Source organism: Herbaspirillum huttiense (assembly GCF_047300815.1).
Lineage (GTDB): Bacteria > Pseudomonadota > Gammaproteobacteria > Burkholderiales > Burkholderiaceae_D > Herbaspirillum > Herbaspirillum huttiense_A.
The window spans coordinates 1-110,443 of sequence record NZ_CP178609.1 but is presented as its reverse complement, the minus strand read 5'-3'; the positions used below and the strand labels follow the sequence as shown (position 1 = coordinate 110,443).

General features: G+C 53.5%; 124 protein-coding genes and 2 pseudogenes. 93 read left to right on the top strand and 33 right to left on the bottom strand.

From position 1 onward, the window contains the following. The first annotated feature begins 188 nt into the window (after window positions 1–188). From ACLRDN_RS25710 to ACLRDN_RS25700, 3 genes are all read left to right on the top strand, one after another. The gene (locus ACLRDN_RS25710) at window positions 189–437 is read left to right on the top strand and encodes a hypothetical protein (protein ID WP_284076976.1); all 249 of its coding nucleotides are present in this window, start codon (window positions 189–191) and stop codon (window positions 435–437) included. Window position 438: 1 nt separating this feature from the next. Beyond that, complete coding sequence (locus ACLRDN_RS25705; protein WP_413460702.1) at window positions 439–1,110, top strand: hypothetical protein; 672 nt, start codon at window positions 439–441, stop codon at window positions 1,108–1,110. A 306-nt stretch (window positions 1,111–1,416) separates the two neighbouring features. After that, on the top strand, window positions 1,417–2,109 hold the full coding sequence (locus ACLRDN_RS25700) for a hypothetical protein (RefSeq protein ID WP_413460701.1): 693 nt from the start codon (window positions 1,417–1,419) through the stop codon (window positions 2,107–2,109). Window positions 2,110–2,783: 674 nt separating this feature from the next. Here ACLRDN_RS25700 and ACLRDN_RS25695 read toward each other — a convergent pair. From ACLRDN_RS25695 to ACLRDN_RS25680, 4 genes are all read right to left on the bottom strand, one after another. Continuing rightward, window positions 2,784–3,041, bottom strand: a complete 258-nt coding sequence (locus tag ACLRDN_RS25695) for a hypothetical protein (protein ID WP_413460700.1) — start codon at window positions 3,039–3,041, stop codon at window positions 2,784–2,786. 33 nt (window positions 3,042–3,074) lie between these two features. Next, window positions 3,075–3,314, bottom strand: coding sequence for a hypothetical protein (locus ACLRDN_RS25690; protein ID WP_413460699.1), 240 nt, complete (start codon window positions 3,312–3,314; stop codon window positions 3,075–3,077). A gap of 10 nt (window positions 3,315–3,324) precedes the next feature. Continuing rightward, the gene (locus ACLRDN_RS25685) at window positions 3,325–3,669 is read right to left on the bottom strand and encodes a hypothetical protein (RefSeq protein WP_413460698.1); all 345 of its coding nucleotides are present in this window, start codon (window positions 3,667–3,669) and stop codon (window positions 3,325–3,327) included. 285 nt (window positions 3,670–3,954) lie between these two features. Continuing rightward, the gene (locus ACLRDN_RS25680) at window positions 3,955–4,164 is read right to left on the bottom strand and encodes a hypothetical protein (protein WP_413460697.1); all 210 of its coding nucleotides are present in this window, start codon (window positions 4,162–4,164) and stop codon (window positions 3,955–3,957) included. A gap of 136 nt (window positions 4,165–4,300) precedes the next feature. On the opposite strand from ACLRDN_RS25680, the gene ACLRDN_RS25675 reads away from it, so the two are divergent. The 19 genes from ACLRDN_RS25675 to ACLRDN_RS25585 all read left to right on the top strand — a co-directional run bounded on the left by ACLRDN_RS25675 (window position 4,301) and on the right by ACLRDN_RS25585 (window position 19,340). Then, window positions 4,301–4,555, top strand: coding sequence for a hypothetical protein (locus ACLRDN_RS25675; protein ID WP_413460696.1), 255 nt, complete (start codon window positions 4,301–4,303; stop codon window positions 4,553–4,555). After that, on the top strand, window positions 4,552–4,875 hold the full coding sequence (locus tag ACLRDN_RS25670) for a hypothetical protein (RefSeq protein ID WP_413460695.1): 324 nt from the start codon (window positions 4,552–4,554) through the stop codon (window positions 4,873–4,875). The genes ACLRDN_RS25675 and ACLRDN_RS25670 overlap by 4 nt, the downstream gene beginning before the upstream one ends. A gap of 25 nt (window positions 4,876–4,900) precedes the next feature. Then, the gene (locus tag ACLRDN_RS25665) at window positions 4,901–5,272 is read left to right on the top strand and encodes a hypothetical protein (RefSeq protein ID WP_413460694.1); all 372 of its coding nucleotides are present in this window, start codon (window positions 4,901–4,903) and stop codon (window positions 5,270–5,272) included. A gap of 744 nt (window positions 5,273–6,016) precedes the next feature. Continuing rightward, window positions 6,017–6,385, top strand: a complete 369-nt coding sequence (locus ACLRDN_RS25660) for a hypothetical protein (protein WP_413460693.1) — start codon at window positions 6,017–6,019, stop codon at window positions 6,383–6,385. A gap of 120 nt (window positions 6,386–6,505) precedes the next feature. Further along, window positions 6,506–8,137: an AAA family ATPase gene (locus ACLRDN_RS25655; RefSeq protein WP_413460692.1), complete on the top strand. Its 1,632-nt coding sequence runs from the start codon at window positions 6,506–6,508 to the stop codon at window positions 8,135–8,137. An 83-nt stretch (window positions 8,138–8,220) separates the two neighbouring features. Next, entirely contained in the window at window positions 8,221–9,213 is a 993-nt protein-coding gene (locus tag ACLRDN_RS25650) for a hypothetical protein (RefSeq protein ID WP_413460691.1), read from the top strand. A 682-nt stretch (window positions 9,214–9,895) separates the two neighbouring features. After that, complete coding sequence (locus tag ACLRDN_RS25645) at window positions 9,896–10,633, top strand: ATPase, T2SS/T4P/T4SS family (RefSeq protein WP_413460690.1); 738 nt, start codon at window positions 9,896–9,898, stop codon at window positions 10,631–10,633. 629 nt (window positions 10,634–11,262) lie between these two features. After that, a complete protein-coding gene (locus ACLRDN_RS25640) occupies window positions 11,263–12,402 on the top strand; it encodes a hypothetical protein (RefSeq protein WP_413460689.1) in 1,140 nt (379 codons plus the stop codon). 15 nt (window positions 12,403–12,417) lie between these two features. Beyond that, on the top strand, window positions 12,418–13,125 hold the full coding sequence (locus ACLRDN_RS25635; protein ID WP_413460688.1) for a hypothetical protein: 708 nt from the start codon (window positions 12,418–12,420) through the stop codon (window positions 13,123–13,125). A 357-nt stretch (window positions 13,126–13,482) separates the two neighbouring features. Then, window positions 13,483–13,818 (top strand): hypothetical protein, encoded by a 336-nt coding sequence (locus tag ACLRDN_RS25630; protein WP_413460687.1) that lies wholly within the window; start codon window positions 13,483–13,485, stop codon window positions 13,816–13,818. Window positions 13,819–13,847: 29 nt separating this feature from the next. Beyond that, window positions 13,848–14,171 (top strand): hypothetical protein, encoded by a 324-nt coding sequence (locus ACLRDN_RS25625; RefSeq protein ID WP_413460686.1) that lies wholly within the window; start codon window positions 13,848–13,850, stop codon window positions 14,169–14,171. A 133-nt stretch (window positions 14,172–14,304) separates the two neighbouring features. Further along, window positions 14,305–14,475 carry a hypothetical protein gene (locus tag ACLRDN_RS25620; protein WP_413460685.1) on the top strand — a complete coding sequence of 57 codons (171 nt, stop codon included), beginning with the start codon at window positions 14,305–14,307 and terminating at the stop codon, window positions 14,473–14,475. Window positions 14,476–14,609: 134 nt separating this feature from the next. Next, on the top strand, window positions 14,610–15,416 hold the full coding sequence (locus ACLRDN_RS25615) for a hypothetical protein (protein ID WP_413460684.1): 807 nt from the start codon (window positions 14,610–14,612) through the stop codon (window positions 15,414–15,416). Window positions 15,417–15,642: 226 nt separating this feature from the next. Next, the gene (locus tag ACLRDN_RS25610) at window positions 15,643–16,032 is read left to right on the top strand and encodes a hypothetical protein (protein ID WP_413460683.1); all 390 of its coding nucleotides are present in this window, start codon (window positions 15,643–15,645) and stop codon (window positions 16,030–16,032) included. Beyond that, window positions 16,029–16,439 (top strand): hypothetical protein, encoded by a 411-nt coding sequence (locus ACLRDN_RS25605; RefSeq protein WP_413460682.1) that lies wholly within the window; start codon window positions 16,029–16,031, stop codon window positions 16,437–16,439. The genes ACLRDN_RS25610 and ACLRDN_RS25605 overlap by 4 nt, the downstream gene beginning before the upstream one ends. Further along, window positions 16,439–17,125 carry a hypothetical protein gene (locus ACLRDN_RS25600; RefSeq protein WP_413460681.1) on the top strand — a complete coding sequence of 229 codons (687 nt, stop codon included), beginning with the start codon at window positions 16,439–16,441 and terminating at the stop codon, window positions 17,123–17,125. The genes ACLRDN_RS25605 and ACLRDN_RS25600 overlap by 1 nt, the downstream gene beginning before the upstream one ends. Before the next feature lie 144 nt (window positions 17,126–17,269). Continuing rightward, on the top strand, window positions 17,270–18,139 hold the full coding sequence (locus ACLRDN_RS25595; protein ID WP_413460680.1) for a hypothetical protein: 870 nt from the start codon (window positions 17,270–17,272) through the stop codon (window positions 18,137–18,139). A 479-nt stretch (window positions 18,140–18,618) separates the two neighbouring features. Next, window positions 18,619–18,990 (top strand): hypothetical protein, encoded by a 372-nt coding sequence (locus ACLRDN_RS25590; RefSeq protein ID WP_413460679.1) that lies wholly within the window; start codon window positions 18,619–18,621, stop codon window positions 18,988–18,990. 86 nt (window positions 18,991–19,076) lie between these two features. After that, window positions 19,077–19,340 (top strand): hypothetical protein, encoded by a 264-nt coding sequence (locus ACLRDN_RS25585; protein WP_413460678.1) that lies wholly within the window; start codon window positions 19,077–19,079, stop codon window positions 19,338–19,340. A 33-nt stretch (window positions 19,341–19,373) separates the two neighbouring features. On the opposite strand, the gene ACLRDN_RS25580 is transcribed toward ACLRDN_RS25585, so the two are convergent. After that, window positions 19,374–19,505: a hypothetical protein gene (locus ACLRDN_RS25580; protein ID WP_413460677.1), complete on the bottom strand. Its 132-nt coding sequence runs from the start codon at window positions 19,503–19,505 to the stop codon at window positions 19,374–19,376. Window positions 19,506–19,599: 94 nt separating this feature from the next. On the opposite strand from ACLRDN_RS25580, the gene ACLRDN_RS25575 reads away from it, so the two are divergent. From ACLRDN_RS25575 to ACLRDN_RS25535, 9 genes are all read left to right on the top strand, one after another. Continuing rightward, window positions 19,600–19,878: a hypothetical protein gene (locus ACLRDN_RS25575; RefSeq protein WP_413460676.1), complete on the top strand. Its 279-nt coding sequence runs from the start codon at window positions 19,600–19,602 to the stop codon at window positions 19,876–19,878. A gap of 370 nt (window positions 19,879–20,248) precedes the next feature. Next, window positions 20,249–20,461: a hypothetical protein gene (locus tag ACLRDN_RS25570; protein ID WP_413460675.1), complete on the top strand. Its 213-nt coding sequence runs from the start codon at window positions 20,249–20,251 to the stop codon at window positions 20,459–20,461. Window positions 20,462–20,465: 4 nt separating this feature from the next. Next, entirely contained in the window at window positions 20,466–20,834 is a 369-nt protein-coding gene (locus tag ACLRDN_RS25565) for a hypothetical protein (protein ID WP_413460674.1), read from the top strand. A gap of 13 nt (window positions 20,835–20,847) precedes the next feature. Further along, window positions 20,848–21,093, top strand: a complete 246-nt coding sequence (locus ACLRDN_RS25560) for a hypothetical protein (protein ID WP_413460673.1) — start codon at window positions 20,848–20,850, stop codon at window positions 21,091–21,093. 214 nt (window positions 21,094–21,307) lie between these two features. Next, entirely contained in the window at window positions 21,308–21,613 is a 306-nt protein-coding gene (locus tag ACLRDN_RS25555) for a hypothetical protein (protein WP_413460672.1), read from the top strand. An 18-nt stretch (window positions 21,614–21,631) separates the two neighbouring features. Further along, a complete protein-coding gene (locus ACLRDN_RS25550) occupies window positions 21,632–21,967 on the top strand; it encodes a hypothetical protein (protein WP_413460671.1) in 336 nt (111 codons plus the stop codon). 75 nt (window positions 21,968–22,042) lie between these two features. Then, window positions 22,043–22,213: a hypothetical protein gene (locus ACLRDN_RS25545; RefSeq protein ID WP_284077009.1), complete on the top strand. Its 171-nt coding sequence runs from the start codon at window positions 22,043–22,045 to the stop codon at window positions 22,211–22,213. Window positions 22,214–22,274: 61 nt separating this feature from the next. Next, the gene (locus ACLRDN_RS25540; RefSeq protein ID WP_413460670.1) at window positions 22,275–23,102 is read left to right on the top strand and encodes a hypothetical protein; all 828 of its coding nucleotides are present in this window, start codon (window positions 22,275–22,277) and stop codon (window positions 23,100–23,102) included. A 364-nt stretch (window positions 23,103–23,466) separates the two neighbouring features. Beyond that, window positions 23,467–26,781 carry an SNF2-related protein gene (locus ACLRDN_RS25535; protein WP_413460669.1) on the top strand — a complete coding sequence of 1,105 codons (3,315 nt, stop codon included), beginning with the start codon at window positions 23,467–23,469 and terminating at the stop codon, window positions 26,779–26,781. Between the two features lie 80 nt (window positions 26,782–26,861). Here ACLRDN_RS25535 and ACLRDN_RS25530 read toward each other — a convergent pair whose 3' ends face one another. Beyond that, window positions 26,862–27,509, bottom strand: a complete 648-nt coding sequence (locus tag ACLRDN_RS25530) for a hypothetical protein (RefSeq protein ID WP_413460668.1) — start codon at window positions 27,507–27,509, stop codon at window positions 26,862–26,864. A 220-nt stretch (window positions 27,510–27,729) separates the two neighbouring features. Between ACLRDN_RS25530 and ACLRDN_RS25525 the strand changes: the two genes are divergently transcribed. From ACLRDN_RS25525 to ACLRDN_RS25470, 12 genes are all read left to right on the top strand, one after another. Further along, a complete protein-coding gene (locus tag ACLRDN_RS25525) occupies window positions 27,730–28,161 on the top strand; it encodes a hypothetical protein (RefSeq protein WP_413460667.1) in 432 nt (143 codons plus the stop codon). A 104-nt stretch (window positions 28,162–28,265) separates the two neighbouring features. Then, the gene (locus ACLRDN_RS25520) at window positions 28,266–28,484 is read left to right on the top strand and encodes a hypothetical protein (RefSeq protein ID WP_413460666.1); all 219 of its coding nucleotides are present in this window, start codon (window positions 28,266–28,268) and stop codon (window positions 28,482–28,484) included. A gap of 317 nt (window positions 28,485–28,801) precedes the next feature. Next, window positions 28,802–29,338 carry a hypothetical protein gene (locus ACLRDN_RS25515; RefSeq protein WP_413460665.1) on the top strand — a complete coding sequence of 179 codons (537 nt, stop codon included), beginning with the start codon at window positions 28,802–28,804 and terminating at the stop codon, window positions 29,336–29,338. A 624-nt stretch (window positions 29,339–29,962) separates the two neighbouring features. Continuing rightward, window positions 29,963–30,211, top strand: a complete 249-nt coding sequence (locus ACLRDN_RS25510) for a hypothetical protein (protein ID WP_413460664.1) — start codon at window positions 29,963–29,965, stop codon at window positions 30,209–30,211. A gap of 1,415 nt (window positions 30,212–31,626) precedes the next feature. Further along, the gene (locus ACLRDN_RS25505) at window positions 31,627–32,094 is read left to right on the top strand and encodes a DUF6884 domain-containing protein (protein WP_413460663.1); all 468 of its coding nucleotides are present in this window, start codon (window positions 31,627–31,629) and stop codon (window positions 32,092–32,094) included. A gap of 59 nt (window positions 32,095–32,153) precedes the next feature. Further along, the gene (locus tag ACLRDN_RS25500) at window positions 32,154–32,480 is read left to right on the top strand and encodes a hypothetical protein (RefSeq protein WP_413460662.1); all 327 of its coding nucleotides are present in this window, start codon (window positions 32,154–32,156) and stop codon (window positions 32,478–32,480) included. Window positions 32,481–32,941: 461 nt separating this feature from the next. Then, window positions 32,942–33,370, top strand: a complete 429-nt coding sequence (locus tag ACLRDN_RS25495; protein WP_413460661.1) for a hypothetical protein — start codon at window positions 32,942–32,944, stop codon at window positions 33,368–33,370. A gap of 101 nt (window positions 33,371–33,471) precedes the next feature. After that, window positions 33,472–33,750 (top strand): hypothetical protein, encoded by a 279-nt coding sequence (locus ACLRDN_RS25490; RefSeq protein ID WP_413460660.1) that lies wholly within the window; start codon window positions 33,472–33,474, stop codon window positions 33,748–33,750. A 141-nt stretch (window positions 33,751–33,891) separates the two neighbouring features. Next, a complete protein-coding gene (locus ACLRDN_RS25485) occupies window positions 33,892–34,218 on the top strand; it encodes a hypothetical protein (protein ID WP_413460659.1) in 327 nt (108 codons plus the stop codon). Between the two features lie 140 nt (window positions 34,219–34,358). Continuing rightward, on the top strand, window positions 34,359–34,925 hold the full coding sequence (locus tag ACLRDN_RS25480; RefSeq protein ID WP_413460658.1) for a DUF6283 family protein: 567 nt from the start codon (window positions 34,359–34,361) through the stop codon (window positions 34,923–34,925). Continuing rightward, window positions 34,918–35,388 carry a hypothetical protein gene (locus ACLRDN_RS25475; protein ID WP_413460657.1) on the top strand — a complete coding sequence of 157 codons (471 nt, stop codon included), beginning with the start codon at window positions 34,918–34,920 and terminating at the stop codon, window positions 35,386–35,388. The genes ACLRDN_RS25480 and ACLRDN_RS25475 overlap by 8 nt, the downstream gene beginning before the upstream one ends. A 168-nt stretch (window positions 35,389–35,556) precedes the next feature. Beyond that, window positions 35,557–35,706: a hypothetical protein gene (locus tag ACLRDN_RS25470; RefSeq protein WP_413460656.1), complete on the top strand. Its 150-nt coding sequence runs from the start codon at window positions 35,557–35,559 to the stop codon at window positions 35,704–35,706. A gap of 41 nt (window positions 35,707–35,747) precedes the next feature. Here ACLRDN_RS25470 and ACLRDN_RS25465 read toward each other — a convergent pair whose 3' ends face one another. After that, the gene (locus tag ACLRDN_RS25465; RefSeq protein WP_413460655.1) at window positions 35,748–36,182 is read right to left on the bottom strand and encodes a hypothetical protein; all 435 of its coding nucleotides are present in this window, start codon (window positions 36,180–36,182) and stop codon (window positions 35,748–35,750) included. Between the two features lie 353 nt (window positions 36,183–36,535). Between ACLRDN_RS25465 and ACLRDN_RS25460 the strand changes: the two genes are divergently transcribed. Beyond that, complete coding sequence (locus ACLRDN_RS25460) at window positions 36,536–36,847, top strand: hypothetical protein (protein WP_413460654.1); 312 nt, start codon at window positions 36,536–36,538, stop codon at window positions 36,845–36,847. Window positions 36,848–36,855: 8 nt separating this feature from the next. Beyond that, window positions 36,856–37,338 carry a hypothetical protein gene (locus ACLRDN_RS25455; protein ID WP_413460653.1) on the top strand — a complete coding sequence of 161 codons (483 nt, stop codon included), beginning with the start codon at window positions 36,856–36,858 and terminating at the stop codon, window positions 37,336–37,338. Window positions 37,339–37,589: 251 nt separating this feature from the next. On the opposite strand, the gene ACLRDN_RS25450 is transcribed toward ACLRDN_RS25455, so the two are convergent. Further along, window positions 37,590–38,276 carry a hypothetical protein gene (locus tag ACLRDN_RS25450; protein WP_413460652.1) on the bottom strand — a complete coding sequence of 229 codons (687 nt, stop codon included), beginning with the start codon at window positions 38,274–38,276 and terminating at the stop codon, window positions 37,590–37,592. 92 nt (window positions 38,277–38,368) lie between these two features. Here ACLRDN_RS25450 and ACLRDN_RS25445 point away from each other — a divergent pair, with 92 nt between their 5' ends. The 3 genes from ACLRDN_RS25445 to ACLRDN_RS25435 all read left to right on the top strand — a co-directional run bounded on the left by ACLRDN_RS25445 (window position 38,369) and on the right by ACLRDN_RS25435 (window position 40,309). After that, window positions 38,369–38,692, top strand: coding sequence for a hypothetical protein (locus ACLRDN_RS25445; protein ID WP_413460651.1), 324 nt, complete (start codon window positions 38,369–38,371; stop codon window positions 38,690–38,692). Window positions 38,693–38,939: 247 nt separating this feature from the next. After that, window positions 38,940–39,527: a hypothetical protein gene (locus ACLRDN_RS25440; protein WP_413460650.1), complete on the top strand. Its 588-nt coding sequence runs from the start codon at window positions 38,940–38,942 to the stop codon at window positions 39,525–39,527. Then, complete coding sequence (locus ACLRDN_RS25435; RefSeq protein WP_413460649.1) at window positions 39,524–40,309, top strand: hypothetical protein; 786 nt, start codon at window positions 39,524–39,526, stop codon at window positions 40,307–40,309. Before ACLRDN_RS25440 ends, ACLRDN_RS25435 begins: the two co-directional genes overlap by 4 nt. Window positions 40,310–41,010: 701 nt before the next feature. Here ACLRDN_RS25435 and ACLRDN_RS25430 read toward each other — a convergent pair. Further along, window positions 41,011–41,316 (bottom strand): hypothetical protein, encoded by a 306-nt coding sequence (locus tag ACLRDN_RS25430; RefSeq protein WP_413460648.1) that lies wholly within the window; start codon window positions 41,314–41,316, stop codon window positions 41,011–41,013. Between the two features lie 222 nt (window positions 41,317–41,538). On the opposite strand from ACLRDN_RS25430, the gene ACLRDN_RS25425 reads away from it, so the two are divergent. The 13 genes from ACLRDN_RS25425 to ACLRDN_RS25365 all read left to right on the top strand — a co-directional run bounded on the left by ACLRDN_RS25425 (window position 41,539) and on the right by ACLRDN_RS25365 (window position 51,579). Next, window positions 41,539–41,868: a hypothetical protein gene (locus ACLRDN_RS25425; protein WP_413460647.1), complete on the top strand. Its 330-nt coding sequence runs from the start codon at window positions 41,539–41,541 to the stop codon at window positions 41,866–41,868. Between the two features lie 1,136 nt (window positions 41,869–43,004). Further along, window positions 43,005–43,778, top strand: a complete 774-nt coding sequence (locus tag ACLRDN_RS25420; protein WP_413460646.1) for a hypothetical protein — start codon at window positions 43,005–43,007, stop codon at window positions 43,776–43,778. 441 nt (window positions 43,779–44,219) lie between these two features. Then, the gene (locus ACLRDN_RS25415; protein ID WP_413460645.1) at window positions 44,220–44,942 is read left to right on the top strand and encodes a hypothetical protein; all 723 of its coding nucleotides are present in this window, start codon (window positions 44,220–44,222) and stop codon (window positions 44,940–44,942) included. Between the two features lie 17 nt (window positions 44,943–44,959). Beyond that, window positions 44,960–45,256, top strand: coding sequence for a hypothetical protein (locus ACLRDN_RS25410; protein WP_413460644.1), 297 nt, complete (start codon window positions 44,960–44,962; stop codon window positions 45,254–45,256). A 362-nt stretch (window positions 45,257–45,618) separates the two neighbouring features. Then, a complete protein-coding gene (locus tag ACLRDN_RS25405) occupies window positions 45,619–46,050 on the top strand; it encodes a hypothetical protein (RefSeq protein ID WP_413460643.1) in 432 nt (143 codons plus the stop codon). An 11-nt stretch (window positions 46,051–46,061) separates the two neighbouring features. Further along, window positions 46,062–47,654 carry a DUF4942 domain-containing protein gene (locus ACLRDN_RS25400; protein WP_413460642.1) on the top strand — a complete coding sequence of 531 codons (1,593 nt, stop codon included), beginning with the start codon at window positions 46,062–46,064 and terminating at the stop codon, window positions 47,652–47,654. Between the two features lie 17 nt (window positions 47,655–47,671). Next, window positions 47,672–47,869 (top strand): hypothetical protein, encoded by a 198-nt coding sequence (locus ACLRDN_RS25395; protein WP_413460641.1) that lies wholly within the window; start codon window positions 47,672–47,674, stop codon window positions 47,867–47,869. 74 nt (window positions 47,870–47,943) lie between these two features. Further along, window positions 47,944–48,750: a GIY-YIG nuclease family protein gene (locus ACLRDN_RS25390; protein ID WP_413460640.1), complete on the top strand. Its 807-nt coding sequence runs from the start codon at window positions 47,944–47,946 to the stop codon at window positions 48,748–48,750. Beyond that, window positions 48,747–49,142: a hypothetical protein gene (locus ACLRDN_RS25385; RefSeq protein WP_413460639.1), complete on the top strand. Its 396-nt coding sequence runs from the start codon at window positions 48,747–48,749 to the stop codon at window positions 49,140–49,142. Before ACLRDN_RS25390 ends, ACLRDN_RS25385 begins: the two co-directional genes overlap by 4 nt. A 609-nt stretch (window positions 49,143–49,751) precedes the next feature. After that, window positions 49,752–50,093, top strand: a complete 342-nt coding sequence (locus tag ACLRDN_RS25380) for a hypothetical protein (protein WP_413460638.1) — start codon at window positions 49,752–49,754, stop codon at window positions 50,091–50,093. A 43-nt stretch (window positions 50,094–50,136) separates the two neighbouring features. Then, window positions 50,137–50,631: a hypothetical protein gene (locus ACLRDN_RS25375; protein WP_413460637.1), complete on the top strand. Its 495-nt coding sequence runs from the start codon at window positions 50,137–50,139 to the stop codon at window positions 50,629–50,631. Window positions 50,632–50,646: 15 nt separating this feature from the next. Then, entirely contained in the window at window positions 50,647–51,114 is a 468-nt protein-coding gene (locus ACLRDN_RS25370; protein ID WP_413460636.1) for a hypothetical protein, read from the top strand. A gap of 21 nt (window positions 51,115–51,135) precedes the next feature. Next, complete coding sequence (locus ACLRDN_RS25365) at window positions 51,136–51,579, top strand: DUF6283 family protein (protein ID WP_413460635.1); 444 nt, start codon at window positions 51,136–51,138, stop codon at window positions 51,577–51,579. Between the two features lie 1,324 nt (window positions 51,580–52,903). Here the strand turns inward: ACLRDN_RS25365 and ACLRDN_RS25360 are convergent. Then, window positions 52,904–53,449 (bottom strand): hypothetical protein, encoded by a 546-nt coding sequence (locus ACLRDN_RS25360; RefSeq protein WP_413460634.1) that lies wholly within the window; start codon window positions 53,447–53,449, stop codon window positions 52,904–52,906. 158 nt (window positions 53,450–53,607) lie between these two features. Here ACLRDN_RS25360 and ACLRDN_RS25355 point away from each other — a divergent pair, with 158 nt between their 5' ends. The 10 genes from ACLRDN_RS25355 to ACLRDN_RS25310 all read left to right on the top strand — a co-directional run bounded on the left by ACLRDN_RS25355 (window position 53,608) and on the right by ACLRDN_RS25310 (window position 63,861). Next, entirely contained in the window at window positions 53,608–53,871 is a 264-nt protein-coding gene (locus ACLRDN_RS25355) for a hypothetical protein (RefSeq protein ID WP_413460633.1), read from the top strand. Between the two features lie 300 nt (window positions 53,872–54,171). Continuing rightward, a complete protein-coding gene (locus ACLRDN_RS25350) occupies window positions 54,172–55,050 on the top strand; it encodes a DNA/RNA non-specific endonuclease (protein WP_413460632.1) in 879 nt (292 codons plus the stop codon). Window positions 55,051–55,179: 129 nt separating this feature from the next. Then, window positions 55,180–55,917, top strand: a complete 738-nt coding sequence (locus tag ACLRDN_RS25345; RefSeq protein ID WP_413460631.1) for a hypothetical protein — start codon at window positions 55,180–55,182, stop codon at window positions 55,915–55,917. A 111-nt stretch (window positions 55,918–56,028) separates the two neighbouring features. Next, the gene (locus tag ACLRDN_RS25340; protein WP_413460630.1) at window positions 56,029–59,472 is read left to right on the top strand and encodes a hypothetical protein; all 3,444 of its coding nucleotides are present in this window, start codon (window positions 56,029–56,031) and stop codon (window positions 59,470–59,472) included. 11 nt (window positions 59,473–59,483) lie between these two features. After that, window positions 59,484–59,672 carry an XRE family transcriptional regulator gene (locus ACLRDN_RS25335; protein ID WP_413460629.1) on the top strand — a complete coding sequence of 63 codons (189 nt, stop codon included), beginning with the start codon at window positions 59,484–59,486 and terminating at the stop codon, window positions 59,670–59,672. A gap of 262 nt (window positions 59,673–59,934) precedes the next feature. Further along, entirely contained in the window at window positions 59,935–60,273 is a 339-nt protein-coding gene (locus ACLRDN_RS25330; protein ID WP_413460628.1) for a hypothetical protein, read from the top strand. A 9-nt stretch (window positions 60,274–60,282) separates the two neighbouring features. After that, window positions 60,283–60,582 carry a hypothetical protein gene (locus tag ACLRDN_RS25325; RefSeq protein ID WP_413460627.1) on the top strand — a complete coding sequence of 100 codons (300 nt, stop codon included), beginning with the start codon at window positions 60,283–60,285 and terminating at the stop codon, window positions 60,580–60,582. Window positions 60,583–60,960: 378 nt separating this feature from the next. Continuing rightward, entirely contained in the window at window positions 60,961–62,952 is a 1,992-nt protein-coding gene (locus tag ACLRDN_RS25320) for a hypothetical protein (RefSeq protein WP_413460626.1), read from the top strand. After that, entirely contained in the window at window positions 62,949–63,548 is a 600-nt protein-coding gene (locus tag ACLRDN_RS25315; RefSeq protein WP_413460625.1) for a hypothetical protein, read from the top strand. The genes ACLRDN_RS25320 and ACLRDN_RS25315 overlap by 4 nt, the downstream gene beginning before the upstream one ends. 7 nt (window positions 63,549–63,555) lie before the next feature. Then, on the top strand, window positions 63,556–63,861 hold the full coding sequence (locus tag ACLRDN_RS25310) for a hypothetical protein (RefSeq protein ID WP_413460624.1): 306 nt from the start codon (window positions 63,556–63,558) through the stop codon (window positions 63,859–63,861). Between the two features lie 430 nt (window positions 63,862–64,291). Here ACLRDN_RS25310 and ACLRDN_RS25305 read toward each other — a convergent pair whose 3' ends face one another. After that, window positions 64,292–64,834 (bottom strand): hypothetical protein, encoded by a 543-nt coding sequence (locus ACLRDN_RS25305; protein WP_413460623.1) that lies wholly within the window; start codon window positions 64,832–64,834, stop codon window positions 64,292–64,294. 12 nt (window positions 64,835–64,846) lie between these two features. Continuing rightward, entirely contained in the window at window positions 64,847–65,299 is a 453-nt protein-coding gene (locus tag ACLRDN_RS25300) for a protein-disulfide reductase DsbD N-terminal domain-containing protein (protein WP_413460622.1), read from the bottom strand. Between the two features lie 93 nt (window positions 65,300–65,392). Here ACLRDN_RS25300 and ACLRDN_RS25295 point away from each other — a divergent pair, with 93 nt between their 5' ends. The 8 genes from ACLRDN_RS25295 (at window position 65,393) to ACLRDN_RS25260 (ending at window position 73,697) form a co-directional block, all read left to right on the top strand. Continuing rightward, window positions 65,393–65,905: a DUF2726 domain-containing protein gene (locus ACLRDN_RS25295; protein WP_413460621.1), complete on the top strand. Its 513-nt coding sequence runs from the start codon at window positions 65,393–65,395 to the stop codon at window positions 65,903–65,905. A gap of 103 nt (window positions 65,906–66,008) precedes the next feature. Continuing rightward, window positions 66,009–66,767, top strand: a complete 759-nt coding sequence (locus ACLRDN_RS25290) for a transcriptional regulator (RefSeq protein WP_413460620.1) — start codon at window positions 66,009–66,011, stop codon at window positions 66,765–66,767. A gap of 91 nt (window positions 66,768–66,858) precedes the next feature. After that, complete coding sequence (locus ACLRDN_RS25285) at window positions 66,859–67,215, top strand: hypothetical protein (RefSeq protein WP_413460619.1); 357 nt, start codon at window positions 66,859–66,861, stop codon at window positions 67,213–67,215. Between the two features lie 131 nt (window positions 67,216–67,346). Further along, window positions 67,347–67,739, top strand: coding sequence for a hypothetical protein (locus ACLRDN_RS25280; RefSeq protein ID WP_413460618.1), 393 nt, complete (start codon window positions 67,347–67,349; stop codon window positions 67,737–67,739). 261 nt (window positions 67,740–68,000) lie between these two features. Then, complete coding sequence (locus ACLRDN_RS25275; protein WP_413460617.1) at window positions 68,001–68,999, top strand: hypothetical protein; 999 nt, start codon at window positions 68,001–68,003, stop codon at window positions 68,997–68,999. A gap of 23 nt (window positions 69,000–69,022) precedes the next feature. Then, a complete protein-coding gene (locus tag ACLRDN_RS25270; RefSeq protein WP_413460616.1) occupies window positions 69,023–70,642 on the top strand; it encodes a conjugal transfer protein TraN in 1,620 nt (539 codons plus the stop codon). Window positions 70,643–70,932: 290 nt separating this feature from the next. Beyond that, complete coding sequence (locus ACLRDN_RS25265; RefSeq protein ID WP_413460615.1) at window positions 70,933–72,060, top strand: hypothetical protein; 1,128 nt, start codon at window positions 70,933–70,935, stop codon at window positions 72,058–72,060. Continuing rightward, complete coding sequence (locus ACLRDN_RS25260) at window positions 72,057–73,697, top strand: conjugal transfer protein TraN (RefSeq protein WP_413460614.1); 1,641 nt, start codon at window positions 72,057–72,059, stop codon at window positions 73,695–73,697. The genes ACLRDN_RS25265 and ACLRDN_RS25260 overlap by 4 nt, the downstream gene beginning before the upstream one ends. Window positions 73,698–73,740: 43 nt before the next feature. Here the strand turns inward: ACLRDN_RS25260 and ACLRDN_RS25255 are convergent, their stop codons facing one another. Further along, a complete protein-coding gene (locus tag ACLRDN_RS25255; RefSeq protein WP_413460613.1) occupies window positions 73,741–74,382 on the bottom strand; it encodes a hypothetical protein in 642 nt (213 codons plus the stop codon). Between the two features lie 141 nt (window positions 74,383–74,523). Between ACLRDN_RS25255 and ACLRDN_RS25250 the strand changes: the two genes are divergently transcribed. Then, window positions 74,524–74,940: a hypothetical protein gene (locus ACLRDN_RS25250; RefSeq protein ID WP_413460612.1), complete on the top strand. Its 417-nt coding sequence runs from the start codon at window positions 74,524–74,526 to the stop codon at window positions 74,938–74,940. Between the two features lie 113 nt (window positions 74,941–75,053). Here the strand turns inward: ACLRDN_RS25250 and ACLRDN_RS25245 are convergent, their stop codons facing one another. Next, window positions 75,054–75,434, bottom strand: a complete 381-nt coding sequence (locus ACLRDN_RS25245) for a helix-turn-helix domain-containing protein (protein WP_134221041.1) — start codon at window positions 75,432–75,434, stop codon at window positions 75,054–75,056. A 621-nt stretch (window positions 75,435–76,055) separates the two neighbouring features. Here ACLRDN_RS25245 and ACLRDN_RS25240 point away from each other — a divergent pair. Both ACLRDN_RS25240 and ACLRDN_RS25235 read left to right on the top strand, forming a co-directional pair. After that, window positions 76,056–76,292 (top strand): hypothetical protein, encoded by a 237-nt coding sequence (locus ACLRDN_RS25240; RefSeq protein WP_413460611.1) that lies wholly within the window; start codon window positions 76,056–76,058, stop codon window positions 76,290–76,292. A 256-nt stretch (window positions 76,293–76,548) separates the two neighbouring features. Continuing rightward, window positions 76,549–77,237, top strand: a pseudogene (locus ACLRDN_RS25235) (transposase); the annotation flags it as partial. On the opposite strand, the gene ACLRDN_RS25230 reads toward ACLRDN_RS25235, so the two are convergent. The 10 genes and pseudogenes from ACLRDN_RS25230 to ACLRDN_RS25185 form a co-directional block, all read right to left on the bottom strand. Next, a complete protein-coding gene (locus tag ACLRDN_RS25230) occupies window positions 77,222–79,792 on the bottom strand; it encodes a heavy metal translocating P-type ATPase (RefSeq protein WP_241813803.1) in 2,571 nt (856 codons plus the stop codon). The pseudogene ACLRDN_RS25235 and the gene ACLRDN_RS25230 overlap by 16 nt on opposite strands. Window positions 79,793–79,853: 61 nt before the next feature. Further along, entirely contained in the window at window positions 79,854–80,144 is a 291-nt protein-coding gene (locus ACLRDN_RS25225; protein WP_413460838.1) for a zinc ribbon domain-containing protein, read from the bottom strand. 126 nt (window positions 80,145–80,270) lie between these two features. Next, complete coding sequence (locus ACLRDN_RS25220) at window positions 80,271–80,780, bottom strand: DUF6328 family protein (RefSeq protein ID WP_241813804.1); 510 nt, start codon at window positions 80,778–80,780, stop codon at window positions 80,271–80,273. A gap of 110 nt (window positions 80,781–80,890) precedes the next feature. Continuing rightward, complete coding sequence (locus ACLRDN_RS25215; protein ID WP_413460610.1) at window positions 80,891–81,499, bottom strand: phosphoheptose isomerase; 609 nt, start codon at window positions 81,497–81,499, stop codon at window positions 80,891–80,893. Window positions 81,500–81,658: 159 nt separating this feature from the next. Beyond that, window positions 81,659–81,979: a GNAT family N-acetyltransferase gene (locus ACLRDN_RS25210; RefSeq protein ID WP_413460609.1), complete on the bottom strand. Its 321-nt coding sequence runs from the start codon at window positions 81,977–81,979 to the stop codon at window positions 81,659–81,661. Window positions 81,980–82,087: 108 nt separating this feature from the next. Next, window positions 82,088–82,570 carry a GNAT family N-acetyltransferase gene (locus ACLRDN_RS25205; RefSeq protein ID WP_241813806.1) on the bottom strand — a complete coding sequence of 161 codons (483 nt, stop codon included), beginning with the start codon at window positions 82,568–82,570 and terminating at the stop codon, window positions 82,088–82,090. Between the two features lie 270 nt (window positions 82,571–82,840). Beyond that, window positions 82,841–83,818: pseudogene (locus ACLRDN_RS25200) on the bottom strand (EamA family transporter). Between the two features lie 141 nt (window positions 83,819–83,959). Next, window positions 83,960–85,684, bottom strand: coding sequence for a phosphoethanolamine transferase (locus ACLRDN_RS25195; protein ID WP_241813807.1), 1,725 nt, complete (start codon window positions 85,682–85,684; stop codon window positions 83,960–83,962). A gap of 26 nt (window positions 85,685–85,710) precedes the next feature. Continuing rightward, window positions 85,711–87,132 (bottom strand): heavy metal sensor histidine kinase, encoded by a 1,422-nt coding sequence (locus ACLRDN_RS25190; RefSeq protein ID WP_240733825.1) that lies wholly within the window; start codon window positions 87,130–87,132, stop codon window positions 85,711–85,713. After that, window positions 87,129–87,800: a heavy metal response regulator transcription factor gene (locus tag ACLRDN_RS25185; protein ID WP_134221039.1), complete on the bottom strand. Its 672-nt coding sequence runs from the start codon at window positions 87,798–87,800 to the stop codon at window positions 87,129–87,131. The genes ACLRDN_RS25190 and ACLRDN_RS25185 overlap by 4 nt, the downstream gene beginning before the upstream one ends. A 199-nt stretch (window positions 87,801–87,999) precedes the next feature. Here ACLRDN_RS25185 and ACLRDN_RS25180 point away from each other — a divergent pair, with 199 nt between their 5' ends. The 8 genes from ACLRDN_RS25180 (at window position 88,000) to ACLRDN_RS25145 (ending at window position 96,825) form a co-directional block, all read left to right on the top strand. Beyond that, on the top strand, window positions 88,000–88,290 hold the full coding sequence (locus ACLRDN_RS25180; RefSeq protein WP_134221038.1) for a DUF4148 domain-containing protein: 291 nt from the start codon (window positions 88,000–88,002) through the stop codon (window positions 88,288–88,290). Window positions 88,291–88,371: 81 nt separating this feature from the next. Continuing rightward, window positions 88,372–88,725 carry a cobalt transporter gene (locus ACLRDN_RS25175; protein ID WP_134221037.1) on the top strand — a complete coding sequence of 118 codons (354 nt, stop codon included), beginning with the start codon at window positions 88,372–88,374 and terminating at the stop codon, window positions 88,723–88,725. Between the two features lie 68 nt (window positions 88,726–88,793). Further along, a complete protein-coding gene (locus ACLRDN_RS25170) occupies window positions 88,794–90,080 on the top strand; it encodes a TolC family protein (RefSeq protein WP_134221036.1) in 1,287 nt (428 codons plus the stop codon). Between the two features lie 8 nt (window positions 90,081–90,088). After that, on the top strand, window positions 90,089–91,648 hold the full coding sequence (locus ACLRDN_RS25165) for an efflux RND transporter periplasmic adaptor subunit (RefSeq protein WP_166675022.1): 1,560 nt from the start codon (window positions 90,089–90,091) through the stop codon (window positions 91,646–91,648). 29 nt (window positions 91,649–91,677) lie between these two features. Continuing rightward, the gene (locus ACLRDN_RS25160; RefSeq protein WP_134221035.1) at window positions 91,678–94,881 is read left to right on the top strand and encodes a CusA/CzcA family heavy metal efflux RND transporter; all 3,204 of its coding nucleotides are present in this window, start codon (window positions 91,678–91,680) and stop codon (window positions 94,879–94,881) included. A gap of 9 nt (window positions 94,882–94,890) precedes the next feature. Then, entirely contained in the window at window positions 94,891–95,829 is a 939-nt protein-coding gene (locus ACLRDN_RS25155) for a cation diffusion facilitator family transporter (RefSeq protein ID WP_134221034.1), read from the top strand. Continuing rightward, complete coding sequence (locus ACLRDN_RS25150) at window positions 95,813–96,334, top strand: DUF2846 domain-containing protein (protein WP_134221033.1); 522 nt, start codon at window positions 95,813–95,815, stop codon at window positions 96,332–96,334. Before ACLRDN_RS25155 ends, ACLRDN_RS25150 begins: the two co-directional genes overlap by 17 nt. A gap of 158 nt (window positions 96,335–96,492) precedes the next feature. Continuing rightward, window positions 96,493–96,825 (top strand): CzcE family metal-binding protein, encoded by a 333-nt coding sequence (locus ACLRDN_RS25145; RefSeq protein WP_166675021.1) that lies wholly within the window; start codon window positions 96,493–96,495, stop codon window positions 96,823–96,825. A 29-nt stretch (window positions 96,826–96,854) separates the two neighbouring features. On the opposite strand, the gene ACLRDN_RS25140 is transcribed toward ACLRDN_RS25145, so the two are convergent. From ACLRDN_RS25140 to ACLRDN_RS25125, 4 genes are all read right to left on the bottom strand, one after another. Continuing rightward, entirely contained in the window at window positions 96,855–98,219 is a 1,365-nt protein-coding gene (locus tag ACLRDN_RS25140) for an ATP-binding protein (RefSeq protein ID WP_134221031.1), read from the bottom strand. After that, window positions 98,212–98,898: a response regulator transcription factor gene (locus ACLRDN_RS25135; RefSeq protein WP_134221030.1), complete on the bottom strand. Its 687-nt coding sequence runs from the start codon at window positions 98,896–98,898 to the stop codon at window positions 98,212–98,214. Before ACLRDN_RS25135 ends, ACLRDN_RS25140 begins: the two co-directional genes overlap by 8 nt. Window positions 98,899–99,215: 317 nt before the next feature. Next, on the bottom strand, window positions 99,216–100,379 hold the full coding sequence (locus tag ACLRDN_RS25130) for a porin (protein ID WP_134221029.1): 1,164 nt from the start codon (window positions 100,377–100,379) through the stop codon (window positions 99,216–99,218). Between the two features lie 287 nt (window positions 100,380–100,666). Further along, complete coding sequence (locus ACLRDN_RS25125) at window positions 100,667–102,226, bottom strand: tetratricopeptide repeat protein (protein WP_134221028.1); 1,560 nt, start codon at window positions 102,224–102,226, stop codon at window positions 100,667–100,669. Between the two features lie 579 nt (window positions 102,227–102,805). Between ACLRDN_RS25125 and ACLRDN_RS25120 the strand changes: the two genes are divergently transcribed. The 3 genes from ACLRDN_RS25120 to ACLRDN_RS25110 all read left to right on the top strand — a co-directional run bounded on the left by ACLRDN_RS25120 (window position 102,806) and on the right by ACLRDN_RS25110 (window position 104,549). After that, window positions 102,806–103,393, top strand: coding sequence for a mechanosensitive ion channel family protein (locus ACLRDN_RS25120; protein ID WP_134221027.1), 588 nt, complete (start codon window positions 102,806–102,808; stop codon window positions 103,391–103,393). Between the two features lie 468 nt (window positions 103,394–103,861). Further along, a complete protein-coding gene (flgB, locus tag ACLRDN_RS25115; RefSeq protein ID WP_241813808.1) occupies window positions 103,862–104,287 on the top strand; it encodes a flagellar basal body rod protein FlgB in 426 nt (141 codons plus the stop codon). A 28-nt stretch (window positions 104,288–104,315) separates the two neighbouring features. Then, entirely contained in the window at window positions 104,316–104,549 is a 234-nt protein-coding gene (locus ACLRDN_RS25110; protein WP_241813809.1) for a hypothetical protein, read from the top strand. A 304-nt stretch (window positions 104,550–104,853) separates the two neighbouring features. Here the strand turns inward: ACLRDN_RS25110 and ACLRDN_RS25105 are convergent, their stop codons facing one another. The 5 genes from ACLRDN_RS25105 to ACLRDN_RS25085 all read right to left on the bottom strand — a co-directional run bounded on the left by ACLRDN_RS25105 (window position 104,854) and on the right by ACLRDN_RS25085 (window position 110,063). Beyond that, window positions 104,854–106,104, bottom strand: a complete 1,251-nt coding sequence (locus ACLRDN_RS25105; protein ID WP_413460608.1) for a hypothetical protein — start codon at window positions 106,102–106,104, stop codon at window positions 104,854–104,856. 12 nt (window positions 106,105–106,116) lie between these two features. Beyond that, entirely contained in the window at window positions 106,117–106,767 is a 651-nt protein-coding gene (locus ACLRDN_RS25100; RefSeq protein ID WP_413460607.1) for a hypothetical protein, read from the bottom strand. Continuing rightward, the gene (locus ACLRDN_RS25095; protein ID WP_413460606.1) at window positions 106,764–108,158 is read right to left on the bottom strand and encodes a hypothetical protein; all 1,395 of its coding nucleotides are present in this window, start codon (window positions 108,156–108,158) and stop codon (window positions 106,764–106,766) included. The genes ACLRDN_RS25100 and ACLRDN_RS25095 overlap by 4 nt, the downstream gene beginning before the upstream one ends. A gap of 473 nt (window positions 108,159–108,631) precedes the next feature. After that, window positions 108,632–109,390 carry an IS21-like element helper ATPase IstB gene (istB, locus tag ACLRDN_RS25090; RefSeq protein WP_413460605.1) on the bottom strand — a complete coding sequence of 253 codons (759 nt, stop codon included), beginning with the start codon at window positions 109,388–109,390 and terminating at the stop codon, window positions 108,632–108,634. A 91-nt stretch (window positions 109,391–109,481) separates the two neighbouring features. Continuing rightward, complete coding sequence (locus ACLRDN_RS25085) at window positions 109,482–110,063, bottom strand: Mu transposase domain-containing protein (protein ID WP_413460844.1); 582 nt, start codon at window positions 110,061–110,063, stop codon at window positions 109,482–109,484. Window positions 110,064–110,443: the final 380 nt, after the last annotated feature.

Sequence of the window (110,443 nt, the reverse complement as noted above, 5' to 3'; positions counted from 1 at the left end):
TTATGTTCGCGCAGACGGTTTGCGCTACCTCAGTCCGATGACGGGCGGGACCTATGGACATCGAGAATGCCTGGTTGGAAAATTTGGAGAAGCTGCCGATAAGTCGACGCTACCGCGTCATGGCAATCTCACGCAGGCACCTGGATAAATGCGGAAAGAGCACATTCATTTTCAGAAGCGGATAAGGCATGAATCGTGACTACCAGCTGAGCGATCAGCAGATCGCTGATGCTTTCAAAGGGACAAACTACGGCAATGCAGACCTACGTAAAGAGCTGGCGCATGGAGTGTTGAGTCGAATGTGTGGTTTGGCGATTGGAGGGACGACAGAGCGCGTGCTTCAAGACTTGGGGATGCTCACAAAGAAGCGGAATGCCACAAAGCGTGGCCGCATGTTTTGCGCTGATCATTTTCACAGATATTATCGCGGAGCCTAAAATGACTTCCATCAAAAAAGACATGCTGACAGCGGTGAAGGGGGAGCTGGCCGCACTTGAGGCCATTGAGCTTCCGGCTCATTCACCTACGATCGCCCTCAAGGAGATCATTGCTGAGTGTCTTCCTGATGAGCAAGAGGAGGTCTGGGAGGCGATCCAGGCGTACGCGGACATTCATGCCCGTGCTGCTGTGCAGTTGGCGGTTGCCGGTGTCGAGCCTCCTGCGGAGGCGAAGCAGGAGCCTGTCCCATCCGATATGGAGTCCTTTGAGGCATGGAAGGGCTACCCACTGCCTCCGCGTAACTCTGATGGACAATTTGATGCAGAACCTCTGCACCGAGAATGGCGAGCCTTCTGCGCTGGTCGCGCTTCCCAGATCCACGTTACCGCAACACTCGAAGGTCAACAAACCCCTCTTCGCTGGATCACAGAAAGTGACTACAAATGGCTGTTGCAGTTTCCTGATACAGGAAGCGCGACAGTCACCTTACTCAACAAAGGCGGCGGAAAGCGCGTCCCTATGTTTGCTGGCCGACGACCGGTGGCTCAGTCAGAACTCGACGGCGATCAACGCGTTGCTGTCGAGTTCTACGCGGCTAACCCATCAGCGGCTTTGTTCGACATGAACCTCAGGCTTTATCGTAATCAGGCTCCCTCAGGTTCTGCAGGATGAATTCCGCCGAACTCTGCGCAGGCAATGCAATTCGTGGAGCAGTACGGACTCAACTTGGCCGCTGCTGGCTTCAGCCAGGCTGACACGCTGAAGGCGTGTCAAATCATCTTTAGCACAAAGGTTCCGCAGGGCTCGCCGACGGTGGCATAGTCCCGACCACCCGCCGTTCTACCGTTCGGTCTTACACGTAGATGCAAGACATCTCAGTGCGCATTCAAAACGATGACCTGAATGGTCATGTTTCATTTAACCCAGCGGATAATTCTTCCCGTATGGGGAGTTCCGTGCTTCAAAGGAGCATTTGAGATGGCTAACAACTATTACGATATGACAGGGGTTCTGAAGTTGAACAAGGTCACTCCGGTGATCAAAGCTCTCTTCGGTTCACTGGAGCTCGATGCGTCTCAGCCAGGCAACGGAGAAGTCTACATCGCCGAAGTCGCTGAACAGACGGATTGCTCCTGGGACACCATCTACAGTAGCCTCGATGATCTGGCGAAAGAGCTTAAGGCGGTCAGTAGCGGCTCGTTCGAATCCATTGACATTGTTCTGCTTGCGCTGGCCGACTACCTCAAATCACCTTATGTCGAGCGTTTGACGCGGGTGATCGACTCGGCGGACTTCGCAGAGCATGCCAGCATCGACGAGCTGTTCGAAATCGCGCAGTGTCTTGATGACGGGCATGGTCTCCAGGCCATCAGAACAGAAGCTGCTCGGCACTGCGACCAATCCAGGCTGTTTGCGTTCGGCGGGTCAGGCCGATACTTGGGGAAGCACTTTGCCCACCGTATCGCCTCGGACGAGATTCATCAACTCGGACCCGAGATGGATTCGCTTTTGGCCGCCGGCGAACTGGAGAGTGCCGCAAGCCGGATCTGCAAACAGGTCGAGAGTCTCTTGGCCGGCGTGGTCGATCCTGGCCAGCGTGAAGAACTGCGAGCCAAGTTGTTCCTTCGTGCTGATGTCGATAGCGAAGCTGGTGCTGACCGGAGCAAGTAAGTCAGCTCTCATTGACGCTAGGTAACCCACACGCCCCGCGCATTCCTCCATGGATGCCGGGGCTTTTTTTTTGGGGGGTTGGTGTCTTTGGGCTGGTTGCGCCTTGGAAGGAGGCTGGCCGCATTTAGAACAGGGCCAGAACCCATACTTGGCCAGGTTTCACTTGGATGTGCTATCAGGCGAGTCGCCGGCATGGGACTGCGACGCCATTCGGTTGGCGGACCTAACTGCTTCTTTCATGGGAAGGCGGTTATGCGTCGCCGTCAGCCCCACAGCTCAGGCAATACGAACGATCATATTCGTCGCTCGGGCAAGAGAATCTGTGGCCGTGTTCAGTCTCGCATTCAAATTGCTCAAGGCTCAAACCTGCGCCGTCTCGAATGTAGCGGTGGATCGTCACCGCGCGAGTTCGAGGGTACTTTTTCCGGAGGATTAGGTACTGGCCAGCAGTTCGACCAAAATCAACAGCTTGTGATAGTGTACGCATCGAATTTTCCGGTTAAGCGGATCTCTGTGTGGACGTCGGCGCCCCGCTGACAATGGCTGCCGCCCCGGTGGCGCCGCATTCGACAAGGCCAACACGTACGTCGAGCCACAGGTGCGGCACTTGTCTCGTTTGTCGGCCTTGGTTTCTAAGGCCTGTCCTTCGTTCATCGGTGGTGTTTGCCTTGCTTCTATGGAACGAGCAAGCCATCTGCTTTGGATATTTCCCTGAGCCGCCTCGCCATCACCCCCTTCCAGCCGGGCCATCGCATTAAGTCGATCGAGCAGCCACGGCCGCCATCGCTGGCCTGTATTGCGCTCCAATCGCTCAGCTCTTCTTGTTCCTTTTGCGTCAGAAATTCAAGTACAGATTTCGCCTTACCTGAAGGTCCCAGTATCGTCGACTGCGATCCATCAATGGTCGTTAGAGAGTACAGCTTCGAATTCATGATTCCTCGCTCCCGGCTTAGGCCGGTCTTCCGCTATAGCTGTTGATCTTCGGTTAGGTTTTTCCCAGCCTGAGTTGCCTGCCACGCGCCCGAGAGCTTCCTGCCGTCCACGGCTCGCTGTTCGACCAGGCCCAAGCGCTCAAGCGCGTGCAGCGTGTCGACGTTACAGATTCTTGCGCCATTCACGTGGATGCTGGCCCCAGGACCGGGCTCGCTCGTCCAACCGTTTCCAAGCCACTTCATTACGCGCTTCTGAGCATCGGTAAGTTTCATGCCTAGTTTCCTACTCGCCTTTATCGTAGTCATCGAACCAATCCTGGAGGTTTTTGAGCGCCGCTTCTGGATGAGCCCGCTTGATGCAGCTTATTGCAAATTCTCGTGCCGCTTGCTCAGAAGAAAAGAACCGCGGCTGTACATATGGCGAAAGATTCGGCTTTGAAATTCCTTCCATGGAATCGTACCGATCACCATGGTCGACCTCCACGAACCAACGTCCATCTCGGCATCCGACGAGGTTCAGTCCTGCATCAGGAAAATCTCCAGTTGCCCAACATACCAGTGCATCGAGATGTTGATGCTCGATGGTTCCATACATTGCATGTGTATTTGCAGCAGTGCCTATTCCCATGTTTTTTCTCACTTACGACATTTTTACCTGGTTCCAACTCTTCATGCCCGCTTCGGAGTCCACCGGAGTGAATCGTTTCGATGTTGAATTGATCTCTTCCAGAGGGCTACCCACCTGGAGCCGGCCAAGCAGACCTTTCCTTTGTCGAGGCTTTCAGAGCGCCAGCCGTTTCACGGGCGGTGGCCGGTCGGTGCGGGCCTTGTAAGGGTTTGTTTTCTGGTGGGGTCAAGGCGCCTTTGCAGGTGTTTCAATAGTTGCTTGTGGGACGCCGAGTACTTATCCACGTTAGCCGAACAGCTGGCGCGAAGCGGAATCTTCAGGCAGAGAAAAATAGGATTTGGCCAACGCGCTCTCCGGGCAACGGGTCACAATTTTTCGGGCGGTATAGCCAGCTTCCTTGCTCGATCCGCCGTCAAGTTCGCGGATCGTCCTCACAGCCTGCATCCAAGGCAGCTCGCTAACGAGCTCTTCAAAAACTTCGATGTCAGTACTCATCAATATCCTCTCTCCGGTAGGTAGGACGCAATTGCGCACATACCATCCGGTACGCGATCTAGGATAACATCGGGAGTAGACTTTTTGGAGTCAAATATTCTGAAAGGCAGCTATTTTTTGGAGTACAATAAAGGGCATGATAACAGCTACCAAACCGAAGCAGAAGCGCGCACGTGCCACCAAGGCGGCTGCTCCAGAGGAGCGCAGGATCGGTAGGCCACCCAAGGCGCCGGAGGAGAGGCGTAGTGGCCGCTTGCAGAAGCGGGTGTATCCGGATGTGGCAGAGAAGGCCGCCCGATTGGATACGGATCTCATCGAAGAAGCCATCCGAAACATTCCGGATAAATTCATGAGGCCTTTGCCGAAACCTAAACCGAAGGGGTCAAAATGATGGCGGTGAAGCTGAAGCTCGTCGATTCACAAGGCACGCTCTGGGTGATTCCTGGTGAGGTCCTGATGACCAAATTTAGTAAGCGTCATCGGTTCATTCTGCACAAGTCGATCTCTCTCGAAAACGACGAATGGGTCGTCACGCACGAGCGTACGTCCGCGTCGGTGGGCTCCGGCCGGACCAAGCAGTTTGCAATTGACGCAGCTGTCGCGGCCCTCAAACCCTTGAGGGTCGCCGAATTCGAAGCGCTTGTCGAAGCTGCAGTAGGGCGCCGGCCGCCATTGCTTGTGGGTGAGCTAGTTAGAACGTACGCGGCATGATTATCCCGATTGGGGGTAGAGGTCTATGGATATCTTTCTGGGATGGCTTACTGCAGCTGTGATCGCTTGTTTTGGTCTGGGTTATCCGGGTGATGCCTGCATCGCCGGTGCAGCCTGCGGTATCGGTTTGGTGCTGACAATGACGATGGGTAATACCACGCCCCTTTTCGTGGCATCCAGTCCGGGCTTGCTGGTTTTCCTGAAATTTTCCCTGTTGCCTATGGTGTTGTCGACACAGGCTGGTCAGAAGTTGAGTTATCTGTCCAACACCTTCTTTACCTCGAAGTCAACCATCATCGGCCTGAGCACACTTTCGATTGTAGCCCTCGCGGCTCTCTTCTTTTGCTGGCTTGAGGGAATCGAGATTTCCCCAAAAAGTGATGACGACTGGAACTGACCTTGGTGGGCAAGGGCTCGGTCAGCTACCAGGGGCTTATCGTTCTTGGTAGCAAAGCATTGAGGAGTTATTACGATGGCGAGAGGACGTCTCGTTGCGGAGCTGCGCAGCCGCGATGATACTGAGGTTGTGTGGGAGATCTATGGTAGGTCCATCGGCACCTATTTCGCGCGGATCCGGGCACATGACGGAAGTCTATTATTGCAGACTGGCGCAGAGCGGAGAGTTGCGGCACTGAGCGTCACTGCTAGGCTAGAGGCGCGTGTACGCACAGCGATCGCAGCGGTTAGGGATGTGCTGGTCGCTAAGATCAGCAGCCAAGGCTTGTATTTGATCGCGCTGCCGGGTGAGGTTCCAGACGCGGCACACTACCTTGCCGGGCCCTGTCGGGCCGGTGTCAAATACGAGGTAGAGTTTTTACGCTATCCGATCGAGCAGTTCTTAAGTTTGCCAGTTGATCTCGGTGCCAGGCATGAACATCTAGCTGACGAAGAGATGTCGCCGGCGCCGCCATCGCAGTCTTGACTCCCGACGTGCTGTGACTGTTCTAGAAAAAAGTTTCTACAATCTGTATTGATTTGACGCTTTTTGCATCGACGGGTGCGTTCTCCTTGGTATGTGCTGGTTTCGCAAGTGATAGCACGCTGACGTAATGAAGAGCGCTACCGATGATTCCGTCGCCCAATCGGCGTCGAGGCATTACCTGGCGTCTCAGGTACACCCCGTTATACGAGGATAAGTAAGATGAAATTTGTTGTAACAACTGCGCTGGCGGCTCTATTTGGTCTGCCGATCATGGGTTTGGCAGCAGCGCCTGCCCCCGGCTCTCTGGATGCTGCGCGTGCTCTGACGGCAGAGTTTTTGCCGATGGTGGATATCGGTGCAGCGGACCATTTCGAGATCACAGGGGCATTTATCAGTCAGGGTCTGGCCACGGTGAATGCTGGTATCCCGGTCGGTGCGAAGCGGAAGTCGTGTTTCGTCAATTTGACTCCCCACACAACGGCTAACAAGTATGGCTGGGTGGTTAGCAAATACTATTGCGCACTCATGTCTCCCGACGTGGAAAAGCTGGACGGCAAGCCATTCACGCTGTTGCGAAAGGGCGCGTAATGGGTAAGCGCAGGAACTTGATGGAAACTGAGCTCAGGCGTAGCGGTGCCCAACTAGTGCGCACCCAGATCCTGGCTACCATCGAGCATGTTTGTCCAACATCAGCATTTAGGAGCTAGCTTGTCATTCACTACTTCCATCCAGCTAATTGGTGCCACCAAGGCGCTTGGCTTGAAGCATTATCGTGATCTCGCAGAGAGCATTCGAAATGACCGCGAGCTCGATATCGATACCAGCAGTCTCAGCGTAGAAGAGCTGACTGACTTGGTATCTGCTGCCAGGACGGTCAACGATACAAAGACCTGCCGGGCTGTGGAATCGATTTTGCTTGCCCGTAAAGGCACGTTCGATAAACCGGTCCCAAACTTCAAAGCATTTAAGGGGGTGCTTGAGGCTTTCCTTAAGGTTGATTGCATTGATGGCTGGATCTACGTCAACGCTGACGATGGCAAGCTGTATCCGCAGCTTGTGACAGCGATCACCTATGACGATGGAAACCATGGCCGTGGGAAAAATATGCCCACTGTTCGAATCCATACTGCGTGCTACGGATTCAACCGTGATGGTAACCACAAGGTGCAATTCAGCTCTTACCATACGTCACACACGTTCTACCCGCAGTCCGTGGCAAACCGGCGTATCTCTGACATCCTGGCTGCTGCTGGAATCTATAAGGAAACCGACGCCCTACGCGATGAGCATACGGCGTCGCTTGAACGTCATCTCAGAGTGACGGGAGATGCATTTGGGCGGCAATTCAGGTTCAGCGGCACGGTCTATCACTTCGAGGAGAGCAACCACAATCGGAGGGGACAAGAGCTATCGGGGAGGCGTGTGATCCATGATCTTGATCCCAAAGATTACGGTGCGGCGCCACTCCACATGGAATCCTGCATCGTTGGTGATAGCGGCTCGGAAGGCGCCGTTGGTAAGGTCCCAGAGCATCCACTTGTAAAAGTCTTTGATCTGCGCACTCACGAGTTCTTCTGGGTAAATTCCGATTTCCTCTCGCCGTACGCTTACGATAAGAGTCTGCGTAATAAGCTCGTCTTGCCGCCCACGCATCGAGAACTACTGGATGTTCTCACCAGCGATCTGGACGCTTTTGTCAGCGACTTCGTCGAAGGCAAAAGTGCCGGTAATGTGATTCTATGCAAGGGAATCCCAGGAGTAGGCAAGACTCTAACAGCTGAGGTATATGCCGAGCTGATTGAGCGACCGCTCTATTCAATCCATTCCGGTTCCTTGGGAACAACGGCCGATCAGATCGAAGCAAACCTTCGAATGATCTTCCAACGTGGAAAACGATGGGGTTGTGTTCTGCTACTCGACGAAGCGGATGTGTTCGTTGTTACGAGAGGCGAAAATATCGAGCAGAATGCGATCGTCGCGGAATTCTTGCGCACCCTGGAATATTTTGACGGTTTGTTGTTTATGACGACGAATCGGCCCAATGACATTGATGAGGCCATTATCTCAAGATGCGCAGCAATTATCGACTACGCCCCACCGGCTGCAGAGGACGCTGCAGCAATCTGGCGCGTTATGGCCAGCCAGTTTGAAACAAAAATGGGCGAGGGACTAATTGGCGAGCTGGTCCGAGAATTCCCCGGACTCGCGCCGCGAGACGCGAAAATGTTACTGCGCTTAGCTCTTCGCGTCGCTACGGCCCACAACGAACCGCTATCGCTCAAGATATTTACGAAATGTGCCATGTTTAGGGCCGTTAAGATGCGGGCTGACGGACCTTAGTGAGCGTGCCCTCGGCGACTCCTGGCGCACTCCAAAGTATAGTGGCCCCGTAAGCCGATTCCCGTATCCCAAAACTCTTATCCATGAACATCTCGCCGCAGACGGATTCAATGGGATTTCCATTGTGCCTCTTCAAAAATGATTTGGCGCGTGTGCCCGCGCATTACGCGAAGGCGCCGATACGGACCTGCGACGTGCCAGAAATTCTTGGGTCCAGGATTCTAGCGTGGGCAGACGAGGAGCATATCGATCAGGACGCTATTTTGCGGCAGCTACCGTTCTCGTTGCTCCGCCGGCAGCTTTCTTTCGATCAGATCTGCAAGGCCCGCTATAGCGAAGTTTTCATGATGCACTCCAGTGTCGAGCAAGCTTTTGAAACAAACCCGGAGTTCTTGATTGTGCAAAAGATTGCCAACAGTATGTGGCGTTGGGGCGGTGGCGCTGGGGTTTGGAACGAAGTTGTGGATGCTTATGATGGTCTCCGCTGCTTTTCTCTGGGAGTGGCTGGGTTTGAAATTCGGTTGGATTGGACAACGGGCTTTAACGAAAGGGGTTACTCGCGCGAGGCCAGGATTTACCTGGATGGTGTATTCGGTTTCCTGGTCTATTACCGTGGCGAGCATGTTTTAACACTGGGATTCAGTTTTATGGCCGGACATCGATTATTGGTCCAGCAGATTCAATTGGCTAAGCGGAAGGGGAATCGCTTTCTGTTCAAATTACCGCGGAACCGCGTCGAATTTGCGATTCAGTGTTTCGGGAATGCGTTTCCGTTACACAGGCTTTGCCTCGCTGACGGCGGTGATATATGTCTAACAAGCTTGAGGTCATACCAGCGAGCACATAGTAGTGCATCGAGCCGTCTGGCGCGAAAATATGACGTCCGCGATGAGCAGGAGAGATGCGAATTTGAACGCAGGATTGCCCATCTGGAAGCTGACTTGCCGCGTATTGCCGAGCTTTATAAAGAAGCTGGAGCATTTACGCGGGCAGCAGAATTTGTGGTGAACGGGATTCGTCACTACAACATGGAGCCGCGGTGTGCGACGGCTTACGAAAGCCCAAATTTTGCGTGAATATGAGCAGAATGAGGAGAGAGATTTAACCGGAGAGGTGGGAAATGTCGGGAGAAAATCATGATGGGGCTGGCCGCGTCTGCGGAACAGTCGATCCAGCCATGCTACGTGCAGCTTTGGAGGACGCCGAAGAGGAGCTGTGCAACCTGGGGCACCTACTTGTGCATAGGGGCTTGGACACGCTAACTACTGCGCAGACGCTCGATTTGATCCGCATTTGTCTGTACGGCACAGATGGTGCAGGTAAAACGCTAAGCGACTTTGCTCGGGTGCGAGACGACTTGCAACGTCTACGTGCAGAACCGGCTGCATTGAGCGGAAATCCGACTAGCCGCGGCGGAGGCTAAGCTGCGTCAAGTTAGGCCAAAGCGAACCGCGCTTTGACCAACTCTACGGCTGACCTGCGGCGGCGGTCCGCCGCCATTCGCTATGGCAAAAGACGTTGAAGCAACGTAAAATCCTTGGGTTCGCCATCCGCGGCGAGCCATATCAATACGCTTTCATAGCGAGAGCGTATTCATATGAAATTTCGCAAGGCCCTCAATGGCCTGTCGCTCCCGCCGAAAGGTATGGTGAACATTGAGAGTAACTGGAATTCTGCGTAGCTAACCACGCCAGATTCGAGAATGGGAGCCCCGACCACCCTCATGGGATGCTGGCGTTTTTTGGAAAGCTAACGTTGATGAATAAAAGTGAATGGAAGAGCCAGCTCAAGCTTGAGTCTGGCCAGTTGCGGCGTGTGATCGGTAAGGTGCTTAACGTACCTGTTTCGACCGCGCAAGGTTTGGAGATTATTGCGAAGCTGCGAAATTTCCCTACGTGGGATGCTGCTTGCGCATGCCCACCGGCACCGCAGGTTAATGCCGCTGTGGACCATATCGAAGTGGTTCGCCCAGGAGGACAAGTCGTCAAGCTACCGCTACTTCAGAGTGGACTGTTCATCGTAACAGGTGGAGCCGGCAGTGGGAAATCGACGTTGCTCGGAGCGATTTCCAGTGCATTGGCCAGACCTCACGAAGTTGTTGCGGTATCGGCTGGCAATGAGTTTTCTGCGGACGTGTCTGCTATCCCCGTCGTCACTTCTCAAGAAGAGTGGCGGGACCGATTGCGGGCAGCCTTACGCACGACACCTAAGGTCGTCGTTTTCGATGAACTACGCGAGGGCGCCGACCTATCCATTGCGCTAGACCTGGCCGCCAGTGGCTTTGTCGTACTCGCCGGTTTCCATTTTTCGGCCGGCCCACGTTCGTTGCCTGATCGGCTCTCGGAGCTTCAAAGCGAGGAAGCCACATCTGAGCTTCATAGGCAAGCAATTCGCAGGCTGGCCAAAGCGGGGCGGCTCGTCGCGGTTGAATGCTCGCGGCTTTCTGGGCCGCCGAGTGACGCCAGCTTTGAGATTGAAGTCTTAGCATCTGTTTGAGCTGCAGCAAACAAACCCGACCCCGTGTCGGGTTTGTTGCATTTTGGCCCTAGCTACCTACGTCGTCGCCCCGATAGCACATGACAAGTTTCTAATTTTTTATTACAGTTTGTATTGATGGATGTGATTCTGTATTGAATCAACACAATTTGTATCATCTGCTTTCGTGTCAAGCACTAGCAGTCTGTCGATCTCGGGGTGCTGTACTTCCTCGTTGAAAACGAGATCGCTCGGAAACCCGCATGGCAGCTGGATTTTTTGCTTGTGTGGTATTGCCTCATGGCCCTATAATTAGCCCAACCCCGTACATGCCTTCCTAACAACGATAAGAGGCGATTTCTTTCATGACAAAACGCTATTCTCAGTCCGCGACAAATGCGGGGAATGTCCATTTGGGTAAGCCTGATGTGACTTCCTCCTCTATGCCCGATGGCATAGCGGCGGGCTTGAGTGATGCGGAACGCGCTGAGAGATATTGTCTCTATTGTGAGCGGTACGGACACCGTACCGTTGAGTGCACTACTGGCCCAAGTTCGAACACCACTCGGGATCTTGAGTTGGCCTCGCTTGTACGTGCTGCCACCTTCGAGGGCACCAGGTCGGGAAAGACCGGGCCTGAGATGATACTCATGCCGCGTCGGCTGACTGCTTCCAATGGCGCTAAAGCACTCCTGTCTGGGGAGTTTTCAGAGAAGTTAGAAATTCACTGCTCAGACTGTGATACTGACTCACCCGAGTCAGATTGTGCGGTTTGCGGCGGAGAGGGCCGATTTATCCAGGCTGTCACCGTTGAGTGGGACACAATCAAGCGCATTTACGAGAAGGCTGTTGAGGCGCTAGGCGTCAGCGCGGTCGTTGTTCCCGCCGTAAAAGCTGACACGCAAGTACAGCAGCTCGCTGGTGGTATCGCCGGAAAGCTGGAAGGGTTTGTGCGGATGGTGGCGACCAGCGAAGAGCGGCATATCTCATTCTCCAAGCTGCAACGTAGAGCATTGGAACTGACGTCGGAAATCAAGCCGGCCTGTGATGCTGCGCGTCCGTTGTTCCCACCTCTGGGTAAGCCGATATATACACATCCTCAGCTAGGTCCCATGTGGGACCGCTTCGAGGTGCATTTGTATGCAAGTCAATACGGTGATCTCGTGGCGGAGTCGTTTTTGGCTACGATTCCTGTGGGGCCAGAAGGCGATGGGGATCGTATCGAGGCTGCAACGGCCAGGAGCGTTTTTCTGTCCAGCCTAAGGTACCTATACGGCAGGGATGACGGTTCGTACGTGTGGCCCGCTGGGCAGGTCGGACATTTGTTACGCCTGGCTAAGCGTGAGTTCGAGAAAGAGCATCTATCCGGCGGCTTGGTGCCGGACGCAGCCGGAGACAGCTCAGTCAAGTCGGCACAGCTGCGACTTGAGCAGACCGAGACGTGTCTCGTGGAGAGCTTTACCTTGTTGGCCATGCTAAATTCCAAACGTGCTCTCCAGACTGTGATGGGGCTGTTTGTGAGCTACGCACTGCACTTGCTGGCTGAGGGCGGACACGATGAAGGAGCCGAGCTGCAGATTGAATCTGCGGAGGATCAGCGCGATGTCACGATTCATGGCGCCAAGGTGAATGGGCAGCACCGCCGCCCAGTTAGCGCATTCCCGAACGAACAACAGATTCTGAATGCAGCGGAAGAGGCTGGCCTCCTGGTGAATACCGCCCATTTGCGTCTCTCGCAGCTGAAGCGCTATCACGAAGCGCTGGCCAGGATGATTCAGGCAAAACACTGACGATTTGGAATGCTGATGAATTCTACCGTGCACAACCCTTTGCGCATTACCTTTACTGGCGTCGATGAGTCCGCTGATCGAGAGGCAATGTGGGACTTGTGGTCTCAATATCCCATCGAGTGGGCATTTCTCTTCTCTCCTTCGCAGCAAGGGCAAGGCCGCTATCCTTCTATCAGCTTTATCGCCGATACGATTCAGCGCTATCAAATGGACTACGCTGCGCATCTCTGCGGTGGACACAGCGCAGACGTGATTGCTGGCAGGCCATTCGCACATGGCGCGATCCTGGCACCTTGGTTCAAGCGCGTTCAGATCAATACTTCGGAGAAAGACTTCAAAGTCTGGCAAATTGCCAACTGGGCCAACCAGCGAGGGCTGCAGCTGATCCTGCAGTGCAGTGGGGCCTTTCCCGGCGATCTCTCGGCGTCCTGGTTGTTCGACCAATCGGCTGGGCGTGGCAACGGTCAGGGTGCATGGCCTAAGCCGCTACCGGATGTCTTCTGTGGATATGCAGGAGATCTGAGCCCGGAAAATGTTGCTCGCACTGTGTCCGAGATCGGCGCCGGCACGACGAACTACTGGCTTGAATTCGAGGCTGGTGTTCGCAATGCCGAAGACCGCTTCAGCGTTGATCGTTGCCGATCGGTATGCGAGGCGCTGTATGGACGGGAGTTCGTCAAACCCTATGGGCGCAGGGCTGCGCTGCTGCAGGAGGCAGCCTGATGGCCTGTGAATACGTCAAGCAGCACTATTCTGTGCCAGCTGATATCGGCCGTATTGTATTGGTCAATGGGCGGTCCGGTGTCATTGCCGCCGATCACGGTCATTACATCGGGGTTGCTTTCGATGACTCGGATCCTGACGAGATTGTTCCGTGCCACCCCACGTGGGAAGTCGAATATCGAGGGATGGGAGTGCTGCGACAGCCTCGCCCATCTTGAAGGTTGAAAGGCACTGCTAAGAACGCCCAGCCGTGCCGTTAGTCAAGTTTGACCTTGTTTCCAAACTACTGAGATCACAATTATGGTTCAGCCGGAAAAATATCACCCCATCAGCTCCCTGGTAGCAGTGGAGCACAGCATGGAGCACGCCAACGGATATCCGGTGCTCTTGGAGTATCTGGGGCGCTATAAGTCCAACGATGAAGCCGTTGCTGCAATCAAGGCGCTGGTTGCCGAGGTCACAGATCTGAGGGCAGCTGCGGTCAATGCTGCAGCAATGACCGCTCTGGAGTCTCACGCGCAGCAAGTCGGACAACCGATTAATGTGGTCCCTTCCCACGCCAGTCATGGCACTGGCTACGACGTCTTCGTTGGCTCGCAGCGCCTGGCCAGTGCCACGGCGCTGAGCGAAGCGATCCGCGAGGCCGCGACGAGCATCAACGCGGACACCTCGGTGCTTCCGCAAGCCAGCTGATGCCGCTAACGGCAGACAATCGAACGTAAATGCACCAGCGTACGGACGAACAGAAGTGGCTTCCGTTAGATCGGCCAGGGCTTGTACAAGCGGGTGACAAGCTCCGGTTTCGTATTGGCCAGAATGAATATCGCGAGCGGGTGAAGGAGGTCCTCAACGCTGGGACTGATGAAGAAGAGATTTTGTACGACCGTCAGCAGAATTTCTATTTCATCACGTCGATGGTTGTCCTCGGCACGAGCGCCCACAAGGATGTGGAAGTGCTTAAGTCTTCTCCGGGGAAAAATGGTCGTGTTTTCTCGGCTAACTTCTACCGCTTGCGTGACCCACTTCGTGGACGAGGACGTAGTTAGGCCCAGAGGGAACATGTCTTTTGAATTTGACAGTTGGCGCTGCGAGGCGCTGGAGTGTGAAGAGTTGGAACAAGCAAGTATCTGGCTCTTCTTTTTGAACTACGGTGTGAGCCGATTTTGAAAAGGAACTCTGATGGATCTGCAGGACAATGACAGCGTGGCCAGTATCAAGGCCCTCATGAATGATGAGCCGATCTCGCTGGAAGAGCATTCGGAACGATTGCGCCGGCAAGTGCAGAACCGCCGCATGCTGGAGGATGCGCGTGATCGCGCACGTGATCGCGCCGCAGATCTGTACCAATAAGTACGAGCGCTGATAGTCAGCGCAAGTCTTTTTCAGGCGACTTTGTTGCCGCAGCCGAATTGGAATGGGCGTCGTCGCCACGTCTGGAAAAGCCACTCGGCAACGGCATTTTTAATGTACCACTAGGGGAACCTATGAAAATTCGCAATGCAGTCCTGTTCGCCGCGGTTGCGGCTTGCTCGGTGGCCGCGCACGCAGCCAATCCGTTCATCCGTGACGTGAACAACCAGGTCTCCGTGCAAGCCCTTTCGACTGATGTCGACTATACCGAAAAAGACGGATCGGGCACTGTGCTGGACACCGAAAAAGGCGGCGTGCCTGGCTTTGCCATCTCCGTTTCGCTGATGCGCGACGTCATCGTTCGAGACGCATACTTCAACTTCACCTACAGCCGTGCCAACGGTCACACCGATTACGTCGGTTCCTACATCGGCGGCGGTTCCTACGGGTCGGTGAAAGCCTCCAGCTCCGCAACCCTCACCGACTATGCCGTGCGCTTCGGCAAGGGTTTCGATCTGCATCCGAAGGTCATGCTGACCCCCTACGTCGAGTTCGGCCATCATGAGTGGCAGCGGGGCGTCAACGAAGGCGAGAATTACACCCACAATCATTACGGCCTGGGTGCGCTTCTGCAAGGCACGCCGGTTGATCGCCTGGTACTGACTGCGAACGCGCTGATCGGTCGTACCACCAGCTCCAACATCGACGTCGCCGGCCCAGCAGGTTTCTCCGGCGCCCTGGGCAATTCGACCCTGTACAAGGTCGGCCTGTCGGCCGACTACGCGTTCACCAAGAACATTCATGGTGTCGTGGGCGTGGACTATGCGGCCTTCAAGTATGGCCGCAGTGCCAACTACAGTACGCCCTATGGACGATTCTATGAACCGTCCTCCGATACATCGACGACGACGGTCCGCGCCGGCCTGGGCTGGAGTTTCTGACGGTCTAACCAACCGTTCCGCGACGAGAACGCCGCTGCCTAGATGCAGCGGCGTTTTTTTTCAGGCCGTATCGTTGACCGTACAGCGAGATGTACTTTAATATCAACCCATGTTGTATCAAATCAATACAATTTGTATTGCTCGATTATGGACCCGTGTTGCTGCCTCACCCGGGCATGAAAATCGATACAAGGTGAAGGCCTTTGACTGAGGAAGGATGCCTGGCATGAGCTCGAACAAGTTTGTGAGCATGGATCGCCTGACTTACCGTGAGCAGCTGCGAGAGGAACGGAAGTTGCGCCGGTTCTTGATGAGCTATACCAAGGCAGTGCTGCGGAATCCACATTCTGATTCCGCGGCATTTAATCTTTACTACATGTGGTCTCCACGCATCCAGCGTGCCCTGGCGAAGCGCTTTTCCATTCCCGTTGATCCCGCGATTAAGCGGGTGGAAGAGATTCTGCGGAAAGAGAACTTACAGCGTCAGCTGCGATCGCGCCATGGACAAGGCTGGCATCAGCGCGAGCCTTGGAGTAACGGCCCGCTACAGCAAACGGCTCCACACTACGAGAACCAAGCACTGGGACGGGTGGATGAAATGGAAGGATTTGTATGAAGAACTTCATTAGCAACAAGTGGCCCAGGATCTTGGTCTACATACTGACCCCTGCGCTGCTGACGATGGTCGTATGGGGCACGAACAGCGATGCCGCGCTTATGCAATACATGCCACGCTGGGTGATCTATCTCGCGTTATGCGAAGTCGGAATTGGCATTGCAATGGCTCTTCACTATGGCAGTGCCACGGGACTTAAGTGGGGTTGCGCCGTGGCCGGCTGTACCCTGGTGACAGTTAACATTCACTCCATCTTCCCAGTTGCGGATCCAGCATTCCCGCTGCACAAGTTGTTCCAGGACTTGCTGCAGTATCTCCCGGCTATTGGCGCCGTCCTCTCGGGCCTCGCAACAATATCTGTCGCTGCACCCGGCCTTAGTCCCGATTTAGAAGAGGGGACACATTGATGGGACAGGCAAAGAAGCGTGGAAGTAGGGACGAGCGAGTGGCGCAAGCGCTGGCAAACCCGAGCTCTGCCGGCCGGCAAGGTTTGGGTGGCCTGAAGGTTCTGAAGGCATCGGACGTCACCCGGCTCTTCGCGACCATGGATCGCTTGTTAGCAGTCCTCACGACACCCGCGGAAATTGATCAGGACGTATTGGACTTCGCGCGGCGCGTCGATGGACAGCAGCCGCTGAGGCTCCAGTGTGAGCCTCTTCCTTGGAGCCGCCAGGACTGCTGTGAACTGAACGTGGAAGAATATATACGGTCACATGGCGGACAGAAGCTGGTTGGCTACAAGATCTGGCAAACCGCTGCCGAGTACGTTGAAGGGGAAAGGCACGTAGTCTGGACAGATGGTGCTACGGTCAGGGACGTCTCTTTTTGCTCCAGCGGTGAGCAAGAAATCGTCTTTGTCCCGGACGGAAAACCTTATGACGCTGCGCCAGCGAAGGTTCGCCATGCGGTGCGCCCTGGTGATACCTGGGCATTGCAGGCGTACGAAGCTCTCGAATCCAAGATTCCGGTCAGGCCACTCTCGGCTCAAGAGGCCTGGGCGTCTATGCCATCCTACGACGAGTTCATGAGTGGCAAGCGCATACCCTCGGCCTTTGACGCAAGAGACAAGGCAAAGTATGTCCAGGAGCAGTAGTCAGCTCGTGCTGGCCGGCGTAGCGCGGCTGCTCGGGGGGGGGGCGACCTATCGTTACCGCTGCAGTCGCCTTGGCTCCTCTGTAAATATCGCCGCCGCCGTGGTCGGCGATCCCCTCGATATCCCCCCATAAGCATGGATCTGATGGCAAACGTAGCTTCAGTAGCACTCCCAAATGGCATGGCCTTGTACATGCTTGGCTGGGGAGACTACGAGCGGTCCAATGAAGGCCCATTTCTGGGCTCAGCGACCTTGGACTTCAAGGCACTGGCTGAGCTGTACCGCAATGAACGATATGCAGAGAAGGAGGCGGCCGGTGAGGATGAGTGCTGGCTGAACGAAACTGATTTTTGTACATGGCTGACTGAAAAAGAATATCTTTCACCTGTGACGACAAAGTCTGTCGAGCTCTACATCAGCTCCACTGACGGTAAGCAGTATGTCCCAAAGCACTGGCCGGAGTGTCCCGAATGCCGACCAGGCCGCGGAAAAAGAGACTACGGCCGGTGCCGTGAATCGTTGAACAGAATTGAGGTCTTTTACCGATGCTCGAATTGTTCGACAACATGGGGTCACCACGATGAACCCAACGATGAAAAAAAACCGATGCTTGAGGATGATGGGCGCGATACCGAAGGTGGATGTGTCCCATTTTCCATTTCAAAGACATGTGGGATAGCATTTTCAACCGTTCTTGAGGTATGTCGTCGGTATGGCTGGGATAGCCAGGGAATGAATACGGGAGAGGCCGCTAAGGCAATGAAATCTCTGGGCTTCACCTTGGTCAACGTTCCGCTCCCAGGCACCGGCTCAAAGGGAAAGCATACTTTGAGAGCAGTGGCAGCGGCACTCCATCCGGGCCGCACGTACATTCTCGAAGTCAAATCACACTGGTTGAGCTATGTTAGGGGGGAACTCGTCGACAACGACCGCTCTACCGGGTTGTCTACGCACGTGCATTATTTGTACGAGGTGCACCGCGATTTTGAACCGTCACCTTCGGGATCTTTATGATCGACCTCGACCTTAGTCAGGTGCCTACCGAGGCGCTGCGTGCTGAGCTGGCAAGGAGGCGCCTTGCCAGCGGCCGGCGTGACGAGACGGAGATCATTGAGCAGCGCATGTGGGTGTGCAAGTGCGGCAACAAGGCGTATGGTGGTGAGGATTTGAGCAAAGTCTTCGCCCAGTCTGGAAGAGTTTGGTGCAGGGTATGTTACCCATCGACCAGACTGGAGTTTTACGGCCGGCCCGGGAGGCCAAAGTCAGTACCGATGGTCGAGCACCCATCTGATAAAAAAGCACAGTGAGACTGTATTGGTCTCTCAGTTCTATGTTGAACCCACTACGCAGACAACGTTTTTGGTCACCGTCGGGATACTCGACGGTTTAATTCATTTATGTCGGCATTTACGACTTTATCTGTTGTAAATGTCGATTATATCGACTACTATCGGCATACTATGTCGAGATAGTCGACTATGAAAGGAATTACGATGGCCGCGAAAGTTGTAAGAGCTGGTTTGGTTCATGAGTACACCAATTACGATGCAACCTCGCATTGCGAGGCGCACATCGCGTGCCTGGAGAAACTCGATCCGAGCGCTGGCGCTCTGATCCGGGCCGAAGCAAATGAACTGGTGAGGCGGTTCGGGAATATTCGCAGCGGCACGAAGAAGCTCCAGAGCGAGTGCAGTGAGTTTCTGGACAGACTTGCGCCGGCCGGTCTCTACTTCGGTATCCCCAACGTGAATAGCAATATGGCGGGATTTTGGCCTAAAGAGTGGATCCTGGGCGCTACAGTTAGAAATCCCAAAGGTGTGCCCGATTCGACTGCGCGAGCGCTCGGCAAGGCCCTGATTGCGTAGCTCATCGCGCTCAAGCACGGTAGCGCACGATCCATATAGCGCCGAAGGCGCTCCGCACCGGCCGGTAGCCGATTAGTGAGAATGCTGTGGGACTTTTTTGCGACGAGACGGCTGGTGACAAAATCATCGAAGGTACCGTTGAGTGCCTGGCGGTGTTACATAAGGACTCTGATCATATTGAAGTCTGGGACACGGGTGCTGAGTTTCATTTCGGCGATCTTCCTGCGAGTTTCACGGCCGAGCAGATTAACGCCGCCATGCGTTTTTATAAGGCGGGTGCCGCGGCTGGTCGGAAGGAAGGTGCCTCTCGGAAGCAGGCGGAGATCCGCGCCGTCCTCGGGATCAACTGAGCCTTACCAACTGGGGAAGGACACACGGAAATGTCAGTCACCGAACATACAGTCCGATTCGGGATGATCTTGCGCAATCAGGAGTTCAAGCGTGAAGGCTCGCCCCACATCTGGCGCCGCACGAACGGCCGCTTTGCGCAACCAGTTCAATACATTGGTGGTCATGCCTCATACTACGGTGGGTCGGAGTGCTTGATTGACCTCGCCGAACTGGTAATTCCGTTCGCTTCCCACCTCCAGCCGACCAAGGAAATTGATCATGCGCGAAATCCGCTACATCACCGATGACCGAGACAAAGAAGACCGGAGGGAGCTGGTGCTCCAGCACGGCGCCAACGGCGATCTATATGTCTCAGTGGTTGACGAAGGGCGTCCTGCGTTTGAAGGGGTTCGTCTGGCAACATCCGGCGGAGCAGGCTACAAAGTCCCTGATTTGGTATTCGGCCTCATGAGCTCGTTCAATCAGATTTATGAGAAGGCAACCAGTGACCCGACCTGGGCCGTAACCTCTGGCATCTCAGTCAAGAACTGGGGCTGATTTATCGACGCTGGCTGATGCAGAGGTGAAGGGTACCTCTGAAAATTTGAAACGCACCGCTCGGTGATGATTGAATACGAACGAAGGGAAGTGATTTATGAGTAAGGCACTCAGTGCAATCGCCATACGAGCATTGCAGCTTGCGGACAAGCGCCCCGCCGGCGGTGCTAGTTGGCACGATTTGGCGGCGACCGGCGCAAACGCGTCTTCTTTGGCCTCGCTGGTGAAGGCCGGCTTGCTCCGGCGGCACGAGTATCCCGATGGATCTAAGTCCTGGTTCATTACTGACGATGGGGCTCGGGCCATTGGCAGCCAAGCGCTGAGCAAGCGTTCTGATCAGCTGCCGGCATAAGCGGCCGGGAGAACGAGCTTGACGAACTGGATCTCTAAGCCGAAGCACGATATGAAGACAGGCCGCCTGGTAGAACCAGGTTCGTTACGCTGCGACTGCGGCGAAGGCCATGACCTTGCGCTTTCCAATGACAGTGAGTGCCGCGGCTGCGGCGCACAGTTCAACGCGGTCGGGCAGGCACTTTTGCCGCGCGACCAGTGGGTAGAATTCGATTTTGATTACATGGAGTGAAGTCATGACCAATAAGGCGGCGCAATCCAGTGTCACTAATCAGGCGCTGTCAGAGACGGGTGAGGTAGAACATTCGAATTGCCAGAACCCGCAGTGGCGGCACCGCCCAGGATCACCCGGATATTTTGTGACGACCGATGGCAAGTTCCAAACTTTGCTTGATGAAGACGGGCGATTTGTCGTTTGCAAGACGTCGGAGGTAGCAGGAAAAGGGTTTGAGGTAGTCGCCGGGCCTGTTGCGACGCTAGAAGAGCTGGGGATACCGCCAGCACTGGTTGATGAGGGTGAAGACCTGCTACTCGACGATATCGTTGCACGCGCTAAGCGCGGCGAGTCAGTCGGCATCTCGGTCCTGCTGCCGCCAGTCGACTAGAAGGAAATCCAGCTTGAGCAGAACTTCGATCAAGGCTTATCGCGCCGCGATTCTTGAGACTGTTGGCCGTGGTGAAGAATATCTTGGCCAGTTCACAACGCTGAAAGGGAGCCGGTTGCGCTCTGCGGCCGAGTCTTTGCGTAACGAGGGGAAGATCCGAATCGTGGATGGAATTTCCGAGCAGGGGTGGTATGCATGTCTCCCAATTGAAGCGGAGTGGGATTTCATAAACGATCGCCTTCGCGTGACCGATCATTGAAACAGATTTTGGGATTTGGTGATCCTGAAGGAGCCGCTGCGCCCGCAGGCCCTCGCCACCGAGGCAAACCCCTATATCGCCAGGATGATCTGCATCGACTACCCGCACACGTGGAACGAATATCTAACCTGGGCCGAGCGAGGTGCGGTCGAGGCCCAAAGGTAAATGGCGCTCGCGCCCCGAAAGCCCCCCGGTAGGTGGCGAAGGAAAGATGATGCAAGAAGCTACTCAGCAGTACAACAAATTCACCCGCGTGCGCCGATACGGCTCCCATGCCGCAAAGGTGACCGCAAGCCGTCTCGCCTACCTGCCGGCGTCTGACGCGCTGGCGGCGCTCGCCGAAGCGAAGAAGAAACGGGAGTGGACTGGCCGATACATCGCCCACATGGTCCGTAAGGGCTTCCTGGCCTCGTTGTCGCGCGAGCTCGCAAACGCCGACTACGATGCCGCTGGCGAAGACCGCGCCGACTCGACGCCAGAGGAATGGGCGGACGAAAGCATCTACGCCATGGCCACGTGACGGAAGAGAGGTTCCACCATGAATTCCGATGAGCTTCGACGACTGGTGATGCAAGAGCCCGGAGCGATGTCCGATGCGGATCTTGTGGCGCTATTGCGTTATCAATACACCGGGGACAAGGTACCACCATGTCGAGTGTGTGGCGCGGCCTTGAGCATTGCGTCAATGGGAGGCGGCCAGGCGACGGTATACGCCTGCGCGGGTGTTGAAAATGGAACAGGGGAGACGGGCGCGCTCCGTCAAAAGTTGGGTCGGAGTGTGGCAGATGAACATTACAGTAAATCGCAGTGGACTCGCTACAAAGACGGAGATGCGTATGTCCTTGAACTGCTTCAGCGCTTCACGGCCGCGTGATAAGGACAGGTGCGCTGGCTGTGGGAACCGTGTTTTGGCCTAGCCGCGTGCGCTAAACCTGACCGAGGAAAATAGATGGGATACAAGCTGAATCAGCGAGCAAAGCGAATGCTGGAGAACGCAGGCGCCGACGAAGTTGGTGATGACTATGTTTCGTTCAACATGGTGGTTATTCCGTTGCCCAGCAAGGTCTGCAAAGAGCTGAATGCCCGTGCCAATGAAGATCCCACTACAATGGACGAATAGCGCAGAAGTTTCGGAAACGACTAGAGCGCCTACAGTTCGATCACATTAGCCGAGAATATTAATGGAGAAAGAGTTGAGTTCGCCTGTTATCAAAAAGGGTCCGGTGGATAGATTCATCCACATCGCTCAAGGTGCCGCCGGGATACTGGAGGATGGATGCCTCGCAACCGGGTTCTACACAGATAAAATCGCCACCTGCAGGCCTTACGTTTTCGTCTGCCAAGACGGCACGATCATGATTCATGATACGGGCCAGATCCAACTGGACGCCATCGCGGAGCTCGTCTCCAACTATGGGAAGATAAAGGCAATTCATTTCGTCGAGGGGCCTCAGAGGGAGGCGGAGGCTGTCCATAAGGAGCGGCTTTTGAGGTTGGCGCAGCGACTTCAATTTAAGCGGGGAGTGTTTAGGACCGCGACAGCCTACATCCCTGGGTACAACGTCTTCTTCACTCAGAGCGGTGGGCTTCGCATCGGTGTCCTGCCAGACGAACAGCTCATCCGAGATCCGCAACATCAATTGCGTGAGGGGGTGAACATGATTAACGATACGTTCACCACCGCCGGATCGCAAACTGCTCCTCTCGATGTGCAGTACATCGCAGGTGGATTTACCCCATCGTCGGTGCCAGCGAAGACCGTGCCTATGATGCTCGACGAAGCACTTGTAGATGGCAACCGTCGCGCGGATTTAGGGCTGATCGATATTGCTGCCCTCTATTCCTACATGCCCGGGAATGAGTTGCCAGAGCCGTTCTTGACCTTTGTCCGTGAACATGACTTGGAGAGCTTGGTCAAAAGTCCCATCCGTAAGCCATCTTGGTATGGTGACCTGGCAAAGCAGGCTGAGGTCTTCGCTAAGTTCAAAGAGCTACCAATATTTTCGTAGTATCAAAGTCTGTATTTTTATTTGCCAAAGTCTGTTTCGGCTCCTCAAACCCTCGTACATCGAGGGTTTGTTGTTTATTCCTAACGCTGAAGTTTCGTGTGGCATCTCCGTTTTTCAACTCTTTAGATGTCACCAGCTGCGTTCTGGATACGCAACTGCTTGATTTTTATGAGGCGTTTTTTCAACTTATAATTCGCACGTCTAGTTTCCACGGCATTGAAACTAGCGCACTCTCGCTGGATGGAAATCTCAGCTGTCATTTAAGTAGTTTTCCAAGTTGTGATTGGCTTATACTCGCGCCATTGATTCAACAAATTTTGGCCCGCCGTTGTCAGTATTAGGGCATGGAAACTATTTACTTCAGATGTTCCGTCAACTTCCACCTCACCAGTCTCTCGACCAGCGATTCGTTTTTGAGCTCGTCAATTCACAGGCCTACTCCAAAGGCCAAGCGCTGCTATCGCAAATTCAAGCGTTTTCTTCGAGTGGCCAAGCCATTTCGGGCACAGTTCGCGATGAAGGCAATGACCACATTGTTCAATGCGTTTTCGAATCTTCCCCTAGGGGGCTCACCTGCAATTGCACGTGCGGCGCCCATTCCGGCTGTGCGCATATCGCGGCAGTGCTGTTGGAGGACATATTCCGCCGAGGCGGTGCTGGATCTGCGAAGGCTGTTCAAGTCGACAATCAGATCGGAACCTGGTTGGAAGAGGTAAAGAGGCTGGCAAGCGAATGGGAACAGCAAAAGGAGGCAACTCTCGGCGGCCTGAAGGTCTTGTATTTGCTTCGCGCGCGTCTCAAGCGCGGTCTGCTCGCCTACGAGGTGAGCATTCACCGGGCGGAAGCAAACGCAGCAGGCCACTTCCGATCCTTAGGGGAGTCTTGGGAGGGAATTTTCCGCGAGTTCCAAACGGAGCAGGATACCCTGGAAGAGAGCGACGTTCGGATCTTGACAGAACTTCTGCAGAGCAGATCACGAGTTTCGCGGGCAACCTTTGCGCTCGAAGGTATGCGTGGTGCGATTCTGCTCGAATTGATGTCCAGGACGGAGCGCTTATTTACAAGCATTGGTTCGGCGAATGGCGCTGGCGTCTTCACGCCCGTGACGTTTGGTGGGAGCCGAGACGCGGCGCTCGAATGGGGTAGCACCGACAGCGGGCAAAAGGGGCTCGTTTTGCAAACGAGTCCGCGTTGCGACGATGTTATTCGTCTTGGTGAATATTGGTATGTCGACGTGGAAGGCCGTGAAGTCGGCCCTATGCGGATGGAACTTCCTCCGGCGATTGTGCAGTATTTCAGTGAAATGCCACTGGTTAGCGCGGACATGGCAGAGGCAGTGGCCGCGGCGCTCAAGGTGGCGCTACCGCCGGCCTTCGCTGAGAAACTACCCAGCGGTTATTTGCACACCAACACCTTTACCAAGCCTTTCCCGGTTCTTCGCCTTGATACGTCATCTTCAAGCGGCATTCTCGGTGATGGCCAGGATGGAGAGATCGATTTCGCGACGCTTGCCTTCAATTATGGTGGGTATCTAGTTGAACTTGATGCGGTCTCACAAATTGGGCGTAACGCCGCCGGTGACATTGAGTACGTGAATCGTGACCTTGCCTTCGAGCGGCGAACAATCTCCGAGCTCGAAGAAGCAGGGTTTGAAGACGTTACGGCTCAGCTCGATGAGGCCACCAGAGTGAAGCTTCCGAGCGCCGCGCTTGGCGGTCTAGATCGTGAGGGATGGGCTGAATTTGTGAAGGTACAGGTCCCCCGACTCCGCAGCCGTGGCTGGGAGATCGAGCTGTTGGCCGCTTTCAGCTTGCAGGTCGTTGAAGTGGACGATGTGATGGGCCACCTTGAGCTCACGGACGATGGAGAGTTTATTGCCGAGATGGGCGTCCAGATTGGTGAGCGAGTGGTCCGTCTAGAACCTCTGCTGGTCAGTCTGTTCAAGAGCGATAAGCGTTGGCTGTCTGGGAATCTTGATTCGATCGACGATGGTGAAGCGTTTGACTTTACAGCTGGCGAAGATACTTTCCGCATCCGAGCCGACCGCCTCAAACCCGTTGTCGCGACATTGGTCGACTTGTTGGTCGACTACGAGGACGGACCGCTGCGCGTCAAGAAGTCCGATCTGGGACGTCTGCAGGCAATGCAGGATACTGGCCGCTGGCAAATCCATGGCGCTGACGAGTCGCTCCAGCGGGTGATCAGGCGTCTGCAATCTACTGATTTGATTGAGCCGGTCATCCAGCCTGCCAGCCTCAATGCTCAGTTGCGACCATATCAGCTTCACGGGCTCAGCTGGCTGCAATTCCTGCGTGAGAATGACCTGAACGGTATTCTCGGCGATGACATGGGTTTGGGTAAAACACTCCAGATCCTGGCACATATTTTGATGGAGAAGGAAGCAGGGCGCCTTGACAAGCCGGCTATGATCGTTATGCCTACTTCCCTGGTTCACAACTGGGAAGATGAGGCACGAAAGTTCACTCCCAGTCTGAGCGTACTGAGTTTGCTCGGGCCTGAGCGTCAAGAGCTGTTTCACGGGATTCCCCATCACGACGTGGTGCTGACTACATACCCGCTGATCTGGCGGGATCTGGAGGTCTTTAGTAAATACAGCTATCACATCTTGGTCTTGGACGAGGCGCAGGAGATCAAGAACGCGACGTCCAAGAAGGCTATGGCGGTCGGCAAGCTGGAGTCACGCCATCGCGTCGCCGTCAGCGGTACCCCGTTGGACAATCATTTGGGTGAACTGTGGTCCATCATGAATTTCTTGTCGCCGATGATGTTGGGCAGCTCCAGGCAGTTCACCAGCCGCTGGCGTAACCCGATCGAGAAAGAAAACGATATCGATCGCCGCAATCTCTTGAGTCGTGTGCTGCGGCCGTTTATCCTTCGCCGCCGGAAGGAGGAGGTTGCTCCGGAGCTGCCCGAGCTGGTGACTACAGTTCAGCGTGTCGAGCTGGTGGGCGAGCAGCGCTTCCTGTATGAGACGGTTCGCGTCATGATGCAAAGCGAACTCAAGAACGCGATATCGGAAAAGGGAATTGCGGGCTCTTCAATGGACGTTTTGGATGCATTGCTGAAACTGCGGCAGGTGTGTTGTGATCCCCGTCTGGTGAACCTTAAGCAGGCCTCTAATGTATATGAGTCTGCGAAGCTGGAACTGTTACTGATCCAGTTGCGCCAAATGGTGGAAGACGGACGTCGGATTTTGATCTTCTCCAACTTCAAAAGCATGCTAACGATCATCGCAGAGAAGTTGGCTAATGAGGGCTTGCGTTACGGGATGTTGACTGGGGATGTGAGCGGTACGGACCGAAAACAGGTGGTCAACGACTTCCAAGACGGTAAGTTCCCTATCTTCCTCATCACATTGAAAGCTGGCGGTGTTGGCTTGAACCTGACGGCTGCCGATACCGTGTTTATCTACGACCCCTGGTGGTCTCCGAGCCCCGAGAATCAAGCTATCGCCCGGGCGCACCGAGGTGGCCAAACGAAGACTGTGTTTGTTTACAAGCTGGTCGTGGCTGGAAGTATCGAAGAGAAGATGTTGGAATACCAGGAGAAGAAGACGGCGCTGTCAGAAGGTATTCTTTCTCATGCCACGGACGACGCAGCCGATGCTCCAAAATTCAGTATGGACGACCTGGCGTACTATCTAGACGCGATCGTATAGTTAGAAGAATGGTGAAGCACTAAAGAAAATGCCCAGCGCTCTCGTAGAGAGTACTGGGCATGTGTTTTTTAAGGACTGACTTACTTTTGTTTAGCCTTATGGGCGAGGATGGCATCAAGCTTGTTGCCGTATTTGCTGATGAAGGACTCTACCTGTTCGGAGAGATTGTCAGGCATGTGACTCCATCGGGCCAATAAACGGAGTTGTGAGATCGCGTCGGAGGGCATGAACTTCACCTTCTCGCCGTCTTCAGCTTCCCAATCCACCACCGCTGGAATAGCTCCGGCCGGCAGCACCTGAGTTTCAATCCCATCGAACAAACTGGGCTCGGTGAGTACGGAGTGCTCCAGCCAGGCGGTCTGTGCGCTTCGCAACTCCATGACATCTGGTTGGAGGTCCATGTCGCTTGCCAAGGACCGACGTGCATATGAAAGGAGCTTGTCCAGCGCTTCGCTAGGTGTGTAGATGCCAGCGTGTGCATTATTCACCCAGATCCAGGCCTGGACATACGCACCGTCTTTGCTCGGGGAAACGACTGTAGGCGAGTCGACCTCAAGATATTCCTCCAGAGACGCCAGCTCTTTAGCTGCGATGACAAAGGAATTCTCGTCGCTGTCAGCAAAGACGGTGACGCAATCCGAAAAGGTGAGACCGGCGTCCCTCAGTACCTTGAGTGCGTCAAGGCGCTTTTGTGCTTCGATGTTGGTCACGTAGTTAGTCTGGGTCATTTGTTGCTCCGGATTGAAGATATGAAGGAAGTTGAGTTGCGATAAGAGATGCTCAACATTCTCGAATATGGCATCGGTCGGCAGGTCTGGCACTTAGCTGCGGGACAGATCGTATTTCTGGAGTCGGCCAATCCGTCACATATGTCTTGCTTATGTCGTTATTAGCGACTACGATGCCCTCTGGGATCAATTTCAGTGGAAATTCGAGGAGCAATACAGAATGACGGCGAAGACGTCGGGCGCAGAGTTCAAGCAGTTCTACAATGACAAAGCCTTTTGGCCTGAAGACGCTTGGCACGAGGATTCAGTGATCCTCGTGGACGGTAAGCCACATGAGGATCTCAGCGATAGCCAGATCGCTGATTCAGCGAAAGTCGTCATTGATTCTGGTCACGTGTTTTTCTCGCGTGAGGACAGCGCTGGCGTCTCTATGGTGACGTTTTTTAATCGCTGGAGAAAAGTTCAGAACATGCCAAGGCGGCGGGCGGCAAAATCAAGTGACCTTTGTGCAATGAATGATTCTGGAATTGATTTTGAAATGCCCGCTTCGCCGGCGGCGAACTGGTCAAACATGCCTGGTGTCAGGCCGCCACCCCCGGTAGGCATTGCTGTGGCGGCCCAACTTCTGGCCGAGCTTCAAGAATTAGGATAGTTGATAAGGATGGCAAGCCGGTGCGCTAGCGTAGAGGCGGGGCTTACGCCGTGGAATCAGATGAGAAAATTCACGCTGGCTATACGCCGGTTTAAAGGGCCCCAATGACTGGTGCAGAATTCAAGGAAGCAATACGTATGGCAGGCTACACGCAGGCGGCGTTTGCGCGAGAGATGGGAGTGCACCGAGAGACCATTGGCAAACAGTGCCAAGCAACCAGCGTCGATCGTATGTGGGTTTATGCTTTGGCCGGGCTTATTGCCGGAGAAGGCGCATCTGCAGTGACTTCTATTGTCGCCAAAATCGACGAATTGACCTCGTAGTGTCGCTATTTTCGTCATCCCAGTTTTCTTTGGTCGGCTTTTTTCGACTAGGATTACCGTGTTACGTCGTTAGCGTAGTGTGACCGGGGCAACGGTAATTTCGGTTTTTGAGTTCGGTCACTAACCGGCGATTTTATGGAGGGATTTCAGCGGAGGCACTGGCCGCCGGCCTGGCTGGATGCAAGGGGGGCGGAAGCGTTTGTGCGAGGTTGACCGATCTGGAGATCGTCCAGGTTTAGTTCGGATTGACGGAAATTGTGCAAGATAGGTTTGGTAACGAAGGCGGCATAGTGCCGATCACAAAGGAGAATCTGAAGATGAAAATTGCTGCATTTGTTCTTGGCGTCTCGATGCTTGCTGCGGCAGGCGCAGCGACTGTGCGTAGTGACTGGAAGCAGCTGTCTGACCATGAGGCTGCTCTGGCCGCCGCAGAAGAGTCTAAAGACCCGTTTGACGTGGTGACGATGGTCGAGCACCAGGGTAAGGCGTTGGAGTTTGCCCGCAGTTCTGACGACAAAGAGCTAGCAGCCATGCGTCTTGCTGAGTTTCGTTCGTTGACCGGCTCCATTTACTATACGGTGCTAAAAACAGAGGAGCTGATTTCTGCCAAGGACTATTCGAAATTGGAGAAAGCTGCACAGATCGTCCAACAATATTCGGACGAGACCCCCTCTTTGGATTTTATAAGTTACAGTATTCTCGCCGTCACAGCCATGTGCCAGGGACATGTTCCCCAATTAAAGAGCGCTCTGGATGGTGCGCGCCGGGTCGCCAGCCACAATGAAGCCGGCCCGGACTTCGAAGCATTGCAAAGTGATTTATCTAAATACAAGGACTGTGGTCGAGACCTGTAAAAAGCGGCTAGCCTAGATCATCGGCTAATTCTCCACTGGAGAGTCCTTGCGTAGGAACACGGAAGCTTCAACTTCGGCTCGCCAGTTCATGGAAGGATTTCGACGAGGGCGTGAGCGGCGCGTTTGGCTTGACGCCCGCGGCCAGAAGCGTGTGGAGAGCATCGTCGTGAGAAATGGTCGTGGCGACTGGCATTGGGAGCTACTCGCCGAAAAGCAGATACATAGCCAGGGATGGGCTAGCAGCGAGCGGAAGGGATACCAAGCTTGCGAGGACGCAAATATCGCACGGCTCGACGCCGAGAAGAAGTGAAGATCAAGTGAGGGAACACAATGTCCGTTGAAGCTGGGAAGTATTACTTTTCCACAAAGTCTGGAAACGAAGTCAAGGCGATTAAGCGTGTCGCCGATTATCGTGGCCAGGAGATGTGGGAAGTCGAGCGAACGAGCGGCGCTAGCATTGGCAAGCGACTGCATGTGTCCGCTCGGGCACTGGTAGTCGATCTTGAGCTGGTCGGCGCCTAGTTTAGCTGCGGCACGCGGAAAGTACCGAGTTTCCCACGACTCCCATTGAGGGACTGGTAAAACGTTAAACGGTCGGCTCGGAGCTGGCTAGGAAGACAAAGAATGAATGACTTCTACGTGCATGGCCATGCAGTACCCGCTGAGATTCAATTGGCGTTGATAGCGAAGATGAAGCAAGGTCCATTCAAGGCAGCAGCTATTCAGGCGGAAGCCTGCCGTCTCGGACTCCCGGAATTTTCCGATTCTCGCCAACCGGTGGCGATGCGTGCCGCCGATCGCATTATTCAGCGTGAACGAAAAGCCGGGAACATTGAACTGCGTCGCCCGTTCTGGGTGTGGGTTTGCACGTAATCCTCGGAGATAAAACATGGGAGCGGGAAATAGAGCTATTGGCAAGAGGAGCGGCCGTAATCAGTTCGGCGTTACAGCTGATGATATGGACGAGCTCCGGGCACAATTGGCTACCCAAGAGAGCGTTCGTACGAAGTATGTCATCGGCAAAAACGGCGCAATTCCCGAACTGAGTTGCTGTCCGCATTGCAAGTCGACAAGCGGGTATTTCCGTAAAGTCCGCATTTCGGGCGATAGTGAATGCCGATACAACTATGACGGTAGCGAGGCGCAAAATGAGCAGTTACACCAGGGCCTGTATTACGCGGAGCAAAAGACACTCTTCTGCGTAGACTGCAAGCGTGGGATAGGAACCGCGAAATAAGCTGTAAAAAGCGGCCAGCCTAGATCATCGGATAGTTCGCCCCGGGGCGTGTCATTGCGTAGGAACACGGAAATATCTTATGGGTATGAGCCACGAGCAAATTACTGCGCATGTCGGTAAGCAAGTTGTTGTTAATGGTAGTGGAGACTTGCAGATGTCGGACGATCACTGCATGCTCGTTGGCAAGGTGTGTAAGCTACTAAGGCTGACGAAAGGAGGGCTGGTCCTCATCGAGTTTGAGGGGACGCAGCGGACCGTGCGGCCAAGTCAAATTGATTCTGCGTAGAGGACTCGACACAAAATGGTACACAGCCAGAAATACCAGGAAGCTATTGCAAAGCAGGAATCCATGTCCTCAACCGAGCATGTTGCCTTTCTGGACGGGATGGTCCACGCAGCTCTGTCCGATCAGCATTCCGAAAATCCCTTCGCGCTAGCTTCCCCCGCATACTGGGGCTTTATCGTTGGATCGGAAGACCGCAAAGGACCCCGATCCGATATGGATCTGGTATGTCAAATGGGACTGGAAACCGTTGGGCTTGGCAGTTTCTCCAGCTACTGATAGTTCCACTAGCCCAGATGAATATTACACGGGTTACTCCACGTATCGTCGAACTTGCCGAAGTCATGCTGGCCCGAGATCAGGATTGGTCGCCGGATGCGGACAGACTGTTGTCCTCAGATGGATCACTGTGCTTGTGCTCTTATTCGGACGGAACTTGGATCGCAATGACGCATGGCGAGGCCAACATGAACAAGTGGACGAAACTAGATCTCGCCCTACGCCGTAAATAGTCGGAGGGAGCTTACGAATGGCAACGCAAAAATGCTGGTTGTTAAAGTACGTTGCGGGCAATCCCGCGATGTTCACGCGCATCATCAGCGACGCGACAGGCCCATGTCGACGGCACGAGGCTCTGCGCAGCGCCCACAAAGTCTCTGCAAATGGTTGGCGAGTGTGGGTAGAGCACGCTGTCACCGGTACCCGGATATTCGAAAGTGAGGCCGAGGTGCAGCACAAGGCCGCAAACAGTACTGCTGGGGCGTTTTGATGAAGGTGGCACTGATCGCGTGTTGCGGGTCGAAGTTAAGCAGCCAGGCACCAGCGCACCAGCTCTATCAGAGCTCCCTATTTAAGAAGTCCCGGCAGTATGCGGAGACCTTCTGCGATGAGTTCGCGATACTGTCGGCGAAGCATGGGCTTGTCTTGGCAGACCAGCTGATTGATCCTTACGATGTCACCCTGAATGAGATGACGGCAGCGGGCAGACGCGAATGGGCGCGTCTTGTGATGGCGCAATTGAGGGACCGCTGGCCACTCTATCGTGAGCCCGTTCACTTCGTTTTCCTCGCGGGTGCGAACTATCGTGATAATTTGATGCGGATGTTGTTTGCTGCTAAGGACACAATCAGCACCACCTCTGTCCCCGTGGAGGTAAGTGTGCCGATGCAAGGCATGGCTATCGGGCGGCAGCTTCAATGGCTCGGCCAACAAATAAAGTTGTGTCCAAGCCCGTGAAGCTTGCTTCTGCGAGCAGTTGAACATTGGCCTAATCCGTCATTCAAGGAGAATCCGTGATGCATCCAGGACATATCGATATGGCTAGGCTTGCGCAGCTGCTCTTGCAGGCAGCTAGTCAACCTAAGAACGACAATGGGATGGTAATCAGTGCGCGTGGAGCTTTATCCATCGCCGCACGAGCGTTGCAAGAGATGGCGGAACCGCCGGACGATGGTGACGATCCGCAGGAGGTACACCAGGCTCGGCTAGAGTCAGCACAGCCACGTATGTCTGCACACTCATTGGAGACGTTTGAGAAGCATCTCGGAATGCTGAAGCAGGCTGTAGATGCAGGCGATCCGATGATCGTAGGCCAATTCTTCAACCTTTACGTTTTTGACTAGCGTCGGTATTTTCTCAATGAAATTTACTTTCTTCGACTTAAGGACTAGCTCGAAGCCGGCTGCGCTATCGATCCATCAGGGCAGTGAGGTTACCCTGCCTGCAGGTGTCCAAGTCCGGAGCACAAACCCCGCCAGAAAACAATACGTGACGAGAAGATCCCAAGTGGTGCGGGTTCATCATACCTTGGCTGGCCAATTCGTAAGTGTGCGCGAAGCCCTTGATGAGTTCGGGGACACTCTGGCCGCTCGCGGATTCGACCTAACCATTCTTCAGAGGTGGCGTCTTAAAAACGCCGCGGAGTACTATCACCTTATGGTCCAAATTGAAGAGCCACTAGTCTGCTGGGCTGGCAGCGGAGGCTACTGGTGTGAGGCAAAAATCCGCGACGTTCAAACTGCTTCAGCAGATAGGAACTGCGACGCTTTTAAAGAGATCGCCTAATTTTTTGGAGTAAGAACAGATGACAGATTCGGTAACGCCATTTTTGGACGCCCATAATGAGCTGCAGGAGGCTGCCTCATGTCTTTCGGACGCCTTGGTGATCGGTTGTACTGACATGGAGGACGCCCTTGAGGCCGGGCGCCACTCAATTGCAAGAGCAGTCGGATTCTTGCACGACGCTGCTTATGAGCTGGTTGAAGTAGGCGGTACTGAGCGCGGAGACGAATGGTGCGCCCATCACGAGGAGAAATTGCTACGGCAAGATGCCGCTGAAGCTGAGCAGCGCCTTCTCACCTTGTCCCACTCTCTATGTGGTGCCCCTGTTCCGATGGGAGCCGCCGCAAAGGATATCGTCACGCAGTTGAGGGAGGTGCTCTCGACCAACTATTCAATGCAGATTGCTGACGAGCAGCAATATGTAAATTCGTTTCCGGAGCCCGATTACTGACGATAGACAGCTATCTCCTTGGCGCCCTAGTTGCGGTGTGCGGCTTGGTTTATGAGCGGAAGTGCCGCATTACGGAGACAACTTAACCCAGAGGACAATGTATGAATGAAAGCAATTCTGCTGCTGAGCGGTTGGCTACCGAGATTCGAGCTTCATATCCCAGCCTATCGGTCTCGGTGATTGAAAAAGACGAGACTGCCTACGGCGATCAAGAGGACGTTCCCAACGAGCTGGTTGAGATTGCTGTCCGCGGCATCTCTGTCATCGATCCATATACATCAGAATGCACCTGCTTCGCAGTCGATCCTGAGGAGTACTACGGTATTCCGGAGGCTATAGCGAAGCGGATTTCCGAACACAACCGAGTCACCTACAGGTAACCGTAGGCGAGCGGAATAATCGAAGGCCCTTCAGGACATGTTCCTGGAGGGCTTATTATTTTGTGAACCGGTTTCACACTTGAGTGTGCATGTTGTTCATTTCGGTTGGCAAACAAACCAAACCCTCTGCAAAGGAATGACATGAAAATCAACGCAAAACGCATTAATCCACCTGGCAATCAGATCGATGATGCCATTCGTACGAAAGTACGGCTTTATGATAATGGCGGTAAGACGCTCGACCGCTATACATCGCTGTACCTCTTCGACCCAGTACGACCAGGCGCGTATGGATCCAGGTCGATGAACTCGCAACCTTACCAAGGCATCGGATGCTATGGCGAGGCCATGCCTGGTCGCCATCTTGGTCGCAGGGTGCAGCTAAACGACATGCCTGGCGATTGCCAGCGGTTGATTCGGTCGGATGTCTCGGCTTATTTGTCTGCAGTCCATTCGGCCGCTGCCTAACTTGCTGATTCAAACCCCTCTGTTCAAACAGAGGGGTTTTTGTCGTTCCGAACAAGGCTGTTGCAACGGGTGGTCGCTCTTGTGGGGGGTATGCGCCAGCAGGTACACTTGTGATCATTTTAACGATTCGGCAAGTTCTGATGAACAAATCCTCGACTCCGAGAATGACTGACCGGCACTACGATGATCTGGCAAGGGTCATCCGGCGGCTGGGCGGGATTCCTTCGGACGCCCAATTGAGTACGATGAGCGCGATGTTGCGCAGAGGGGCCTCCGTCGAAGAGGTGGTGCACCTGCAGCGGGATGGCGGGCAACCCCATACAGACAGAAAAAAGAAGCTATCCACTTTGAAGAGGCCATGCGTAGCTTGTCCTTGGAGAAAAAAGTCCTCTGCGCAAGACATACCAAATTTCGATATGGAGCTAGCTGAGCGACTATCTGATACCTGCCCGGATCAACAGGGCATGGGCCCCGATCCATCCAGTAGGTTATTTGCATGCCACCAATCAAAGGAAGGTGACGAGCTGGTATGTGCAGGATGGCTGGCCTCGGTTGGCGATGCACATCCGCTAATCCGACTCGCTGTTCTGCAAGATCGTCTTTCCCCTGAGTCGCTCCGTCCCCGCAAGAATTGGCCATCGCTGCATAGTACTTACGACGAAATGATGGAGAAGCTTCGTAGAACATGGAAGGACTCCGATGAATAACCCCGCCGACATTCTCGTAGAGGGCGATTGGGCACGCTCTCCCTGGTTAGCGGAGCTCATAAAGTTTGTTCGCGAGGTTTATCGGCTGCATACGTTCCTGCTGCATAAGGCCGATCTGAAAAACGTGGATGGCAGCTGCCTCTATGCTTCGCTTCTGTTGCAGCGCTCGTTAGTGGATTTCGTCCCAGAATGCCGTGCTCGTATCCGCGGTGGTGGAAGTGGCGACGGCGGCTGTAAAGATCGGGATGGCATATTGCGTGGTCATTACTGGGTGGAGGGAATTGGTCCTGAGGGGCTACAATTTATTGCGGACATCACTTCAGCGCAGTTTGGGCATGCTGAGATATTTCTCGGTACTGCAGCAAACGCGTCGTCGCGATACTTTGCCGGTGACGATGAGGTTGTTGCCAGCGCAGCGGCCCAGCTATTGGACGCTTGCTTAGCGGAGGCTGCACGTGACTGATACGCGAAACTGCAGCGCACGTAGTCTTAACGTTTTGGCGGTAGAGTTGCTCACGCGTGGAGCGGCGAGCATCGAGCCAAGATGCGATGCAGTGCCAATCGGAGCGAGGGTTCGATTCGAATTTCTGAAAAAGGGAGGTGAGTAGTGACCGTGTTCTTAGTGTCAGGTATGCCTGACAAGATGGAGAAGAGTAAGCGAAAGAAGCGCCGTGCTGCACGTGAGGCGGCTCTCAAGGCAGAAATTCCGCTGTCGTTTCTGGACGGGAAACATCCGGCCAAGGAAGACAGCAAACCTACCGAACCTAACAAAGCCAAGTAAGTAGTGGCCAGAGGCCGAAGGCGGACTTGGCCTCTGTTTGATCACGCGCCTGCACCTAGTGCGCTCGCACGTGCCGGATATGCAGCCTCCATCTCTCGCTCAAACTGACTTGCTTCAGCAGATACTTCTGCCAACGGCTTATCCTCATACGCCAATAGCCTTATCAGGCGCTCGTATCCAATTGCTTTGTCGGCGTTCCAATCACTTCGTGCGCGGGGCTTAAAGCGGTTGTCGATCGCAACACATAGGCCAGGGACGGCAGCGGCGATTATCAGTGCCTCGGATCCGCCAGTTTCAGAAACGACGCCGGGTTTGAGCGCAGCCAAAATAGTTGCGATAGCGGAACTGAAGATGGTGATGCCGTACAGGGCTTCGCTTCCCCACAGAAATGCTGTCTCCAGCCGGGATGCTGCTTTCGCCTTCTCTTGAAGGTCCTTAATCAGCTTCTCTTTTGCGATCTCCACGTCGTTTTGCATTCGTTATCTCCCTCATGGTTGTCGTTCATGATAAGTAATATAGCATCTTCGTTTCGGCTAGTACTGGCGCGGGTTTGAGCCGATTGTTCTTCTGTGTTGGGCACATCTTTTTTCACCCCCAAAGACCCTTATCCGCTTGCCTTTTCATTGCTCGTGCCGCACTATCTAGAGAGTGTTTTCGGACAGCTCAACGTGGACTGGTCGAATCAAAATGGCACATTTTTGGGAGCCAATGTATTGGGAATAGCACGTGAGCGAGTGGGGTATTCAGAATGACCGCTCCGCATTTGGAAAGGCACTTTTCCGTATGGATGGCAAGGCTGGATTCGTCCATATGGTTGGAGTGCGATGGCATGACACGCTGCCTATCGATGTTGCTGACGCGTTTGGCCGTTCCCCATCAAGTGCTGATTGGCCAGCTCACGGTACGCGGTGCGGTGACGCCCTTGCATTGGTGGATCCAGCTAGCAGACGGTCGTTTAATCGACCTACGCGCAAGGATGTGGCTTGGTGATTCTCAGGAGGTGCCGCATGGATTGTTCTCGCCTACGCCCCATGCGCTGTATCGCGCTACGAAAACACAGGTGGTTGAAATCGATCCGTGGCTGTTCCAGGTACTTTCCGGGCGGTCGATGGAAGACATTTTCTTAAGTTCAAATTTTTGAGGAGACTGATGGCTTCGATGCTTCGAAGGGCGGGTTCTACCATGCTCACTAAGGCGCAACAAACGGAAATTGTCCTTGGTCCCCAAGCGGCAGTCATTGCAGCTTTCATGGATAAGCTGCAGCGCCATGATGCGGCGCTTCTTTATCAGGCGTGCCACGTCGGACTGCTGCTTGCTCGTACCAACAAGCTTTACTACCACTACGCTAATTTCTTCTCGAAAGGTGTAGCTGCCTTGAATGCTTCGAGTGCGCGTGGCCGCGAGGAGGGCCTCCGCTATCTTTTTGATGTGGAAGAACTTTCTGCACTGTACGCAGTTCTGAAAAATCTCGAAAAGCTGTACAGCGTGTGTTCGGCGGCGCAAGTCCTTAAAGCCCTTGAGTCGGTCAAGGACATGGATGTCAGTCTTCAGTTCGAAGGGGGCATAGGGTTGCGCATCGCTAAGCCAACAGCCCAGGCAGTTGCGTACAGCTCCGAGTTCGCTGAGGTGTGAAGGGCTAACCGTAGCCGCACACGCGGCAGCATTTCTCCCCGCCTTCAAGGGCGCCGGCCTATAAATGGCGGGAAGTTCAGCGATGTCATTTGTTTGCCATGACAACACCGCTTTACCCCCTCGAAATTGATGGTCGAGCATGAAGGGGCCGCTAGCCAATCTCGCTCAGGCGAGCCTGGCAGATACGCCGGCGGGCCAGTCAGCGGAAACTAATTTGCACGTGCCAAAAATTGACCGCAGGTATTCCAGGATCAAGCGGCTTTTTTAAACAAGTTCTGCAGCTTGCACATCAGACCGGTGTCGGCAAATTCGCGGTGAACAGAGGGGTTTTTTCCGAACCTGATCTCATCACGTTTATTCCGCTTGATCGCAGTTCCTTTTGTGACATTCTTCAGGTCCCCAGAAATCATTAGGCTATTTTTCCCGTCACTGATCACAGTGATCAAGAGTGCGGGGACGAAGCGCCCATCCTTCCATTGAATGCGCTTAATTGTCTTGACTTGTCCTGTCGTAGAGAATTCTGGTACGTTTCGCCTACAAGAGTCGAGCGGAGCTTCGTGTCGCTCTCGGTTTGATTCTTCAGTACTTGTGGTGAATACCCCCAATTGCGTGCCGCAGAAGGACAGCGTGACGCCAGCCAGAAGGGCTAGCGCGCCAAAGAAGGGGCCAAAGGCTGGAAAAATGCTGGTGACTTGGTAGCCACCCAAGGAGCGCTCTGGCCCCAGATCTGCGAACAGTTGGGCTGCGGCTGCGATACTGCCAAATAACCCGTCTGCGGAGACCGTTAACAGAAGCGCGCCCAGTGACGCAAGAATTTTCCCAGGAATGCTGACGAATCGCTTCTGATGGATACGCTGAAGAAATCCAAATGTGATCAGCGCTAGTGCCAACCAATAAGCGTATTGGACGGAGTGCAAAAGGAATGCTTGCAAAAACATGGGGCCGGTCACGAAGAGTGAATAATGGAAAATCTGCCTATCTTGCTGTTAGACTAACATGATTAATTTAGGTGTTGTGACGGGCGCTTCAGATGACCACAAAACGCAAAACCAGCGCCACTCAAAGGGATTTCGGTGCGGAAGCCCTGGTGCAAGGGAAAGACTATGACATTCAGGTATCCCAGGACAAAGGGACTGTCTGGATACATGCGGCCGATGGCAGTTGCATCGGTCGATTTTCCAAACGCGCGGGACTTGACGTTCACAAGTCGGCCTCAGCTGTTATGGAAGGTGGTACGGAATGCCTGTACTGCACACATCGTCCCGCGGGTAAGGGTGATTGGGAGACCTTCTGCGAGCAAGTAATGTTTCATCATAAAGTTCCGGTACCGCTTGATTTGCTGGAGTGGAACTGATATGAAGCCAAGATCAAGCAAGATGGCCGCCCCGGTAGATAGGCCAGTCCTTCCATTGAGCCCTGCGGAGGCCGTCAGTTACCGCGACACTCTACGCGCGGCCAGGTACGCTACGCTCGCTGACTCCGAAGGGTTTGAAATCACATGCTTTGCAATTGAGGCATTGGGGATGCGACTCTCGGGAGTCGAGAGGACATTAGACGGCTATGAACCAAGGATCCGCGACCTCGCTAAGCACTCGATCACAATGACCTACCTTAGCCGGGATTTTCCAGGTCTGTTTAGCCCCTTTTTAGCACTGTATGTCCGTTTGATGCGTGCGCGAAATGATCGTTTTCACGTTGGCGCCTACGCGAGGCACGCAGCTGATGCTGCGATGGAGCTCGCTGTAGGTCTCGAAGAGGCACTGATGGCCCAGATACAAAACCCGTTAGTTGAGCACTTGATGGTCAAGGAGGTCGTCCAAGCCAAGCCTGAGCAACTAGTGGCGCAGGCTAGGATGATGATCCTTCGTGAGTCCTTCTCGTTTCTGCCGATCCATTTCAATGGAGCATGGCAGCTGCTGAGCGACTTTGCTCTGGCACGTTTCATCACCCGAAGCAAGGATCGAAAAGGTGATCTTGCGTTGACGATTGAGAGCGCCACGCAAAGAGCTCATGCTCCTTTGGAACTGATCCCGATACCAGACAGGGAACTGCTGCGTCCTGGAGCTCCGGTAGCCGGCCTGATCGCACGCTCTCAACTGGAAACCGGTCGGCCTTGGCTTTGGCTGGTTGTCGATCACGATAAAGCAGAGCAGTTGCTTGGCGTTCTCAGTCCCTTCGAGTTTTTATGATTACCTCTGCGTCTGCTGCGGGCGTTTCCGCCTCATTATCCGAAGATCCATCGGATCCATCTTTGTTGGTGCAGTTCGACCTCGCTGACGAACTGGATGGTGTGGCCAGCTCGCTGGGATGGAAGATATTGCAGTTAGACTCTTGCGGATGGCCGGCTGGCCAGTACGTGGTTCTCGCCATTCGAAAGGCCCTAGACCAGTCGCACATCGTGGTTGAGGCCTATGAAATACTCGGCTCGGGTCTTCAACCAGCACTAATCGTGAGAATGGAGGGGAAAAAAGATCCAAAGTATGTGGCGGTGACCGACGGTTATCTGCTGATCAAGGATAAGCGCATGAGACGGAAGGGCGTCGGAACCGCCTGCTTTAACGAAGTAATCTCTTGGGCGTTGACTCACCACGCAAATGAACGACTAAAGCCTATTCAGGTATTTGAGCATCTTGCGGCCGAATTTTCTCCCGATGCCAGGCACAAATGGTATCGTCAATTCGGGTTTGCCTTCACCTACGAGGATGGCCGGTCTCACCCTAAAGCACAGGGAGTATCTACTAACGAATACGTGAGGGAGCTAAAGTTGAGCAAGACGAAAGTGAGGCAACTGCCGCTTTTACAGTTTCTATCAGAATGCGAGAGCGCGGTGAAGTATGCGCAGCGTGATCGTGATGAGGCAGAGGATTATGTGGCGCGTCATCGCTTCAAGGTCAGGCTTTTGACATATGCGAATGTAGCGCTCATTGTGGCGCTAGCGGTAAGCCTGACGTTCCTCCACCTAAAAATTTAAATTTTCAATCTCATGAGAGCAGCCTGGGTAGGGTTGCGTTAGGACAGACAGATGACATGCTGCAGTTGGGAAACCTTTGAGGAGAGCTTTCTCTCTGCCTGGGATCGCGATCGCTCTAAACCGAGTAGGCTACTCATTGATTGGCGCCTTGCTAGGAGGGCGTGGAGCCAGTACCATTCTACAGGGGGTGAAGCAGCCTTTCCACAGCTGCGAGCCCTTCGGCAGGAAGCAGATTATCTCTGGGTTGCGTACGCTCGCCGAAGTGACGACGACGAAGGTGGTCTTCCGCGCTCAGAAGAACCCGTTAAGCCTGCGCCGATCCCCGCCTGAAAGCGCTTGCTTATGGTTTGCCATGTTGAACGGAGAGTGAGTAAAGATGACCGAACTCAAATACATTCCAATCGGAACTGGCGCGGACAGCGTCCGTGGTTCAGACCTGGCGGAAAATGTGGCACAAGAGAGCGTCACTGGTCGACCGGACATCTACGTTATCCGGCAAGAAGGTGAGGGTGGATATGCAGTTGTTTCCGGTGCCGCCCGTTTGACCGTTCAGCTTGCCCAGAATGGCGAGGCCTGGGTGGCGGACCGTTCTTCCGGAGAGGTGTTCTTGGTGCGACGTGCGGAGGATGGGAAAATCTTAAGGGCGTCTTCACGCCAAGGGAGTGGCCTGTCCAGGGGCCAACAGGATTTATTCCCGGAATCTAGAAGAGAGAAATCTGCGCCGTTGGCGTCTCAATGCCTTCCGGCAAGTCCGCGGTCGTCAAGAGCTGGCCCTCGTACCGTGGTAAAGCACGTAACTTTTCCAGGAAGGCTGCCTGCTTCAGCTTCTCCAGTTTCTGAAATATCCCGAAGTCGGCTTCTAGTGCGCTGAGCTTTTCGTTATTTACGACGATGATGAGTTGCGGTGCGGGAAAGGTGCGTCCACCAACGGTAATCGGATGCGAGATCGTCACGACCGATTTCTCATGCGTCGATGGCCAGATGGCTTTGGAATAGGCGCTAGTCATGCTTTTAGAGGGGGCAGTGAGTTGAGTAAATCGCAGCCTCGGCGGGTGCCAACCGGTGCATCACCGGAAGCGGGTCGAGGCCCAACTACTCCCCAGGATCGCCGAGTGTCAACCTCGATAGCATAAGATGCAAAATGTATTGAATCAATGCTTTTTGGGTTTATAAATTCATGTTAGAGTTCTTTCAAGCAATACAATGCTGATTTTTTATAGGATGAGTCAATGGAAGATATTCAAGAAATCCGCTTCAAAAGCCAATCACAAAGCTTCCGTGTCGCCGGTCATGCACCCGTAAAGGTCCTCACTGAGGTTCCGGGTTATAGCCCTGCGGCTTTCCTCGATGCGCTTCAGGAGCGATATGGGTTGAAGAACGATGCAGCTCTGTCGCGTGTTCTCGAAATGACGCCTGCACAGATCTCGAAAATCCGCAGCTGCACGCTGCCGCTGAATGCTAATGTGATCTTGCGCATTCACGAAGTCTTCAAACTTCCGGTCGAAGAAATCCGGAACATGATCTCCAAGGAAGGTGGAGTGCACGGGCTCTTCCATTGAGTGCGAACCTCACGCTGAAGCGAGTCCAAGAAGCTTCTTCTGTATCTCTATCGCGGCGCATCATCTTCCAAGGCCTGCTCCTTTTCTGGACGTTGTGCGCGATCGGCCTCAACCTATTCCTGTCAGTCCATTATCTGCGGTTGACGCGACCCCAGCTGTCGTTTTCCTCGCTCGGCTGGCTTTTGCTGTCCATATGGATCGGTTGCCGGTATTTCATCTTTCATCGGGAAAGATCTCCGCTAATCTCTGGCGCCGACGTTGCCCTTATCGCTGTGGGATGGGCGCTACTGGTGCCACAATGGCTATAAAGAGGGCTTGCAGAATGAGTCGTAAGCAATTTGTGTTCGCGGCCGTCATGATGGCGGTCGCCATAAGCGTCTGCGCCAAACCCGGCGGATCCTTTTCGGGTGGCCGTTCAAGTTCCGTTAGCTCGCCGTCTCGATCGTTCGCGACGCCGGCTCCTACCTCACGCTCTGCAACTGGTTCTTCGACACCACCGCGATCGCTACCAGCTTCTCCCGCAAGCCCCCCCAACCAGTCGGCGATGGCCGCTAGCCTAGAGCGGAGTGCTGCGCAACAGCGAGCGGTAAAAGTCTTCGATCAGCGCGCAGCATTAGCTGCCGGCGTTGGTGCTGGAGCGGTTATCGCTGGTGCTACGATTGCCAGCTCCGATCGTCCAGCGAAAGGTGTGGATTTGGGCGAGGCTGAATCTAAAACGGACGGTCTTCCCAACATCAAAGGGCAACATGCCGAATCACGCAGCCCGGCGCCACCCCCGAGTTCGGGGCAGCATGATGCAACCAAGACCGTCTATGTTGATTCGGGGCATAACAACAGCCTCTGGTGGTACATGATGGGGCGCAGTTCTGCAGTACCCCCAGCAGTTGTCGTGGAGACTAAAGAAGTGCCCCAGACGCCAGCCGTGGCCAGTGAGCTCGTTCAGCCGAGCAGCCCTGTGATCTCCGATTCCTGGGAGGAATCCGACGACGATACCGGCTGGTTGCCGCGCCTCATGTGGTGGTCAGTCTGGTGCGTTCTTGCTGTGCTAGCCCTGCAAGTGCTTCGTCGCGTTTTCAGTCAGGGCTGGGCCGGGAGTTCAGCTCAGCGTAAGCAAAATTACAAGCTCTAAGGAAGTCATGTCCTGGAAGAATGCATTTAGCTATCTTGCCCGCCTAAGTGGAAGGGGTAAGTCGCGAGATGAGGTTAGCGCAGATGCCGGCCTTCCGCTCGCTTTACGCATCGGAAGTATTGTCTCGATTAAGCCCGGCTACTACCTTGCCATTGATCAAAGAGCCACCTTAGTAAGGCCGCTGCCCGCCGCAGCAACCGTGAAAGCCATCAGTTCACTGAATATGAACATGGACTTACGGGTGCATCGTTTCTGGGTCGAAACAGGCGAATCCGGCGTAGCAGCGCAGTTTCTGCAGATTACTAGCGCGCTGGATGGCACACCCAAGGAAGCCTTCCTTTGCTCTCAGATCGCCAGGTATGTCCCGGTATCTGTTGAAGAGCAAGACATTTATACCGGTGCGAATCAACTTGGGCTTGGGGAGCGCGAGTTTTCTGTTCAACGAGATTCAATCGATCAGCGCTTTTACAGCGCAGATGAAATAGAGATCGCCTTCGCCGAAAGAGTTGACCTCATATTTCGTCGCGACGTTGGCGGATCTGAGAATTTTGTTGCTCCCTTCACCGGGATAGAAATTCGGATTGACGACAGCAGGGGGGAACGCGGTCTAGAGCAAAGTGTCTGGTTTATGCCCTACTTCCGCCAATTCCGCGGGATAAGTGAGCACTTATTTATCACCACTGCGAATTTAACGAGTCGAGACGGTCGGCCAGAACGCGAAGTGTATGTGGACTTTGTCGCTGGACTGCCAGTCCCTTTGACCGATCTTGTCGTTGTCTAAGGAAGAGCATGCAAGTCCCATATTTTGAGGTTGTAACGTGGTGGTCAATCGGCACCTACCTAATCGAGGTGCCATTTGGCGCATATACGGACCAAGCTACCGCTGTGGCTGCTGGCAAGAGAGCACGGCGGCTAGCGGTGGCGAACGATCAGGACGTACATGTGCTCGACGAGAACGGAAGGCCCATTGCTACGCCTGGACGAGCGTCCATAAGCGTATCTCGTCTTAAGCCCCAGTTTCGGGCGGTGAAGCATGCTATGCGCGAGCAATTTGAGCCGTCGAGTCTGCCGATTCTCTATCTGTTGTGGACGCTTGAATCACGATCGCTCAACCACCAGGGTACTTTGACGCGTCCGCTCGCGCTGTCTGGACACAAGTTGTTCAATTTTCTGCGGTAATCATCAGGAGGACTTTATGGGTAGTTGGAATTTGGTATCTCGCTTGCTGAAGAAGAACTTCGGCGCTCTGGGTGATAGGACGGCAGAGGCAATTGCTGCCTTTGACCCTGACACCGCTACGCAAGTGGATCGGGACGCACTCGTCGCAAAACTCAGGGAGGTAGGGGAGCGCATCCACGAGGCGCAGACCTCCTACAACAAGGAATTGAGCGAGGTGGAAACGCTGAAGGCGGCTATTGCGCGTGACGAGCACGTGTTGGCTGGCCTGGCGGAAAAGCTTGCATCGGGCGAGGTGAGCGAATCCGTTGCCACACAGTTTTGTGACGAGCTCGAACAGAATCGCGCTCGCTTGCCTGTTGAACTGGCGGAGGCAGAAGAAGCAAAGAAGCTGCTGGAGGAGTACCAGAGCCTCTTCGCAAAATGGCAAGAGCAGCTCCAGAGTTTCACACGAAATGCAGATGAGGCAAAACGACGTGTGGAGCTCGCCAGCGCACGCAACGACCTGGCCAGCCAAAAACTCGCAAACCAGCAGCAATTGAAGGAACTCGGTGCGCTGCACGTAACCAGCTCAGCAATTTCGGCGCTCAACAAACGTGCTGCGAAGATGGAAACCGAGACAGCGGGAATTAGCGCGGTCGTCGGCCTCGGTGAATCGGCGGCTCGCGATGCTGCCAATCTCCAGCAGCTACGTGACGCAGTGTCGGGTAAGGAATCTTTGGCCGAGCGGCTGAAGCGTTTGAGCACGCCGGCAGCGGCAACGAACTGATGGAAAGGGCAAAAGCAATGCCAAAACTGAGTTTTCACGAGCAGGTGGAGGACGCTCTGCAGAAGCGTCTAAAGGCCATGGGCTTTGTTCATGCGGGGAAGAATGTGTGTGCTGTTTTTGTCGATCATCATGATATGGATGATATTAACGACACGATATTGGCTTGCATGCGCCAGCAGCCCGACGAAGTCGTCGTTGTGGGGGCAACCAGCGTGGACTCTTCGTTACAGATGAGCATCGATCTACTGGTTTCGACCGGACACGGTGTGCGTTTCATGATGGATCGCAAGCTGCAGGCCTACGCAGGCAGCTGACGACTAACCCCGCTGGTATGCGATGTATGCCAGCGGTAACTCAAGATTGATATAGGCAATGAGGTTGAAGAAGAACGGACGGCCTCAAATAGACCAGACAAGCGCCGGAGACGCTATTCTCCGTTACCTGCTCACCAACGACTGCACTAGTACCCGCGCCACAGTACGTCTTTCGGCATTGGGCCGTATTGCATTCCCGGAATGCCGTTTTTTACGCCCGCAGGGCGCCGCATTTGCGGTTGCTAAAATCGTTCGCTCATTGCAAGATCGTGGATTGCTGAGTGCTGCCTATGGCGGTGGCTACTTTCTCACACGTGAGGGCGCTCGGTACCTCGCTATGTCCACTCTTTTCTAGCACCGATATGAATCTGGCTACAGCTATCTTGCTTGCTCTCTTTGTCCATGAGACTGACAAGGATCTGGGCGGGGCTCCGTATATTCTCCATGTCTTCTCGGTCATGCTAGGTGTGACGACAGTGGATGAAATGATAGTCGCGGTACTGCACGACGCTATGGAACACGGTGGGGTAGAGGTGATGATCTACTTGCTGATCTCTAAAGGCTGTGATCTACACATCATAGAAGCGCTGCTCGCCATCACCAGGTGCGAGGATGAGAGTTACGGCGAATATATCTCTCGGTGCGGTGTCAATCGTCTTGCGAGGAGAGTGAAGCTTGCGGACTTGGCGCATAACCTCGATATCGGTCGAATTTCAAATCCTACACCCGAAGACCGACGTAGATTGGCTAAGTATCAGAAAGCTACTCGGAAGCTGTTGGCGTACGAAGATTGATAGGAATGAAAATGTACGATGAACAATTCGCACTGGTTGAAGGCACAGTCGATTTTTTTGCGCCCGTGACGACCGATGCTATCGCACATCTCGTTGCGGAATACAATGCCAAGCGCGACGCCATTATTAAGCTCGCCCAGTTACTTAGCGGGGAGTACAGCCAAGCTTTGGGATATTTCTTGCAGGCCAGCGATCAGCGCAGTGAGTCCCTTCTCCGCACGCTGAACGTTGAGCGAACAATAGAAAGTCTAGATGCAGAATACTGGCGCAAGGCGCTGGCGCTGACTGATGTCATGAGTATCATGCCAGCCGAGCGCCGCAAGCAATGGAATGAGCAGATAATGCGCTGGCGCAACGAGCGTCCAGATCCGAAGACGCCGCCACTACCGGACTTTACTGATTCAGTCGTAAGGGATTTAATCGGGGACCTTCTAAGTAAGCGACCGCAGCTCTTTGCTGAACGTATCGATGGGCTGTTCAGGTCGTTGTCAGGAGATCACCTAACGAACGCACCGAGCGGCTTCAGTAAGCGAATGATTCTCAGTGGTTGCTTTAACGAGTACGGTCATGTCTCCGATAAGGCGGAGTTCATTTCAGACCTACGCGTGGTAATTGCAAAGTTTCGAGGCCAGGTTACCGAGTACCGCATAGACAGCAACGTTGTTTTGCGCCTGGCATACAAGCGACGTGGTGAATGGATTTCTGTTGACGGTGGTGCCTTCCGAATTCGGGCCTACCATGTCGGTACCGTTCATATCGAGATTCACCCTGAATTTGCATGGAGACTCAATCAGGCTCTAGCCACGCTATACCCTCAGGCCATCCCACCGCAATTTCGTCGCCGAAGTCCAAAGCCGCTCAAGAAACAGGAGCTTCTAAAGGTCCCTCTATCGTTTGATCTGCGAACTCTGCTAGGAAGAGTCAAGCATCACGAAAGACTGACTACGATTTACTGCCCACAGTCATGCGGCGAGGATCAGGTCTGGAAGCAGGCCGAGGCTATCTTGCTCTCGTTGGGCGGGGAACAGATATTCAAGAGCCCGCTGTTCTTCAGCTTTGACTACGATCCACTGCCAGTGATTCAGGAGATCGTCGTAACTGGTACCCTACCCGATAAGGTTTCGCATCAGTTTTATCCGACAAATGAGGTGTTAGCACGTCATGCCGTAGATCTTCTCGAAGCCGGAGATGAAGATGACGTCTTGGAGCCAAGTGCTGGGCAGGGCGGATTAGCAGAGTTTCTTCCGAAGGAAAAGGTTACATGCGTCGAAATCTCGAAGCTGCACTGTGTGATCTTGCGACAAAAAGGATATCTGAACGTCATTGAAGCAGATTTTCTCGAATGGGCCGACGGGCGGAAATGCACTTTCCCGCGTGTCCTTATGAATCCTCCCTATAAGAGTGGCCAGTGGCAGACGCACCTTTATGCCGCTGCCACGCTTCTTACAGCAGGTGGACGTCTCGTGGCGATTTTGCCCGCTTCTGCTAGGCGAGCTGCTATCCTACCGGCTGAATTTTCCCTTGAATGGCATGGGCCGTTTGAGAAGCAGTTTGATGATACCGGCGTCGCGGTGTGCCTTCTGGTTGCGGTGGCGCCGGCATAAATTCCCTTGGAGAGAGCGTGGATAATACCCGTGCCGATGTTTCGTTTGATATTTGGTGGCGCGAGGTCATTACCCTCTGGCGCCGAGCTGGGAAGATTCAATCGATTAAGGAAGCTACCTTACTCGATCTTTACACGGCCGGTCTATTGCCAGCGGAAGCTTTGAATCGCCTGCTCGAAGCACGGCAGGGTGGCGCGGATGATTTTCAACAGTAAGGATTGGTGGACGTCGCAAGGGAAAGCAATTCGGTAGTGCTTTCTAAGGGGCACAATTGGGCGGATTGTAAAAGATGGATTTACATGGCATTAGGACCAAGCTACAAGCTGAGATTGACTCGGGACAACTCGCTACCAAGCAACAGCTGCTGGACCGTGTAGTGCAGCTTGGTCTGGTGGTGACGAGAAATGGGCGAGAGTACCTGGGTCTACTTGCACCTGACGGCAAGCGGTTTAGAGTACGCTTCGCGTTCGGGAGCAACGTGCCGCCACACGATTCTCGCAGTACTCACGTGCATGGAAGGCCGCCTGCTATGCCGGACGCGCTAGGTATTGGTTTTAGCACGTACTGGATCTATGCGATTATTGCCCATAGTCCTCGCAGTGTCCGCAAGGCCTGTTACATTGGGCAGACTGTCAATCCTAAGCGGCGCTTCAGGGAGCACTTGCGTCGCCGGGACCTTGGGAAAGCGTCATCAGCGCTCTTTGATTGGGCTGCCGGTGAGGGCGCTGAGATCCGAGTGGCGGTGCTCTTGCGGATCGATCGCGCCTCCCAGCAAGAAGCGTCTCGGCAGGAGGGGCAGTGGTTGAAGTTGGCCGCGGCCAGCGGATACGAAACTCCAAGATCAGAAAGCTGGGGGCGGCGTCCAAGCCTAGATGAGATGCCTGGACAGCCGACCGAATGGCCGATACTGGAGATAACAAATGCGTCCCGGCCTTTAAGTGAGGTGGTTGCACAAGATAGGTTGCCGCCGGCGTTATATCAACAGCTTCCGGGATTTGGCATCCAGCCGACTGATGCTATCACTAGACTGGATACACCTTGGGGGGGGGCGTCGGTCGTGGGAAGTTCAACTTTCGATAAGGGACTAGAGATATGATGGAATTCCCCTCGTTGCTGACCTGTGCTTCCACAGGTGACATGCCGTCTGGCTTCTTGGCATTTTTTGGGGACTATGGTTCTGCTCCATCTGCGATGCTGGTATTGACCGGGATTCTTGTCATGGCCTATTCGAAGCCAAAAACAACTTGCTTCCTGTGTGGCCAGTTGACGATGAATGTCGCGGCGCTGCTCGCTATCGCGCCCGTGCTAAATATGATTACTGTAGCCATGTTTGGCATGCCGCTGAACTGTGACGATCAAAGAATAGCTCAAGCGCTGCACTACGGACACATCCTTGCGTGGATAGCATCGCTGGCGGTTTGCATCGGGCTTGTTGTTACCGTCTTAGAGCTGCTTTTTGTGTCAGGTAAACGCTCTGTTCGTGGCTAGGACGGGAAAATGGGCCCTGCAGTCGGAATGTTCCACCTCTAGAGAGGCGACTAATAGATGAAGAAAGCGCCTTATGATCCTGTCACTCTTCGCGTAAGTTGGGCGACTTCTGCTCCACCGGCGGTAGTGCCTGGGGACGAGTTCAAAACCTCAACCGGTCGCCGGTATCTAGTGCTCCGCATTCGCGGAAAGCAGCACCATTGCTTGGTCCTACCGGACGATGCCCCCGTGGAAGGGCGACAGTGGTGCCTCACTTGGAATTGCCGGCGGAGAAAATAAACAGGCGGACCGTCGCTGGTGAATTTAACAAAACGCGAATTCCGTCTTTGGTTTTCGCGTTTTGTGTTTTAAAATCTCTGTCATAGATAGCAGTATCTTTTGTCGCCCCACGAGAAGGATCTCATGAATGAAGAACCCCACCTTACCGATTTCGTTCGAATGCAGTGAAGGCTTTTCAATAGGGTGGTCCTTCGCAGATGTTTGGCTTCGCCAAGGTGGGTCACCAGATGCGGAGAGTCCTGATGGCCATACGGATGACTGGTATTCTGGCTTCTTTGCACGTTGCAATGAGGCTAAGCCAAGGAAAGATCATCAGATTGGGCAGACGGTTTGATCGCTACCCTGCCAATTGTCGAGTATGCCGGCTCCATTCTGCTGTTACACGAATCGGCTGCTGCTGTAGAGGAATCGGCTGCTGAACTGCATTTGCTGGGTAGTCATGCCCGAAAGCTAATTGAACAATGCGTCGAGCAGACGTCTCTCAAGCGGACGAAGCTATCCAAAGCGGCAGAAGCGCTTGACCACGCCGGCTTTATCAAGGTGGTCGAAAGTGAGGCGTGTTTCGACCGTTCTTATACACTAAGCGCCACCCTGGTTGGCGAAGAAGCGCTTTTGGCGCTAGAGCACCTCGAAACAACGGGTGTCTTCGTTCGTCAGCGGAAAGCTGGGTAGGACAGATTTAAGTAGGTAGGACACAAAGACACAAAGGATTTTCATGGAAAGCCGTGTTGTACCACCCTTGGGCGATGCAAAAGGCAAGAGCGCTTCCGAACCCCAGCGGGCGAAAAAGGCAAAAGTCACTGCCAAGATGGAGCTGGAGTTCCAGACTCTTCTCGCGACTAAGGGCGATCGCTTTCGACGTTCGGACCTAGCCAAGCTGCTCAGGCCCTTCACTAACCCGCGCAGTCTCCAAGTGGCAGATGAGCTTGCAGGCATCATCATGGCTAAGGCACGGAAGGATGGCGTCATTGTGAGTGCGGGTTCGGTCTTGTGGAAGGTGGCCACGCGAAGCCGCAGAACCAAAGCCGGCCGTCCGTTGGTGGAGTTGGAAGTGCCCGTCGATATCAAAGTCACCACCAAGGTTCCTGAGAAGTGGTTCGCTCTGGATGCGGAGACGGCCGATCTTTGGGTCGCAGATAGGGCGGGTAAGCTCGCGCGAGCATCGAAAGCCCAAATTGAAGAGGCAATTGAGCTCCTCAAATCGAGATAGACCGAGGCCCTCTGAATGACTGGTGAAGAATTCAACGTTGCGTTAACGGCGGCCGGCTACTCAAAAGAAGCGTTCGCCGAAAAAATGAACGTACATCCCTCGACAATCTATCGCTTGTGTGAATCCTCGGCAGTCGCTGTGAAGTGGCAGTATGCACTCGCTGGACTGGCCTGTTCGCGGAAGTCGCTTAGACCTCCGAAAGTGGAGGGCGATTTGTTGAAGTTGTTGGAACAGCGAACAAGGACTCAGTTGAAAAACTCACCTTGGTACAAGACGGCACCAGCCCCTGATAAGCGAATGGGGCTCGAACTTGATCTTAACGCGGTAGAGCAACGCGATGTTCGTATTCTCGTAGGCGATGTCGACGCGGGCTCTTGCCAAAGGACCTTCGTCAGGGGAAGTATTGCATTGGGCAAGCGACGAGCCGAGATCCTGGTCGCAATAGACTTCGCTTCGGATGGCATCATTGTTAATGAAAGATAACGGGCTACTTGGCTTCCGCCTATGACAAACCCCAAAGATCATTGTAAGCATCATTCGACCAAAATGATGAGTGTGAAACAGGCGGATGCGGACCATCTAGTGGTCAGTGCTGTTGGTCGAACATGGGTCAACCGCCGTACCCCGTGCACTCAGTGTCCCTGGAGAAAGGATGCGGACGGCGTTTTCTCCCCGGAAGCATTCCGTGAATCGGCAGCAACGGCATATGACCAATCGACTGAAACCTTCGGCTGCCATGACTCCGGTATTCACCGACCGGCAGTCTGTGCGGGTTTCTTGCTTCGCGGTGCTGAGAATAACAGGACGGTCCGACTTGCCAAAGCATTCGGCATCTACGACGGACAGGTCGAGGACGCCGGACTGGAGTTGCACGAGAGCTACCGCGCAATGGCTGTTGCGAACGGAGTTGATCCTGATGACTCTGCCCTGCAAGACTGCAGGGATTAAATAAGTGAGCTGATTTAAGCATGAGAAGAATTGATGAAGATGATTTCGTTGTGGCGTACCGAGGACGTGTCGAATCCAGAGGCTTTGGAGCCAGTCTAGGGGTGGCCTTCTTGTCTCGTTCCGGTGCCTCAGTCATGCACCTTGCGGCAACACACGGTACTACTGCCTTGTTCTTCCAAATCATAGAATCCCAGCTTGCGCTGGCAGAACGGAGAAGTATCATAGCCGTCGCCTTCGGAGGCCGCAGATCGGCCCGCGGCGAATTTCCGGAAAGAGATGCGAGCGCTGGACGCGAATGGGTATGTGGGGAGCTGCGAAGGCTCGAATTTGGAGGTATTTCTGCCAATTGGTGCCCGGATCGCTCCGACGCAATCCAGAGCGTCGTTGTCTCACCAGCACAGCGCGAGATCATCTTGGCCACAGAGTTTCATAGCAGTGGAGAAGGCCATCTGGTGCAACGATTCAAGTAGCTATCGGGCCGCTGTTTAATAGGAGATTTTGCTTTGGTACATGTGATTGATAACGGCTCGTTAAGACCATTGGTCACGGACAACGGCTGGACGCCACAGCTGGTAGGCGATACTTTTTGTTCGCCAAACTGCGGCTCCCGATGTACGAAGGAAGATTTCGATACCGCCACCGCACTGGCCCAATCAATCGTCGCAAACCTGGGCGCAGGATGGGAACCGCATGTCTGGGAGAATCTCGGGTGGCACGGCGATGCTAGAAGAGGGGAGTCGCGGGTCAGCTTGTTGCCCGACGGCCGTTATGCCGCCACAGTGTCGCTATCGAAGGCCAATACGCCATTGGCCAACATCACAGCATCCTCAGGATCACCAGAGTCCGCGTTAGCAGCTGCTGTTAATCAGCTGGAGTCACTGGTGGCAGTGCTCCAGCGTGCGCTCACGGGACTTGCGCCCGAATCAAAAAATATCGAAGACGTTGTCCTGGTAGCGGACCAGGTGGACTAAACACACGGACGGTCAGAATGGTGAATGTATTGGAAAAAATAGCCAGTGGGTTCCTGGGCTGGAGATCGAAGGTGAATTGCGAAGACTTTGCCGATGATTCCGGGGCGCACTCGCACGCCTGGTCGATTAGCGCTAGATTGGCCGCCTTGCCACCAGACTATGCCGACCAGGTTCCACCGGTAGTGGCGCAGTTGATTGAAGAGGCGAAGCAACTGCATCCAAGCATGATTTCTGGAGCGAACGAACGTGACCGAAATGGAGACTCGTCCAAAGTATGGAGGGGTGGGTTTGGGGCGGCCTAACCACCCGGCCCCGCGGGGATCTAGAATGTAGATCCGCACGCCGTTAACGCGCTATTCCAGCCAACTCTTTTTGATTTCCGCTGGAGACTTTGCAAACGCGGCCTCTAGCCGGGCGGAAACTGAATCTAGGGCGAGGGGGAGTACGGTGGCCGAAAACTTTGCCGCTTCCTCAAATGGCAGAGCGTTCTCATCTGCTCTTACTTCTACTGAAATGCCGCTGGTAAGCCGCTTCATCTTCACAACAAATCCCGTAGAAGAAATTAAGGCTAGATCAAAAGCCGTATCCTCAATAAATGGCCTACCAGCTCCAACGAAGTCTAGCAGCCCATCACCCCGAACTCTTCTGCCCCAACCAATTATGGTCTCACCCGGCTCAGTGGCCGCGGTAGCAACGTGAATATTGCACACGGCCTCATCCGGCCACTGACGACCCCAGCACTCGATCTGCTTCACTTGCTCAGGAAGAAAAACCTTACCGACGAGCTTAGCCGCCAATTTATCGCTTCTCTCCGTTTGTGGCGCGGTGTATTGATCTTCGCTGCAAGCGACCACAGCAGCGGCGGAAAAAAAGATGCACGCCAAATGAAAAAGTCTCATATTTCCTCGTTTTTAATACAAAATGTATTGAAATAGCATTTTCAGCGCATTATTGATACGTGTTATTATCTTACGCCTGATGAGCCAGGGCAAGCAGCGCCCCGGTTTAATGAGGATGCTGTTTCTCAGGGCATTCGCGAATTTCATAGGAATATTTCATGAGTATCGGAAACAAGCTTTTGCCCCTGTGCGCCGGCTTACTGATCGGCGGCGGTGGGTTCAGCGTCGCCGCGATGGTGGCCGCATACGGATTTCTTCATGTCTTGCCTCCAATGGCTACATTTTTCAATATGGCCCTGCCGGAGTTCGTCGCGAAAATCGATGCCGGCTACTGGGGTGCGATGGGTGCGATTGCTGGGATGGCGTGCGCCGGCGTAATGTTCCTCGTGGTGCGCATGCGTGCTCGTAAATGGCTCGGCTGAAGCAGAAGAGGGCATTACCCTTTGTGGGAAAACATGTAATGTCGGTGGCGACGAACATTTGAAAGAGCGCAACACCGGATTGTCGAACGTGCAGTGCTATCGGCAGTAGATCGCCATCAAGAAGGGAGCAGGCTATGTGTAATAAGCATCGGCTGACGCCGATTCCTGGAAGTGAAGTCACGCTCCGCGTTCGCCGGGGCAGGCGTATTGTTCGGTATGAACGACGACAGGACTTCATCTGTCCGACCTGCAAGGAAAAGGTCAGTCGGGTAGTTGGCCAGCCCTAACCAATTATCGAACATGCGAATTCATCGACTGATTGCCGGCCTGCTGTACGCCGCTATACTTTCTTGCACTACAGCGGATGCACGTGGGCTGTTCACGTACCTGCTTGAACATGAGCCGAGCCGGGCCAAGACAGAATATCGACCCAAGTCGCTGCACAGGGATGAGGCGCTAGCTCTATATAGCCCTCGCCAGCAGCAGCCAGGCTTTTCCAGCTGCGTGGATCTGTTCCCAGGTTCTAGGCCGTTGGATCCTGGTATCGTTCCGGGAAAGTTAAGGCCACTGAGCTTGTGCTCGGACCAGTTCGCGGTGCTTTATTCTCAAACAAGCAAGACGCCGCTGATCGTGGTTGAGCGTCTGACATCTGTGCAGTTGCGACAAGCCAGACAGCAAGAGCGTACCAACGCATTTTTCCCTGATCCTCGTATTCCTGCTTCCAGCCGAGCCGAACTTGCGGACTTCAAAGATCAATCAGGCATAGATCGTGGGCATCAAGCTCCGGCAGGGGATGCCGGCTCCGAGCGTGCAATGGCGCAGTCATTCGCGCTCAGCAATATGGTCGCTCAGGACTCAAATAATAATCGTGGGCCCTGGAACACAGTAGAATCCGACGTGCGCAAATTTGTGCTTCGAGCACGTGGCAATGTTTTTGTCTACACGGGGCCGCTGTTTTTGGGCGATCATGCAAACGGTAACGTCACAATCGGGCGTAGTGTGTGGGTCCCGAGCCATCTGTTTAAATTAGTCTACGACGAGGCATCTGGCCGGTCGTGGGCGTACATCTTGCCGAACGCGGCGTCGTCAGTCGAGCGCCCCGTGGACTATGCTACCTTCGTCGCCCGAACCGGCTGGCGTGTTCTCGATGGCCTATCCGTGACCGGTTCTTTGCGGTGACAGCAAGCAATGGGTAAGTTACGGCAAGCAAAGGCCCCCACTCACGCTGAGCTATGTTCTCTTGCTCATGCGTGGCTGAAACGATCAGCTAGCGCAGGTGGGCCTGCATGCCAGATAGCGTTTCGGGAAGTGAAAGTGCAAACCAGGGGGGAGGCTGCGGATGCGATCGGTTTCCGCCTGGTTTCCGGCGAGTGCCATTCTGTACTGATCGAGTGCAAGACGTCGCGTGCGGACTTTCTGGCTGACGGTAAGAAGCCACATCGACAAGCCATAGCTGGTATGGGTACCTATCGATACTATCTGGCTCCCGAAGGCCTCATCAAGATAGGGGAGCTGCCCAAGCGCTGGGGGCTTATTGAATTAGACGAGCGATATCGACTGCGAGTTGTCGCTGGCCGGGCTACCGAACATTGTTCGGCGACGGACGATTGGAAACACGAGGCCAACATCTTCCACGAGTGGCAACTACTCGGCAGATTGCTTTCCCGGGTTGGAGATGCCGAGCGAGCCCATGAGCTGCAGAAGGAACTTCGGCGACATCTGGGTAACGCGAACCGTCAAGTCGAGAGCATGCGGATTGCTCTGGCTGTTGCAACTGGAAAGCAGCTTCAGCTGCCCCAGGATGCGGGTGCGGTCGTGAGTTCCTCGCCTATTGCCCTAAGCAGGGCGGTGCGGGCATCAAAGTGCCCCCCAAAGCTAATTGATGTCGCACGGGTTAGCGTAGGGGAAGAGTCGATGGCTGTTGAGCCTCATGATATTCATCATGCTCTCGTTGCCCTCTGCGGTGACGACCTGTCTGAGGTCCATGCCGTGATTAAATTTTACAAGATGACGCGGAAAGAATTCGTCAACCTTCCGGACTTCTGAGGGATACCTGTTTCCCTCGTTCCTGCAGAAAGATTCCGCAAGACCACCCATTGCCATGGCACGGATTCCGTGCCATCATCATTTCCACGAAACTACGCGGAGACCGCTCCAATGAACGACATCGTTAAAGCATATTCGGACACCGAAGCAGTAGCTCGATTCCAGTCTCTGCAGGCTGGTCATTATTGGCGCTCTCTCGAAGATATTCCGCATCAAGGAATTGATGCCGGGACCGTTTTGCTGATTGAGTCGATCAAGTGGATCGAAAACAGCCCGCATACCATCATTCTCCGGCCGCATCCGAGCAAGTTCGGCAAATGGGTGAATCTCGAAATTCCATGTGACGACGAGCCGGGAGCAACAAGAACGGAGTCCTTCAAATACGATGAGCATCGCTTCTTAACGAGTGACTTTCTGGAGAAATTCCAGTTTGAGCCAGATCATCAGAAGATCCGTGAGGCGGAGATTGCTGCCGTTCAAGCTCGCATCACTGAGCTCCAGGCGGAGCTGGTAAATACCCAAAATGATCCGGATTTGATGGCTGTGGTTATCGAGAATGGATTCGCGAAGGAATCCAAGGATGTGGCAGGTGTCGATACCGCCGATGCCAGACCCTTGCTCAGTTTCGCATCTTCGTCCGATGAAGCTACAAGCGTAGCTTCGCTATCAGGCGAGGTAGATCCAGAGGCCGTTACGATGGCCACCGGTGCTATGGCGAACGCGTTGAAAGGGGGTATCACAGAGGAGCGTATCGAAGGTATGAAGCTCGCTGCCAGCCGGGAGCACAAGATTGCTACAATCAAGGCGAAGTGGATTCAGGAGAAGACTGGTCAGATTGCGGCAACGATTGCCGCACTCACCCCATACTATCAAGAGCACGCTGCCGCGGCCCTGGCTCATACAGAGGATGTACGGACCTACGTGAGCAAACTGCTTTCAGGAATCGAGTCCTTGGATCTGTATGTGGGGAAGGGAGTCTCTGTGGAGACGGTGAAAGCTGGCGAATCTGCCGGAAGGGAGGTTCCGCTCACTTTGGTGCAGAAGAAGCTCTACATGGATGAGGAGGCCGCAGTTTTCCTTGACCTGGACGATTGGTTCGATTTCTCGAAGAAAGATCTGTTCTTCCAGGCCCTTTGTGATAACCCGGGCCTGGTGCACCAGATTTTTCCCACACCACGCTGCATGCTCGTGATGGCGGTGACGCGGCGCAAAGTAAACTACGGCAATGCCTATGAGAACGCGGCGAAGAATAAGGCCAACAGTGATACTTTCCTCCTGATCCGGGACGGAGATAACATTCATTGTGTTGTCTCACCGGTGGAAAGTCATCTTGGCAGCGCCCGGTTATTTCCTTCGAAATCTGATCAGGAGGGCATTTTCAGAGGCGTAGATATGCAAACCGTATCCTTCGATGATGTCGCCTTCTCTGAGCATTACGAGCGTCACGAGAACTTCGCGTTGCATTACAAGCGATTTCTGATACTTGCCTGTGGCCTCGATCATCGCCTTAAACTCTTCGGTGATTTCTATGACGGGGAATCTTCGTTGAGTTTCGTCTCTATGGACTTTCAGCAGCGCTACTGTCGATTCCTGCATGACGATGACGGAGAGAATCTTTTGCCGGGCGAAGGGCGAATCAGCGTGCATGACTGGCTTGATGGAAAGAACCAATATTTACGGTCGGGATCTAGGGTCCTCTGCAGGTGGGAAGCGCTTCTGAATCCTGATACAGCCCCATTCGCGTGCAAACTTGACCACGGTTATGGACGCGGGTTCTCGACCCGCTACGTTGCACATGAACCCTCGGATGTAGCCGTGGCGTACAAAAATGGCGATGATGTTTGCGTCGACCTGCCCGTGGTGCACGTCTATTCGCACCGACGGGATGGAAAAATTCGTAACTGTAAAGTGACCTTGTCGCAGTTTAGACGTGGTGCGTGGGAGAACGGGCAATACGCGTATCTGTGTATGGACGCCGTGACCGAAGAGGAGGTCCAGTTTTACATTCACAATCGTGAGGCGCGTGTGGATCACCTAACTTACATTCGCTTTTTCAAGCAGGCCCTGCTGTTCTTGAGAGAGGAATCCGCTCAAGAGCGTGATACGCGTCAGCGGCTCAAGATGGCCCTTGAGGTAGGCAATGTGGCTAGTGGCGCTATTGCCGATCAGATCGTACAGCAGGCGGTAATAGCCTGGCGTGCGGCTCATCGCGGCAAGGAGCTGCCGCGGTGGCAAGACGGATGTGCACCCGAGGCCTGGAAGTCGCTTCTTGACCAGATGTTCTTCTTGAGCGGAGAGGGAGCTCGGAGGGCAGATGAAGTGGCGGCATTCGTGAGGGGCCTCGGCTACGAGCCTTTGCGCTTGGTTTTATCTGGTGGCGCCCAGATGATCGTTTACGCTGCTCCTCTCGACGCCGAGATGGACAATCGCATTGAACCGCATGTATGGGTGCATAGGATTTCTCTTATCAAAGGAAAGGGAAAATATACCGAGCGGTCACGTCGCTGGGCAAGTCTTCCGGAATCGGTGGTTTCGGAGACCACTCTCCATCAATGGCCAGCGGCTGAAGAGTGGGCAAAACGGAAATCCATGTTTACCTCGTTTCAGGAGAAGCAGCGAATCTTCGCGACACCAGACCGAGCAGTTGAGCGGCTTAAGTTGTTTCGTGGCGTGATGTCTGTGCGCGACTTCAACACACAGGTTCATCATTGGATGAATTTGAGGGAGAAGCTGAATCGCACGTCGAACTATGTGCGAGATCTGGGTTTGCTTATTCCCATCGGTGTCGCGTATGTCCCGACCTTGAAGCGCGTATCATTTCTATGTGTTGGCGCGTTTGACAGTGCAGGTGTGCTGTATCAGTGCGCTCCAAGTGAGGCTCATCGTGACGAATTGCGGGAACAATATGTCCGGCCTTACGCGAGTAAGTCAACGGCACGGAGCTCTTTCCGCGCAGCCGCTCAGAATATTATGCCGTGGGAACTGATGGTTGCACCTCTCTCGCTGCAGGCGGACTTGGAGCAGTATGATTTCTGCGAAAAGGTCCAGCTGCAGCGCCTGCATGAAAGAAAGTCGCACAGACCATTTGTTGGGGAGGTATTTTCCGAATGGAAGGCGATGGGCAAGGAGAAGGTGATTTGGCTAGCAGATGGAATCGCAGATGCAGAAGGAAGGTTGCTTGTTGACGAGCTCTTGGACATCCACCTCCCTGACAACTACTCCCCTACGGTCGTTGGATCCGTCCACGTTATAAGCATTGGTGGCAGCGACGGGGATACAATTCCGTTTGCCCGCTGGTTTGATCTTTTCCCTGAGGGCGAATCCAAAGAAGAGAGATTCAAGGCGGAGACGCTAGCGCGATCGGGGCGGCCGGAGGCTGTTGGCTATAGTTTCTCATCGACGACCCATGCGACGCGGGAGTTTGCTTTGGAGGCTATTCAATATGGTCGATCTGCGTTTTCGGGCTACCCTTATCGCTTGGTCAGTTCGAAGGATCTCCCTGAGGCTCCGCAACCACCAGCCGGCGTTGATCGCTGGTATGTAGTACCACAATAAAGGAAAAGGGCATGGAAGCACCGTCACCATATGAAATTAAAGAATCGAGGCTCAAGGCAGGCTTGAGCCAAGAGCGGGCGGCGGATCTGATCTATTCGACCAAAAGGACCTGGCAAGACTGGGAAGCCGGCAAGGCGAAGATGCACTGTGGTTTATGGGAGCTCTTTAAATTGAAAACTGGGCAGGAAATCTTGGTGTAGTGTCGACCGAGGAGTCGAATACCTGGCTATGGCGAAGAACGATAAAGATTTCTTGTTGGATAAGAGTGGCGGGCGGGAGAAGATCACGCGTGCCATGTACAACCCGCAAGGGTTCAGGCGCGAAAACCAAGGGCGTTTGAGAAGTCGAGGTCGGCTGGTGTGGGTTGTCGTTGGCTGCGCCCTAGCTGCGGCCTGGCGCTATTTGATGTGACCTCCACCGGCTTCGCTTGGACCCAAGACGTTATGATCGATAGGACATGCAATGGATATTTCTCTTGAAAATCTCTCCCGTGACGAAAAGGCCGTCCTTCTTTATGCGGAGGAATGCGTGGTGAACGCCTCAGGGCTGCTGGAAAGTGTCCGCTTGAACGGAGAGGACCTGGTTGCATTGAAGCGTTTCAAGGACGGGGGGGTGATCGATTTCGGCCGTGTTCCGTCTGATCTACTGAAAAGGGCAGCAGGTAAGACGTATTGGGTGACCTTCACCGATGCAGCGTGGAATCTGGCTCACCAGTTCCGCCGTGAACGTGCAGCGGGAGTTAATCCTCTGCGACGAGCAGTTGACGAGATCATTGCTGCCCGCTCACAAACTCAAGGATAGGTAAGCACGATGACAGACGAGGAACGAGTAATAGCAATTGAATCGATGAGACAAGCGGCTGGCGCATTTTACAGGGCTGCTATCGGAATCGGGAATCATCCTTTTATTGAGTTTGCCGGCTTGATGACTGAGTACATATCGGCTTGCCAGGCTGCCCACCTTCGCGGCATCGACTTCTCGCAATGCAATACGCATACTGGCATTCACCTCCCTTTAGCAGCTCACCAAGTTGACTATTTGAACGAAAAGCTCGAATGCATCTTCACCGGTCGATCCGTTATTTCGCAGGACGACAAGGCTGACAGCTGATTCGCTAGTATGGCCGACAGCGCTTACGTTCTTCGTTCTTCAGATTTGTCCAAATAAACTGGCCACCGTTGATCGGTGGCCAGTTTATTTTTGTCCCAGCTGTTCTCATTTTTTCAGGATGATAAAGGCTCTATTCTTTCGTTGGGTTGTTCGTAGTCGGTTGAGCTGCGATACACGGGGCTGCCCACGTTCTTGCTTGTTGACCCTGGGCTCTCGCTGCCGTTAGAATCTGAGCACGGTTATCTCAATCGCGCCGCTGGTGTTGGCAAAGGCCGTGCCCCGAGAAGCAGTATCCACTTTCCCGTCTGACGCTCTCAACCCTACATAGCGCTTACGTGAACCAGCCACTACTAATTCCGCGCTATGGAAGGAGTTGATATGCGTATCCCGCTGCTCCACGCCGATTTTGAGCGTGGTACATTCACGAAAATTGCAAAGGCCCTTCGCAAGCTCTTGGAGCCGCATCCGCTCTCGCTGATGCAGTCGCAAGAGGCACTAGCGTTACTGCTTGGCTATCGGAATCTGCATGATGCGCAGAAAGAGGCCTCCGCCGAGGTACCTTCGAGGTTTCTTTCCCTTGCAAGTGACTACACAGAGCTTCGCGCGGTTCATGCCGTAGTCTGGCGGCTATTTGTTCATTTCGGCATGAGCATCGTGAAGGGGAGGGACTTGGTGCCGAAGCTGCACCTTGACCTCTTTTCGGTCAACGTCCAGCGAACAGAGCTTCAGCGTGAAAGTGATCGACGGTATCGAGAGCAAGGCATTTTCTTCGATGAGTTCGGATCTTTCGCGGCGTATGCGGAGCCGTGGCCAAACCAAACCCCCGCTCTGCTGGAAGCGGGTATCCCTGGATTCGAATGGGCTATCACACCTGATCGTACCGTTTTCCTCTGGCACCGTCTGGTCGAGCAGATCGAGATCCTGCCCGCGAACTACCTGGATGACTTAGACGGGGCCAGACGCGTGCCGCACGCATCCGATCCCGAGACAGCGTTCATGGTTAATTCGCTCGCGCCGGCGGCTTACTTGCCTCTTAATGAGGCGCTAGCCGCCGGTCACGTGCCCCTGGCAGCTGGGTCGGCACAGTGGAGCATCAGATGGCTGGCTAACGCTGGCCTGGAACCGATAGGGCGTGTGATTGTGGCGGAGAAGCTGGGCGCTCTGGTGCCAAGGGTCTTTGATGTCAACGGGACGGCAATTTTTGACGCCCTTTCAGATTTGTTTTGTGGCGATGCCGTGCTTCCCGACGTAGCGCCTCCAGGCACTTGGGAGTCAAATGCTGAGGTCTATCTTTTTGACTCGTTCGAATGGAAGCGGAGGTCGGCGGCGCATTCTTCTGGCGCCTTGCTGATGGACGGTAATAAGAGACTACCTGGATCAATCACTTTGGTGACAGACGGCCGTCGGTTCTACGTACAGAGCGACCATCGGTTCCGAGAACACGGCCAGGAATACATGGCGACCCAGCTTTTTGATCTGCAAAGCCAGCTGAACGTCATCAGTCACGAAGAGTTGTTCCGCTTCGTACAGCTGCCGGAAGGCTTGGACGCGCGGACGGCAGACGCTCCAGCGTTTGCTGCAGCTGGTAGCGAATGGTATGAGGACGTGACAACCGCGCTCGCGGCGCAGCACGCACGGAATGTGGAGAGATTCGCTTCACCAGAGACCGTCCGTGGCCTGATCGAGGCTGTGGACTTGATCAGTGCTAGCCAATTAAATCAATTTGTAGAGGAACAGATAAACCTAGATCTACCGTTGCGATACCCAGATTCGACTGATGTCGATGACGATTTGGAGGCTGATCGGCGCCGAACTGTTCACCACATGGAGAGTCTGGGAGAGGAGGCTAAGCGTACGCTCCCCGGTCTGGAGCGATTTTCCAGCCTATCGTTGGGTTTCGTGACACTGTACGTGAACGGTTTCTATCCGGGCAGTAGATACGGGTATCTCGCACAATGCCCCCAAAAAGCGGATCACTTGGCGCAATCCAAGTTCCTCGCGGGACTGTTGGCATACCAAGGTTTGGTGAAACAACCTATGTCGGACGGTAGCGTAGCTCTGATCCTTGCCATGACCGCCGTGTTGAGCAGGAACATACGCAATCGAAGTGAGTTGGACAGCGTCTACTTCAGCGCTTGTCGTATAGAGGCTCAGTTGAAGCTCGCCGGCCGGCAATTAGAAAACGTGGCGGCATGGCGCCAGGTCGAATTTGAGGCTATGGAGTGCAGGCGCCGCGGGAAATTCATGCGTACCGGCGCCCCCATCCCAGAGTCGCGACCCCGGTCAATGGCCGAGACGTTTGCAGAGATGTATACTGAAGCACGCAGTAAGAATACCCCCATTTTTCTGAAGAAAACGGAGTCCCCATGAACCAAAGTTCCACCGTCGCGCAAGGTATCGAGGTCGATGTCGGTAACATTCCAGCTGAGGGGCTGCCCATTCTGTACCGCCGTGGGGAAGCCTTTGGGAAGTTAATCGAGTGGTCTGAGCCCGAGGCGGGCACGCTGTTCCCGGACTCCGACAGTGGGACAACGGGACTGGCTGTTAGTGTCGATGTGGATGGCCGGACCGAATGCTACGCTGGCTGGGCCGCTCGCAGCAAGATCTGGTGGCGGTATGCTGACGATGCTCTGCCGGGATCGGCTGGAGAGCATTGCATGCAGATTCTGGAAGTGCTTCGTGCGCCCCTGGCGAAGGAGGTCTCAGAGCATGATGATCTGAAAAGGCGTTTCATTGAGGCCATACGGGACCTTGTTGCCACACCATCGGCGCCGCTCAATCTGGAAGAGCAGGTAGGTGACCTGTTGAATATCCTCGACAAGCTGAATCCTCCGCCTCCAGAGGAACTCAGCGACCCGGCCGCACGCCAGGTGCGTTTTGAGAAGCTGCTCAAGCGGATTCGGGCTGAGCTAGATGCCCGAGCGCAGCTGGAGTCGTCAGGTCCGTGGGTCAGAGTTGATCTTTAGGACAAGCGTGTCACATTTCCTTGATAACGTGCAGGAGCAGGTTCTTGCCGCCGAGTTGCAGCGCAACGGCTACACACACCTTAAAAAGATTGGCGATGTTCTTGTCGGTCTACAGGAGTATTGCTGGACATACGGGCTGGTTGTCGATCTCGGGATGTGTGGCTATGGCAGACGCTATTGTTACGAGTCATTCCCGGCAGCCTTGGCCGCCCTAGGCGAGTATTCCGATACCAATGCCCATCCCACAGGGCCGTGGATCAAATGCAAGGGGCTTGGAATTGATTTGCTTAACCCCGAGTTCTGTAAACCTTGAATAACCCTAGATAGCCTTTCCAGAAATTCATGAGAAGCATACTTGCAGTCTTGCTGTTGGCCGTTTTCTCGCTCATGGCCAGCTTTCGTCTTATGGCCACCATGATGGTTCATGAGAACGCAACGGTCACTTTGTCTAAAAAGTATTGTCCGGCCGGGTGGCCATCGAATGGCGATAGCTGCAGTATGGTTGGAGATGTAAGCCGCACGTTCGTAGCAGAGGAGACCAGGATTGTCTCGAAAAGTGGTGAAGAGTGGTTCATTACCCCTACTACGCCGTCCACGATTCTCTACAAGGCTGACCAGGTACGCTATGAACCCTTCGGCAAGGTTTTTGCAGGTCTACTTGGGCTGCTTGTTTTGGTAGGGCCGATGGGTTTGTGGTTGCTGTATGACGCACTCCGACTTCGTCGGAGGGTGATCAAGCGGGGCTAGATTATTGCGTATTTCTTGGCAACGTTTACGCCTGTGAGCATGTCGTTGCGCACGGTTTGGATGCGCAGCAGCGCCTCCTTCTTGGCTTGCTCGCCGACGCCCTTGTTCTCCATTAGGCTGCTGGCTGCGACAATTGCTTCGTTGAATACGCGAGATACGACTCTGAGATCGAGCTTCGTGCCCGCGAACTTCCCATCCATAAAGACTGATTCCGGACTCTCCTCGAAGCAGCCGATAAGCCCCGCCAAGGTGTAGGGGTGCAGCATGAAGAAGAGCGCCGGTTGATGGCGATGTAACTGCTGTGTGAAGGTCCGAGCCGCAGGGATCGCGGAAATCTCACGCGGATCCTGGTCATAACCATAGCCAAGAACGACGCAGCCTTGGAATTGCACGGTGCTCTCAGCTGTTGCTGTCAACTGCTCAAGGACCTGCAGCACTTCAGTTATGTCGCCGGCCTCAGCCGCCATCTGTGGCACATCAATGACCACTAACCGCTGGCCATCCCGATGAGGGATTAGCATGGTTCTGATCTTTTGCATCCTTGGTCTCCTTTAGCGAAGCTCGATAGTTGCGGTTTGAGGCGGGTAACAAACGCCGACGCTGCCAGCGCATCCCTGATAGTGGACTATAGCCTTGCCAGGGCGCTTTGATGCCGCTGTGAGCGCGACAACGGTGAAATCCTGGCCATACACCTTCTGCTCCCCGAAGAATCGATCAGACTTGGTTTGCGCAGCTGGGAAGCGGAGCTGAAGCTGCTCTCCGCCAGAAGCCATTTGAACGGAGATGCGTTGCTGATAGAGGTAGTAGCCGGCGGCCACGTGGAAAGCTAAATGGACACCCTCGGCACCTGGCATGGCCTTCACAGAAAAGGCAGCATCTGGCGGCAATAACTCAGCTTGTGCAGCTGATGGAACGCTGGACGGCTTTACCGACATGGGTTCCGCAGTAGCGAAGGGCACTAGCACCCAGATGCTGAGTGCCGCCCACAAATTCTTGGATTTCATGATCGTTTCAATAATTATTGATACAAGTTGTATTGAAAATACGCATTCTGTATGGCCTGCATATTATACTTACTTGACCCCCACACGGCAGGTATGAATATTCGTCTTCTTAAGAAGGGCAAGCAAATGGTGGAGTTGGATACTTGGCAACAACTGGTAGTTTATTTGGCGATTGGAATCGTCTTCTATGTTGCCTACCGGCGTTTATTCACCTCCGAGTACTCAGCCAAAAACTATTCGCGCATGCCACTGCTGACCGAGCACGAGAAAAAGTGCTACAAGGTGCTGCAGGAGGCTATTGGCACGAAGCTGATCATTGCTCCCCAAGTCGTTTTTGGAGCTTTCATTAAGGTGAAGGGGCTCGCTCTGACGGACAAGAATAAGGCGCGTCACAAGGTCGCGCATAACCGCGGCGACTTTGTGATTTGCGATCGAGATTTCAATGTGGTTGCACTCATTGAGCTTGATGACGCAAGCCATCGTCGTTGGTCTCAGCGGGCGAAGGATGCTCGCCGTGACCAGCTGATGAAGACGGTAGGTGTGAAGGCGATTCGCTATCGCCAGATTCCGAGTATCAAAGAGGTTCAACGCGATTTGGGGCTCTGACCCACCCTTTCGTGAACTCCAACTGCAGTAACGTTGGGTCAGTGGGGCGCCCCCGGGCGTCATTCTGTTCCGGCGACACGCCGGCTTTCTGGAGCCAGTAAGTATGAGCATCACTGCAGACTCGAAGCGTGCCATCAGTATCCTCATGAACCTAGCGGCGGGTTTGGACGAACACGGCCGTCCCAATTCGGATGGCTCGGTTAAGTTGACCCAAAATGTACGGCTCTCCGCTGCATCTGGCGCGGCGCTCCTCGCGACCTACCAGGGTGTGCCGTTGGAGCGCGAGAGGAGCCAAGATCGGAAGAAATTTAATGCCGATCGTCCGTTACCGGACTTTGTTGTCCAAGAGCAGACCCATTGGCTTGATCGTTTGAAGGCGGCTAAGGGGCTAGTCGCCGATGCAGGGCTCGCAGAGTACCTTCAGGTCTCTACGAGCAGATTTTCGCTCTGGCGGACTGGGAAGGAAGTGCTGCCCCTCGAAATAGCTTGGCGCCTTGGCCTGGAGCTCGATATTGATCCGCTCTTGGTGATTGGTAGTGTTCACTACCACGCCGCCGCACCTGACCGAAAGGATGCCGTGCTGCGTTTACTGGCTACCTTTGTGCCTGATCCCGTAAGGCAAGACAAACACTCAGCAGCGAGTACGCCAGGCCTGGAGGCGCATGGCAAGCCATGGAGCAGTGAGGAGGATGGCAGATTGCTCCAGGCGTTCAGGGACGGAAGGCAGATCGCAGAGATTGCGGCGACTCATACTCGAACCGCCCGGGCGATCCTCTACCGCTTATTCAATCATCACAAGGAACTGTCCGCGGCACAGATGGCTGCCCAAGCTAAGCTGCACGGGTTTGAGTTCTCTGAGTAGGAGAGCCTCGGTTCCGAAAGACGACAGAGCTCCAAAAATAGAAGTCGGTGTCGTGCATTCCTGAGGGTATATCAACTACTTGGAGTGTCATATGTTTCTGGATACCATCACGGTGCAGTGGAACGACCCGGGCGTGCAAGCCGCTCTTATCAGCGGTGTTTTTTCCTTCTTCACTGCATGTACCGTCGCAGCTACCACGGCGCTGATCGGGCGTCAGATCGCTGGAAGGAAGAAGCTCAAGCGTGATCTTGCCATTGCTCGAAGCGATATCGAAATGCTGCTGGAGGTTGAGAAATGGCATACGAAAAAGCACCTGGAGCACCACGAGTCGAACCTCAAGCTCACCGCTCGAAAGGAAGTCCGCAGAATGGGCTTTGAATGGTCTGGTCGCAACACGCCTGGCCAAATCGCCTACTTGGCCTCATCCGGCCGCGGTTCAGATGATTAAGTCCGGCAATGCCCACGTCGTATCGACGTGGGCATTTTTCTTTGTGGCCAAAGAAAGTGCTTCGCACCTTCATCGTAGTGAAGCATGAAGGTCATCTCTTTTCGCATACCAACCTCACGAAAGGAGAAAACATGTTGTTCTATATTAACGTCGCCCGCGGTTTCGTTGCGACACCTGACGGGCTCATTTCTGCCAACTTGCGTAAGGCGCATCCGTACAAGAGCTTCAAGGCAGCGGATGATGCGGCGAAGGCTCTGTTCGGTAACGGTACTGGCTACGGTATCACCGCCAACTGCATTGGCCAGCCTGAAGAATGGCTTCGGTTGCAATTGCCCATTCTCCCGCAAGCAGATGCATATGTCGACGGTGCCCCGAAAGCCGGTGCTTACGACGGCTATTTGACTACCGGCACCGCTGTCTATGGCGTGCGTGCAGGGCGGCAGGATCTCGTTGCCGTCGCAGGGTCGATCCTGGCAGCGCAGGTGATTTGCGCAGCACTTGAAAAGGCACGTAGCGAATCGTAGGAATAAATTGCATTGCAAAGCCCGGCCATCGTAGGCCGGGTTTTTTATTTGGTGGATGAAAACCTGCTGTCCGTTAGCGCCGGATGAGCACCGGGCTACAGCTGCCCTGGGATGATATAAACGCAATACAAATTGTATTGAAGCACGACATATTGCATTGCAATTGCTGCATATTGTGTAGAATCACGTATTGAGAACATGTGGAACGCCTGCGGGCGTGCTCGCCGCATTCCATTCACACAAAGAATAAGGACTCTCTGAATGAACCTCTTGTCGCTTTCTCGGGGCTTGATATGCGCAGCATTTTTCGCGTGTGCGCCGGCATCAGTGTGGGCCGACGCGCATTCTGACGGTATCGCGCTAGGACAGTCCCAGCTCAACACGATGAGTGGCAACGTCAACTCGTCGAAAGCTCAGGGGGTTCCCTTTTACAATACGAACCCGCCTCAGTCGGCCGGCTTTGGTGGCCCAAGCCTTTTCGACCTGGGTCTCAACCGCATCAACACCTGCAAGACCGCCACTCACGGTTCCGACCCCATAGCTAATCAGGAATGCGATGCAGTCAATTTCCTGGCAAAGAATCCTCAGAACCGCCAGAAATTCGAAGTTTCTCCCAATGACCCGATTATCGTCGGCATCGGTGACGTGATTAACAAAGCCGATCCGGGTAAGGTCGATGCCGGTTGCATTCTCAAACAGACAACGACGCCGGCGGAACACTCTACAGAAGTCTGCAACGAGTACCTCGTCCCCAACGAGTTCCAATGTGCTATTGGCCGGGTTGTCGACGTTGACGCGGACGCCAACTTTAGCTGCGACAAGCAATTTGAGATGTACGAAAATAGGTCCTGTGAGATTGGAACCATGTGCAACGTGGTGGGTACTCAGTTGAGTTGTACGAATCAGAATTTCAGATGCACTCCGAATGCCCAAGAATGCTGCAACTTCAGTATAAGTTGCAATGGAGATGGATCTACAGCAAGCGTTACTTATAACGACTGCTGCGGATCAAGCCAAACGAATACAGCAGCTGTTTCCGATTTGCTGAGCGTCGGCATTCAATATAACGTCAATAGTTACTCTCGCCTCTACTGCAACTCAGCTGGCAACTGCTGGGTGAACTTCACCGACTATCAGTGCGGTGACTACACACCCTTGGGCTACTATCCGAACGTCAATACTTTTACGCTGAACCAGAAGGCGGTCTTCCAATGCTTCGATAGCAACAATTGCGGCGCCCTGGAGTCGTTGACATGGTAAGGACCTTCTTGCGACGAGTCGTAATGGCGCTCGGCCTCTTCCTATTCCTCAACGTGGCCAACGCGTCTGTGTGCCACTTTGATAGTCAGGTATGTGTCGATGCGACGCCGTGTAAGTCGTACGGCGGCTATATGGCGTGTCTAGCGGACGTTGGACGATCCTGCTGGACTTATCAGCGCAACTACACCTGCATCAAACAGGTTCAGGTTGATTACTGCACGGCGCTGTCGAAGATGGGCGGATGCTGGCAGAGTTCGACCGCGTGCGTCCAAACCGATTGGGATGGTGCATGCATGAGGCAGAACTTCACCTACAGATGTTCAGACCCAGCCACTCCGACACCGGCGAACACTGTTCGACTTGATGATTCTTATACCATAACTCGCGATGAATTGGATGTGAGCCAGTGCCAAACCTACACTCAGAATCCGCTCTGCTATCTGGCTGAGCACAAGTGTGTCGAGCCAGGCGGCACCCGTGTCATTAATGGTTTGCCGGTCACCAAAGAGTGCTGGAAATACGAAGACAAGTACTCGTGTATCAATCCGACGCCGCAGAACGACTGCAAGGCGCTTGACGCAAAGGGATGCACTCGCATTGACAGCACCTGCATTGAATCAACCGATCCTATCGGTTGCGTGATGAGTCAGGTCACATATAGCTGCGTGGTTAAAGAAGGTGTGACCACACAGGTGCAGGACTGCAGCGCGTCTGTTTCATGTAAGGATGGGGTTTGTTGGGATACCAGCCATCCGAACGATGGTGACTTTGCGGCCGTCGTCGCCGGCATGGAGGCAGCACGCCAAGCGGGGGTGTACGGGGCAGATTCCATGAACCTTTTCACCGGGACTGCTGAGAAGTGCGCCAAGGGCTACGGTGGTCTGAAGAACTGCTGCAAATCGGATCCCAGTGGGCAGACGAACAATGCGGTGATGATGCAGGCAGTGGGCGGAGCTGTGAAGATGGGCTCCAAGTACGTGTTCGACTACATGTATCAAAGCAGCGAATACATCCAGGCCGGCATGGCTGCGATGGGATTTGACGGCATCGAGATGGCATCCAAATTCGGTAGCTCGTTTGAAATGTATGGCATTTCGTATTCGTTCGGTGCCGGTGCCCTGGCAGCAGGCGAGACCGCGACCGGCGCCTTCGGTCAGACGATTTATGGTCTCGGCAACGGGTTTGCCTTCGACCCGTATTCGTTCGCGGCGGCAGTAGCAATTCAAGTCATCATGGAGCTGATGTCTTGCGAGCCAGAAGAGCAGCAGCTCGGCATGCACAAGGGCGCTAACCTGTGCCATTTCGTTGGGTCGTACTGCAGCTCAAAATTCCTGGGCGTCTGCTTGGAGACCACGGAGTCGTATTGTTGCTATAACTCGAAACTGGGTAAGATCATCAACGAACAAGGGAAGCCGCAGATTGGCAAGGGCTGGGGCACGGCGGAGAGTCCCCAGTGCGCTGGTTTCACCCCGGAGGAGTTCCAGCGTGTGGACTTCTCCAAGATTGATATGAGCGAGTTCGTCGGGGATATCATGAACGCAACAGATCTGCCGAATGTCGGGGATCTCCAGAAGACGATTTCGCAAAAGATGACTGGCATTACCGCCAATCCCGGTACCAACGCTGGAGGCACCACAAAGTGAAGGAGATAAGCGACTGCCTTTCCCACCGCGACCGCTACGTTGTGTTGTAGCGACAAAGCAATTCCCCCCTGGAAGTTTTTGACCCGGCTGACGCCGGGTTTTTTTTTGCCTGCGATACGGCTAGATGGGCCTGGACGCAGCGTACGAACGTGGCTGAACACGCACACGCCGCGATTTTCCCCAAAGCGGGGCGCTCTTTAACATTGTGTAATACTGTCAGACATGTATAGAATCAACACAAATTGTATTGTTTCGACGTAAAAAGAACGAATCACTTTCGAAGGTGAAGAATGGCACGCAGAGTGTTCGTCAAGTTAGTCTCATTTTTAGTGGTCAACGGCCTTGCGATGGCGTGCATTGGGAATGCCTTTGCTGATGCACACAGCGACGGTGTCGCACTGGGCCAAAGTCAGCTGAACACCATCAGCGGCCAGGTTAATAGTGGGAATGCACAAAAGATTCCGTTCTACAGCACCAATCCACCTCAGGCCGCTAGCTTTGGTGGAGCTTCTCTGTTTGATGTTGGTCTAAACCGGATCAACACGTGCAAGACGGCGGTTCATGGATCGGATCAAATCGCTAACCAGGAATGTGACGCTGTAAATTTCCTCGCCAAGAACCCGCAACAGAAAGTCACGTACCCCATCAATGCGAACGATCCGATCATCAAAGGAATTGGTGACGTAATCAATAATGCCAGTGGCAGTACTAACTCCACGTGCACGGTAAAACAAGTCACAGACCCCGACCAGACAGCACTTTTCGTTTGCAACGAATTTCTGCTGGCCGATCGAAACCAATGCACTCTTGGTCGGGTTGTAGATGTAACTGCAAATGCAAATTTCCAGTGCAATGTTACTGAAAATGCGCTGGATACGTACACCTGCACCCGAAGCGCTTCAGTGTCACCGAATACGCAACTGTCTTGCACGCCCGGTACGACAGTAATGTCGACGGCACAGTCCAACCACCTTGGCACTGACCCGTGTTATGGCGGCGATATGCTGACCTTCAGTTATACCTGCGCAGCTACAGATACACCTTCTATTGATATTCATATTCTCCGCGATAAAGGCGGGAGTTTCCCAATGGATGACCCCTACACCTATCACAATTATGGTCTTCCCATTAATTTCAGTTTCAGTACTGGAAATTTCGGTATGGGGGATAGTTGCCGGGCGGACGTTCGAGGTAGTACGAGCTGCAGTGCGGGATATTGTTCTGGTAGCTACAGCGCAGATATTTATTACAACTACGTGGTGTGCACTCAGATTAGTGATATGGAAACGCAATGCAACACGTATTCTCAATACTCTGGGACGTTGAGCGTAACAGCGGGTTTCCAAACCTATGCGACCAATCCAGTTGTGACAGGTACAGTCAATAACTGCGCAGCATTGGAGGCGAGGTCCCAATGAGAGCGCTATTTCTTACATTTTTCCTTTTGTTGGCGTGTGGAGTTGCCAGGGCCGCAGAATGCCACGTCGCTTCAACTGCATGCATAGACGCGTCGCCAACAAAGATTTTTGGCGGAGTGGGTGTCTCACTATCCTCTGTCGGTTTGTCATGCTGGACCTACCAGGATACTTACGAGTGCAAGCGCCCACTGACTATTAACTACTGTGCTGCATTGGAGCAGATCTCTAGCTGCTGGGTTACTTCCGTCAAATGTGTTTCGACCGCTTGGGATGGAACGTGTCTAGTATCCCAGAGGACGTATCGGTGTGATGATCCAGCTCAACCAACACCTACCAACACCGTCAATCTCGGAACGTCCTACACAATCACGAAGGATACGATTGACACATCCCAGTGCGATGCAAATACTTCGAATCCGCTCTGCTATCTCGCATCTCATACATGTGTTGAGGGGGCAAATGAAACCCGGGTAATCAACGGTCTTCCCGTTACGAAAGACTGCTGGAAATGGCAGGATGAGTACTCCTGCATCAACCCGAATTGGCAGTCGGATTGCCAGAAGTATATTGACGAAGGCTGCACCAAAGAAAGTGAGTCTTGCGTCACGGCTACAGACCCCATTGGCTGCGTAAATAAAGCCATCACCTACCGCTGCGTGACGAAAAAAGGTGAGACACACACGATCAATGATTGCAGCGCCTCCACGGCGTGTAAAGACGGTACCTGCTGGGATACTAGTCACCCGCCCGATAGCGACTTTGCATCTGTCGTCGCGGGTATGGAGGCGGCAAGGCAAGCCGGCGTGTACGGTGCCGACAGTATGGATCTTTTCAAGGGCACAGCGGAGAAGTGCGCGAAGGGCTACGGGGGACTGAAAAACTGCTGCAAGGACGATCCAAGCGGGCAGACCAACAACGCGGTGATGATGCAAGCAGTTGGTGGGGCCGTTAAGATGGGGTCAAAGTACGTCTTCGACTACATGTATCAGAGCAGCGAGTATCTTCAAGCCGGGATGGCAGCTATGGGCTTCGACGGCATCGAGATGGCGTCCAAGTTCGGTAGCTCGTTTGAAATGTACGGTATCTCGTATTCGTTCGGTGCCGGCGCTTTAGCGGCCGGAGAGACAGCAACCGGTGCTTTTGGCCAGACGATCTATGGCCTGGGCAATGGGTTTGCTTTCGATCCCTATTCGTTTGCTGCCGCAGTCGCCATCCAGGTCATTATGGAGCTCATGGCATGTGAACCAGAGGAGCAGCAGTTGGGTATGCACAAGGGCGCCAACCTCTGTAAATATGTCGGGGACTACTGCAGTAACAAAGTGTTCGGCGTATGCCTGGAGACAACCCAAGCTTATTGTTGCTATAACTCGAAGCTGGCCAAGATCATCAATGAGCAAGGCAAGCCGCAGATTGGGAAGGGATGGGGATCGGCGGAGAGTCCCCAGTGTGATGGCTTCACCACCGCAGAATTTCAGAAGATCGATTTCTCGAAGATCGATATGAGCGAGTTCGTTGGCGACATTATGGCCGCCACCGAGCTGCCAGACGTCGGCAAGTTGAGCTCCACCATTGCTGAAAAGATGAAGAACGTCACCACAAACCCTGGTGGCGGAGTCTCGACGCCGACCTCGAAGTAAAAAAAATGCCCCCGCGTGATGCGGGGGCATTGTCGTTCAGAGCTTAGGAAGTGTGGTTTAAGCCACAGACCTGAGCATCCGGATTTTCGAAAATCATTTGCAGCATCGTGAAATCGGCTTCACAGGGCGTGTAGTCCTTCTTCATAAAGTCCTCAAGCTGAGGGATACGTACGTAGAAGAACTTACCCGCGTTCAAACTCGCCGTCTCCTCATAGCTCGAAACCTGGTCTTCGGTTGCAACGATGAAGGCTGGGCTCCAAGTAACGTCAGTTTTTCCGCCGTCTAACTGGTCCAGCATTCGCGCCTTGGTCGGCAGCGAATACGTGGAAAAGTCGATAAGTACCTTTTTGCCAGGCAGCTCCTCGCCGGTGACCTCGACCCAGGCGTGGTAAGGGAAACTGGCTGGTTGGATTCGTTGCCCTGGCATCAGGATGTGCGAAATCACGTCAGCGTCACCGTCGCCCACCCGCCATGCGGCAAACCCGACGACAAGTCGGGCAGAAAGGATGCCTTCGCGCTGCAGCAGCTTCCGGCCGAGGTCGGCGATCGTGTAGCAGTCCCTGCCGGTGTGCTGGCTGGCTGCGTTGAATAGCTTCTGGATACTGGACGCCACGCGATGGAGGTCAACTGTACCTTTGAAGTGGTTGATGAGGGTTTCGTTGGGTTGGGTGATGGGATTGTTCATATGAGCTCCTAAGTGGGTTGTTAAGCCCAAGGAGATGTTGCGCAAGCGATAGTATGACATGCCGATGCATATGATTCGCAGAGGATCTTAGACATGAATGTGCGGCATTACCGAATATCTAAACTATTCTGGAGTATCGCCATGCTTGTCGATAAATTACATGAGCTGCTTGCCCGCGCCCTGCTGTATTTTTTCGGGCCGAGGCGCTTAATTGCACCAATCAGCACCTTTACCGGTCAATGCTTTGATCCACTGGCTCGCAACGAATGGGAGTTGGTCCAGGATATCGAATTGGCCGACATAGCCCAGGGCCTGAGCAATATCTGTCGCTTCAATGGACAGGTCTCGCATTTCCATAGTGTTGCAGCCCACAGCGTTCTCGTGTGTGACATGGTTGAAGGTAAGCGGAACAAGATATTCGCCCTCCTACATGACTCAAGCGAGTACGTCCTCATGTTGTCAACCGTAAAATCAAGAAAAATGAACTTGATAGACGCCTTGAAGGAAGGACGTAACGTCTTCGCTTCCAAGAGCGCTATGGGAGGCGTACGCCCATAAAAAGGTGAACTGCTGCGTTTATCAGCCCATCTGTAAGGGAGTGATTTCAGCGGTGCCCGGCTTGTTGAACTTATCTAACCCGGGGCCACGTATCATGGAAGATGTGTGGTGACCTACCTAGAAGAGCCTGCTTTCAAAGCAGAGTGATGTGCATTGCAATACACCTGAATAAGGTCATGGAGCGTCGCTCGATGCTTAGGGGAAAGAGAGCGCATCTTTGTTAGCAAAATCGGATCAGGGAAGGCGGATTGCAGATCCGTCGGCGCAAAAAGCGTCCATACGGGAACATTAAAAAATGCCGCGAAATTATCAATTTGATCGAGCGAGGTATTCAGCCGCCCATTCTCGTATCGCGAAATGGTTTCGATTTCAACACATAGCGCGGCAGCTAGTTGGTGCTGCGTGAGAGAACGTGCCTTTCGAAGTGCGGCAATGTTCCGACCAAGGGATTTGGCCGCAGAAACAGGCAGTTTTTGATCTTCGGTCTTTTTCATGTGCAAGCTCAGTGGCTTGCACATGGTCTCCTCATTCCCACCCGCAGAACAGGGCTCATCAAATCAATATTATTGACTTGCTGAATCAACTTCATCTAGTATCCGTGCGTTTCTTACGCAACAGAAAGGCCGCCCAGGCGACGACGCTAGGGCGGTTTCTCGCCAACTATGTTCATTACATTTCCCTCTTGGCAGGTCCAAGGTGTGCCACGCACGTTGATCGCGCCTGCGATACCTTGGAATTCCGCTTTGCTGGATGTCAGCCAACCATGTTTCTTGGTGTCGCCAAAAATTGATTCTCCTATTCCGCAAACGCATCTGCGATTGTTCTCGGACATTGATGAACTACTCACACACGTACGGGACGAGCGCGATGACACCTGCAATGTATATGTCTTGTCCTATTTAAAAGACCGTTTATCCATCTCAGTAGTGACCGGTATTGGTTCTTATCCATGCCCAAGAACTGGCATTAAACTAAGAGTCTTCTTTGACGACAGTAATCAGCCGCAACCAGCTCATAGCGCGCAGCCACAATTTTCAAAGCACCTTGCTTTTGCAATTGACGCGAAATTTGCAAGACCCCAATGATTATGTATCCAGAGCTTAATGGGTATTAAGATGAAATTAGATCGATTCACGGACGTTGATTTGTCCACCGCGCTGCGTACGCTGCACAAACTTGCCTTGCAAGAAGGAGACCTTGGGCGTGACTATTGGATGCAAATTTCGGAGCTACTCAAGGATGCCGCGAGCTATAAGCAAAGGGCGTTGATTGCAGAAGAAAAACTGAGAAAAAAACGACTCCATACTACTTCGCATCGATGTGACAGCAGAGGTGCCGGCCCACAAAAGTAACGCTTAAAGAACGTCTCCGATTTTCGAGGGAACATGCCCGGGATATCTAGAGAATGCAGAAGATTTCAATATGGGCCGAGAAGGACTATCAGGTGGACGAGATAATTTCGGCCTGGTACCCACATTCCAGAAACGAGGGAGCTTTTTGGTTGAAACTTCCCACAGACGACAAGGAACTGTTACTTGCATTGACCTGAGACGAATTTTGTAGCCACCGGCTAAGTGAGTTCTTTATGCTAACGCCAAGGAGAACTCAATGAAGAAGCGATTTACGGACGAACAGATCATCAGCATCTTGCGAGAAGCAGAGAGCAAGGAGATTGCGACGGTAGATCTGTGCAAGCGCCACAACATTACTGAGCAGACCTTTTACCGCTGGAGAAACAAGTTTGGCGGTATGGATGTCTCGGACGCGCGGCGGCTCAGAGATCTTGAATCCGAGAATGACAAGCTCAAACGCATGGTGGCGGAACAGTTGCTGGTGATTGATGGCTTGAAGGAGTTAAGCCGAAAAAAATGATGACCTCCGCGGGCCGGCGCGAAGCGCTGGAAGTCCTTACTCGTCGGGGGCTGTCGCAACGCAAGGCATGTCGTTATCTGGAGCTGAGCCGGCGAGTAGCAGGTTATCAGTTGCTACAACCTGAAAAGGATCGGAGCCTGACGCAGCAACTCATCGCGGCGTCGCAAGAGGTTCCTCGATTCGGCTATCGGCGTATGTCTGCCTGGCTGGCCTTGGGCGAGTCCCGAGTGCGGCGACTCTGGAGCGCGCTCAAACTAGGCATCCCCCGAAAGCGGCCTCGCAGGCGTCGATGCGGCAACGACATTCGGCTACCTGGAGCAACCAAGCCCAATTCGGTCTGGAGCTATGACTTTGTTCACGACCAGATGATGAGGAGCATGGCTTTTGAACTTGCTCTAGTTCGGGCCAATCATTCGGTGCGTTGTTGGTTGGAATTTGGTTTTGAGTATGCGAGTAGTCGTAGTGCATTGAACACAACAATCAACGTAGATCCTTCATGCATTGCTACGGCAACACCAATACTTAAGCCGAAGATAGTTGCAGGCACTAAGAAAGCGACTACACCCAGACTGATGAAGACGTTTTGTCGTATGACGCTGCGGGTATGGCGACTCAAATCGACGGCGAATGGGAGATTCTTCAGATCATCTGCCATCAGGGCTACATCCGCTGTTTCCAGAGCCACATCCGAGCCGGCGGCACCCATAGCGATTCCAACCGTGGAATTGGCCATTGCTGGCGCATCATTGACTCCGTCACCGACCATGGCAACTTTGGTGGATTGGCGGAGCTTGCGGATGGCATCCACTTTGTCCTCCGGCATCAAATTTCCCCAGGCTTCATCGAGGCCAACCTCGCCAGCCACGGCGTCAGCGACCTTCTGATGGTCACCGGAAATCATGATCATGCGCGTGATGCCAATCCCACGTAGCTCTTGCAACGCTTCCCGAGCGCCAGCTCGTGGCGTATCCATCAGTCCAATGGTCCCGAGGTCACGTTGACCATGACGGACTACCATCGTAGTACGGCCCTTTTCTCGCAATTGCTCGACAGCGGCCTTTGTACCGGCGTCGAGAGGTGGAACACCGTCGCTGCCGAACATCTCCAGCTTGCCAATCCATACCGTTTCACCGGCGATGGCTGCGATGACTCCTCGACCGGTCAAGCTCTTGATGTCCTGGGCCAAGGGGGGATTCTCGGAGGATCCTAAGTGCTTTTTGGCGTCTCGCGTAATAGCCGCAGCAAGGGGATGGTCACTGTGGGCTTCTACTGCCAAGGCAACATTAAGTAGCTCTTCCACTGAAACGCCTTCGGCGGGTACGACGTCTGTGATGCGAGGCCGACCTTCGGTCAACGTCCCCGTTTTATCGAACGCGATTGCGTTAAGGGAGCCCAATTCCTCCAGCGGGGCGCCGCCTTTGATGAGCACGCCGCTCCGCGCTGCACGAGCAATACCAGATAAAACGGCACTAGGAGTGGCGATAGCAAGAGCGCAGGGACTTGCCGCGACGAGAACTGCCATTGCACGGTAGAAGCTATCCCGGAACGGCTCATCAACGATGACCCATGCGAATAAAAGGAGAAACGCCAAGGCAAGAACTGCCGGCACGAAGATGCGTTCGAACTTATCGGTGAAACGCTGAGTGGCGGATTTACGGGTTTCCGCTTCACTGACCATCTTGACTACCCTGGCAAGGGCAGACTCAGTGGAACGGCGCGTTACTTCAATCTCGATGGCACCAGATCCATTGATTGCCCCTGCAAAGGCCTTTGATTCGCTATCGACGCCATCGGGACGAGCGCGTGCGATGCTGACGTCGTCGACCGGACGCTTGTCAACGGGGATGCTCTCCCCTGTAACCGGAGCTTGATTGATCGCAGAGTTTCCAAGAACAATGAAACCGTCTGCAGGAAGGCGTTCATTGGGGCGTACGATAACGACATCTCCGAGACGCAATTCTTCGACCTTGATCTCTACGACCTTGCCGTCCCTGCGCACCGAGGCAACTTCAGGCGCCAGCTTTGCCAGCGCTTCAATCGCGCGCTTAGCCCGACCCATGGCGTAATGTTCGAGAGCGTGTCCCAGGCTAAATAGGAAAAGCAGCAGAGCACCTTCCGCCCAGGATCCCAGGGCAGCAGCACCTGCTGCTGCCACCAGCATCAGCGTATCGATCTCAAAGCGTTTGAGGCGAATGTTATCGATGGCTTCCCTGATGGTATAGAAGCCGCCGAAGAAATATGCAGCGACAAAGCAGGCCATAGGAAGCCAAGCCGGCATACCGGCGACAAACTTTTCGATGAGCCAGCCAGTACCTAAAAGCGCACCGCATAGTAGAGAAAAGATCAGTTCTGTGTTGGCGCCAAACATGCCTCCGTGCTCGTGCGAATGGGCTTCATCTTTGCCACCATGATCCGCGTGACTTTGGCCATGTGCATGTGAATGTTTGTGGGCACCGCTATCTTTGTCATGCGTATGTTGGTGGTCATGTGCATGTTCGGCAGGCGAAAGTGTGCTGGCTCCGTGTTCAACGTTGTCAAGAATTTGCACGCCCAAACCTCGCAGCGTAGCTGCGAGCCTAGATACGTCACACTGCTGACGATCAAAATCCACATGCACACTGCTACCAGCGCCAATATCTGCGGCTAGTACCCCAGGAAGCGCTCGCAGGTGATTTTCAACCGTGCGGGATCTACGTTGATGGTTGATGCCGCTGATCTTCCAGATCACATGAGCATATCGCTCCGTGATCTTTGCGCCAGCTGCGTCGACTATTTCGCGAATGCGGCCGAAGGAAAGTTGCTCCGTATCATAGTGAATACAGAGCTGTGATGCCCCTTGTCCTTCAGTGGGGCGAACATGAACGTTCACTACGCCCGCCTTTGCGCTGATCTCGTCAATCAGCCGTCGAACGCACGCATCATTCCCATCGTGAACATTTGGAAGCAAGACGGGAATATCGAGGCGTAGTTTAGTTGTCATGATTTTTCTTGAAGATGGATTTAAAACTAAGTCTTCAACATCGGAGTGGTGATTTCAAAGGTCACGAAGCAGACGTTCCACATTGACCGCAGAATCTGGTTCCGGAAGGCATTCCGCTCCCACATTGGGTGCAGGCTATGGCCGTCAGACCACCACCGCATTCATGACAGAATCTGGCGCCGGCGTTGCTGACGGTGAAACATCTCGGGCAACTGGTTCCGATTGAATTAGCCCCTCTGCTACGTCCTGTAGGTGGGGGGCTGTGCTTGCCGTGACCACGGTCACCGTGGTGGCCTGAACCGCTGTTATGACCACCACCATGCTGGCGCTTATCGCTGTGGTGACGTGCCATTATTTTGCGAAGAAAACTCACGTGGACTCCATTGAAAATAGATCAGATTTAGCTCCTTCCATCTCCGCGGGAGGGGTAGGAGGGTCTCGAAGTGCGCTCCAAAGCGTCAGACCGGATTGCACAGGGTTAGATTTCAGATTGATCGCGTATTACCAGTGGTCGTGCACCTGATAGCCGGCGAAGGAATTTGAATGGCATCAGCCACCAAAGAGCGAAGATCAACATTCCGGTCGCTATTGCGAACCAGACGCCGCGCACATGACCAAATACTTGTGAAACTACAAGGTTGCTTGCCAAAACAAGTGCCAGGGAGAGAGAAACTGCACCACATAGCATCTGACGTGAGGCTAGCGTCTTGAACTGTGAGCGATCGCGGAGAGGCCGCAATATCCTGTGCTGCACTGCTGGAGCAGCGAAGAGAACCAGACTAATCAATGAACAACAAAATGTGGCCAGAAAAATCCATTTTTCCGATTCGACGATTTGCGCGAATCCGCTATTAAACGGAAGCGTAATGAGGAACGCTGTCAGGAGCTGCGCGCCTGGCAACAGAACACGTAGCTCGTTAAGAAGATCAGAAAGATCCCCGTCTCCTTCGAGATCGGATTGATCGCCGTCAGAATGGAGTGAAGTCATTTTTCTGTGTCACCCGGGATTAGATTCCCACGCTGGTGGGACAACGATTTTGATTTTACGGGGGCAATACGAAAGAAAAGATTGCGTATTTATTACGAATTTGTAATCTTTTAGCTGTCGTGGTCATGATCAGACTCAGAGCCAAACAGCATCGAATCTATGCCGTCACATAGGCAATGGAGCGTCGTTAGATGCACCTCTTGGATGTAGGCAGTTCGGCTACGCGGAACACAGATTTGGACGTCTAAGGGGCCGAGCTTCGCAGCAAGCTGACCACCACCTTTCCCAGTCAGCGCAACAATAGTCATATCTTGTTGATGAGCTTCCTCCACGGCGGCAACAATATTCTCGGAATTTCCAGACGTCGAAATGACAAGCAAGATGTCCCCATTACGACCGAGCGCTTGCACCTGCTTAGAGAATATTTCGCGATTTCCGTAGTCGTTGCAGATTGCGGTAAGGATCGATGTATCCGTGGTCAGCGCGACAGCAGGGAGTGGGCTTCGCTCACGCTCGAATCGACCAACCAATTCAGCAGAAAAATGCTGGCTATCAGCGGCTGAGCCTCCATTGCCGCATGACAGAATTTTTGCCCCTTTTGCTAGGGCCGCTGACATAACTCTGATCGCGTCGGAAATGGGCGCCTCGAGAGAGTAAACAGCCTCGACCTTGAGTCGAGCGCTCGCAAGGAAATGATCAGTGATACGAGAATTCTCCATGCTGGCCTCTATTGGGGGCTAGTTAGCGGCCCCTTCAAGCCAAGGGTTATAGGAAAGAACACTTGCATGGGTGTTTTTTATTTGGCGTAGGAGAGGCCGCATTGATCCTCAACCAACGCTATTCATTGCTGGAAAATGCGATGCAATGAACAAAATTGGTCAGGCAGATTTCGCATTTTTACGCATAAATATGCTATTCGGATCCTCGATGTACTCGCCGAAAGGTTCGCAAAGCTCATAGCCGCAGCGGGAATACAGATTGATTGCCTCTGGCTGCAAATAGCCTGTTTCCAAGGCAAATTCTCCACAGCCGCGGGTGTTTGCTTCCTGTTCGAGGAACAATAAAAGAGTTCTCGCAATTCCCTTCCCACGCTGCAAAGGGCTGGTGTAGAACCGCTTTAATTCGCCGTAGTGCTGCTGTAAAACGATCGCACCACATGCAACCGCCTGGCCGTCGTCGTCGCGGACAACAGCAAACAAAACGTTGGCGCTCGCAAGAGCGTCGAGATCAATGCCGTGATGGCTTTCTGCAGGGTAAAGCGGGACCTGATACGCGTCCAGTTCCTCAATAAGTTTTATGACCTCCTCTTACCGAGGATCTTCGAGCGAAATTCTCATTAATTTGTGTTCCTGATTAGCTGTGCTAGCCATTGGCATTTTCAATACTAGGTGCTCTCGCTCCAACGACTGAACATAACCAATATTTTGAAATCCGCATTTCTCTAAAACGCGTAATGATCCTGTATTGGCTGGCATCGCGAAGGCATGAAGTTCGCCAATATGACACGTATGAAAGGCGTATTGAGATGCTGTCTGCACCAGTTCTGATGCGTATCCTCGCCGCCACTTGTCGGGGGAGAAGGCATAAATAACTTCAATTCCCCACCCTGGTTCGTCTGGATCGGTACAAAGGCCTCCCCAGCCGATAACTTTGAAATCTCTTCGATCACGAACCACCCAAGGCGCGAAGCCATTGGAGGAGCGTTGTGATTCAAAACTGCGAAGCCGCCGCAAAAGGGCTTCGGGAGATTGGGCTTTATGCGTGAACTGCATCGCCTGCTGATCGCTCATGAAGCTGAAAATCGCGCTGAGATCTCTATCCTGAAAGTCTTGAAGAGCGAGTCGAGATGTGAAAATCATTGGTACGGTTAAATGCCTTGTTGCCAACGTTAATAGCGAACATTTTGGCATAAGGGCTCGAATGTCATCATGGACCAAACATCGACGTGGTTGGATGTCCACTTCTGGCCGAATGCTGGCATGACCCGCTAATCATGTCGGGCGAATGGATGGTACGGCGTCGTGACACAGCTTTGTTCGACTCTGAAGAGAAGTAATACATCAATGCTGGTGCTGGTGATGTGTATCTGGGAAGTGATCGTGTGTGTGTAATGCGCGATTGATGATGCTTGTGGGTGTGTTTCGTCCCGGGAGCCATGGGAGCATCATGGGTGTGAGCATGGTGCAAATCATCATGAGTGTGCTCATGTTCATGCTCCATTACCTCATGAGTATGCTCGTGAGCATGACGCTCAGTGAGATGAAGGTAAATGCCGAACGCCATTAATGCGCCAGCTATGAGAAGTTGAGGCGTCAGGGCTTCACCACTGGCAAGTGCTAAGACCGCGCCAAGAAATGGCGCCGCAGAGAAGTAAGTGCCGGTTCGCGCAGTACCCAGATGCCGCAGGGCTACCACGAACAATGTCAGGCTGACGCCATAGGAAAGGAAGCCCAGAGCCATGGTTTCCGCTATGACAGAGATGTTCGGGAGGCGCGCGTTCATTGCTATGGCGATCACCAGATTCGTTAATCCCGCCGAGAGCCCTTTCACACTAGCGACCCAGGAGCCGTCAGCCGTCGACACCTTGCGTGTGAGATTATTGTCGATGCCCCATGCAAAACATGCGCCTAGAATCGCCAGCGATGGCCAAATCTGGACATGACTCAGTTCACGTGGAAGGCTTAGAACCACTGCGCCAATCACGATCGCCACCATGCCGATCGCTATGCGTCGGTCAAAATTCTCTTTGCTGCCGTTAGGCCAATCATCAGGAGTACAGGTGCTATGACCCCGCCGAAGGCAATGGCACCAGCAAGCCAACCTATTTCATTGCGTTGAAGAGAAGTCTTTTGGGCGCCGACGACCTTCCTGTAGATGAATAGCCCCACCCCTGAGCCAAGGTACAGGAGGGCGGCAATCATCCAAGGTGAGTTACCTTCGAGGAGGGGCTTGGCGATCGGCGTGGCAGCTCCGAAAAGCAAGGCTGCGGCCAGAGCTGCTTTGACTCCAGGCGCGGAGATAGTGGTCCACAGTTTCATTGCATTCTCGCTTCAGAAATTGGTTCTTTCTGGCATTTCTTTCACGACAGTGTACGTGCCGCCGAATGAAGCACGCTAGGGTAAGCGATCAGCGCCGTCTGACGGCATTGCTCAAACTTACTAAGGAAGGTTTTCTGGACCTCAAGATTTGCTAGCAGATGGCGACTGATTGAACGTCATCGTCCGCGGTAAGTAAGGGAGCCCGTTTATTCTCCTAAGTCCATTAGAGAAGTCTTCCCTCAAGAATGCGTCACTCATGATGTCTCTGGAGGCGGAGTAATAACGCGATTCGATATTGAGCAGTCCCATCATAGTGTGCTCAAGGTGATCCGTCTGATACGGCCGATTTTCCAAAATTGCCTTATCCACAGCATTTGCGCCTGAGAAAGATCTCATCCAAAGGAGCATCGGTATCTCATATCCAGAGGCGTCTACTGCAGACTGGCCCGCATGATCCCTTGTGTGCCCGACCTCCTGACCGTGGTCTGCGCTATACAAGAGACTTACCGCACCGAAGTTAGACGCCATAGTACTCTTGATCATACTTGCCACGACAAAGTCGCTATAAGCGATGGCATTGTCATACTCATTACGCAATTGGCGGATCCAAAGCGACCGTCCGGCGGCGGATAGTTGGTCTGTGACGGTATCGCTGACATCGTCGAATTTTGCGTACGACCTCGGGTAGCGCATGTCGTATGTCGGGTGGGCCCCAAGTAGATGAACGACAATCAGCTTCTTGGGCGCAGGATTAACCAGAGCAGCATTAAATCCCGGCAGTAGATTTCCATCGAAATTGTTCTCGCCACGGCCAGCTCCTTTATTGATGAACAGCTTTTCGTCGGCCCGCCCCGACACAAGACCGAGCCACCCGTCATTTGGGACCTGGTTGGATATCCAGAACGTCTTGTAGCCTGCTTCTTCGGCTAGCATTAACACGTCCGGTTTGCTGTCCCAATCATCCGGGGAAGCCAGATCAGCTGGCGTGAACATCTTCATCAATGACGACATCGTGGCCGGCTCAGATGAAATCACGTCCTGGAATACGATTAACTGATTGCGCAGTGCATCCAGCATAGGGGTAGTTCTACGCTCATAGCCGTAGAGCGACATGTTGCTACGGTTGGTGCTCTCGCCAATGATCCAGACGACGGTGTTGCTGGCCGGTCCGGTGTACCGCACTTTCCATTCGGACCGTTTGGCCATGTTGCGCGCTATGTTCTGCTGCATGTCTTGCGCCTGCTTTAGCTGCGCACGGTAGTCCATGTATCGAATCGGCCAGAATAGCGCCGGATTCTCCTTTGCCATGGTGGGATTGAAGTGCAGCGCCAGGAATGAGCTAAGTAGGAGAGCGATGCTTGCAAATCCGGATCTACGCAGCACACTAACCGGCAATCGAGCTTCTCTGAAAGAGAGGCATTTCTCGAACCAGAAAGTACAGGCACTTATGACCAGAAACGTCGAGGTGGCTTTAGCCACTTCGCGCCAATTGTGCAGGAAGAATTCGCTGCCTTCGCCAGGATTTGTATTAAAAACAGCGTGCAGAACGAGAACAGGATTCGGCCGCAGGCCAAAGTATTCTCGCAGAAAGCCTTTTAGTGCTGCGTCCAGGAAGAATAGAAAGAGGATGCCAAGACTGACAGCTGTCAGCCATCGCGGTCGCGACCGGAAATAAGGAAGTGCGATAAAGAGGCCTGCTATGCCTGGTAGGCTTGTGGCCATCAAGACCGTGCTTTTGGCAAATTCATTGGCGCTGATCATGCCGACCGCCCAAAATGTCACCAGTCCGCCAATGCCCAAGAGCAGTCGGTAGCCAAGTCGTTTCAACTTAAAGTACTCACAAGGTAGATTTGGAATGACGAGCACTTATGGCTTCGTCTGCGATATGGACATCAGGCGCTTTTGGCGCACTTGGATTTGGCTTCTTTGGGAAATGTCAGGCTGAATATTGTTCGTTCGCCTTGGATGCTTTTGACCGAGGCTTCTCCACCGTGCAATGTCATGATCGAGCGCACGATCGCCAAGCCAAGTCCGCTTGATCCACTAGAACTGCTGCGCGATGGATCCGCCCGATAAAATCGATCAAAGATCCGCCCAACCACTTCAGCTGGAATACCTTCTCCTGGGTTGGAGACAGTCAGGATTGTGACATCACCGATATCTGTCGCTTCGACTCGAATAGTTCGCTCCGCGGGAGTGTATCGGATGGCATTTGCAATCAGGTTGCCCAGAGCTCTGCGCAACAGCATTGGATCGGCAAAGATCTCCCCTGTGCCGCCGACTACAATTTTTACTCTGGCATCCTCTGCGATACCCTCGAAATAGTCTGAAATCTTAGCCAGTTCATCTTCGACGCTGAGCGCTTGAATCTTCACCGCAACATGTGCATTTTCTGCTCTCGCGAGGAACAGTATGCTCTCCATCATCCTGGCCAAACGTTCATACTCTTCGATATTGGAGCTGAGCAGGCCTTGATACTCCTCAAGGGTGCGCTGCTTACCAAGCGCGACCTGCGTCTGAACCATGAGATTGTTGAGTGGAGTGCGCAGGTCGTGCGCGAGGTCCGCTGAGAACTGAGTTAACTGTTCAAAGCTACGATGCAGCCGGTCCAACATCGCATTGAATGACTCTACGATCTCGTGCAGCTCTTTGGGCGCCGACCGAATGTCTAGTCGGGTGTCAAGGCGATTGGCTGAGACAGCATGTGTTTGTGCAGCCATGAGACGTAGTGGTTGCAGGCCGCTGCGAACGAGAAAGAAACTCAGGATTGTCGCTAGAAGGGTGCCGATGGCCGCTGCGTACCAGACCTCTGTACGGTAGTCCGCCAGTAACTCCATGCGATCCGATGCCGTGCGTGCCACAACTACCAAAGTCTTCTCACCCGTACTTGTCGTGGGTCTGCTAGCGATGAAGCGCGCACTATTGCCTCCCAGAATAAAGCTCTGAAGAGTGTTGAATTGGGCTGTCTTCAGGCTGTTGAAAAGAGGGAAGCCCTCTTCCGCCGGACCCTCATAGTTTTTCAGAATGGTGGCACCTGCTGAGTCCGTTATGAGCACCAGAAGCTGATCGTGGCCGCTAATGGTGTCCAACATAGCGTGCTTATTGGCCTTGATTCTTTCGATCGAGTTCGCTTCCTGAATTAGGTGATCAATGGAGCGGCTCTTTCCGATCAGTTCTTCGTCATCTCGGCGTTCAAGCTGGACGTAAAGAGAGTGATAGAGGTAAGTGCCAACTGCTGAGAAGGTGACGACTGCGACTAGTGCAAACAATGTTACTAGGCGAGATGTCATCGAGGCTGGATTCTTGGCGATCAATTTCGAGCCTCAAAGACGTATCCCATGCCCCAGACGGTATGAAGCAATTTATTGTCAAAGCCATCGTCTAGTTTCGCCCGCAGCCGGCGAACTGCGACGTCAACCACATTGGTGTCACTGTCGAAGTTCATATCCCATACCTGTGAGGCGATTTGGGGCCGAGAAAGAACTTCGCCTGGCCGGCGGATCAACATGTGCAGCAAAGCAAACTCTTTGGCGGTCAGATCAACGCGCTGTCCATGGCGAGTCACCTTCCTTCGTAGTACGTCCAGCTGGACATCGGCATACTCGATTATGTCGGATTCCCGGCTCGGTCCACGGCGCAACAGTGTGCGTACCCTGGCGAGTAGCTCTGTAAATGCAAATGGTTTGACCAGGTAGTCATCAGCACCCAGCTCAAGCCCTTTTACACGGTCCTCGATTTCATCACGTGCCGTGAGGAATAGTACGGGGGTATCGTGGGTGCGGCGCAATTCTCGCAAAATATCCCAGCCATTCATGCCAGGCAACATCACATCCAGAATAATGAGCTTGTATTCCAGCGTTCGTGCGTTGTGCAAGCCGTCTACCCCTGACTGAACCCAGTCGACGACAAAACCTGACTCGGTCAGGCCGCGCCGTAGGTAGTCTCCAGATTTTGGTTCGTCTTCTACTAGCAAGATGTGCATGATTTTAATCCCATCGAAAACGTCAATATTCTGAATCAGCCGGCTTCGGTATTCATTACAAATCTGTAATAACTGGGCAATCTTTCTGTTCGCACCCCCTCCGTAGAATCCATTCCAACGATTCGCCATACAAGGAGTTGGCGATCGAACCGCCTAGATCAGGCGACTTTTTTTCAACTTCCATTCTAGGAGAAATGTCATGAAAGCAACCCAAATCCTCTTCGGCGCCATGGTTACCGTTCTGTCGGTGTCCGCCTTCGCACAATCTACTGTCAAGACCGAGGCTGAGCGTGATCAAGCTAACCTCAACGCGCGCAACAACTACCCAGTGATCAAGTTCGAAAGTACCAAGACCCGTGCTGACGTGGTTGCCGAGCTGGAAGCTGCACGCCTGGGCAAGCCGGCGTCGACCACCTCGGTCAAGCCAGATGTTGCCGGCAGCCCGACCCAAAGCAAGGCCTTTGACTCGTCGCTGTACAACGGTGCATAATCGCCGCCGATTAATGGCCATGTTGCACATTAACCTCATAGCTGCCGATCGGCTCGGTCGGTAGCTATAATCCTTCTCATCATGCGCGCACTGATTATCTTGCTTGCTTTGTTGTTGCCGATGCAGCTCTCTTGGGCGGCGATGGCCTCATATTGTCAAGCGGAAAATGATCGAGTGCCGACGCATTTGGGGCACCACGAACATCCGTCAGCAAAGGCCGATGATCACGCGGGGTCCGAAAAATCGAAGACCAGCGACAGCGATGTCGGTTGCTCTTTGTGTCATTTTTCTTGCATGAAATCGGTGCAGATCTACAACTCCAGTGTGATCGTTCCCCCGGCTGCCGAGCAGAAGTCGCATCCGAGCTACTTTCCCCATCCCACTTCTCACATAGCCGATGGGCCCGATAAGCCCAATTGGCAGCTCGCCGCTTAACTCGGCGAGGACAATCCGCATACACAACTGCTCTCGCCGAATTCCCCTTTTTATCACCGGAGAATTCGATGTATCGGCACAGCTTTTTGCTGGCGCTCGCGCTGCTCGCAGCCGGCTCCAGCCATGCGCAGTCCACTGCGCTTGGAAACACAGAACAACCCCAACCCTATACCGCTTCGTCTCTTGTCAAAGAGCCTCGCTTGTTGTCGCTTCCGGCGGCCATCAGCCTGACGTTTGATCAGAACAAGACCCTGGCCGCCGCTCGCAAGGAGATTGACGCCATGGAGGCGACGATCGTCCAAGCAGGAGCAAGGCCGAATCCTGAGTTCTCGGCATTGATGGAGGACTTCCGGAAGTCCAGCCGGACAACGACATACCAAATTACTCAGCCGATTGAGCTCGGTGGCAAGCGTAGCGCCCGAATTGAGGCGGCTCAACGAGCACGCGACATGGCATTGCTGGACTACGCTGCGAAGCGCACGGAAATTCGCGCCGGGGTGGTTGCTGCGTACTACGACGTGATGGTGGCGATGGAGCGTCAGCGTCTGGCCAAGGAGCTGCTGGGCCTAGCGAAGACATCTGCGGATATGACTGGCCGCCGCGTCACGGCAGGCAAGATATCGCCCGTTGAGCAAACCAAGGCCAAAGTGGCCGAATCCAGTGCGCAGCTGGAGCTCAACCAAGCCGATAGCGATCTGATCCTCGCGCAGAAGAAGCTGGCAATGTTCTGGGGCTCTGTTGGCAATGAGTTCCAACTGACCGATGGTGGCGTTGAATCACTGCCTGCACTGCCGGCGATCGCACAACTGACTGAGAAAGTCGCGATCGGGCCTGCCGTGAAGCTCGCGCAGCTCGAAGTCGAACGCCGTCGTGCGCTGGCCAAGATCGAGACCAGCAAGCGTACGCCCGATGTGAGCCTCACCTTCGGCAATAAGCGAGATGAATCGAGTGCCAGAAATATGTGGGTGGTCGGTTTCTCCGTTCCCATCCCTGTTCTGGACAACAATAAGGGCAACGAGCTCGAAGCATTGAAGCGCGTCGACAAAGCGCGCGATGAGTTGTCGATCGTTGAAGTGCAGATGCAGAGCGAAGCTGCTCAAAGCTTCGAGCGCTTGCGTAACGCAAGAGAAGAAGCTGCCGCGTTGCGTGGCGAGATTGTCCCTGGGGCACAAAGTGCTTATCAAGCTGCGCGAACCGGATTCGAGCTAGGGAAGTTCGGATATCTGGACGTCCTTGACGCGCAGCGCACCTATTTCCAAGCCAAAGCGCAGTACTGGAAAGCGCTTTCTACCGCATTCCAAGCCGCCGCAGACCTGGATCGTCTGGCCGGCACTGAGACACCTTCAGCTGAGTGAGATCAAACATGACTAAGAAGCAAAAACTCGCCATCGCGGCGATCATCGCCATCGCAGCACTCTTGGCGGGGGTAACCTTGATGAAGGGGGGCAGTTCGGCCGGGGGCGGCGGAAAATCCTCTGCACACCAAGAGGAGGGTGGCCACAAGGACAATGAGCACCATGGCGAAGAAAAAGGCAGCGAGCACAAAGATTCTGCTGGGCATGGCGACGGCGAACACCACAGCGCGGCGCCGGCCAAGGGCCCACATGGTGGATCTGTGTACAAGGAGGGAGAGTCTTCCTTCGAAGTGCTGCTGTCTGAAAGCGATGGCGCACTGGTAGTTTATCCCTACCAGGCTGATAAGCCGGTGGCGCCCACCACAGTGAAATTGTCCGCAGTATTGACTCGTCCGGGCAAGGCCGGTGAGTTACTGGAATTCAAGATCGAGAAAGATGCCCTGAAGGCAAGCGCGCCGATCGAGGAGCCGCATCTGTTCGACATCAAGTTCTCGGCATCGACGCCGACCGGTTCTCAGAAGTTCACACTTTCCAAGGAAGAAGGAAAGATCGAATTGAACAATGAGCAGATGGCTGCGGCTGGTATCCAGGTGAAGACCGCTAGCGCCATGAAATTGAATAGCAGTCTGCAGCTGCCAGGGGAAATTCGCTTCAATGAAGACCGTACTGCCCACGTTGTACCGCAAGTGGCAGGCATTGTTGAATCTGTATCCGCCAATCTGGGCCAGAGGGTGAAAAAGGGCCAGATTCTGGCAGTCATTAACAGCAGTGCCGTTTCGGAGCAACGCTCGGAGTTGTTGAATGCCGAGCAGCGTCTGGCTCTTGCCAAGACCGCGTATCAACGTGAGAAGAACCTGTGGGAACAGAAGATCTCTGCTGAACAAGACTATCTGCAGGCACAAACTACCCTGCGTGAAGCAGAAGTGTCGGTGCGCAATGCCCAACAAAAGCTGCGCGCAATTGGCGCGGTTGGATCCTCGGGCGGCCTGAATCGCTATGAAATCCGTGCTCCGTTCGACGGTGTCATTGTCGAAAAGCACCTGGGACTGGGGGAGGCTGTACGCGAAGATGCGAACGCCTTCCTGATTTCCGACCTGACCAGCGTGTGGGCCGAGATCATCGTCTCGCCCAAGGATATGCAAGTTGTCCGTGTGGGGGAGAAGGTGGTTGTTCGCGCCACTGCCTTCAGCGCAAGCGCAAGCGGAAAGATCTCTTACGTTGGCTCCCTGATTGGCGAGCAAAGCCGCACCGCTAAGGCGCACGTCGTACTTCCGAATTCGGATGACAGCTGGCGTCCTGGCCTGTTCGTGAACGTTGAAGTCGTTTCCGACGAGGCGCAGGTACCTGTGGCCGTGGCTGCCGATGCAATCCAGACCGTCGATGAGAAGAGCGTGGTGTTCGTTCGCGTTCCTGGCGGCTTCGCGGCTCAAGAAGTCACTATCGGTCGTACGAGCGGGAAATTTGTGGAAATCAAATCAGGTCTGGACGCAGGTGCTGAGTATGCCGCGACCGGCAGCTTCGCAATCAAGGCTGAGCTGGGCAAGGGTTCCGCTGAGCATGGCCACTAATACCGGCGACTTCGAGAAAGACGAAAATCATGTTTGAACGAATTATTCGCTTCGCCATCGAGCATCGATGGCTTGTCCTGCTCGCCGTACTTGGGATGGGAGCATACGGCGTCTATAGCTATCAAAAGCTACCTATCGATGCCGTACCTGATATCACCAACGTGCAGGTGCAGATCAACACCTCCGCGCCTGGATATTCTCCGCTCGAAACCGAGCAGCGAATCAGTTATCCGATTGAAACCGTGATGTCTGGCTTGCCCAATTTGGAGCAGGTCCGCTCCTTGTCGCGTTATGGACTGTCGCAGGTGACGGTCATCTTCAAGGATGGCACGGACGTCTACTTTGCTCGCCAGTTGGTCAATGAACGTATTCAGCAGGCCAGAAGCCAGCTGCCGGCGGGCATTGATCCTGGAATGGGACCGATTTCTACCGGTCTTGGTGAGATCTACTTGTGGACTGTCGAAGCCAAGGACGATGCACGCAAGGCAGATGGAACGCCATACACTCCGACAGACCTGCGGGAAATTCAGGACTGGGTCATCAAGCCGCAGTTGCGTCTGGTCCCAGGGGTGACCGAGATCAACACCATTGGCGGCTACGCCAAGGAATATCTAGTCGCCCCGTCCGCGGAGAAACTTGCGTCTTACGGCATGACGATGGATACGGTCATCAAGGCACTGGAGAAGAACAACAACAACGTCGGCGCCGGCTATATTGAGCGCCGCGGCGAGCAGTACTTGATTCGTGCTCCTGGTCAGGTGGCTTCGATCGAAGACATTGGCAACATTGTGCTGTCCAACGTCAAGGGCGTGCCTATTCGCGTGCGTGATGTAGCGGACGTCGATATTGGCCGCGAGCTGCGTACAGGCGCCGCGACCGAAAATGGTCGTGAGGTGGTCTTGGGTACCGTCTTCATGCTAATCGGTGAGAACAGCCGTAAGGTTTCGCTGGCCGTCGACAAGAAGATGCAGGAAATCAATCGCACCCTACCGAAGGGTGTTGAGGCGGTGACGGTGTATGACCGTACTGTATTGGTCGACAAAGCAATCGCCACGGTGAAAAAGAATCTGGTTGAAGGCGCATTGCTCGTGGTCGCGGTGTTGTTTGTCTTCCTGGGCAACATCCGTGCAGCCATTATCACGGCAACCGTGATTCCTCTGGCCATGCTCTTTACGTTCACAGGCATGGTGACAAACAAGGTGAGTGCGAACCTGCTTAGCCTCGGTGCACTCGATTTCGGGATCATCATCGACGGCGCCGTGGTGATTGTGGAGAATTGTGTCCGGAGATTGGCACACGCCCAGGAGCATCATGGCCGTACATTGACGCGCAACGAACGCTTCCATGAAGTCTTCGCCGCGGCGAAGGAGGCTCGCCGCCCGCTGATCTTTGGCCAACTGATCATCATGATCGTGTATTTGCCGATGTTCGCCTTAACGGGTGTCGAAGGCAAGATGTTCACGCCGATGGCATTTACCGTCGTTGCGGCCCTGATCGGTGCCATGATTTTGTCGGTCACCTTTATTCCGGCAGCTATTGCCTTGTTCATCGGAGAGAAAGTCGCCGAGAAAGAGAATTTCATGATGGTTTGGGCAAAGCGTCTGTACGAGCCAATGCTGAAGGCCATTATGGAGAATAAGGCAGTCGTTCTGACTTTTGCCGGCGCCTTGATTGTTGTTTGTGGCGTAGTAGCGACCCGTCTTGGCACGGAGTTTGTTCCGAGCCTGAACGAAGGCGATATGGCTATTCAGGCGCTACGAATCCCGGGCACGAGCCTGACCCAGTCTCTGGAGATGCAGAAGCAGATCGAGAAGACACTAAAAAAGAAATTCCCCGAAGTGGAACGAGTGTTTGCTCGAACCGGTACGGCGGAAGTTGCGTCCGATCCGATGCCGCCGAACATTTCCGACGGCTACATTATGCTCAAGCCGTTGGACCAGTGGCCTAAACCGAAAAAGACGCATGAGGAGCTGCTTGCAGCAATTCAGGAAGAAGTCGCGAAGATTCCGGGTAACAACTATGAATTCTCGCAACCAATTCAGCTGCGCTTCAATGAACTGATTTCGGGCGTTCGAAGTGACGTGGCAGTGAAGGTATTCGGCGACGACATGAATGTGCTCAATGACACCGCCAGCAAGATTTCGGCCGTCTTGGAGAAAATTCCGGGCGCCACCGAGGTGAAGATTGAGCAGACGACGGGCTTGCCGATGCTGACCGTGGATATCGATCGTCAGAAGACCGCACGCTATGGTCTGAACGTGTCGGATATTCAGGACACGATCGCGACTGCAATCGGTGGCAAGGAGGCCGGTACGATGTTCCAGGGCGACCGCCGCTTCGGCATCGTGGTGCGCCTGCCGGACAATGCTCGTACCGATCTGGAGGCTATTCGCCGACTGCCAATCGCATTGCCTTTGCAGGACGGTGCTACGCGCACAAGCTATGTACCGCTGGGTGAGGTCGCTTCCCTGAACGTCGCTCCGGGTCCAAACCAGATCAGCCGGGAGGACGGTAAGCGTCGCATCGTGGTCAGTGCCAACGTTCGTGGCCGCGATCTGGGTGGCTTCGTGGCTGACGCTGAGCGTCAGCTGCAGTCTGAAGTCAAGATCCCCACTGGCTACTGGACTACCTGGGGCGGGCAGTTTGAAAATCTGCAGTCGGCAACGCAACGCCTGCAGATTGTGATTCCAGTTGCCTTATTGATGGTCTTCGTGCTGTTGTTTGCGATGTTTAGCAACGTCAAGGACGGCATGCTGGTGTTCACAGGTATCCCATTCGCGTTGACGGGCGGTATTTTGGCCCTTGCAATGCGTGGAATTCCGATGTCGATCTCTGCGGCTGTTGGTTTCATTGCCTTATCAGGTGTTGCAGTTCTGAACGGTTTAGTGATGATCTCCTTCATTCGGAGCTTGCGCGAGGACGGACGTTCGCTGGATGAAGCGATTCACGATGGTGCGATGACGCGTCTACGCCCAGTCTTGATGACGGCGCTGGTCGCGTCTCTGGGCTTTGTCCCAATGGCGCTGGCCACCGGAACCGGTGCAGAAGTACAGCGTCCGCTGGCAACGGTGGTGATCGGCGGTATTCTGTCGTCGACCGCGCTGACGTTGCTCGTGCTGCCGCTGCTCTACAAGTTGGCACATGACAAGGACGAAGATGAATCACCAGCTGGCAAGACATCGCGTCCTCCCTTCTGGAAGTTCTGGGCTAAGCGTTCATCCATTGCCAACTAAGAGGTAAATATGGGACAAGGACACTCGCACGTTCAACCGCAAGGGGGCAATGAGAAGGCGCTGAAGATCGCGCTTGCCCTGACGTCGACATTTCTGATTGCGGAGGCTGTTGCGGGTGTTCTGACCCAGAGCCTCGCGTTGATCTCCGATGCGGCACATATGTTGACAGACAGTGCAGCATTGGCGATCGCGTTATTTGCAATCCGCATTGGAAAGCGACCAGCAGACACAAAAAGAACTTTTGGGTACGCGCGCTATGAAATCTTGGCCGCATTATTCAATGCTTTGATGCTGTTCGCGGTAGCGGTCTATATCCTCGTCGAGGCATACAAGAGGTTCAAGTCTCCGCCTGAGATTCAGTCCGGTGCGATGTTGGTAGTGGCGATCCTAGGGTTGATCATCAATCTTGTCAGTATGCGGATTCTGATGTCGGGCAAAGACAAGAGCCTGAATGTTAAAGGAGCCTATCTGGAGGTGTGGAGCGACATGCTCGGCTCCATAGGCGTGATCGCCGGAGCCCTCATCATCCGGTTCACTGGGTGGGGTTGGGTTGACACGGTTATCGCTGTGGCTATTGGTCTTTGGGTGTTGCCACGTACCTGGACGCTGTTGCAGGAGAGTATTAACGTTCTTCTGGAGGCGACGCCGGCGCACGTGGATATCGATGACATTCAAGAGAGCATTCTTGGAATAGAAGGTGCCCAATCGATTCACGATCTTCATGTGTGGTCGATATCGAACGATAAGGTAAGTTTGACCGCTCACGTTGTCTATGACTCGCGTACTTCCAATATTGAAGTGCTGGACAAGATTCGGAAGTTGTTGGCAGAGAAGTTTGATATTCACCATGTCACCATTCAGATGGAAGATACGCCCTGCGAACAGGCCGCTGATGAACATAATTTTTCTCCGCTAGGGAAGGAGGATCACGATGACCACAAACACTAGTCGCTGGATCAGATTGTCATTGATGGCCGCATCGATGGCTTTGGTATCCGCATGCGCGACTTCGTCACCTGAAAGCGTTCCCTGCACGATATTGCAACAAACTAGCGTCTGCGTAGCTGTGCCGGTGCATGACGACTTGCATGACGATGAGGCTAAAGCCTTTACGCCGGCGCCTGAGGGATCGGGCTACATGTACATAACGCGGCCTTATGCCCAGCAGCGTAGTACTAAGTCGAAGATATTCGTGGACGGTGTATTCCTGGCAGAGTTGGGGCCGAAGACCTTCGCTCGCATAAAAATGCGGCCGGGGACACATACCGTGAAGGTTACGGCGGACAAAATCGAGACGGTATCGATTTCCGTTGATATGCAGAAAGAGGCCTTCCTGGAGTACCAGATTGCAGAGCACTTTTTCTCGACGGAGCCGAGTATCAAATCTGTAAGCAGGGAACGAGCGAAAGATTCCGTGCAGCCGCTGGACTTGGTGCTTACGAAGATCGACTAGCTGAATTTGATGTGGAGAAAGGGGCGCAGATTTGCGCCCCTTTTTTTTGGATCCGAAATTATTACGCAATCGTAATAATTTCGTTCGATTTTGGTAATTGGCTCCTCCCTACAATGAACTCATCGTCAAAACGACATTTCACCCCAAGGAGGTTTGCCATGAAGTCCAAGTTTTCCAAGATCGCAATCGCCGCAACTTTGCTGATGTCCTTCGCCGGCGCTAATGCCGTTGCTCAAGTCGCTGATCCCTTCGGCGTTCCCGCCAACAAGGCACTGCCGGAGCGTGAGATCACCATGAATGCTTCGACTAAGTACGTCAACGTCGCGCAGGGCGAGATCGTGAAATTCGTCTCGCAAGGCAAGAGCTTCACCTGGAAGTTCGATACTTTCGGCCTGCAGCCGTTCGCGTTCTCGAAGATCGCTCCGCAAGGTTTCGATGGCGCAAATGCCACCGTGTACCTGAGCACTAATCCGCTGTACCGCGGTCATTAATTGATGAGCTCTGCTTGGATTGGATGTAACTATTCCGATACCGATGCAGTTCGCAGAATCAGGACTGCTCGTAGTCCGGGATGGTTGTTGGAAAGTTCTAGAGAGCCATCATGTAGTCTCGCAACAGACGCCACCAGGCTGAGGCCTAGGCCAACACCTGGTGTCGCTCTGCTCGTATCGCCCCGATAGAAACGCTGTTGCACCTTCGGTAATTCAGCGTCAGAAATCCCAGGGCCGTCGTCACTAACACGCACCAGAACTCGGCCCTCGTCTACTTGAACGCAGCTCAGTGTAACGGTCCCGCCGACAGGTACAAATTTCATCGCGTTATCAATCAGATTGCTCACGGCTTGCGCCAGTAGCAATGAGTCTCCGCGGAGCAGAACAGGCCCAGACGGGCGATGATCAATGAACTTTCCGAGAGATTCCGCTAGCGGCTGATAAAAATCGGCGATATCGGCGACAACAGCCGCTACATCAACAGTAGTAAAGCCGGCCTTCCGAGCACCTGTATCAATTTCTACCAACCGTAGCAAAGCGTTAAAGATGGCGATGACTCTGTCGACATCTTCGATCGCTCCCTCTATTTCATCCGCATCACCTCGTTGTACCCGCAGGAGGCCTTCCAGCCGCGATCGTAATTCGGCAAGTGGTGTGCGAAGATCATGCGCAATCGAGTTAGACGCATTGATGATGCCATTCATGAGCTGCTCAATCTGCGCCAGCATGAGGTTTTCCGTCTGGACGAGGGTCGCCAGCTCATTCTCCCCGCCATGATGCGGAAGCCGATGGCTGAAATCTCCTTGCATAATGGCCGAGGCAGCCTGGTTGATATCTTTCACCTTCGCAAGCAGACTGCGGCGGATCGCCACCCCACCAGCGATGCCGAGCAGGATAATGATGGTGCCGGAGGCGGCCAAGCCTACGATAAACATGTTCTCAAGCAGTCGATATCGATTGATGTCGTGAGCGACCAGCAGATGGAATCGTCCATTCAGGACCAAATGTCGAGCGAGAATGCGTGTGCGGTTGCCATTGATATCGACCTGGAATCTGCCGCTGGATGCTATCGGACTGACTTCAACTGGCCAAGCATCGAGATTTCCTGCGAGGTGCTGCATCTTCTCGTCCGTCAACAGGACAATATCCTCCGATCCTCCCGGTATGGCACCGACTCTTGATTCGATCCTTCGGCTGAGCGCATCGACGCCTTCCTCATCGAAGACACGCTGAAGCCTATCGCTATCGGCGTGCAGAATGTGTCGCCAATCTTGCTCCACAAATTCTTGCCATGCGTACCAGAGCGGCGTGGCAAAGGCTGCCAGCGCAAGTAGACTGAATATGACGTAGCAGGTGGCTACTGTTCGAGCAGAGAATTTAAATAGTCTATTCATCAGTAAGCATATAGCCGGCGTTACGGATGGTGCGCAGGATAGAGGGGCGAGAATCCCCATCCAGTTTTTGTCTAAGTTTGCTGATGTGCACCTCGACCACATTGGTTTGTGGGTCGAAATCGTAATTCCAAACGTTCTGCAGGAGCATGGTACGGGTAACGACCTGATTGGCGTGGCGCATCAGATACTCGAGCAACAGGAACTCTCTCGGTTGGAGAGTCAGGGCCTTTCCGTCCCGATATACCTTGTGCTTCATGACATCGAGGTGCAGGTTGCCTATGACTAGGTAGGTCTTCTCGGTCGATTCCCGAGCGCGGCGGGCAATGGCTTCGACGCGAGCCAGTAACTCCCCGAACGAAAACGGCTTGACCAGATAGTCGTCCCCGCCACTCTGAAGTCCTTTGATTCGGTCGTCGACCTCGGCCATAGCGCTGAGGATCAAGATAGGGACCTTGTTTCCAGTCTTACGCAATGCCTCAATGATGCTCAAACCATCGATGCCCCCTGGGAGCATGCGGTCCATAATAATGGCGGCATAGGGTGTACTGGTCGCCAGCAACATGCCGTCGCGACCGTTATCGGCGTGATCAACCTCGTATCCGGATTCGGATAGTCCTTTCTTCAAGAACCGCGCTACGCGCTCGTTGTCTTCGACGATCAGCAATTTTGTCGCCGTCATTTTTCCTACACAGAATATTGGGGCCAGTTATTGGGGCGCTGAGGTGCGCCTCGCTCAATTCGGAATGACCCGAAGAGCATTGCAAGACTGGTGAGTTTGAATGGAGTTGGCACCGGAACCTTGGGGTATTGAATGTCTACCTGAGGTGTTTGATGCAGGAGAAAAACTGTACCACGCGAGCGAAAAATAGCCGATGGCTCGGTGGAAATTTTTGAAAATAATTTTGGAGAAAAGAAAAAAGGCCTGCGTGGGCAAGCCTTCTTCTGATGCCGATCCAATATCGCGACTAGGTCGCGATATTGGAGAGGACGTACTGCTTAGAACTTGTGGCGAACGCCGACTGCGACCAGGGTCTGGCTAGCATCAGCACCACCGGTAGCGGCGTTGCCGGTTGCATCGCCGTACACGCCGCTGTTGGCCATGTCAGACGCACGAATGTTAGCCACGAAGGCGTACAGGTCGGTGCGCTTGGACAGCCAGTAGTCGGTGCCCAGGCTGACTTGGGTCAGCTTGCCCTTGGAGGACGAGTTGAAGTCAGCACGAGTGTGAGTCACGGCGCCCAGCAGCTTCAGAGTCGGAGTCAGCGAGTAAGCGGTGCCGATTTCATAGATATCGGCCTTATTCGCGACAGCCAGGGTCTTGCCAGCCAGAGCGGTTGGGCTGGTGGTGTTCAAGTCTTGCTTGACGCGGTTGTAGTTTGCGTACACGCGGGCAGGGCCGAACTGGTAGCTAGCTGCAACGTTCAGCACCTTGGCAGCGCTGTTGCCGGAGTTGGTAACGTCGCCGGCATTGGTGGTGCCGATCAGCAGCGAGGTGTCAGCCGGGGTTGCGCCTTGCTTGGACTGGAAGTAGTTGATGCCCAGACCCAGAGGACCATTGTCGTACTTGCCGCCGATACCGAAGGCTTGGCCAGCGGAGGTGCGGCCAGCTTGTTCACCGAAGCCGTAGAAAAGGTTGCCGGTGAAGCCACCCATATTGGTGGTGGTGTAGCTGACGGCGTTGTTGCTACGAGTGCCTTCCAGGCGATCGAGGTTGTGGCCAACAGAGCCGGTCATGAAGCCGAAGTCGGCAACCGAGGTCAGGTAGGAAATCGAGTCAGCGAAGTCGGTTTGGCGACCCAGCAGAACGGTACCGAAGCCGCCGGCCAGACCGACCACCGACTTGCGACGGAACAGAGTATTGGTAGTCTTCGAATCATCCAGGGCACCAGTGTCGTTACGGAAGCCAGTTTCCAGGTTGAAGACTGCGCTCAGACCGCCGCCCAGGTCTTCAACGCCCTTGAAGCCGATGCGCGAGCCTTGGATAACAGCGGAATTCAGGCCAAACTTGCTGCCGGTACCATTGGCGGTGCCGTTCACAGCCTTGCTGGTGTACACGACACCAGTATCGATAATGCCGTAGATGCTAACGGAGGAGGATTGCGCCTGGGCAGCACCAGCGAATGCGCCGAGCACGGCCAGTGCGAGCAAGGATTTCTTCATTTGTCTTCCTTAAAAATAGTCTTGAGGATCCGCTCGTTTAACGGATGTTCTAACATTACGTGTTCCTTTTTCGCATCAACAGGCCATTTGTAAATATAGAAAAAAGTCTGGTTTTTACCGGGCGAATGATTCTTGATATGTTGTATTTCTTCATCTGTCGAATGCATGAAGCCTTTCGAGATGGCGTGTGCGATGTGACATTCGACGGCCGAAAAAAACGGCACCAACGGAGGTTGGTGCCGGAAGGCATACCGCTCAAATGAAAATCGAGTGGTACCATGGGAGAGTTAGCCGATCTCAGCAATGATTTTCTTCAAGCGATATTGACGCTGGCGATAGTTGCCTTCAGGGCCGTCGAAGCTTGAGTTGACGTCGCTAAAAAGGCGCGAGATCAAATCTAATGTCATACGTTGATAGGCACTTTCAACCAGAATCAACCGCCTTTTGCTGCGTGCGTGAAGTTTGCTGATGTCTACTTCGATGCAGTGACCATGATCGGCATGGCGCACTTCTATGAGAACGGCTTCGGATTTGGACAGACGGAAAGCAGCGGCAAGGTCAATTCTGGCTGAGAGAAAGGGGTGGGACTTTCTCATCTTGGTCGTCAGTGACCTGGCAATCTCAGTTGCCCATGTCTCGCTTCCGTTCTGAGCAGAGAATCTAGAAACTGCTATCTGCGCTTCATGATGGCCTTGGTCCGCTGCCTTCTTCCACCATGAGAGTGCATGGACGTCATGCATGGGCGCATCACGCCGCGTGCGCCATAAGTACTGTGCGTAGTCGAATTGCGCGTGTGCGAACCCCATCTCGGCACTGCGGTTCAGATACTGGCGAGACAGTGCCAGATTGCGCTGGAAGTACTCTGCCTTTGCGTAGATCATGGAGAGGCCGTGCCATGCTTCTGCAACCCCCGCTTTCCCGGCTGCATTGAGCCATGGAACAGCAGCTAGATAATTTGCTTGGCCGCTCCGTGGGAACACCCGCTCGCAGTCGTGATCGATGCGTGCATACAGCATACCTAGCCGATATTGCGCCTCATGATTTTGAGAGAGTGCCGCGACTTCTAACAATCTCTGGGCATATGGGATGTCTGGTGTATTGCGTTCCAATATGATTTGCGACTGCCGTAAGAACAGTTCAGTCTCATTGTCGGAGAGAGAGAGAGGCAGCGAATGAGGTGATGGATCCCGGAGCAGTCGAATCTGACTTTCTTGGCCTTTGAGGACACTGTTGATTATTGGCGCAGCGTTCTCGTAAAAGCCGACGTAGTCTCTTGTTTGCCAGCACTTCTCCAATATGGAGTACTGGGCTTCCGCCACTCCAGCCAGCGCTGCTTGCTTTGTCCAGTGTTCCTTGGCTTCCTTCAAAGGAGGTACGAGACTGATCCTTTCATCGGGAGCGGTCCGATGGTCGTCTTCCAACCGCGCAAGGTGTTGAGCGAGAAGCCATTGTGCTTCGTGGTCGTCCCGTTCCGCCAGTTGCTTGAGAACACTGACGGCTTTTTCTTTGGATCTGTCGCTGAAATGTGATGAGTTCTCGAGCACCAGTCGCGAGAATACGATGCCAGCTTCAAACACTCCAGAATCGAAAGCCCGTTCATACCAGGTGGCAGCTTCGTAGGGACGGGACATTGTGCGCACCAGGTCATATGGAACCGCGCGGCCGATCATAGTCCAAGCATCGGGAAGTCCCTGCCTAGCTGCACGCTCAAGCCAATAGAATGCAGTTTCTGTACTTTGTGGAAGGCTTCCGTTTCCCAGGTAATAGCGAGTACCAATTGCCAATTGGGCTTCCGCAGCACCAGTTCTGGCTGCTTTTAAAATAGCGAGGTCATCACGGGCGGCCATATTATTGAGCGCTCCGCAGGTGATAAATTGGCAGACTGAAGATTGTGGAAGACGGCATGAGGTATCCTCCGTTTCTGTTCATAAGGAACGTGCCCGGAGAACCTGATCCAGATTTCAAAGAGGTGAAATCCGGAGGCATCTGATCATTGAGGAGATCGTAGAAGGACGTTGTGCGGGCACCGAAATTTCGACGGATGTTAGCCAGCGTTGGTGATCTACGAACGGGAATGAAACATTAAATGTTGTTAATAAAAATCCTCTGTAAGCTGCATAAACAAAGGAATTTCCTCTTCTTTATTGACAGACTTGATGCGAAAAATCCGCTATCGCTTCAGTGTTTCATCCAGACTGTCGGTATGATTTTCAAGATTAACGTTCGTTAATCTTTGTGCTTGGTTGAGGTACCTTTTTCGCGCGTGAAGAGCTCCAAAACGATGCGTATTCGAGACACATATTCTTGTGTGTCTGGTGTGTAGGATGCGGATATTTTTTTTGCCCACTTTTTTATATTTGTCCTATGCTTCGCTCTTTCAAATTTTCAGTATGGCGTCGACGGCCGGCTGATTTAAGAGGAGTCCAATGAACAAAGTCTTGCAAGCAGTACACGACAGCCTGCCTCAGTGGATGGCTGATTGGTTCGATGTATTGGTGCCAACGGCTGAGGTGATTTTGATTCTGGTCGCGGCGCTCGCGATCATGCGTGTCGCGAGGCTGCTTATCGGAAGGCTTGGCCGGACATATGGTTTCCCGAATAAGGCGGCCGCGCTCACCCAGCGCATCATCGGATTTTTTGTGTATGGCGGTGCCATCCTCTGGGCCTTGGAGCGGATGGGCGTCTCCGGTGCGGTACTGTGGTCTGCATTTACAGGATTTGCAGCAGTCGGTGCAGTCGCATTTTTCGCGGCATGGAGCGTTCTTTCCAATCTCTTCTGCGCCATCCTGATCTACACCACGCAGCCGTTCCGCGTGGGTGACGTGATCGAGGTGATTGAAGGGGGAGACAAGCCTGGTGTCAAAGGGCGAGTGCTGGACATCAATCTGGTCTACACTACATTGGCGGAGGAAACTGAGGGTAGCGGGAGCGGGACGACACTTCAGCTCCCAAACAGCCTTTTCTTCCAGCGCATCGTGCGCAGATGGAATGATGGTTCTGCATCGTTATTCTGAAATTAATATTACTTGATGAGCCTGTTCTGCGTTCATCGCCTCCCTGATTCTGCACTCCACACAAATCATTACGCGATCGTAATAGACGCGTAATGATTTTGTTCGAAATGCCTTCTTAGAATCTTGCTGTATGGGCGCACCTCATTCGACGGGGGCGACCTTCGGCATTTTTCCTTTTGGGGGCCATGTGGACGCACTCTTCGCTCTGCTTCTCGTTTCTTCCGCTTTGTGTTCGACGCCTGTTTTGGCGAAAGAGAGTAGCCAGCTGAATGGTCGGTTAGCCAAATCTTGCCAGGATTCTCCTCGCCAAAAGCCGGCGGCGCCCCTCAAAAACAGTTGCCCCACATCACGCCTTTGTGACCGTTAGCGGTTTTGCCGTGAAATGGGTTCCTTGCGTCCGGAGTGATCTCGGCGCCAGAAAGTTGATCGCAGATTGTTCGGGTGTCGCGTTAAGCAAGGAGAGCGGTGATGAATGTCAAAGGAATGGAGCCGTCGCCAACGGCAGTTGGAGAGAAAGACGAGAAGTTCTGGCAACACGCCGTCCGCCTCACCGAGAAACGTCTCGGATTGCTGGCATCGAACATTGCCAACGCAGACACTCCTAACTACAAGGCCCGGGATATCGATTTCTCAACTGCCTTGCAGCAGGCGATGACAACGTCGAGGCTGCCAATGCTATCGAAGGGGTATGCAACAGTGCCCAAAGACCTGCCGTATGAGAACCTAGTGCTGTATCGTTCGCCTACTCAGCCAAGCGCTGATGGGAATACCGTTGACGTCGACCAGGAGGGGGCGGCCTTTGCACACGAAGCTATCCGATACCAATTCTTCTTGGAGAAAGCAGTCGACGAGTACAAGGAAATAGGAACGCTGTACAAGAACATGGTGGGCTAGTCACTAATTATGTTGGATGATATGAAGTGTGCTCACCATCGTTGCTGACGTAGTTTTCATAAAAATGTCTCAACCTTCACAAACAACCTATGACGATCTGACGACGGTGATGGCCAATGGCTCGGTTGTCATGCTGCTGCTGGTCTTCGCGTTCTATCTTTGGCTCAAATTTAAATCGAACAAGCCTACAAAAAAGAAGCTGCCTCTAAAAGATAGATTCACAAAGGAAACTCCGAAGAAAGCGCAATCGAAGCGCCGCTAATCGGTAGCCCCCCGACGTCCCTGAAGGTCCATTAATTTATCTAGTAACTACTGTCCTTTCGTTCTTGGAAGGATAGCGGTGGCTTGCGCTCGAGCAGAAATTACCCATGAAGAATATGTTGAAAGGGGCTAAGTCGGAGGTGGCGCTGTCAAAGAAGCGACCATCCTGGGATATCTCTTCGTCCTCACTCATTTTGGCGAGCGCGTTTTTCAGCGCAACGCTATACAGTCGACGCCGACTAACCTGCACATATCGAATTCTGCGTAGCCGCACACATGAACTAGCTCCGCTCAACATCAGTCATTTAGCTTTTAGTAGAACCACCTGGGTCTATTTTTAGTGCTTTCTTTCGTTGTGCGATTTTAGATTGACTTTGGCTGACATACGACCACAGCGATTCCGGATTGGAGTGTCCGACCTCCATAGACACGGAAGCGGCGATAGACTGTGTGCTAGTGTCCAGGCCCAGAGCCACCCGTGACTCAATTTCCCCGGCAATTCTGTCATCCACATTCTTGAAACGAAGCATGTGGATTGCATGGCCTGGGCCTAGACCAATAGCTCTACTTGCGTCGCCAAAGATTTGAGATAGAGAGTTATCGTTAAGCGGCTTCCCGTCTCTAGCAGAAACAAAGATTCGATCATGGGTATGCGCTTCAGACCAACCCATCTCCTTCAAAAAATTGTTTCTGGGCCCGGCAATGAACTCAGCGATTTGAAGAGCCAAATCAATCGGAATTTCGAAAAAATTCTCATATCCAAATTTCTGGCTATCTGGCCTTAGTGGGAACTTTTCCTTACATTTGGCGATTTTTTCTAACGAAAATTGCGCGCAACGTAGAGAATTGATTGAACCTCTGCGTAGTCCAGTCAAATCCCCAATGGTCATTATGAGGATGTTTCTAATCGCCACAAAGGGCGTGTGGTTATTCTTAAAATAGCTCCTCAAATTCTTCAGATCACTTTCAGTAGCAGCTCTACCATGAGGGCTCTTTCCATTCTCGCTGACCCTACGAAATAGTAGGGGAGCCTTACTAATAGCACTCGCTTTTACTTTATTGCCGGGGGATACAAAAAGCGACAGGCTTTCCTTCGCACAGGGCACATAAACCTGGCAATTATTATTTCCAATTAGACGCAAGGTAGTCGGTTTCGAGTGTTGGTACCAAATTAGGAATGCATAAACACACCTAAGTTTTGCATTGACTGTTCGCTGAGCAGTTTTTTTATGTGCCCTAGAGTTATTTGAGCACATTACTCGCTCAACTTCCGAATCTCTAAACTGTGTCAACCACTCGTCAGTAATATCGTCAACGCATACGCCAGTTGTCAATATCTGTTCAAAGAACGATTTCAGCAGATATATTTCATTCCTAACCGTCTTTCTATCCAGGTTTCCTCGCACGGCCAAGTGGAGACCATATAGATTTAAATGCGGCACCAGCTCCGCACCTTGATGAGAATATGCAATGGGAAATATTTGATCATTTTTTGAAATCCAAGAGACAGAAATTTTGTGGTCTTCATCGATAGCACTCAAGCTTGTGCGTTGCATGCCATTATTCCCTCATCTATTAAACTGAAGCACTGAGTCAGGCTTTGATTGCTCAGTTCTACGCAAAGCGGATATCTCTTCTTGAAGCTTATTAATTTCCAATTTCAAATCGGCTTTTGTACTTTCAAATTTTTCCTTGAGGATAGATAGCTCAGATCTAGTTCTGTGCAGTTCTAAATCTCGATCAATTTTTTCCATCTCCAAAGCTTTCAGCCTTGCAATCGCAACCTTAAGTTCCCTAGTTAGTTTATTTGGGCTCTTGGAGGAACTGATACCTTCGTCGTGTTGCAGTTTTTTCAGTAGATCAAGTGCCGATTCCAGACGCAGCCTTAACTCGGGGTATCGGCAGAGAGTGTCATGAGAATTTGTCAAAAACGTTTTCTCCCAAGAAAATGTGTCTCCGAGAGCCGAATTCCATGACCATTTGTTAAACTGACGAACAGATTTTGGAAGAAGCTCCCAAATTTTTCCAGGCTTTATGGGGACCACATTATTTCCTCGATCCGACTCTCGCCTAACTATATTGCCGCTAGCCACCTGCTCCAGATAGTGGATCTTGGTCAGGATATTTTCCTTAGCAATTTTCTCGACGACGTGCGCTATAGAAGGTTTTTTATGAGCAGACACTGTTTTATTTTTGTTCTTCTTGGTCAGTTTATTCAAGGATTTCTCCTTTCTTTCATGAGAGCAACCGCCCGCACCAACCCGTGAATATCATCCTCAGCTCTGCTCCGTAATAGGGAGCCGCTCGGAAGAGCTTTTAAAGCATCTTCCATACTTGCAATATTGCCTTCCAAATTCCTGATGTAGTCATCTGAGCTCAAATTAAAAATGCATCCAGTGCATCGCTCAGGCGACGCGAGCTCCCGGTGTAATTTTTTGTCCTGCTTGGAATGGCACTTAGCGCTTTTCACGGACAAAGCGCCCCCGGCCATGCACTGACCATGGGGATAAGGAGCGGGAAAATGTCCTCGCTTCTTTACCACTTCGAAAATCATCTTCTCCTTATCCAGTAGATTTGTGCCGGAGAAGTCAATCATGTTTGTGAGCTTCGTTCCTATGCGACGAAGGTATTTTTCGTAACCGCCGAAAAATTTTCCATTCGAAAAAACAGCGCATATGTCATCGAACATCTTTTTGTAACCAACTTCACTATATTCATCATTCAACTCCTTTGCCTGGGCTAGGTATGCCCCCTTTAGCTCATTCATCGATTTTCGGATTTTGAACGGAATGGTTTCAAAATCGGGCCTCATGGAACTGTCGGTGAGATAAATCAGAGGGGTGAGAAGATTGGTTCCCAACTGCAACGCAAGCGATTGTAGGTCGGCATTCTCGTATCGATAGAACATAATTAGGCAGTATGCCCGCCGAAACATATGAGAAGCAACACTGTTAAAACTGTCACCCACCGCATATTTAAGGAAGAACCCTGCGTCGTTCGTACGCTCTCTATAAGCGAAGACATAGGTACTTCTCTTGGGGCTAAAGCCATGTCTATTACTTAATCGCGGGTATAAAAACAGGCTCTGTCTCTCAATTTTTGTAAAGTCATTTCCAAGGTATTGCTGCAAGAAATGGTCATGCTGCAGGCCTAGTTCTTGCAGGAGCAAGATCGCATCCTTTGTTGCGGTATTTACGTAATAAGGAAGACGATCTCGAAATGACTTCTCGATGTAGAAGTTCACCACATAGAGTTCTAGGTCTTCATCGACCACTGTCAGATCCCCTTGGCGCAATCCGATCTTTCGATGAATTACTTCGTCCTTCCGACGGGCATTCATTATTGCTATGGCGCAAAAACAAGCAGTAATTAGTGCCGTAATCATTGCGCGGACACTTACAGACTTATCCTTATCTTGGCAAATATCTAGGTTCGCGACGTTGATTCCCGCCAAGCTCCGTATCTCTGCTACAGCGGGATGCAAATCAATTAGCGTTTTAAATTTGAACCCGACTAGTTTCGCTTCCTGGGCGATCTTTTGCTTTCCATCGTCACATAGGGACCTAATTATTTGAATAATTCTGGGCCCTATTACGTAGATCCATTCCATCGACGCAACCAAAATGCGCACCGCAATACTCAAGTCCAAGTTTCTAGTGCGGCCGCTGGTATTGGTTCCTTTTAGCATCCCAATTTTAGAATATGGGAAAAATGGAAGAGCGAATTGAGGTTCAATTTTCGCAAGTCTGTTCAAAATGCCGAGCGACTCAGAATAAGTGCCCGATTTGAGATCAACCTTGGCCTCGATTACATCGTCGCCGTCTGCTAACTGCCTACGGATAGAGTTCTTATTTACAAGGATCCATCGATCACAATTTGTATGGATAAGACCTCTAAGCGCGTGCCTCCCGGGACCACCTTCTTTTTGTGTTTTAAGCGCTACGAGGACTTGATTGCGTATTCCAGCCTAAAGTCGCCAACAGTTCCGATGCAAATCCGCCAGCCTGTCCGATTCAAAGTAGACACCCAATCCGATTCAAACCCGCCACTCAGGACGGGTTCAATCTCTTTGAATGGCTTGGATCAGCTTTGGCCTTTCTTGGTCTTGCGAGTGGCGCGCATGGACTTATTGCCCTTGATCACAACGCGCTCGGCACCTGTGACCAATCGGTCCAAGATCGCATCCGCAATCGTTGGGTTATTACCTCCCAGATAGTCGTGCCATCGGTCCACCGGCAGTTGACTGGTGACTAAGGTGGAGTGACTACCTGTCCGCTGCTCGATCACTTCCAGCAAATCACTACGGCCGCCTGCATTGAGTGCACTGATGCCGAAGTCGTCCAAGATCAATAGGTCCACCTTGGCCAACCTATCCAGTGTCTTTCTAAAGGTGCCATCAACGTGTGAGATGGCCAACTCTTCCAGCAGCAAGGACACACGCTGGAAGCTGACGGTTAGGCCGTGGCGGCAGGCCTGATTACCCAACGCGCAAGCCAGCCAGGTTTTCCCGTTCCCAGTTGCTCCGGTGATGATCAGGTTGAGCCCGCGCTTGATCCATGTACACATGGCCAGTGTTGCCATTTCCGAACGATCCAGCCCGCGATCAACTCGATAGTCGATGTCTTCCACGCAAGCGTCTGTCTCGCGCAGCTTGGCATTTTTTAACAGCCGCTGGAGACGCTTGTTGTCTCGGTAGGTGAATTCCTGATCAACGATCAGGCCCAATCGATCCTCAAACGCCAGGTGAGATACAGAGGGGCTGGACAATTGCTCGTCAACGGCATGGGCCATGCCAAACAGTTTGAGTTCATTGAGCTTGCGAAGGGTTTCATTGGTCATCATGATTGGGGCTCGATTTCAAAATTGGAGTGGGTTGTTGCCTTCATGCCCCCGCAACACGGCTGAGGCATTCAGGCTTGATTTCAACGGCTTGTCAGTGGTAGTACTGGGGCCCACGAATGTTTGGGTGCTCAAACGTGGCCTCTTGAACGGGGCCCGCAACCTGACTGCTCTCCAGCCCATGTCGCAAGATGGAGCGGATGTTTTTGAGCGCCTTGGCCCCGTGCATGTTGGCCACCTTGCAGGCTGCATCAAGACGGGCTGCACCCACCTCAAACTCGATTTTTTTCAGCGCAGAGGCCAATCGATAGCCTGGCTCCTTGTGCTTGATCTCCGCCAGTCGTGCAGCCAGAAACTCATGTACATGGGGGCCAATCTGTGTGGCCCAGTTCAATTCGACCTCCGGGGTCCATGTCGCGAAGTAGCGATCCGTTGACGGCAGATGCGCAGGATCAATGACAGGGTCCGTGCCAGGTTTTCTTTCCATGCTGCCCACGCGCTTTCCTGCATGCAAAACTTCAATGAGGCCCGCCGTCAGTCTTAAATCGATCACCTGACGGCTCAGTGCGTGCGGTACCGTGTATGGGCGGCCATCCACATCGATGCGGCCATCTGGCCCCACTCGAGTCCGCTGGAACTCCACAAACTCGTAGGGCTTGGACGGCAGCGCCTTCATCGCAGGCAAGTCGATAGACTCAAAGGTGCTACGCCGAGACCCTGGGAGCTTCTGAAAGGGGCGATTGTTCAGATGAACCAATAGCTCTCGAATGGCTTGGTTCAATTCCTCAAGGCTGGTGAATACCCGCTTTCTGAGTACGAACAAAATCCATCGTTCGACAACGAGAACGCCGTTCTCGACTTTGGCTTTGTCGCCAGGCTTTCTTGGGCGCGCCGGAATGATGGCGCAGCCATAGTGTTCGCCTAAGTGCTGATAGGTCGGATTGATTTCCGGCTCGGTTTTACTGGCCCGAGTCACTGCAGACTTCAGGTTATCGCAAACGATGACATGCGGGGCGGCACCAAAGAACTCAAACATCCTGGCATGTGCACCGATCC

What these genes read in the sequence shown, in the direction of transcription:
- ACLRDN_RS25710 (WP_284076976.1), top strand. Translation starts at nt 189, where the DNA reads ATGAATCGTGACTACCAGCTGAGCGATCAGCAGATCGCTGATGCTTTC.
- ACLRDN_RS25705 (WP_413460702.1), top strand. Translation starts at nt 439, where the DNA reads ATGACTTCCATCAAAAAAGACATGCTGACAGCGGTGAAGGGGGAGCTG.
- ACLRDN_RS25700 (WP_413460701.1), top strand. Translation starts at nt 1,417, where the DNA reads ATGGCTAACAACTATTACGATATGACAGGGGTTCTGAAGTTGAACAAG.
- ACLRDN_RS25695 (WP_413460700.1), bottom strand. Translation starts at nt 3,041, where the DNA reads ATGAATTCGAAGCTGTACTCTCTAACGACCATTGATGGATCGCAGTCG.
- ACLRDN_RS25690 (WP_413460699.1), bottom strand. Translation starts at nt 3,314, where the DNA reads ATGAAACTTACCGATGCTCAGAAGCGCGTAATGAAGTGGCTTGGAAAC.
- ACLRDN_RS25685 (WP_413460698.1), bottom strand. Translation starts at nt 3,669, where the DNA reads ATGGGAATAGGCACTGCTGCAAATACACATGCAATGTATGGAACCATC.
- ACLRDN_RS25680 (WP_413460697.1), bottom strand. Translation starts at nt 4,164, where the DNA reads ATGAGTACTGACATCGAAGTTTTTGAAGAGCTCGTTAGCGAGCTGCCT.
- ACLRDN_RS25675 (WP_413460696.1), top strand. Translation starts at nt 4,301, where the DNA reads ATGATAACAGCTACCAAACCGAAGCAGAAGCGCGCACGTGCCACCAAG.
- ACLRDN_RS25670 (WP_413460695.1), top strand. Translation starts at nt 4,552, where the DNA reads ATGATGGCGGTGAAGCTGAAGCTCGTCGATTCACAAGGCACGCTCTGG.
- ACLRDN_RS25665 (WP_413460694.1), top strand. Translation starts at nt 4,901, where the DNA reads ATGGATATCTTTCTGGGATGGCTTACTGCAGCTGTGATCGCTTGTTTT.
- ACLRDN_RS25660 (WP_413460693.1), top strand. Translation starts at nt 6,017, where the DNA reads ATGAAATTTGTTGTAACAACTGCGCTGGCGGCTCTATTTGGTCTGCCG.
- ACLRDN_RS25650 (WP_413460691.1), top strand. Translation starts at nt 8,221, where the DNA reads ATGAACATCTCGCCGCAGACGGATTCAATGGGATTTCCATTGTGCCTC.
- ACLRDN_RS25645 (WP_413460690.1), top strand. Translation starts at nt 9,896, where the DNA reads ATGAATAAAAGTGAATGGAAGAGCCAGCTCAAGCTTGAGTCTGGCCAG.
- ACLRDN_RS25640 (WP_413460689.1), top strand. Translation starts at nt 11,263, where the DNA reads ATGCCGCGTCGGCTGACTGCTTCCAATGGCGCTAAAGCACTCCTGTCT.
- ACLRDN_RS25635 (WP_413460688.1), top strand. Translation starts at nt 12,418, where the DNA reads ATGAATTCTACCGTGCACAACCCTTTGCGCATTACCTTTACTGGCGTC.
- ACLRDN_RS25630 (WP_413460687.1), top strand. Translation starts at nt 13,483, where the DNA reads ATGGAGCACGCCAACGGATATCCGGTGCTCTTGGAGTATCTGGGGCGC.
- ACLRDN_RS25625 (WP_413460686.1), top strand. Translation starts at nt 13,848, where the DNA reads ATGCACCAGCGTACGGACGAACAGAAGTGGCTTCCGTTAGATCGGCCA.
- ACLRDN_RS25620 (WP_413460685.1), top strand. Translation starts at nt 14,305, where the DNA reads ATGGATCTGCAGGACAATGACAGCGTGGCCAGTATCAAGGCCCTCATG.
- ACLRDN_RS25615 (WP_413460684.1), top strand. Translation starts at nt 14,610, where the DNA reads ATGAAAATTCGCAATGCAGTCCTGTTCGCCGCGGTTGCGGCTTGCTCG.
- ACLRDN_RS25610 (WP_413460683.1), top strand. Translation starts at nt 15,643, where the DNA reads ATGAGCTCGAACAAGTTTGTGAGCATGGATCGCCTGACTTACCGTGAG.
- ACLRDN_RS25605 (WP_413460682.1), top strand. Translation starts at nt 16,029, where the DNA reads ATGAAGAACTTCATTAGCAACAAGTGGCCCAGGATCTTGGTCTACATA.
- ACLRDN_RS25600 (WP_413460681.1), top strand. Translation starts at nt 16,439, where the DNA reads ATGGGACAGGCAAAGAAGCGTGGAAGTAGGGACGAGCGAGTGGCGCAA.
- ACLRDN_RS25595 (WP_413460680.1), top strand. Translation starts at nt 17,270, where the DNA reads ATGGCAAACGTAGCTTCAGTAGCACTCCCAAATGGCATGGCCTTGTAC.
- ACLRDN_RS25590 (WP_413460679.1), top strand. Translation starts at nt 18,619, where the DNA reads ATGGCCGCGAAAGTTGTAAGAGCTGGTTTGGTTCATGAGTACACCAAT.
- ACLRDN_RS25580 (WP_413460677.1), bottom strand. Translation starts at nt 19,505, where the DNA reads ATGACCACCAATGTATTGAACTGGTTGCGCAAAGCGGCCGTTCGTGCG.
- ACLRDN_RS25575 (WP_413460676.1), top strand. Translation starts at nt 19,600, where the DNA reads ATGCGCGAAATCCGCTACATCACCGATGACCGAGACAAAGAAGACCGG.
- ACLRDN_RS25565 (WP_413460674.1), top strand. Translation starts at nt 20,466, where the DNA reads ATGACCAATAAGGCGGCGCAATCCAGTGTCACTAATCAGGCGCTGTCA.
- ACLRDN_RS25555 (WP_413460672.1), top strand. Translation starts at nt 21,308, where the DNA reads ATGCAAGAAGCTACTCAGCAGTACAACAAATTCACCCGCGTGCGCCGA.
- ACLRDN_RS25550 (WP_413460671.1), top strand. Translation starts at nt 21,632, where the DNA reads ATGAATTCCGATGAGCTTCGACGACTGGTGATGCAAGAGCCCGGAGCG.
- ACLRDN_RS25545 (WP_284077009.1), top strand. Translation starts at nt 22,043, where the DNA reads ATGGGATACAAGCTGAATCAGCGAGCAAAGCGAATGCTGGAGAACGCA.
- ACLRDN_RS25540 (WP_413460670.1), top strand. Translation starts at nt 22,275, where the DNA reads ATGGAGAAAGAGTTGAGTTCGCCTGTTATCAAAAAGGGTCCGGTGGAT.
- ACLRDN_RS25535 (WP_413460669.1), top strand. Translation starts at nt 23,467, where the DNA reads ATGTTCCGTCAACTTCCACCTCACCAGTCTCTCGACCAGCGATTCGTT.
- ACLRDN_RS25530 (WP_413460668.1), bottom strand. Translation starts at nt 27,509, where the DNA reads ATGACCCAGACTAACTACGTGACCAACATCGAAGCACAAAAGCGCCTT.
- ACLRDN_RS25525 (WP_413460667.1), top strand. Translation starts at nt 27,730, where the DNA reads ATGACGGCGAAGACGTCGGGCGCAGAGTTCAAGCAGTTCTACAATGAC.
- ACLRDN_RS25520 (WP_413460666.1), top strand. Translation starts at nt 28,266, where the DNA reads ATGACTGGTGCAGAATTCAAGGAAGCAATACGTATGGCAGGCTACACG.
- ACLRDN_RS25515 (WP_413460665.1), top strand. Translation starts at nt 28,802, where the DNA reads ATGAAAATTGCTGCATTTGTTCTTGGCGTCTCGATGCTTGCTGCGGCA.
- ACLRDN_RS25510 (WP_413460664.1), top strand. Translation starts at nt 29,963, where the DNA reads ATGAATGACTTCTACGTGCATGGCCATGCAGTACCCGCTGAGATTCAA.
- ACLRDN_RS25505 (WP_413460663.1), top strand. Translation starts at nt 31,627, where the DNA reads ATGAAGGTGGCACTGATCGCGTGTTGCGGGTCGAAGTTAAGCAGCCAG.
- ACLRDN_RS25500 (WP_413460662.1), top strand. Translation starts at nt 32,154, where the DNA reads ATGCATCCAGGACATATCGATATGGCTAGGCTTGCGCAGCTGCTCTTG.
- ACLRDN_RS25495 (WP_413460661.1), top strand. Translation starts at nt 32,942, where the DNA reads ATGACAGATTCGGTAACGCCATTTTTGGACGCCCATAATGAGCTGCAG.
- ACLRDN_RS25490 (WP_413460660.1), top strand. Translation starts at nt 33,472, where the DNA reads ATGAATGAAAGCAATTCTGCTGCTGAGCGGTTGGCTACCGAGATTCGA.
- ACLRDN_RS25485 (WP_413460659.1), top strand. Translation starts at nt 33,892, where the DNA reads ATGAAAATCAACGCAAAACGCATTAATCCACCTGGCAATCAGATCGAT.
- ACLRDN_RS25480 (WP_413460658.1), top strand. Translation starts at nt 34,359, where the DNA reads ATGAACAAATCCTCGACTCCGAGAATGACTGACCGGCACTACGATGAT.
- ACLRDN_RS25475 (WP_413460657.1), top strand. Translation starts at nt 34,918, where the DNA reads ATGAATAACCCCGCCGACATTCTCGTAGAGGGCGATTGGGCACGCTCT.
- ACLRDN_RS25470 (WP_413460656.1), top strand. Translation starts at nt 35,557, where the DNA reads ATGCCTGACAAGATGGAGAAGAGTAAGCGAAAGAAGCGCCGTGCTGCA.
- ACLRDN_RS25465 (WP_413460655.1), bottom strand. Translation starts at nt 36,182, where the DNA reads ATGCAAAACGACGTGGAGATCGCAAAAGAGAAGCTGATTAAGGACCTT.
- ACLRDN_RS25460 (WP_413460654.1), top strand. Translation starts at nt 36,536, where the DNA reads ATGACACGCTGCCTATCGATGTTGCTGACGCGTTTGGCCGTTCCCCAT.
- ACLRDN_RS25455 (WP_413460653.1), top strand. Translation starts at nt 36,856, where the DNA reads ATGGCTTCGATGCTTCGAAGGGCGGGTTCTACCATGCTCACTAAGGCG.
- ACLRDN_RS25450 (WP_413460652.1), bottom strand. Translation starts at nt 38,276, where the DNA reads ATGTTTTTGCAAGCATTCCTTTTGCACTCCGTCCAATACGCTTATTGG.
- ACLRDN_RS25445 (WP_413460651.1), top strand. Translation starts at nt 38,369, where the DNA reads ATGACCACAAAACGCAAAACCAGCGCCACTCAAAGGGATTTCGGTGCG.
- ACLRDN_RS25440 (WP_413460650.1), top strand. Translation starts at nt 38,940, where the DNA reads ATGACCTACCTTAGCCGGGATTTTCCAGGTCTGTTTAGCCCCTTTTTA.
- ACLRDN_RS25435 (WP_413460649.1), top strand. Translation starts at nt 39,524, where the DNA reads ATGATTACCTCTGCGTCTGCTGCGGGCGTTTCCGCCTCATTATCCGAA.
- ACLRDN_RS25430 (WP_413460648.1), bottom strand. Translation starts at nt 41,316, where the DNA reads ATGACTAGCGCCTATTCCAAAGCCATCTGGCCATCGACGCATGAGAAA.
- ACLRDN_RS25425 (WP_413460647.1), top strand. Translation starts at nt 41,539, where the DNA reads ATGGAAGATATTCAAGAAATCCGCTTCAAAAGCCAATCACAAAGCTTC.
- ACLRDN_RS25420 (WP_413460646.1), top strand. Translation starts at nt 43,005, where the DNA reads ATGTCCTGGAAGAATGCATTTAGCTATCTTGCCCGCCTAAGTGGAAGG.
- ACLRDN_RS25410 (WP_413460644.1), top strand. Translation starts at nt 44,960, where the DNA reads ATGCCAAAACTGAGTTTTCACGAGCAGGTGGAGGACGCTCTGCAGAAG.
- ACLRDN_RS25405 (WP_413460643.1), top strand. Translation starts at nt 45,619, where the DNA reads ATGAATCTGGCTACAGCTATCTTGCTTGCTCTCTTTGTCCATGAGACT.
- ACLRDN_RS25400 (WP_413460642.1), top strand. Translation starts at nt 46,062, where the DNA reads ATGTACGATGAACAATTCGCACTGGTTGAAGGCACAGTCGATTTTTTT.
- ACLRDN_RS25390 (WP_413460640.1), top strand. Translation starts at nt 47,944, where the DNA reads ATGGATTTACATGGCATTAGGACCAAGCTACAAGCTGAGATTGACTCG.
- ACLRDN_RS25385 (WP_413460639.1), top strand. Translation starts at nt 48,747, where the DNA reads ATGATGGAATTCCCCTCGTTGCTGACCTGTGCTTCCACAGGTGACATG.
- ACLRDN_RS25375 (WP_413460637.1), top strand. Translation starts at nt 50,137, where the DNA reads ATGGAAAGCCGTGTTGTACCACCCTTGGGCGATGCAAAAGGCAAGAGC.
- ACLRDN_RS25370 (WP_413460636.1), top strand. Translation starts at nt 50,647, where the DNA reads ATGACTGGTGAAGAATTCAACGTTGCGTTAACGGCGGCCGGCTACTCA.
- ACLRDN_RS25365 (WP_413460635.1), top strand. Translation starts at nt 51,136, where the DNA reads ATGACAAACCCCAAAGATCATTGTAAGCATCATTCGACCAAAATGATG.
- ACLRDN_RS25360 (WP_413460634.1), bottom strand. Translation starts at nt 53,449, where the DNA reads ATGAGACTTTTTCATTTGGCGTGCATCTTTTTTTCCGCCGCTGCTGTG.
- ACLRDN_RS25355 (WP_413460633.1), top strand. Translation starts at nt 53,608, where the DNA reads ATGAGTATCGGAAACAAGCTTTTGCCCCTGTGCGCCGGCTTACTGATC.
- ACLRDN_RS25350 (WP_413460632.1), top strand. Translation starts at nt 54,172, where the DNA reads ATGCGAATTCATCGACTGATTGCCGGCCTGCTGTACGCCGCTATACTT.
- ACLRDN_RS25340 (WP_413460630.1), top strand. Translation starts at nt 56,029, where the DNA reads ATGAACGACATCGTTAAAGCATATTCGGACACCGAAGCAGTAGCTCGA.
- ACLRDN_RS25335 (WP_413460629.1), top strand. Translation starts at nt 59,484, where the DNA reads ATGGAAGCACCGTCACCATATGAAATTAAAGAATCGAGGCTCAAGGCA.
- ACLRDN_RS25330 (WP_413460628.1), top strand. Translation starts at nt 59,935, where the DNA reads ATGGATATTTCTCTTGAAAATCTCTCCCGTGACGAAAAGGCCGTCCTT.
- ACLRDN_RS25325 (WP_413460627.1), top strand. Translation starts at nt 60,283, where the DNA reads ATGACAGACGAGGAACGAGTAATAGCAATTGAATCGATGAGACAAGCG.
- ACLRDN_RS25320 (WP_413460626.1), top strand. Translation starts at nt 60,961, where the DNA reads ATGCGTATCCCGCTGCTCCACGCCGATTTTGAGCGTGGTACATTCACG.
- ACLRDN_RS25315 (WP_413460625.1), top strand. Translation starts at nt 62,949, where the DNA reads ATGAACCAAAGTTCCACCGTCGCGCAAGGTATCGAGGTCGATGTCGGT.
- ACLRDN_RS25305 (WP_413460623.1), bottom strand. Translation starts at nt 64,834, where the DNA reads ATGCAAAAGATCAGAACCATGCTAATCCCTCATCGGGATGGCCAGCGG.
- ACLRDN_RS25300 (WP_413460622.1), bottom strand. Translation starts at nt 65,299, where the DNA reads ATGAAATCCAAGAATTTGTGGGCGGCACTCAGCATCTGGGTGCTAGTG.
- ACLRDN_RS25295 (WP_413460621.1), top strand. Translation starts at nt 65,393, where the DNA reads ATGAATATTCGTCTTCTTAAGAAGGGCAAGCAAATGGTGGAGTTGGAT.
- ACLRDN_RS25290 (WP_413460620.1), top strand. Translation starts at nt 66,009, where the DNA reads ATGAGCATCACTGCAGACTCGAAGCGTGCCATCAGTATCCTCATGAAC.
- ACLRDN_RS25285 (WP_413460619.1), top strand. Translation starts at nt 66,859, where the DNA reads ATGTTTCTGGATACCATCACGGTGCAGTGGAACGACCCGGGCGTGCAA.
- ACLRDN_RS25280 (WP_413460618.1), top strand. Translation starts at nt 67,347, where the DNA reads ATGTTGTTCTATATTAACGTCGCCCGCGGTTTCGTTGCGACACCTGAC.
- ACLRDN_RS25275 (WP_413460617.1), top strand. Translation starts at nt 68,001, where the DNA reads ATGAACCTCTTGTCGCTTTCTCGGGGCTTGATATGCGCAGCATTTTTC.
- ACLRDN_RS25270 (WP_413460616.1), top strand. Translation starts at nt 69,023, where the DNA reads ATGGCGCTCGGCCTCTTCCTATTCCTCAACGTGGCCAACGCGTCTGTG.
- ACLRDN_RS25265 (WP_413460615.1), top strand. Translation starts at nt 70,933, where the DNA reads ATGGCACGCAGAGTGTTCGTCAAGTTAGTCTCATTTTTAGTGGTCAAC.
- ACLRDN_RS25260 (WP_413460614.1), top strand. Translation starts at nt 72,057, where the DNA reads ATGAGAGCGCTATTTCTTACATTTTTCCTTTTGTTGGCGTGTGGAGTT.
- ACLRDN_RS25255 (WP_413460613.1), bottom strand. Translation starts at nt 74,382, where the DNA reads ATGAACAATCCCATCACCCAACCCAACGAAACCCTCATCAACCACTTC.
- ACLRDN_RS25250 (WP_413460612.1), top strand. Translation starts at nt 74,524, where the DNA reads ATGCTTGTCGATAAATTACATGAGCTGCTTGCCCGCGCCCTGCTGTAT.
- ACLRDN_RS25245 (WP_134221041.1), bottom strand. Translation starts at nt 75,434, where the DNA reads ATGAAAAAGACCGAAGATCAAAAACTGCCTGTTTCTGCGGCCAAATCC.
- ACLRDN_RS25240 (WP_413460611.1), top strand. Translation starts at nt 76,056, where the DNA reads ATGAAATTAGATCGATTCACGGACGTTGATTTGTCCACCGCGCTGCGT.
- ACLRDN_RS25230 (WP_241813803.1), bottom strand. Translation starts at nt 79,792, where the DNA reads ATGACAACTAAACTACGCCTCGATATTCCCGTCTTGCTTCCAAATGTT.
- ACLRDN_RS25225 (WP_413460838.1), bottom strand. Translation starts at nt 80,144, where the DNA reads ATGGCACGTCACCACAGCGATAAGCGCCAGCATGGTGGTGGTCATAAC.
- ACLRDN_RS25220 (WP_241813804.1), bottom strand. Translation starts at nt 80,780, where the DNA reads ATGACTTCACTCCATTCTGACGGCGATCAATCCGATCTCGAAGGAGAC.
- ACLRDN_RS25215 (WP_413460610.1), bottom strand. Translation starts at nt 81,499, where the DNA reads ATGGAGAATTCTCGTATCACTGATCATTTCCTTGCGAGCGCTCGACTC.
- ACLRDN_RS25205 (WP_241813806.1), bottom strand. Translation starts at nt 82,570, where the DNA reads ATGAGCGATCAGCAGGCGATGCAGTTCACGCATAAAGCCCAATCTCCC.
- ACLRDN_RS25185 (WP_134221039.1), bottom strand. Translation starts at nt 87,800, where the DNA reads ATGCACATCTTGCTAGTAGAAGACGAACCAAAATCTGGAGACTACCTA.
- ACLRDN_RS25180 (WP_134221038.1), top strand. Translation starts at nt 88,000, where the DNA reads ATGAAAGCAACCCAAATCCTCTTCGGCGCCATGGTTACCGTTCTGTCG.
- ACLRDN_RS25175 (WP_134221037.1), top strand. Translation starts at nt 88,372, where the DNA reads ATGCGCGCACTGATTATCTTGCTTGCTTTGTTGTTGCCGATGCAGCTC.
- ACLRDN_RS25170 (WP_134221036.1), top strand. Translation starts at nt 88,794, where the DNA reads ATGTATCGGCACAGCTTTTTGCTGGCGCTCGCGCTGCTCGCAGCCGGC.
- ACLRDN_RS25165 (WP_166675022.1), top strand. Translation starts at nt 90,089, where the DNA reads ATGACTAAGAAGCAAAAACTCGCCATCGCGGCGATCATCGCCATCGCA.
- ACLRDN_RS25160 (WP_134221035.1), top strand. Translation starts at nt 91,678, where the DNA reads ATGTTTGAACGAATTATTCGCTTCGCCATCGAGCATCGATGGCTTGTC.
- ACLRDN_RS25155 (WP_134221034.1), top strand. Translation starts at nt 94,891, where the DNA reads ATGGGACAAGGACACTCGCACGTTCAACCGCAAGGGGGCAATGAGAAG.
- ACLRDN_RS25150 (WP_134221033.1), top strand. Translation starts at nt 95,813, where the DNA reads ATGACCACAAACACTAGTCGCTGGATCAGATTGTCATTGATGGCCGCA.
- ACLRDN_RS25145 (WP_166675021.1), top strand. Translation starts at nt 96,493, where the DNA reads ATGAAGTCCAAGTTTTCCAAGATCGCAATCGCCGCAACTTTGCTGATG.
- ACLRDN_RS25140 (WP_134221031.1), bottom strand. Translation starts at nt 98,219, where the DNA reads ATGAATAGACTATTTAAATTCTCTGCTCGAACAGTAGCCACCTGCTAC.
- ACLRDN_RS25135 (WP_134221030.1), bottom strand. Translation starts at nt 98,898, where the DNA reads ATGACGGCGACAAAATTGCTGATCGTCGAAGACAACGAGCGCGTAGCG.
- ACLRDN_RS25130 (WP_134221029.1), bottom strand. Translation starts at nt 100,379, where the DNA reads ATGAAGAAATCCTTGCTCGCACTGGCCGTGCTCGGCGCATTCGCTGGT.
- ACLRDN_RS25125 (WP_134221028.1), bottom strand. Translation starts at nt 102,226, where the DNA reads ATGGCCGCCCGTGATGACCTCGCTATTTTAAAAGCAGCCAGAACTGGT.
- ACLRDN_RS25120 (WP_134221027.1), top strand. Translation starts at nt 102,806, where the DNA reads ATGAACAAAGTCTTGCAAGCAGTACACGACAGCCTGCCTCAGTGGATG.
- flgB (WP_241813808.1), top strand. Translation starts at nt 103,862, where the DNA reads ATGAATGTCAAAGGAATGGAGCCGTCGCCAACGGCAGTTGGAGAGAAA.
- ACLRDN_RS25105 (WP_413460608.1), bottom strand. Translation starts at nt 106,104, where the DNA reads ATGCAACGCACAAGCTTGAGTGCTATCGATGAAGACCACAAAATTTCT.
- ACLRDN_RS25095 (WP_413460606.1), bottom strand. Translation starts at nt 108,158, where the DNA reads ATGGAATGGATCTACGTAATAGGGCCCAGAATTATTCAAATAATTAGG.
- istB (WP_413460605.1), bottom strand. Translation starts at nt 109,390, where the DNA reads ATGATGACCAATGAAACCCTTCGCAAGCTCAATGAACTCAAACTGTTT.
- ACLRDN_RS25085 (WP_413460844.1), bottom strand. Translation starts at nt 110,063, where the DNA reads ATGAAGGCGCTGCCGTCCAAGCCCTACGAGTTTGTGGAGTTCCAGCGG.